113 protein-coding genes, 2 pseudogenes and 1 riboswitch (2 of these 116 cut by a window edge) are annotated in these 111,780 nt (G+C 70.0%); of the genes and pseudogenes, 49 read left to right on the plus strand and 66 right to left on the minus strand.

The features are described 5' to 3' along the window. Positions 1-568, plus strand: partial view of an acyl-CoA carboxylase subunit beta gene (locus tag ACIO52_RS19790; protein WP_218720374.1) — the final stretch only. Its footprint begins 977 nt before the window's first position; only the last 568 of its 1,545 coding nucleotides appear in the window; its start codon lies off the left edge, out of view; it ends in the stop codon at positions 566-568. 29 nt (positions 569-597) lie between these two features. Here the strand turns inward: ACIO52_RS19790 and ACIO52_RS19795 are convergent, their stop codons facing one another. Further along, entirely contained in the window at positions 598-2,226 is a 1,629-nt protein-coding gene (locus ACIO52_RS19795) for an alpha/beta hydrolase (protein WP_402645640.1), read from the minus strand. A gap of 250 nt (positions 2,227-2,476) precedes the next feature. On the opposite strand from ACIO52_RS19795, the gene ACIO52_RS19800 reads away from it, so the two are divergent. Next, positions 2,477-2,803, plus strand: a complete 327-nt coding sequence (locus ACIO52_RS19800) for a hypothetical protein (protein WP_316574880.1) — start codon at positions 2,477-2,479, stop codon at positions 2,801-2,803. A 103-nt stretch (positions 2,804-2,906) separates the two neighbouring features. Here the strand turns inward: ACIO52_RS19800 and ACIO52_RS19805 are convergent, their stop codons facing one another. After that, the gene (locus ACIO52_RS19805; protein WP_402645643.1) at positions 2,907-3,551 is read right to left on the minus strand and encodes a hypothetical protein; all 645 of its coding nucleotides are present in this window, start codon (positions 3,549-3,551) and stop codon (positions 2,907-2,909) included. Between the two features lie 144 nt (positions 3,552-3,695). Between ACIO52_RS19805 and ACIO52_RS19810 the strand changes: the two genes are divergently transcribed. From ACIO52_RS19810 to ACIO52_RS19835, 6 genes are all read left to right on the plus strand, one after another. Further along, positions 3,696-4,862 (plus strand): AI-2E family transporter, encoded by a 1,167-nt coding sequence (locus ACIO52_RS19810; RefSeq protein WP_316574882.1) that lies wholly within the window; start codon positions 3,696-3,698, stop codon positions 4,860-4,862. Between the two features lie 237 nt (positions 4,863-5,099). After that, a complete protein-coding gene (locus ACIO52_RS19815) occupies positions 5,100-5,627 on the plus strand; it encodes a ferredoxin reductase (protein ID WP_402645647.1) in 528 nt (175 codons plus the stop codon). Next, entirely contained in the window at positions 5,624-5,950 is a 327-nt protein-coding gene (locus tag ACIO52_RS19820) for a 2Fe-2S iron-sulfur cluster-binding protein (RefSeq protein WP_402645650.1), read from the plus strand. The genes ACIO52_RS19815 and ACIO52_RS19820 overlap by 4 nt, the downstream gene beginning before the upstream one ends. A gap of 128 nt (positions 5,951-6,078) precedes the next feature. Beyond that, positions 6,079-6,876 carry an SAM-dependent methyltransferase gene (locus ACIO52_RS19825; RefSeq protein ID WP_402645653.1) on the plus strand — a complete coding sequence of 266 codons (798 nt, stop codon included), beginning with the start codon at positions 6,079-6,081 and terminating at the stop codon, positions 6,874-6,876. Between the two features lie 82 nt (positions 6,877-6,958). Then, positions 6,959-7,213 carry a TetR-like C-terminal domain-containing protein gene (locus ACIO52_RS19830; protein ID WP_316574885.1) on the plus strand — a complete coding sequence of 85 codons (255 nt, stop codon included), beginning with the start codon at positions 6,959-6,961 and terminating at the stop codon, positions 7,211-7,213. A 230-nt stretch (positions 7,214-7,443) separates the two neighbouring features. Further along, positions 7,444-8,298: an acyl-CoA thioesterase domain-containing protein gene (locus ACIO52_RS19835; RefSeq protein ID WP_342800277.1), complete on the plus strand. Its 855-nt coding sequence runs from the start codon at positions 7,444-7,446 to the stop codon at positions 8,296-8,298. Between the two features lie 9 nt (positions 8,299-8,307). On the opposite strand, the gene ACIO52_RS19840 is transcribed toward ACIO52_RS19835, so the two are convergent. The 3 genes from ACIO52_RS19840 to ACIO52_RS19850 all read right to left on the minus strand — a co-directional run bounded on the left by ACIO52_RS19840 (position 8,308) and on the right by ACIO52_RS19850 (position 10,838). Beyond that, positions 8,308-9,843 carry an AMP-binding protein gene (locus tag ACIO52_RS19840; RefSeq protein WP_218720388.1) on the minus strand — a complete coding sequence of 512 codons (1,536 nt, stop codon included), beginning with the start codon at positions 9,841-9,843 and terminating at the stop codon, positions 8,308-8,310. Positions 9,844-9,909: 66 nt separating this feature from the next. Continuing rightward, positions 9,910-10,455: a nitroreductase/quinone reductase family protein gene (locus ACIO52_RS19845; RefSeq protein ID WP_402645658.1), complete on the minus strand. Its 546-nt coding sequence runs from the start codon at positions 10,453-10,455 to the stop codon at positions 9,910-9,912. Between the two features lie 47 nt (positions 10,456-10,502). Then, complete coding sequence (locus ACIO52_RS19850; protein WP_402645933.1) at positions 10,503-10,838, minus strand: helix-turn-helix domain-containing protein; 336 nt, start codon at positions 10,836-10,838, stop codon at positions 10,503-10,505. 658 nt (positions 10,839-11,496) lie between these two features. Between ACIO52_RS19850 and ACIO52_RS19855 the strand changes: the two genes are divergently transcribed. The 4 genes and pseudogenes from ACIO52_RS19855 to ACIO52_RS19870 all read left to right on the plus strand — a co-directional run bounded on the left by ACIO52_RS19855 (position 11,497) and on the right by ACIO52_RS19870 (position 15,161). After that, the gene (locus ACIO52_RS19855; RefSeq protein ID WP_316574888.1) at positions 11,497-12,483 is read left to right on the plus strand and encodes an SMP-30/gluconolactonase/LRE family protein; all 987 of its coding nucleotides are present in this window, start codon (positions 11,497-11,499) and stop codon (positions 12,481-12,483) included. A 259-nt stretch (positions 12,484-12,742) separates the two neighbouring features. Further along, positions 12,743-13,118: pseudogene (locus tag ACIO52_RS19860) on the plus strand (phosphotransferase family protein). A gap of 63 nt (positions 13,119-13,181) precedes the next feature. Further along, on the plus strand, positions 13,182-13,418 hold the full coding sequence (locus ACIO52_RS19865; RefSeq protein ID WP_402645662.1) for a hypothetical protein: 237 nt from the start codon (positions 13,182-13,184) through the stop codon (positions 13,416-13,418). 99 nt (positions 13,419-13,517) lie between these two features. Then, complete coding sequence (locus ACIO52_RS19870) at positions 13,518-15,161, plus strand: FAD-dependent monooxygenase (protein ID WP_402645665.1); 1,644 nt, start codon at positions 13,518-13,520, stop codon at positions 15,159-15,161. Between the two features lie 7 nt (positions 15,162-15,168). On the opposite strand, the gene ACIO52_RS19875 is transcribed toward ACIO52_RS19870, so the two are convergent. Next, on the minus strand, positions 15,169-15,555 hold the full coding sequence (locus ACIO52_RS19875) for a VOC family protein (RefSeq protein ID WP_218720392.1): 387 nt from the start codon (positions 15,553-15,555) through the stop codon (positions 15,169-15,171). Between the two features lie 103 nt (positions 15,556-15,658). On the opposite strand from ACIO52_RS19875, the gene ACIO52_RS19880 reads away from it, so the two are divergent. Beyond that, the gene (locus ACIO52_RS19880) at positions 15,659-16,285 is read left to right on the plus strand and encodes a TetR/AcrR family transcriptional regulator (RefSeq protein WP_316574891.1); all 627 of its coding nucleotides are present in this window, start codon (positions 15,659-15,661) and stop codon (positions 16,283-16,285) included. Between the two features lie 7 nt (positions 16,286-16,292). Here the strand turns inward: ACIO52_RS19880 and ACIO52_RS19885 are convergent, their stop codons facing one another. The 8 genes from ACIO52_RS19885 to ACIO52_RS19920 form a co-directional block, all read right to left on the minus strand. Then, complete coding sequence (locus ACIO52_RS19885; RefSeq protein ID WP_316574892.1) at positions 16,293-17,354, minus strand: lipocalin-like domain-containing protein; 1,062 nt, start codon at positions 17,352-17,354, stop codon at positions 16,293-16,295. Between the two features lie 17 nt (positions 17,355-17,371). Next, positions 17,372-18,610 (minus strand): oxygenase MpaB family protein, encoded by a 1,239-nt coding sequence (locus ACIO52_RS19890; protein ID WP_218720561.1) that lies wholly within the window; start codon positions 18,608-18,610, stop codon positions 17,372-17,374. A 164-nt stretch (positions 18,611-18,774) separates the two neighbouring features. Further along, the gene (locus ACIO52_RS19895; protein WP_402645670.1) at positions 18,775-20,577 is read right to left on the minus strand and encodes a multicopper oxidase family protein; all 1,803 of its coding nucleotides are present in this window, start codon (positions 20,575-20,577) and stop codon (positions 18,775-18,777) included. A 284-nt stretch (positions 20,578-20,861) separates the two neighbouring features. Next, positions 20,862-21,839 (minus strand): glycine betaine ABC transporter substrate-binding protein, encoded by a 978-nt coding sequence (locus ACIO52_RS19900; protein ID WP_342800281.1) that lies wholly within the window; start codon positions 21,837-21,839, stop codon positions 20,862-20,864. Continuing rightward, a complete protein-coding gene (locus ACIO52_RS19905; RefSeq protein WP_218720400.1) occupies positions 21,836-22,573 on the minus strand; it encodes an ABC transporter permease in 738 nt (245 codons plus the stop codon). Before ACIO52_RS19905 ends, ACIO52_RS19900 begins: the two co-directional genes overlap by 4 nt. Next, positions 22,570-23,850, minus strand: a complete 1,281-nt coding sequence (locus ACIO52_RS19910; protein WP_402645675.1) for an ATP-binding cassette domain-containing protein — start codon at positions 23,848-23,850, stop codon at positions 22,570-22,572. Before ACIO52_RS19910 ends, ACIO52_RS19905 begins: the two co-directional genes overlap by 4 nt. Beyond that, positions 23,847-24,491, minus strand: coding sequence for an ABC transporter permease (locus ACIO52_RS19915; RefSeq protein WP_316574896.1), 645 nt, complete (start codon positions 24,489-24,491; stop codon positions 23,847-23,849). The genes ACIO52_RS19910 and ACIO52_RS19915 overlap by 4 nt, the downstream gene beginning before the upstream one ends. Before the next feature lie 140 nt (positions 24,492-24,631). Continuing rightward, a complete protein-coding gene (locus tag ACIO52_RS19920; protein ID WP_402645680.1) occupies positions 24,632-25,567 on the minus strand; it encodes a TauD/TfdA dioxygenase family protein in 936 nt (311 codons plus the stop codon). 189 nt (positions 25,568-25,756) lie between these two features. On the opposite strand from ACIO52_RS19920, the gene ACIO52_RS19925 reads away from it, so the two are divergent. Then, the gene (locus tag ACIO52_RS19925) at positions 25,757-27,259 is read left to right on the plus strand and encodes an aldehyde dehydrogenase family protein (protein ID WP_402645683.1); all 1,503 of its coding nucleotides are present in this window, start codon (positions 25,757-25,759) and stop codon (positions 27,257-27,259) included. Between the two features lie 12 nt (positions 27,260-27,271). Here ACIO52_RS19925 and ACIO52_RS19930 read toward each other — a convergent pair whose 3' ends face one another. From ACIO52_RS19930 to ACIO52_RS19940, 3 genes are all read right to left on the minus strand, one after another. Then, positions 27,272-28,933: a bifunctional 3'-5' exonuclease/DNA polymerase gene (locus tag ACIO52_RS19930; protein ID WP_402645686.1), complete on the minus strand. Its 1,662-nt coding sequence runs from the start codon at positions 28,931-28,933 to the stop codon at positions 27,272-27,274. Between the two features lie 36 nt (positions 28,934-28,969). Further along, a complete protein-coding gene (locus ACIO52_RS19935; protein WP_402645689.1) occupies positions 28,970-30,175 on the minus strand; it encodes a glycoside hydrolase family 76 protein in 1,206 nt (401 codons plus the stop codon). A gap of 167 nt (positions 30,176-30,342) precedes the next feature. Further along, positions 30,343-32,169: an NAD(P)-binding domain-containing protein gene (locus ACIO52_RS19940; RefSeq protein WP_402645692.1), complete on the minus strand. Its 1,827-nt coding sequence runs from the start codon at positions 32,167-32,169 to the stop codon at positions 30,343-30,345. A gap of 109 nt (positions 32,170-32,278) precedes the next feature. Here ACIO52_RS19940 and ACIO52_RS19945 point away from each other — a divergent pair, with 109 nt between their 5' ends. Next, positions 32,279-33,562, plus strand: a complete 1,284-nt coding sequence (locus tag ACIO52_RS19945; RefSeq protein WP_402645695.1) for a transcriptional regulator — start codon at positions 32,279-32,281, stop codon at positions 33,560-33,562. Here ACIO52_RS19945 and ACIO52_RS19950 read toward each other — a convergent pair. The 5 genes from ACIO52_RS19950 to ACIO52_RS19970 all read right to left on the minus strand — a co-directional run bounded on the left by ACIO52_RS19950 (position 33,553) and on the right by ACIO52_RS19970 (position 37,688). Beyond that, a complete protein-coding gene (locus ACIO52_RS19950) occupies positions 33,553-34,578 on the minus strand; it encodes a crotonase/enoyl-CoA hydratase family protein (RefSeq protein WP_218720414.1) in 1,026 nt (341 codons plus the stop codon). The two genes, ACIO52_RS19945 and ACIO52_RS19950, sit on opposite strands and share 10 nt — an antisense overlap. Before the next feature lie 77 nt (positions 34,579-34,655). Continuing rightward, a complete protein-coding gene (locus ACIO52_RS19955) occupies positions 34,656-35,705 on the minus strand; it encodes an ABC transporter ATP-binding protein (RefSeq protein ID WP_402645698.1) in 1,050 nt (349 codons plus the stop codon). Continuing rightward, positions 35,702-36,511, minus strand: a complete 810-nt coding sequence (gene modB / locus ACIO52_RS19960; RefSeq protein WP_218720562.1) for a molybdate ABC transporter permease subunit — start codon at positions 36,509-36,511, stop codon at positions 35,702-35,704. The genes ACIO52_RS19955 and modB overlap by 4 nt, the downstream gene beginning before the upstream one ends. Continuing rightward, the gene (modA, locus tag ACIO52_RS19965; protein WP_342800321.1) at positions 36,511-37,278 is read right to left on the minus strand and encodes a molybdate ABC transporter substrate-binding protein; all 768 of its coding nucleotides are present in this window, start codon (positions 37,276-37,278) and stop codon (positions 36,511-36,513) included. Before modA ends, modB begins: the two co-directional genes overlap by 1 nt. A gap of 11 nt (positions 37,279-37,289) precedes the next feature. Beyond that, positions 37,290-37,688 carry a molybdopterin-binding protein gene (locus ACIO52_RS19970; RefSeq protein ID WP_218720419.1) on the minus strand — a complete coding sequence of 133 codons (399 nt, stop codon included), beginning with the start codon at positions 37,686-37,688 and terminating at the stop codon, positions 37,290-37,292. 153 nt (positions 37,689-37,841) lie between these two features. Between ACIO52_RS19970 and ACIO52_RS19975 the strand changes: the two genes are divergently transcribed. Continuing rightward, on the plus strand, positions 37,842-38,258 hold the full coding sequence (locus ACIO52_RS19975; RefSeq protein ID WP_402645702.1) for a hypothetical protein: 417 nt from the start codon (positions 37,842-37,844) through the stop codon (positions 38,256-38,258). A gap of 49 nt (positions 38,259-38,307) precedes the next feature. Here ACIO52_RS19975 and ACIO52_RS19980 read toward each other — a convergent pair whose 3' ends face one another. From ACIO52_RS19980 to ACIO52_RS19990, 3 genes are read right to left on the minus strand one after another with little or no spacing between them, the layout of a single operon-like run. Next, a complete protein-coding gene (locus ACIO52_RS19980; protein WP_402645705.1) occupies positions 38,308-39,693 on the minus strand; it encodes a styrene monooxygenase/indole monooxygenase family protein in 1,386 nt (461 codons plus the stop codon). 45 nt (positions 39,694-39,738) lie between these two features. Next, the gene (locus tag ACIO52_RS19985) at positions 39,739-41,178 is read right to left on the minus strand and encodes an LLM class flavin-dependent oxidoreductase (RefSeq protein WP_402645708.1); all 1,440 of its coding nucleotides are present in this window, start codon (positions 41,176-41,178) and stop codon (positions 39,739-39,741) included. Beyond that, a complete protein-coding gene (locus ACIO52_RS19990; RefSeq protein WP_402645711.1) occupies positions 41,175-42,398 on the minus strand; it encodes an acyl-CoA dehydrogenase family protein in 1,224 nt (407 codons plus the stop codon). Before ACIO52_RS19990 ends, ACIO52_RS19985 begins: the two co-directional genes overlap by 4 nt. A 134-nt stretch (positions 42,399-42,532) precedes the next feature. On the opposite strand from ACIO52_RS19990, the gene ACIO52_RS19995 reads away from it, so the two are divergent. From ACIO52_RS19995 to rph, 4 genes are all read left to right on the plus strand, one after another. Further along, on the plus strand, positions 42,533-43,828 hold the full coding sequence (locus ACIO52_RS19995) for an MFS transporter (RefSeq protein ID WP_402645713.1): 1,296 nt from the start codon (positions 42,533-42,535) through the stop codon (positions 43,826-43,828). Beyond that, positions 43,825-44,835 carry a glutathione S-transferase C-terminal domain-containing protein gene (locus tag ACIO52_RS20000; RefSeq protein WP_316574906.1) on the plus strand — a complete coding sequence of 337 codons (1,011 nt, stop codon included), beginning with the start codon at positions 43,825-43,827 and terminating at the stop codon, positions 44,833-44,835. Before ACIO52_RS19995 ends, ACIO52_RS20000 begins: the two co-directional genes overlap by 4 nt. 46 nt (positions 44,836-44,881) lie before the next feature. Then, complete coding sequence (locus tag ACIO52_RS20005; protein WP_218720430.1) at positions 44,882-45,469, plus strand: GNAT family N-acetyltransferase; 588 nt, start codon at positions 44,882-44,884, stop codon at positions 45,467-45,469. A gap of 157 nt (positions 45,470-45,626) precedes the next feature. Next, entirely contained in the window at positions 45,627-48,257 is a 2,631-nt protein-coding gene (gene rph / locus ACIO52_RS20010) for a rifamycin-inactivating phosphotransferase (protein ID WP_402645718.1), read from the plus strand. Between the two features lie 58 nt (positions 48,258-48,315). Here the strand turns inward: rph and ligA are convergent, their stop codons facing one another. Beyond that, the gene (gene ligA / locus ACIO52_RS20015) at positions 48,316-50,307 is read right to left on the minus strand and encodes an NAD-dependent DNA ligase LigA (RefSeq protein ID WP_402645721.1); all 1,992 of its coding nucleotides are present in this window, start codon (positions 50,305-50,307) and stop codon (positions 48,316-48,318) included. Positions 50,308-50,605: 298 nt separating this feature from the next. After that, complete coding sequence (locus tag ACIO52_RS20020) at positions 50,606-51,493, minus strand: M48 family metalloprotease (protein ID WP_402645724.1); 888 nt, start codon at positions 51,491-51,493, stop codon at positions 50,606-50,608. A 90-nt stretch (positions 51,494-51,583) separates the two neighbouring features. After that, positions 51,584-51,650: riboswitch (guanidine-III (ykkC-III) riboswitch) on the plus strand. Between the two features lie 10 nt (positions 51,651-51,660). Between ACIO52_RS20020 and ACIO52_RS20025 the strand changes: the two genes are divergently transcribed. The 4 genes from ACIO52_RS20025 to ACIO52_RS20040 all read left to right on the plus strand — a co-directional run bounded on the left by ACIO52_RS20025 (position 51,661) and on the right by ACIO52_RS20040 (position 55,142). Next, positions 51,661-51,975: a multidrug efflux SMR transporter gene (locus tag ACIO52_RS20025; RefSeq protein WP_218720436.1), complete on the plus strand. Its 315-nt coding sequence runs from the start codon at positions 51,661-51,663 to the stop codon at positions 51,973-51,975. A gap of 347 nt (positions 51,976-52,322) precedes the next feature. After that, positions 52,323-53,573, plus strand: coding sequence for a PE-PPE domain-containing protein (locus ACIO52_RS20030; RefSeq protein ID WP_402645726.1), 1,251 nt, complete (start codon positions 52,323-52,325; stop codon positions 53,571-53,573). Positions 53,574-53,709: 136 nt separating this feature from the next. Beyond that, positions 53,710-53,886: a hypothetical protein gene (locus ACIO52_RS20035; protein ID WP_402645728.1), complete on the plus strand. Its 177-nt coding sequence runs from the start codon at positions 53,710-53,712 to the stop codon at positions 53,884-53,886. A gap of 209 nt (positions 53,887-54,095) precedes the next feature. Beyond that, a complete protein-coding gene (locus tag ACIO52_RS20040) occupies positions 54,096-55,142 on the plus strand; it encodes an alpha/beta fold hydrolase (RefSeq protein ID WP_218720442.1) in 1,047 nt (348 codons plus the stop codon). A gap of 29 nt (positions 55,143-55,171) precedes the next feature. Here the strand turns inward: ACIO52_RS20040 and ACIO52_RS20045 are convergent, their stop codons facing one another. Together ACIO52_RS20045 and ACIO52_RS20050 are read right to left on the minus strand one after the other, a co-directional pair. Further along, positions 55,172-55,783, minus strand: coding sequence for a hypothetical protein (locus ACIO52_RS20045; RefSeq protein ID WP_402645732.1), 612 nt, complete (start codon positions 55,781-55,783; stop codon positions 55,172-55,174). A gap of 128 nt (positions 55,784-55,911) precedes the next feature. Beyond that, positions 55,912-56,673 carry a 3-hydroxyacyl-CoA dehydrogenase gene (locus ACIO52_RS20050; RefSeq protein ID WP_218720446.1) on the minus strand — a complete coding sequence of 254 codons (762 nt, stop codon included), beginning with the start codon at positions 56,671-56,673 and terminating at the stop codon, positions 55,912-55,914. A gap of 81 nt (positions 56,674-56,754) precedes the next feature. On the opposite strand from ACIO52_RS20050, the gene ACIO52_RS20055 reads away from it, so the two are divergent. Then, complete coding sequence (locus tag ACIO52_RS20055; protein WP_316574913.1) at positions 56,755-57,399, plus strand: TetR family transcriptional regulator; 645 nt, start codon at positions 56,755-56,757, stop codon at positions 57,397-57,399. On the opposite strand, the gene ACIO52_RS20060 is transcribed toward ACIO52_RS20055, so the two are convergent. The 6 genes from ACIO52_RS20060 to ACIO52_RS20085 all read right to left on the minus strand — a co-directional run bounded on the left by ACIO52_RS20060 (position 57,333) and on the right by ACIO52_RS20085 (position 61,585). Beyond that, positions 57,333-58,211 (minus strand): TIGR03619 family F420-dependent LLM class oxidoreductase, encoded by an 879-nt coding sequence (locus ACIO52_RS20060; RefSeq protein ID WP_218720450.1) that lies wholly within the window; start codon positions 58,209-58,211, stop codon positions 57,333-57,335. The two genes, ACIO52_RS20055 and ACIO52_RS20060, sit on opposite strands and share 67 nt — an antisense overlap. Beyond that, positions 58,208-59,017, minus strand: coding sequence for an SDR family NAD(P)-dependent oxidoreductase (locus ACIO52_RS20065; protein WP_316574915.1), 810 nt, complete (start codon positions 59,015-59,017; stop codon positions 58,208-58,210). The genes ACIO52_RS20060 and ACIO52_RS20065 overlap by 4 nt, the downstream gene beginning before the upstream one ends. Positions 59,018-59,022: 5 nt before the next feature. After that, on the minus strand, positions 59,023-59,529 hold the full coding sequence (locus ACIO52_RS20070) for a nuclear transport factor 2 family protein (RefSeq protein WP_402645737.1): 507 nt from the start codon (positions 59,527-59,529) through the stop codon (positions 59,023-59,025). Beyond that, positions 59,526-60,077 (minus strand): VOC family protein, encoded by a 552-nt coding sequence (locus ACIO52_RS20075; protein WP_218720456.1) that lies wholly within the window; start codon positions 60,075-60,077, stop codon positions 59,526-59,528. The genes ACIO52_RS20070 and ACIO52_RS20075 overlap by 4 nt, the downstream gene beginning before the upstream one ends. A gap of 188 nt (positions 60,078-60,265) precedes the next feature. After that, a complete protein-coding gene (locus ACIO52_RS20080; RefSeq protein ID WP_402645740.1) occupies positions 60,266-60,583 on the minus strand; it encodes a hypothetical protein in 318 nt (105 codons plus the stop codon). Positions 60,584-60,706: 123 nt separating this feature from the next. After that, positions 60,707-61,585: a helix-turn-helix domain-containing protein gene (locus tag ACIO52_RS20085; RefSeq protein WP_402645743.1), complete on the minus strand. Its 879-nt coding sequence runs from the start codon at positions 61,583-61,585 to the stop codon at positions 60,707-60,709. Positions 61,586-61,676: 91 nt separating this feature from the next. Between ACIO52_RS20085 and ACIO52_RS20090 the strand changes: the two genes are divergently transcribed. Both ACIO52_RS20090 and ACIO52_RS20095 read left to right on the plus strand, forming a co-directional pair. Then, positions 61,677-62,468 (plus strand): SDR family oxidoreductase, encoded by a 792-nt coding sequence (locus ACIO52_RS20090; protein WP_316574917.1) that lies wholly within the window; start codon positions 61,677-61,679, stop codon positions 62,466-62,468. A 10-nt stretch (positions 62,469-62,478) separates the two neighbouring features. Continuing rightward, complete coding sequence (locus ACIO52_RS20095) at positions 62,479-63,564, plus strand: diacylglycerol kinase (protein WP_402645746.1); 1,086 nt, start codon at positions 62,479-62,481, stop codon at positions 63,562-63,564. 36 nt (positions 63,565-63,600) lie between these two features. On the opposite strand, the gene ACIO52_RS20100 is transcribed toward ACIO52_RS20095, so the two are convergent. After that, entirely contained in the window at positions 63,601-63,747 is a 147-nt protein-coding gene (locus ACIO52_RS20100; RefSeq protein ID WP_402645749.1) for a hypothetical protein, read from the minus strand. A 129-nt stretch (positions 63,748-63,876) separates the two neighbouring features. Here ACIO52_RS20100 and ACIO52_RS20105 point away from each other — a divergent pair, with 129 nt between their 5' ends. Beyond that, positions 63,877-64,533, plus strand: a complete 657-nt coding sequence (locus ACIO52_RS20105) for a cyclase family protein (protein ID WP_402645751.1) — start codon at positions 63,877-63,879, stop codon at positions 64,531-64,533. 43 nt (positions 64,534-64,576) lie between these two features. Here the strand turns inward: ACIO52_RS20105 and ACIO52_RS20110 are convergent, their stop codons facing one another. The 4 genes from ACIO52_RS20110 to ACIO52_RS20125 all read right to left on the minus strand — a co-directional run bounded on the left by ACIO52_RS20110 (position 64,577) and on the right by ACIO52_RS20125 (position 68,011). Beyond that, positions 64,577-65,068: a DinB family protein gene (locus ACIO52_RS20110; protein ID WP_402645754.1), complete on the minus strand. Its 492-nt coding sequence runs from the start codon at positions 65,066-65,068 to the stop codon at positions 64,577-64,579. A 173-nt stretch (positions 65,069-65,241) separates the two neighbouring features. Then, a complete protein-coding gene (locus tag ACIO52_RS20115; RefSeq protein WP_218720471.1) occupies positions 65,242-65,415 on the minus strand; it encodes a CsbD family protein in 174 nt (57 codons plus the stop codon). A gap of 117 nt (positions 65,416-65,532) precedes the next feature. Then, positions 65,533-66,639: a glutamate--cysteine ligase gene (locus tag ACIO52_RS20120; RefSeq protein ID WP_218720473.1), complete on the minus strand. Its 1,107-nt coding sequence runs from the start codon at positions 66,637-66,639 to the stop codon at positions 65,533-65,535. Positions 66,640-66,835: 196 nt separating this feature from the next. Further along, positions 66,836-68,011, minus strand: coding sequence for an AI-2E family transporter (locus ACIO52_RS20125; protein WP_218720475.1), 1,176 nt, complete (start codon positions 68,009-68,011; stop codon positions 66,836-66,838). A 260-nt stretch (positions 68,012-68,271) separates the two neighbouring features. On the opposite strand from ACIO52_RS20125, the pseudogene ACIO52_RS20130 reads away from it, so the two are divergent. After that, a pseudogene (locus ACIO52_RS20130) lies at positions 68,272-68,361 on the plus strand (aldehyde dehydrogenase family protein); the annotation flags it as partial. Positions 68,362-68,449: 88 nt separating this feature from the next. Here ACIO52_RS20130 and ACIO52_RS20135 read toward each other — a convergent pair. Continuing rightward, positions 68,450-69,934, minus strand: coding sequence for a flavin-containing monooxygenase (locus ACIO52_RS20135; protein ID WP_402645758.1), 1,485 nt, complete (start codon positions 69,932-69,934; stop codon positions 68,450-68,452). A 108-nt stretch (positions 69,935-70,042) separates the two neighbouring features. Between ACIO52_RS20135 and ACIO52_RS20140 the strand changes: the two genes are divergently transcribed. Further along, positions 70,043-71,098 carry an AraC family transcriptional regulator gene (locus ACIO52_RS20140; RefSeq protein WP_342800336.1) on the plus strand — a complete coding sequence of 352 codons (1,056 nt, stop codon included), beginning with the start codon at positions 70,043-70,045 and terminating at the stop codon, positions 71,096-71,098. A gap of 60 nt (positions 71,099-71,158) precedes the next feature. On the opposite strand, the gene ACIO52_RS20145 is transcribed toward ACIO52_RS20140, so the two are convergent. Further along, complete coding sequence (locus ACIO52_RS20145) at positions 71,159-71,782, minus strand: TetR family transcriptional regulator (RefSeq protein WP_342800337.1); 624 nt, start codon at positions 71,780-71,782, stop codon at positions 71,159-71,161. Between the two features lie 75 nt (positions 71,783-71,857). Between ACIO52_RS20145 and ACIO52_RS20150 the strand changes: the two genes are divergently transcribed. Beyond that, positions 71,858-73,069, plus strand: coding sequence for an oxygenase MpaB family protein (locus ACIO52_RS20150; RefSeq protein ID WP_402645762.1), 1,212 nt, complete (start codon positions 71,858-71,860; stop codon positions 73,067-73,069). Positions 73,070-73,090: 21 nt separating this feature from the next. Here the strand turns inward: ACIO52_RS20150 and ACIO52_RS20155 are convergent, their stop codons facing one another. From ACIO52_RS20155 to ACIO52_RS20185, 7 genes are all read right to left on the minus strand, one after another. After that, the gene (locus ACIO52_RS20155) at positions 73,091-74,362 is read right to left on the minus strand and encodes a helix-turn-helix domain-containing protein (protein ID WP_316574926.1); all 1,272 of its coding nucleotides are present in this window, start codon (positions 74,360-74,362) and stop codon (positions 73,091-73,093) included. Positions 74,363-74,596: 234 nt separating this feature from the next. Continuing rightward, a complete protein-coding gene (locus ACIO52_RS20160) occupies positions 74,597-74,764 on the minus strand; it encodes a hypothetical protein (RefSeq protein ID WP_218720483.1) in 168 nt (55 codons plus the stop codon). 163 nt (positions 74,765-74,927) lie between these two features. Further along, complete coding sequence (locus tag ACIO52_RS20165) at positions 74,928-75,512, minus strand: TetR/AcrR family transcriptional regulator (RefSeq protein WP_218720484.1); 585 nt, start codon at positions 75,510-75,512, stop codon at positions 74,928-74,930. Between the two features lie 64 nt (positions 75,513-75,576). Continuing rightward, positions 75,577-75,948 (minus strand): carboxymuconolactone decarboxylase family protein, encoded by a 372-nt coding sequence (locus ACIO52_RS20170; RefSeq protein ID WP_218720485.1) that lies wholly within the window; start codon positions 75,946-75,948, stop codon positions 75,577-75,579. Next, entirely contained in the window at positions 75,945-76,832 is an 888-nt protein-coding gene (locus ACIO52_RS20175; RefSeq protein ID WP_402645767.1) for an NAD(P)-dependent oxidoreductase, read from the minus strand. The genes ACIO52_RS20170 and ACIO52_RS20175 overlap by 4 nt, the downstream gene beginning before the upstream one ends. After that, entirely contained in the window at positions 76,829-77,578 is a 750-nt protein-coding gene (locus ACIO52_RS20180; protein WP_402645770.1) for an SDR family oxidoreductase, read from the minus strand. Before ACIO52_RS20180 ends, ACIO52_RS20175 begins: the two co-directional genes overlap by 4 nt. A 33-nt stretch (positions 77,579-77,611) precedes the next feature. Continuing rightward, entirely contained in the window at positions 77,612-79,081 is a 1,470-nt protein-coding gene (locus tag ACIO52_RS20185; protein WP_402645772.1) for an aldehyde dehydrogenase, read from the minus strand. Between the two features lie 117 nt (positions 79,082-79,198). On the opposite strand from ACIO52_RS20185, the gene ACIO52_RS20190 reads away from it, so the two are divergent. From ACIO52_RS20190 to ACIO52_RS20215, 6 genes are all read left to right on the plus strand, one after another. Continuing rightward, on the plus strand, positions 79,199-79,792 hold the full coding sequence (locus ACIO52_RS20190; RefSeq protein ID WP_218720489.1) for a TetR/AcrR family transcriptional regulator: 594 nt from the start codon (positions 79,199-79,201) through the stop codon (positions 79,790-79,792). Positions 79,793-79,882: 90 nt separating this feature from the next. After that, entirely contained in the window at positions 79,883-81,235 is a 1,353-nt protein-coding gene (locus ACIO52_RS20195; RefSeq protein ID WP_316574929.1) for a cytochrome P450, read from the plus strand. Between the two features lie 41 nt (positions 81,236-81,276). Then, complete coding sequence (locus tag ACIO52_RS20200; RefSeq protein WP_402645775.1) at positions 81,277-82,533, plus strand: cytochrome P450; 1,257 nt, start codon at positions 81,277-81,279, stop codon at positions 82,531-82,533. Then, positions 82,533-83,789 carry a glycosyltransferase family 4 protein gene (locus ACIO52_RS20205; RefSeq protein WP_218720492.1) on the plus strand — a complete coding sequence of 419 codons (1,257 nt, stop codon included), beginning with the start codon at positions 82,533-82,535 and terminating at the stop codon, positions 83,787-83,789. Before ACIO52_RS20200 ends, ACIO52_RS20205 begins: the two co-directional genes overlap by 1 nt. Then, entirely contained in the window at positions 83,783-84,505 is a 723-nt protein-coding gene (locus tag ACIO52_RS20210) for a class I SAM-dependent methyltransferase (RefSeq protein ID WP_218720493.1), read from the plus strand. The genes ACIO52_RS20205 and ACIO52_RS20210 overlap by 7 nt, the downstream gene beginning before the upstream one ends. Further along, positions 84,502-85,524, plus strand: coding sequence for a prenyltransferase (locus ACIO52_RS20215; RefSeq protein ID WP_402645779.1), 1,023 nt, complete (start codon positions 84,502-84,504; stop codon positions 85,522-85,524). Before ACIO52_RS20210 ends, ACIO52_RS20215 begins: the two co-directional genes overlap by 4 nt. 7 nt (positions 85,525-85,531) lie before the next feature. Here ACIO52_RS20215 and ACIO52_RS20220 read toward each other — a convergent pair whose 3' ends face one another. Beyond that, positions 85,532-86,188: a class I SAM-dependent methyltransferase gene (locus ACIO52_RS20220; RefSeq protein WP_218720495.1), complete on the minus strand. Its 657-nt coding sequence runs from the start codon at positions 86,186-86,188 to the stop codon at positions 85,532-85,534. Between the two features lie 86 nt (positions 86,189-86,274). Between ACIO52_RS20220 and ACIO52_RS20225 the strand changes: the two genes are divergently transcribed. Further along, positions 86,275-86,421, plus strand: coding sequence for a DUF1059 domain-containing protein (locus tag ACIO52_RS20225; protein ID WP_218720563.1), 147 nt, complete (start codon positions 86,275-86,277; stop codon positions 86,419-86,421). A 5-nt stretch (positions 86,422-86,426) separates the two neighbouring features. Here the strand turns inward: ACIO52_RS20225 and ACIO52_RS20230 are convergent, their stop codons facing one another. Genes ACIO52_RS20230 through ACIO52_RS20270 form a run of 9 tightly spaced genes read right to left on the minus strand, consistent with a single transcriptional unit; the run spans position 86,427 to position 94,975 of the window. Beyond that, a complete protein-coding gene (locus ACIO52_RS20230) occupies positions 86,427-87,002 on the minus strand; it encodes a hypothetical protein (protein ID WP_402645782.1) in 576 nt (191 codons plus the stop codon). Positions 87,003-87,018: 16 nt separating this feature from the next. Then, positions 87,019-87,975 (minus strand): MlaD family protein, encoded by a 957-nt coding sequence (locus ACIO52_RS20235; protein ID WP_402645785.1) that lies wholly within the window; start codon positions 87,973-87,975, stop codon positions 87,019-87,021. Further along, positions 87,972-89,051, minus strand: coding sequence for an MlaD family protein (locus tag ACIO52_RS20240; RefSeq protein WP_402645788.1), 1,080 nt, complete (start codon positions 89,049-89,051; stop codon positions 87,972-87,974). Before ACIO52_RS20240 ends, ACIO52_RS20235 begins: the two co-directional genes overlap by 4 nt. Beyond that, entirely contained in the window at positions 89,048-90,154 is a 1,107-nt protein-coding gene (locus tag ACIO52_RS20245) for an MlaD family protein (RefSeq protein WP_402645790.1), read from the minus strand. The genes ACIO52_RS20240 and ACIO52_RS20245 overlap by 4 nt, the downstream gene beginning before the upstream one ends. Beyond that, a complete protein-coding gene (locus ACIO52_RS20250) occupies positions 90,151-91,173 on the minus strand; it encodes an MlaD family protein (RefSeq protein WP_402645793.1) in 1,023 nt (340 codons plus the stop codon). The genes ACIO52_RS20245 and ACIO52_RS20250 overlap by 4 nt, the downstream gene beginning before the upstream one ends. Continuing rightward, positions 91,161-92,159, minus strand: coding sequence for an MlaD family protein (locus ACIO52_RS20255; protein WP_402645796.1), 999 nt, complete (start codon positions 92,157-92,159; stop codon positions 91,161-91,163). Before ACIO52_RS20255 ends, ACIO52_RS20250 begins: the two co-directional genes overlap by 13 nt. Next, positions 92,159-93,205, minus strand: coding sequence for a mammalian cell entry protein (locus ACIO52_RS20260; RefSeq protein WP_342800349.1), 1,047 nt, complete (start codon positions 93,203-93,205; stop codon positions 92,159-92,161). Before ACIO52_RS20260 ends, ACIO52_RS20255 begins: the two co-directional genes overlap by 1 nt. 4 nt (positions 93,206-93,209) lie before the next feature. Next, a complete protein-coding gene (locus tag ACIO52_RS20265; RefSeq protein WP_316574938.1) occupies positions 93,210-94,076 on the minus strand; it encodes an ABC transporter permease in 867 nt (288 codons plus the stop codon). After that, complete coding sequence (locus tag ACIO52_RS20270; protein ID WP_402645800.1) at positions 94,076-94,975, minus strand: MlaE family ABC transporter permease; 900 nt, start codon at positions 94,973-94,975, stop codon at positions 94,076-94,078. Before ACIO52_RS20270 ends, ACIO52_RS20265 begins: the two co-directional genes overlap by 1 nt. Before the next feature lie 311 nt (positions 94,976-95,286). Between ACIO52_RS20270 and ACIO52_RS20275 the strand changes: the two genes are divergently transcribed. The 6 genes from ACIO52_RS20275 to ACIO52_RS20300 are packed head-to-tail and all read left to right on the plus strand — an operon-like array spanning position 95,287 to position 100,941. Next, complete coding sequence (locus tag ACIO52_RS20275) at positions 95,287-96,492, plus strand: cytochrome P450 (protein WP_218720501.1); 1,206 nt, start codon at positions 95,287-95,289, stop codon at positions 96,490-96,492. Continuing rightward, entirely contained in the window at positions 96,492-97,292 is an 801-nt protein-coding gene (locus ACIO52_RS20280; RefSeq protein ID WP_316574940.1) for an SDR family oxidoreductase, read from the plus strand. Before ACIO52_RS20275 ends, ACIO52_RS20280 begins: the two co-directional genes overlap by 1 nt. Further along, entirely contained in the window at positions 97,289-97,510 is a 222-nt protein-coding gene (locus ACIO52_RS20285; RefSeq protein WP_218720503.1) for a ferredoxin, read from the plus strand. The genes ACIO52_RS20280 and ACIO52_RS20285 overlap by 4 nt, the downstream gene beginning before the upstream one ends. Further along, entirely contained in the window at positions 97,510-98,061 is a 552-nt protein-coding gene (locus tag ACIO52_RS20290; RefSeq protein WP_402645804.1) for a nuclear transport factor 2 family protein, read from the plus strand. The genes ACIO52_RS20285 and ACIO52_RS20290 overlap by 1 nt, the downstream gene beginning before the upstream one ends. After that, positions 98,055-99,305 (plus strand): hypothetical protein, encoded by a 1,251-nt coding sequence (locus ACIO52_RS20295; protein WP_218720505.1) that lies wholly within the window; start codon positions 98,055-98,057, stop codon positions 99,303-99,305. Before ACIO52_RS20290 ends, ACIO52_RS20295 begins: the two co-directional genes overlap by 7 nt. Positions 99,306-99,330: 25 nt before the next feature. Next, complete coding sequence (locus ACIO52_RS20300) at positions 99,331-100,941, plus strand: acyl-CoA synthetase (RefSeq protein ID WP_402645807.1); 1,611 nt, start codon at positions 99,331-99,333, stop codon at positions 100,939-100,941. A gap of 3 nt (positions 100,942-100,944) precedes the next feature. On the opposite strand, the gene ACIO52_RS20305 is transcribed toward ACIO52_RS20300, so the two are convergent. After that, on the minus strand, positions 100,945-101,268 hold the full coding sequence (locus ACIO52_RS20305) for a DUF4333 domain-containing protein (RefSeq protein ID WP_342800354.1): 324 nt from the start codon (positions 101,266-101,268) through the stop codon (positions 100,945-100,947). Between the two features lie 195 nt (positions 101,269-101,463). Here ACIO52_RS20305 and ACIO52_RS20310 point away from each other — a divergent pair, with 195 nt between their 5' ends. Further along, on the plus strand, positions 101,464-102,516 hold the full coding sequence (locus ACIO52_RS20310; RefSeq protein ID WP_218720508.1) for an acyl-CoA desaturase: 1,053 nt from the start codon (positions 101,464-101,466) through the stop codon (positions 102,514-102,516). Here the strand turns inward: ACIO52_RS20310 and ACIO52_RS20315 are convergent. After that, positions 102,504-103,409, minus strand: a complete 906-nt coding sequence (locus tag ACIO52_RS20315; RefSeq protein WP_402645811.1) for a hypothetical protein — start codon at positions 103,407-103,409, stop codon at positions 102,504-102,506. The two genes, ACIO52_RS20310 and ACIO52_RS20315, sit on opposite strands and share 13 nt — an antisense overlap. Positions 103,410-103,685: 276 nt before the next feature. Further along, entirely contained in the window at positions 103,686-104,624 is a 939-nt protein-coding gene (locus ACIO52_RS20320; protein WP_402645813.1) for a hypothetical protein, read from the minus strand. A 347-nt stretch (positions 104,625-104,971) separates the two neighbouring features. Here ACIO52_RS20320 and ACIO52_RS20325 point away from each other — a divergent pair, with 347 nt between their 5' ends. Beyond that, a complete protein-coding gene (locus ACIO52_RS20325; protein WP_402645816.1) occupies positions 104,972-105,970 on the plus strand; it encodes an AraC family transcriptional regulator ligand-binding domain-containing protein in 999 nt (332 codons plus the stop codon). On the opposite strand, the gene ACIO52_RS20330 is transcribed toward ACIO52_RS20325, so the two are convergent. Continuing rightward, positions 105,960-106,145 carry a hypothetical protein gene (locus ACIO52_RS20330; protein WP_308248605.1) on the minus strand — a complete coding sequence of 62 codons (186 nt, stop codon included), beginning with the start codon at positions 106,143-106,145 and terminating at the stop codon, positions 105,960-105,962. The genes ACIO52_RS20325 and ACIO52_RS20330 overlap by 11 nt on opposite strands. 328 nt (positions 106,146-106,473) lie before the next feature. Beyond that, positions 106,474-107,601, minus strand: a complete 1,128-nt coding sequence (locus ACIO52_RS20335; RefSeq protein ID WP_218720514.1) for an NADH:flavin oxidoreductase — start codon at positions 107,599-107,601, stop codon at positions 106,474-106,476. Positions 107,602-107,715: 114 nt separating this feature from the next. On the opposite strand from ACIO52_RS20335, the gene ACIO52_RS20340 reads away from it, so the two are divergent. Together ACIO52_RS20340 and ACIO52_RS20345 are read left to right on the plus strand one after the other, a co-directional pair. Beyond that, complete coding sequence (locus ACIO52_RS20340; RefSeq protein ID WP_255588280.1) at positions 107,716-108,159, plus strand: MarR family winged helix-turn-helix transcriptional regulator; 444 nt, start codon at positions 107,716-107,718, stop codon at positions 108,157-108,159. A gap of 262 nt (positions 108,160-108,421) precedes the next feature. After that, the gene (locus ACIO52_RS20345) at positions 108,422-109,606 is read left to right on the plus strand and encodes an alanine--tRNA ligase-related protein (RefSeq protein WP_402645820.1); all 1,185 of its coding nucleotides are present in this window, start codon (positions 108,422-108,424) and stop codon (positions 109,604-109,606) included. 136 nt (positions 109,607-109,742) lie between these two features. On the opposite strand, the gene ACIO52_RS20350 is transcribed toward ACIO52_RS20345, so the two are convergent. After that, positions 109,743-110,945 carry a lipid-transfer protein gene (locus ACIO52_RS20350; RefSeq protein ID WP_402645823.1) on the minus strand — a complete coding sequence of 401 codons (1,203 nt, stop codon included), beginning with the start codon at positions 110,943-110,945 and terminating at the stop codon, positions 109,743-109,745. Beyond that, positions 110,929-111,360 carry a Zn-ribbon domain-containing OB-fold protein gene (locus tag ACIO52_RS20355; RefSeq protein WP_218720569.1) on the minus strand — a complete coding sequence of 144 codons (432 nt, stop codon included), beginning with the start codon at positions 111,358-111,360 and terminating at the stop codon, positions 110,929-110,931. The genes ACIO52_RS20350 and ACIO52_RS20355 overlap by 17 nt, the downstream gene beginning before the upstream one ends. A gap of 156 nt (positions 111,361-111,516) precedes the next feature. Between ACIO52_RS20355 and ACIO52_RS20360 the strand changes: the two genes are divergently transcribed. Continuing rightward, positions 111,517-111,780 carry the 5' end (the start) of a hypothetical protein gene (locus tag ACIO52_RS20360; RefSeq protein WP_402645825.1) on the plus strand. It continues 501 nt past the right edge of the window, so the window shows 264 of its 765 coding nt (coding positions 1-264); its start codon is at positions 111,517-111,519; the stop codon falls past the right edge of the window.

Here is a 111,780-nt window from a genome sequence, read left to right on the forward strand (position 1 = left end):
GCTGGCCGGCGCGCTCGACGCCAAGGCCAGTGACAAGGCCTCGCACTTCATCCACATCTGCAACGCCTTCGAGATCCCGCTGGTGCTCGTCGTCGACACCCCCGGCTTCCTGCCCGGCGTGGAGCAGGAGAAGGCGGGCGTGATCAAGCGCGGTGGCCGGTTCCTGTTCGCCTACGTCGAGGCCACCGTGCCCAAGGTGACCGTGGTGATCCGCAAGGCCTACGGCGGCGGCTGGGCCGTGATGGGCGCCAAGGCCCTGGGCTGTGACGCCTACCTGGCGTGGCCGACCGCGCGGATCGCGGTGATGGGCGCGGAGAGCGCTGTCGGCCTGACCCAGCGCAAGGTGCTCGAGGCGACGCCCGAGGAGCAGCGCGGCGCGATCCGTCAGCAGATGATCGACTTCTACAACGCGACGATCGCGACGCCGTGGATCGCGGCCGAGCGTGGCTACATCGACCGCGTCATCGAGCCGTCGACCACCCGCCTCGAGATCCGTCGCGCCCTGCACCTGCTGCGGGACAAGAAGGTCGTGCGCTACCCGCGCAAGCACCACCTGCTGCCGCTGTGACCCGGTGCGGGCGGCTGCCCGCCCGCACCTCACTTCCCGTCGCGCAGAACGGACCGCAGCCGCTCGGTGTCGGCCGCGGTCCAGCCGGGCGGTGCGAGGATCGCCGCCCAGGCGTTGGCGATGTCGGCCTGGAAGGTGTGCCCGTGCCCGTCGGGCACGTCGGTCGAGACCGCCATGTCGGCCGAGATCTGTAGGAATGTCACCACCGGGAGCCACCGGGTGCTGGGCAGGACATCGGGTCCGCGCGGCTCGCGCAGCCAATCCGGTTGCCGGAACAGCAGTGTCGGCGTCCACCAGGTGATCGGGTCGGAGGCGTGCTGCAGGTAGACCACCCGCGCGGACGGCCACGGCGCGTCGGGGCGGGTCAGATCGGGCGCGCTCGCGACGAAGCGCGCGGTGTGGCCGTCACGGTAGACCGGCAGCCATTCCGGCGAGCCGGGGTCACGGCGCATCGTGGCGTCACGCCAGACCGGGTTGGTGGCGGTCGGTCCGACGAACAGCACGCCGTCGGTGCGGGCGGCCATGTCCTGCACGCTGGAGAACGCCGCTTCACCGCCGAAGGATCCGAGGCTCTCGCCGAAGACCACCAGCTTCGGCCGCCGCTGCGGCGGCAGCGTGTCCCACACCGCGTGCACCGCTTCGAACAGGGCTTGTCCGGCATGGCGGGCCCGTTCCTGGTCGACGATGAACGACAGCCAGCTGGGCAGGAACGAGTACTGCATGCTGACCAGCGCGCTGTCGCCGTTGGCGAGGTACTCCAGGGCCGAGGCGGTGGATTCGTTGATCCACCCGGTGCCCGTCGTGGTCGCGACCCCGAGCACGGCCCGCTCGAAGCCGCCGGCCCGCCGCAGCTCGGCGACCGCGAGTTCGGCTTCGGCCTCGACGGTTTCAGCGGAATCGAGCCCCGTGTAGACCCGGATCGGTGGCCGCGCGGGCCGGCCGTTGAACGCGGTCAGGTCGGCCTCGGTCGGGCCGTTGGACACGAAGATCCGGCCCTGCCTGCCGAGCGAATCCCAGCTCACCAGTGAGCCGGGGCCGCCGGACCGCTCCGGCGACGCGGGCTCGGGTGTGTCCGCGGACGTCTCGTCGTTGACCGCCTCGAACGTCGCGTTCAGCATCGACATCGACGCGCTCGCCACCACACCGTTGAGCAGCGCGATCACCACCGCCACGACGACGATTCCGCCCAGCAGCGCGGCCACCCGTGCCGGCAGGACCCGGCCGAGCAGACCACCGGCCCAGCCCACCAGCGCCCGGCCCCCACGCACGACCCCCAGCAGCACCCCGAAGACGAGCACCCCGATCACCGCCATGATCGGATAGGCCGACCACGACAACCCCGCCACACCCATCAGGTCGCGCAGCTCCCGCTGCCAGTCCGCGTACCAGATCAGTGCCACCACGGTGCCCGCGAGCGCCACGATCCCCAGACCCCAGCGCAGCGGGCCCGGCATCGGTGTTGGTTCGCGTTCGAGCACCCACCACAGCAGCGCGGCGAGCGCGACGCCGAGCCCGTAACCGAGCGCGGCCGCCGCGCCGGACACGACGCCTTGGAACAGCGGCCCGCGCGGCAACAACGACGGGGTCAACGACAGCCACACCAGGATCAGCGCACCGGTCAGCCCACCGAAACCGTGTCCTCGTGGCGTGGAATTCATCTGTGTCCCCTACGGTTCGATCAGCGACCACCGGCTAGCGCAGGTGCTACACGTTCACCGGAACGCAGGACCAGCCGGTCCCCGCACGGACACCTGAAACTGTACGACCGGCGACGGCACCGCCGCCGGATCCGCTGCGACGCTGCTCCGAATCGTGATCCGGTCCCGATCCGGGTCGCCGACGGCGCGGAGAGCCGGGTGTGGCGCGTCGTAGCCGGGAGTTCGCTGTCCGGCGCGCACACTGGAGGTCATGGGATCGTTGTGGATTCTGCTCGGGTCGGGTGCGATTCGCGCCGACGAGGTGTCCGAGATCGCGGTCGTGAAGACCGGCCGCGTGGTGGGCGGCCGGGTCGGCCGGGAACAGTACGCGGTCGTCGTGCGCTCGTTCCGCGGCTCCCCGACCGCCGGGCGCGCGCTGTCGCGCACCGTCTGGAGCACCGCGCAGGAGTCCCGGGCCGACACGGTCGCCCGCGCGCTGCTCGATCAGTTGATCGCCAGGGCCGACACCGCGGGCACACTGACTGTCGACGCCGCGGGCGCGGTCGAATTCGCGGGTCCGTCCGCCGGATCATCGTGACCGCCCGCCCGACGCCGCGCCGCTCGCTTCGCGCAGCACTACCTAGCCTTGCGGCGCACTGTCCTCCGCCTCTGCCGCCGCGCCACACGGATAACCGAGGTCATCAGAAGGGATACTCCACGCACAGTTCGCCCGCGAACCTGCGCGTGGCGTGCTCGCGCATGCGCCGGCCGTAGACCGGGTCGGCGGCCAGGTCGGTGTAGGTCTCGAACGCACATCGCACCAGGCCCGCCGCCTCGGCCGCGTAGACGTCGAATCCCGGGAACATCAGACCGGCGTAGGGCATGTCGTCCACGTCGAGGGCCAGCACCGGGTGTTCGCCCACCGAATCCGGCTCACCCACCGCCAGCACGCGCCGGGAATCCGAGCCGCCGGGCAGCAGGAAACACTCCGGGAACTGCCCGGCCAGCGGCTCGTAGAGCTCTCCCCACGGTGGTCCCAGTTCGTCGTCGACCAGCTGGTCCAGACCGCGCGGGGCGAAGCCGCCGTCGGCCGCGAACCACCCGTGCCGCTCGAACAGGCCGCGGTCGAAGGCCAGCCAGGCCCGCAGGCTCGGTGACAGCGGACGTCCCGACGGGAACACCGTGGCCGCCACCGCGTCCGCCGACATCGGTCGAGGCGCACCGTCGACCCACGGCGTGTGACCGACCCACGCGACCGGCTCGAACATCGACCGGCCCGGATCCGACCGCACCACGTCGAGGACCCGTCGCGTCAGACCGACACCGTGTTCGACCTCTACTCTCATGGCGCGCAACGTAACAGGCCACCCCGACAGCCGCTAGAACGCCGATGCCGGTATCACCCCGGTGCAGTGGGCGGCCGGAGCCGGACACGAGTCGGGCCGCGTCGGTGCCGAACTGTGGGCACCCGCGGGGCGACACTGGGATCCGTGGACACCGACTCCCCGGGAACTGCCGCGCCGTCGACCGCACGGGCCAGAATGCCCGAGTGGCTACCGCGGGCGATGGTGCTGGCCTTCGTCCTGTTCGGGTTGTTCCTGCTCGCCGACTGGGCGTTTCGCCGGCTGCTCGGACTGCTGATCGTCCTGCTGGTCGCGTTCTTCGTCTCGCTGGCGATGGAACCGGCCGTCGGCGCGCTGGCCCGGCGGGGTGTGCCACGAGGCCTGGCCACCGCGCTGGTCTTCCTCGGCACCTTCGCGTGCGTGCTGGCCTTCCTCGCGGCGCTGGTGACCCTGCTCGTGGAAACCACGACCAACCTGGCCCACGAAACCCCCCGGCTGCTCGACGAGGGCATCGATCGGGTCAACCGGACCTTCGGCCAGCACTTCACGATGCACGATCTGAGCCAGCGGCTCCTGCGCGAGTCCGACCTGATCGAGGGCTACGCCCGCACCGCCGCCGACAATGTCTGGGGCGTGTCGACCACCGTGCTGGGCGGGCTCGTCCAGCTCCTCACCATCGCGCTGTTCAGCATCTACCTCACCGCGGGCGGACCGCGGGTCCGGCGGACCGTGTGCTCGCTGCTGCCACCGTCGCGCCAGCAGACCTTCCTGCACGCCTGGGATCTCGCCATCGACAAGACCGGCGGCTACCTGTATTCGCGGGTGCTGCTGGCCATCGTCTCGGCGATCGCGCACGGGGTCTTCCTGGCCGTCCTCGGTATCCCGAATCCGATCGCCCTCGGCGTGTGGTTCGGCGTGATCTCCGCGTTCATCCCGACCATCGGCACCTACATCGCCGCGATCCTCCCGGTGCTCGTCGCCCTGACGGTGGACCCGCTCGACGCGGTCTGGATCATCGTGTTCGCGGTGCTGTACCAGTGGTTCCAGGACTATCTGCTCCAGCCCCGGATCACCGCGCGCACCGTGGATGTGAACGCCGCGATCGCGCTGCTGGCGGTCCTGGCCGGTGGTGCGCTGCTCGGCGCGGTGGGGGCGCTGCTGGCGATCCCGGCCACCGCGACGGTACAGGCTTTCCTGTCCGAATACGTCAAACACTATGCGGTGACCGAGGATCCGCGCATCGAGCAGACGGCCTCGCGCCGGAAACGGGCGCCGAAGGCGCCGGCGCCGACCGCCGACGAGGACACCGAGTAGGGCCGTTCTCAGGGACATCCCGATGTACGCACTCGGAGTCCTCGCGCCGCTCGCCGACGTGGGAACCGGTGTCGCACTGGGTCGTCCCACGCCGATCGTGTCGCTGTCGGTCCTGGTGATCGCCCTGATCACCCGGAGCGTCCGCTCCCGGCGAACGGTCGGCCCGCGGCCGCGCGGCAGCACACGCGCGCCTGCACCATCGAGCGGGTCACCACACTCACGCCGGCGGTCGTCCGGGTGCGCATCGCCTGCGCGGCCGAGCCGTGGGCACCGGGCGCCCACATCGATCTGGTACTGCCCTCCGGCAAGACCCGGCAGTACTCCCTGTGCGGCGACCCCACCAACCGGACCGGGTACGAGATCGCGGTTCTGCGCGACGACGACGGACGCGGCGCCTCCCGGGAGATCCACGCGCTCGTGGCGGGCGACCCGGTGCGCGTGAGCGCCCCACGCGACAACTTCCCCCTCGTCGACGCGCCCGCGTATCTGTTCGTCGCGGGCGGCATCGGGATCACCCCGTTCCTGCCCATGATCGCCCACCTCGACGAGCTCGGCCTGCCCTGGCAGTTGATCTACCTGATCTACCGCGGCCGCTCCCGCGCCACCATGCCCTTCGCCGAGGAGTTGCTCCACCGCTACGGCGCCCGCGTGAGCGTGCTGCCCGCGGACACGACCCCGCGTCCCGACCTCGCCCGGCTCGTCGCCGATCAACCCGACGGCACCGCCGTCTACTGTTGTGGTCCGGCGAGCTTGGCCGAGGCATGACCGAACAGGCCGGACCCGCACTGCATCTCGAACGTTTCACCCCGCCCGAACGCCACGACGCACCCGCCACCGAGTTCGACCTGTACCTGACGCGCACCCGTCGCCTGGTCCACGTCCCCGCCACGACGAGCGCCCGCGACGCCCTGCGCACGGCAGTTCCCTCGGCTTCCGGATCGTGCGAGAACGGGCTGTGTGGCAGCTGTGTTCTCCGCGTCGAGGCCGGGTGCCCCGACCACCGCACCGACGTCGCGGCGAACGCCGCGGGGATCTTCCACCCCTGCGTGTCGCGCTCCCGCGACCCGCTCCTGGTGGTCGATGCCTGATCTCGGCCGTAGGAGGCCACCGACCGGAGTGAATCTTGTACTGTCACAACAGATCAGCAGCTGCCCGCTGCCAGCACCGCTCGCCCCGGGTAGCTGACGCCGTAGAACTCTGCTGAGGAGCCAGGTTCATGACCGAAACCGACACCCCGGTGATCCGGACCGATATCCCCCACTCGGCCCGGATCTGGAACTACTGGATGGGTGGCCAGGACAACTACGAAATCGACCAGATCGCCGGTGACGCCGGGCTGGCCGTCGACCCCGACATCTCCACGATGGCCGTGCAATCGCGCCAGTTCCTGATCCGCGCCGTGGGCTTCCTCGCCCGCGAACGCGGCATCCGGCAGTTCCTCGACATCGGCACCGGCCTGCCGACCATGCAGAACACCCACGAGGTCGCCCAGAGCATCACCGCCGACGCGCGCATCGTCTACGTCGACAACGACCCGCTGGTGCTCACCCACGCTCGCGCCCTGCTGCGCAGCACCACCCCGGAAGGCGTCACCACCTACATCGACGCCGACTTCCACAACCCCGAGCAGATCGTCGCCGACGCGCGCAACGTCCTCAACTTCAACGAGCCGATCGCGGTGATGTTCATGGGCGTGCTCGGCCATGCCCGTACCTACGAGGACCTGCTCCGGATCGTGCGCACCGTGGTCGGCGAGGTGCCCTCGGGCAGCTACCTGATCATGTGGGACGGCACCGACGACAGCCAGGCCTACGTCACGCTGTGCGAGAACTACACCGGTACCGGCGGCACCCCGTACATCCCGCGCCCGCAGGCGCAGATCCGCGCCGTGTTCGACGGCCTGGAACTGGTCGACCCCGGCTTCGTGTCGATCACCCAGTGGCGCACCGACACCGTCGAAGTGGGCGAGGTGCTGCCGATCTCGGCCTACGGCGCCGTAGCGCGCAAACCCTGATCACTCCCCCGCCGCACCGGCAGAGCGACACGCCGCACCAGCCACTCTGCCGGTCGGGACGGGGATAGTCTCGACCGGATGGATGCCGCACAGCCGGTCCCCCGGCGGCGGCGTCCTGCGCGCCGTGCTGAGCGAGACCCACCGCCGTCCCGCCCTCCTGGCGGCCCTGCGCGAGTCGCTCTTCGATCCCCGCGCCGCCGAACTGCGCACACTGGTGCGCGCCGCGGCCGCGGGCGAGATCCGGGCCGAGGCCGTCGCGACCCCGGCCGCCACCCTCGGCCCGGAACTGGTGATGTTCCGCTTCCTGACCGGGGCAGCCCGGTCGCCGACACCATGATCACCGAGATCGTCGACGACGTCGTCCTGCCGCTGCTCACCCGCATCCCGACCGAATAGTGTTTCGGCACAGAAACATTCATGTGACATCCGAGAGCCGCGGTAGCGAACGCCGCGTGCCGGACGCGAAGATGAGGAGACCGCCGACTCGCCCACCGGGACGGTCCGGGAGTCGAGCGCCACCGACGCCGCGCTGGAGCGAGATCGCTTATGCCGCAAGGGAGTTCGCCGGTGAGCCGAGCATTCTTTCACACGACAGTCGATCCACGAACGCAGACCGAGATCCTGCTGCCGCAGCCCGAGGCGGTCGCCGGTTGGGAGGGCGGCCAATTGCGCGGGATGGCCGTCGGCGCGGCCCTGGCCCGCGCGGTGGAACGCGAGGTCGCCGCCGCCGGCCGGACCGACCTGCGCCCGGTCCGGTGGACCCTCGACATGTTCCGCCCGGTCTTTCTGCGCCCCTGCCGGATTCGCGTCACCGTGGTGCGCGACGGGCGCAGGCTCGCGCTCTTCGACGCCGTTTTGATCCAGGACGATCGACCGGTCGCCCGCGCAGGCGCGCTGTACCTCCGTCCCGGCGCCGATCCGGCGGGCGTCTGCTGGTCGCCCGGCACCACCGCCGATCCCCCGCCGATCGACCGGCTCCCGGAACCCGGTCGCGATCGGGTGTACTTCAGTGAAGACGCGGGCTGGGGGCCGGACCCGCGCACTCACCACAATGTGGGCCGCACGGGGATCTGGCATCATCCGATCGCGGTCGTCGCCGACGAGGAACCGACGCCGTTCCAGTTCGTCGCCGGACTGGCCGACGTGACCAATGTGATCGCCCATCTCGGCAGCAACGGCCTCGAGTACATCAACGCCGACGCCACCCTCACGCTGACCCGCCTGCCGGAGGGCAACGAGGCCGGGCTGATCTGTCTGGATCGGCTGGCCGAGGACGGCATCGCGATCGGCACGGCCGCCGTCTACGACCGCAAGGGGGTGTTCGGCACCACGACGGTCAGTTCGCTGGCCAATGCGCGAGGCGCCGCCGATCTGAGTGTCATCGGCACCCTGGCGCGGGTGGGCGCCGCCCAGGCGGGCTGATCCGGTCGATCACGGCGCGGCGCGCAGTTCCCGCCTGTACAGCTTGCCGGAGTCGTCGCGCGGAAGCTCGGCCACGATGCTGATCCGCGAGGGCAGTTTGTAGGCGGCGAGTTGCTCGGCCAGCGCGGCCGCGACCTGATCGGGAGCGAGCTCGTGGCGGGGCCGGGCGACGAGATAGAGCTCGAGTGCCTCGCCGAGGTCGTCGCCGGAGGGCACGCCGATCGCGGCGGCGTCCTCCACCCCGGGCAGCGCCATCGCCGCGTTCTCGATCTCGGCCGGGTAGATGTTCACTCCGCCGCGGATCACCACCTCGCTCGATCGCCCGGTCAGGAACAGGTACCCGTCGGCATCGAGGTAGCCGGTGTCGCCGACCCACAGCAGATCGCCGCGGGTGACCGCCGAGCCCGCCCGGTGCAGGTACTCGAAGCGCGGCCAGTAGTCGGCTCCCCGGACGAACACCCGCCCGGGCTGCCCGGCGGGCAATTCCGCGCCGTCCTCGTCCAGGATCGCGACCGCGGACCCGTCGGCCGGGCGCCCGACGCTGCCGGGCCGCGCCAGCCATTCCGTGGCGCCGATCCAGGTGATGGTGCCGGTCTCGGTACTGCCGAAGTACTCGATCACCGCGTCGCCGAACCAGTCGATCGCCGCTCGTTTGATCGCGGGCGGGCACGGCGCCGCCGAATGGATCAAATGGGTCAGGCTGCCGGTGTCGTAGCGCTCGCGCACCTCGGCGGGCAGCGACAGCAGCCGCGACAGCATCGTCGGCACGATCTTGGCCTGCTGGATCCGGTGCTGATGCACCAGTCGCAGGAACCGTTCGCTGTCCCAGCGCGGCATGATGGTGATGTCGGTGCCCATCCGCAGCGCCAGCACCGCCACCGCGTTCGGCGAGGTGTGATACATCGGCCCGGCCACCAGCATCCGCCCACCGGGCGCCAACCCCATCCGCCGCGCGATGCCGCCCGCGATGGACAGCAGTTGATGTGGCGTCATCCGTTCCCGCAGTACGCCTTTGGGAGTCCCGGTGGTGCCGGAGGTGTAGATCAGTCCCATCGAATCGGCCACCGCGCCTTCGAGATAGCCGACCGGCTCGTCTTGGTCGGCGATCCATTCCTCGAGGAGCGGATGCCGCCCCGTGGGCACGGACAGGGCCTGGTCGAGCCCGGCCTCGACGAGTGTCGGCGCGGGCATGGCGATCTCGACGATCCGGGCTGAGCTGCCCGCGCGGTCGCGGGCATCCTCGACGGTGGCGACGAACTCGGTGTGCGCGAAGATCACGCGCGGCGCGCAATCGGCGAGCACATGGGCGATCTCCCCCGCGCGCCAGCGGGTGTTGATCGGTACCGGGTTCGCCCCTGCCGAGGCGATGGCCAGTGAGACCTCGAGGAATTCGATGTCGTTGCGGGCCAGGACCGCGACGCGGTCGCCGCGCCCGACGCCGGCGGCGAGCAGGGCCGAGGCGAGGCGGCCCGCGCGGTCGTGCGCATCGGTGTGGGCGCGCACCCGTTCGCCGCAGCGGATGATCGGAGTCGGGGAGTCGGCCATCGCTACCTTCGGTCGGGAGTCGGTGCCCCTCAGCGTATGCGGCACCGCGCGCCTCGGCCGAGCTGCTCAGATGTCCAAGTCGATCGCGACGGCCCGCCCCGTGCGGAACCAGTAGTCGTGCAGGGCACGGATCTTCGCGCGGGAGGGCACCCCGCGCAGGTGGATCGCGCACTCACCGAAATCGACCGGGACGACGGTGTCGCACAGCAGCGCGCGGGCGACGGCGAGTTCCGCCGGATCGGTGATCTCCCTGGCCGTCCCGTGCAACGCCCCGTCGCGCAGTTCCAGGGTGACGCGCGGATCGGCCCGGATATTGCGCAGCCACGCGTTGACCGCCTGCGGCTGGTCGAGGGTGATCTGCGGCGGCATCAACTGCACCAGATAGGCCCGGTCACCCGCCCGCATCACCCGCACGCACTTCGGGCGCGGCAGACCGGTCTTGCGCCCGGTGGTGGTGAGGATGCCGTAGCCGCGCGGAACACGCAGCCGGAACCACGGCAGCATCGCCGCGCTGAGCCACTTGCCGTCGCGCCGGCGGCGGATCAGCCGACCGTGTCTGCCGACTTCGGCCTGCGCCGCCGCGCGCCGGGCCCGCTGGTCTGCGTCGTCCATCTGTCCATGATGCGCCCGTCGGCACCGGACCGTCGCCGCTTGGCAGGTCAGCGTGACGGCGGCGAGTCGCGGTGCAGGAGCCACCACGCGACGATGAGATCGTCGGTTCGGCCGAGATCGAGGCCGGTGAGCTCGGCGAAGCGCGTGAGCCGATTGCGGACGGTATTGCGGTGCAGAACCAGCGTGGCCGCCGTGTCGTCGATGCGCTGGTCGCAATCGCGGTAGGTCGCGACGGTGCCGAGGATCTCCTCGGCGCCGCTGCGGTTGCGCAGCGGCGCCAGGTGCCTGTCGGCGAGCAGTCGCGCAATGTCCTCGGCCTCCGCGAGCAGCGGCAGCGGACCCAGCGACCCGAGATCGACCAGGCCCGATCTGCCGTGGCGAATCGCGAGATCGAACGCGCCTGCCGATACGACGCCGCGGCGTCACCGAGCAGCATCGCCGATCCCACGGCGACCACGCTGCCCGTGGGCAGCGCGTCCGGGGTGCGTGGCAGCAGGGCGACCAGATGCTGGTCAACGACCGTGTCGACGACCGGCAGCCTTGCTGTCGATCCCCGGGCGCGCAGCGCGGCGAGCAGGTCGGTCGCGGCGGCGGTGCCGTTCCACGCGGCGCAGGCGATCCGGTAGCGATGCTCGGGGTCGAGCCCGTGGTTGCGGGCCTCTGCGCGCAGGACGGCGGGCGCGACTGTGCCGTCGACGAGACTGCGCAGGAAGTCGGCGCGGTGCGCGGCCCCCGCCATCGCCCGCTCCTGCAGCACTCGGTGGACCGCGGTAGCGGACGCGGTCGCCCATTCCCAGGTGAGGTCCTGCATCTCGTCGATCTCGCCGGCGCTGACCCCGTGCGCGGCGGCGCGGCGGCGGATCAGCTCGAGCGCGGGCACCGGCCTGCTGGTGTGCATGCGCACAGTCAACTCGGTTGGCGCTCCCATTTAAACGCCGCCGACCGGGCAGCAGAATGGCATGTGCACAGGAAGCGCTGCAGTGAGCGGCGCTCGATCGCTGGGAGGTACGCATGGTCGTCGGTGGTCGGTCCGGTCCCCGGATGACGCCGGTTCGCTGGTCACCGCCGACGGCGACACCGCGCGCCGGGCAACGCCGCAGCACCCCGCCGATGCCCGCGGTACGGCGGATCGAACTGCCCGGCGTCGGTCCCGAGGACGTGGTTATCGGCGCCGACGGCCTCGTCTACACCGGGATCGCCGATGGCCGGATCCTGCGGGTCGACATCGCCACCGGGGCCGTCGAAACGGTCGCGAATACCGGCGGCCGCCCACTGGGTCTGTGCGCGGGCGCCGACGGTTCGCTGCTCGTCTGCGACGCCCATCGCGGCCTGCTGCGCTGGTCCGGAACCGACGTCGAGGTCCTGGTGGATGCCGTCGACGACGGACCCCTGAACATGGCCAGCAATGTCGTCGAGGATCCGCGCGACGGCACCGTCTACTTCACGGCCTCGTCGCGTCGCTGGCCCCTGGACCTGTGGATGGGCGATCTGCTCGAGCACTCCGGTACCGGTCGGCTGTTCCGGTACTCCCATGACGGCCGAACCGAGTCCCTGCTGGATGGCCTCCAGTACGCCAACGGTGTCGCGTTCGCGCCCGATCAGGCATCACTGATCGTCGCCGAGACGGCCGCGTACCGGCTCAACCGCTACTGGTTGCATGGCCCGAAGGCCGGCACGTGCGAGGTGCTGATCGACAATCTGCCCGGCTTCCCCGACAACCTCGCCCTCGGCTCCGACGGACTGATCTGGGTCACGCTGGCCTCGCCCCGCAATCCCCTGCTCGATCTGTTGCTCCCCACGCCGACTCTCGCGCGAAAGCTGTTGTGGCGGATACCCGATCGGCTCAAGCCACGCCCCGTCCGCACCGCCTGGGTGCTCGCCGTCGACGACCACGGGACCGTCGTCCACGATCTACAGCGCGACGGCGCGGACTACGCGATGGTCACCGGCGTCGCCGAGGCGCACGGCACCCTGGTGCTGGGCAGCCTCGACGAATCCGCGATCGCACTCACCCACCTCCCGTCCTGAACCCGGCTATCGCCTGCCGCCGTCACCCTTCCACCGAAAGCACAGCCATGGACTTCGCTCCCAGCGCCCGCGCCACCGATCTCGTCGCCCGAGTGCGCGCCTTCGTCGCCGAGGAGATCGCCCCGATCGAGGCCGACTACCACCGCAGCGTGGCCACGCTGCGCGAGACCGGCGGCGATCCGTGGGATCCCCTGCCCGTGCTCGGTGAGCTGCGTGCGAAGGCACGCGCGGCGGCTATCGGGCCGACGGCGCACACGACATGGTCCGCGAGTACCGCGTGCAATCCGCCCTCGGCCCGGTATTCGACTACGTGCCGTCGACGGTGGCGTTGTGCGAGGACGAGACGGTCCTCGGTTCGCCGTTCTATCTGATGGAACGGCTCGACGGAACAATCCCCCGCAGGGAACTTCCACCCGAATCCTGCTGGACACCACCGCGCGTGCGAGCCCATCATGTCCTGGCTGGCCGCCCACCAGCCGCCCGATCGCCCAGCGGTACTGATCCACAACGATTTCCGCTTCGACATCATCGTGCTCGACCCCACCGATCCCACCCGGCCGATCGGTTTGCTCGACTGGGAGATGGCCACCATCGGCGACCCACTCATGGATCTCGGCGCCGCCCTCGCCTACTGAGTCCAGGCCGACGACAACCTCGCCGTCAAGTTGTTCCGGCGCCAGCCGACGCACGCCCCAGGCATGCTGAGCCGCGACGACGTGGTCGAATACTATTGCCGCCATGCCGGAATCGGTCTCACCGGCCGCGAATGGGCGTTCTACGAAGTCTTCGGCCTGTTCCGTCTGGCGGTGATCTGCCAGCAGATCTACTACCGCTACTCTCACCGCCAGACCACCAACCCGGCCTTCCGCTCCTTCAGCCTGGCCGTCCGGCTCTTGGAATGGCGCTGCCGGGCTGTCATCCGCGGCATCGGGTAGGCACGCCGGGTTCCAGCCGCCGGCGATTCAGCTTTTCGACGCCCGGGCGTACGATCAGCAAACACACTGAGGCGGGGTAGTCCAACGAGGTGATGTCGCATGGTCGAGACGGATGTCCTGGTCGTGGGCGCCGGTCCGGTGGGCACGGCGGCCGCGGTCGAACTGGTCCGGCGCGGGGTCCGCTGCCGGATCGTCGATTCGCAGGCCCACCCGCCGCGCTATGCGAAAGCGGTCGGCATCCAGCCTCGCACGCTGGAGCTGTTCGAGCAGATGGGCATTCTCCGCGACGTTCTCGACGCCTCGATCCTGATGCGCGGCCAGCTCGTCTTCGTCAACGGTGTCGAGTCGGGCCGGCTCGATCTCACGCTGCCCCCCGAGGTGCCGTTCGGGTTCGTCGGGCTCCCCCAGTACGAGACCGAGCGCATCCTCTGGAACCGCCTGGCATCGCTGGGCACGCACGTCGAACGCGGGGTCACGGTGACCGGGTTCACCCAGGACGACGACGGGGTCGACGCGGTGCTCGCCGGACCGGACGGGGAAGACACCGTGCGGGCGCGATATCTCGTCGGCTGCGACGGCGCGCACAGCATCGTCCGTAAGACCCTCGGGCTGACCTTCGAAGGCGCGGCCTTCACCGACCAGTACATGCTCGGCGATGTCGAACTGGATTGGTCGCAGCCGCGCGGGTACGCCATCCGGGCGATGCACCAGACCGACGGCGTCACCGACGACACGCTGGCGTGCATCCCGCTGCCCGGCCGTCATCGGTACCGCGTCTCCATGCGGGTGCCGCCGGAGCTCGAGATAGGCACGGGCGGCGACGGCGTGGCACACGGCTTCGGCAGTGGTCCGGCCCCCGAATTGGCGCACCTCCAGGCGGTGCTGGACCGGTTGTCGCCGGAGCCGACGACGGCCTCGCACCTGCGCTGGTCCTCGGTGTTCCGGATCAGCCACCGCATCGTCGACGCCTATGGGCGCGGGCGGGTCTTCGTCGCCGGCGATGCGGCCCATATCCATCCGCCCACCGGGGCGCAAGGCATGAACACCGGCATCCAGGACGCCCACAACCTGGCCTGGAAGCTGGCCGTGGCGGTCGCCGGGCTGGCCGCCCCGCCCCTGCTGGCCAGCTACGACGCCGAGCGCCGACCCGTCGGCGAAGAGGTCGTCGGCCGCACCGTGCGCCATGCCAGAGACGGGATCGGCGCGGGTGACCCCGACCCCGACCAGGCACTGCTGCGCGAAGCCCAGTTGCTCATCGACTATCGCGACAGTCCCCTCGTGTTCGCCTCTCCCGCCGGTTCCCCCGCGCCGACCGCGGGCAGTCGTGCTCCGGACGCGACCGGCCTGACCCGCGACGCGGTAGCCTCGCCCTTCCGGCTGTTCCCGCTGCTCGCAGGACCGGACCACACGGTGCTGTGCTACGCGGACAGCACCTGCGACGCCGCGACGCTCGACGAGCTCGAGAGCCGCGTCGACTTGCTCCGGGAACTGAGCGATGACCGGCTCGACGCCTACCTCGTCGCCGCGCCCGGCGCCGCGATCGGACCGACCGTGCTGCCGGTGATCAACGACCGCGACGGCGACTTCGCCCGGCAGTACCGTCCCGGCCCCGGCGCGGTGTATGTCGTGCGGCCCGACGGCTATCTCGGGTACGCCGCGTCTCTGGCGTCGTCACACGATCTCGCCCGCTACTTCGGCGCGATCTTCGCCGCCGTGCCGGAGGGCGTGGCCGGGACCGCCTGAGCGCGCGTCAGCTCCGCGCGGCCTCGATGCGGCGGCGCAGCAGGCAGAATTCGTTCCCTTCGGGATCGGCCAGGACATGCCAGGACTCCTCGCCGGTCTGCCCGATCTCGACCGGACGCGCTCCCGCGGCGAGCAGCCTGCGCAGTTCCGCGTCCTGGTCGCGGTCGGTCGGATTGACGTCCAGGTGCAGGCGCAACTTCTCGCGTTTCGGTTCCGTGCTGCGGCTCAACAACAGGGTGGGCTGGGGTCCGCCGAATACTGTTCCGGGAGCGCCGATCTGGATATCGCCCTCGTCTCGATCGAGTTCGACGAAGCCGAGCACCTCGCACCAGAAGTCCGCCAGCAGTTGCGGATCGGCGCAGTCGAGGACGAGTTCGGTGATCCGGCAGGCCATGCCTGCGACCCTACGCGCGCGCCGCGGGCACAACCAGGGACGACGCCCGATCCGCGGTCGACGAGACGATAAGCTGACGCGTGCAGGCGACAGGAAGGCGACCATGACCCCCAGGGCCGAGGACCCGCGACCGACCGCGCCGGTGTCCAAGCGCAAAGCGGCGGCGGCCGGGCGCGCGGCACGCAGGCTCGGGGTCGAGGACTGGACGAACGCGGCGCTCGGCGTGCTCTTGCGCGACGGGGTCGCCGGCATCACGATCGCCAAGCTGTGCGAGGAACTCGGGGTCACCAAGGGCAGCTTCTACTGGCATTTCGACGGCATCGATCAGCTGCTGGAGACGACGGCGCAATTCTGGTGCGCCGATCAGAACGACGCGGCACGCGGGTTCCAGGGCCTCGAGGAATTGCCGCCCCGGGAGCGGCTGGCGCGGATGGGCGAGCTGCTCACCGCGGAGCGGGTGTGGCAGATCGAGCTCGCGGTGCGGGACTGGGCGCGCACCAACGCCAAGGTGGCCGAGGCGGTCAAGGCCCTGGATCAGCGGATCTTCCACGCGCTGTCCGACACCCTCGTCGACATGGGATTCTCCGCCGATCAGGCCGAGATGCGCGCGGGCCTGATGTGTTTCGCCGGCATCGGCTTCGTGCACGGCAACCAGAATCTCCCGGTGCCGACCGAGGATCAGCGCCGGGAGTTCTTCCGATTCGTCACCAGCAGGGAGTCCGGCGACTGAGGCCGGGTCAGGTCAGCGCGACCAGTTCGTGCAGGGTCGTCCCGCTGCGGCGCTGCGTTCCCGACGGGGTACGCACGGTCAGCGCGAAGGTAGACTCGAACCGGAAGTAGCCCGGGTGCCCGACCAGCCGGTGCACGAGCGGTTTGATCAGCCGTGAGCGCGCCACCGGCACATCATCGAGCAGGTCGTGGGCGTGGATGACGCGCACGACGTCCAGGCGCAGGTCGAGGCTGCCCGGCACGGTCAGCTCCACCCACTCGGGGTAGGTCCGGCCCGCGGTGGCGTCGAAGCGCGCAGGTCCCTCGGTGAGGACGGTTTCGCCGGTGGACAGCACGATCTGGTCGTGGTGGGCGAGCATCAGCGGGCTGATCTCGTGGCCGCCCCGGCGCTGCTGGGTCAGGACCGAGGCGAACAGCAGGGAGTAGTCCTCGACGTAGAGCCGTCCCCAGTGCCAGCGCTCGATGATCTTCTTCATGTCGCCGACGCCCCAGTTGTGGTCGTGGTAGCCACGTCCGGTGACCTCGTGACGCACGCCGTCGAGCTCGATCGCCCCGCTCACCCGTGCGCGTGGGGCGCCGACCATCCAGCCGAAGGAATCCCGGGCACCGAAGCGGGTTTCGCCCTTGCCCGGCATCCAGCTGGGCACTTCGTTGTGGAACCGCAGGTCGAAGACGATGCCGTCCTCGGCCATCCAGAGGTGATGGATCGGCAGGCCGTCGGCACCGGCTTCGGTGCGCGCGGTGTTGTGGCCGACACGCACGTCGCAGGCGTCGGCCGAGAACGACGTCGCGGAGCGCGGATAGCGCCGCGACACCTGGCGGCGGGTGCCGTCGGGGGCGTAGACCATCATCTCCACCCACGGGCGTGCGGTCGGCAGGTCCTCGGGCCTGCGTTTGGTGAGGAAGCCGATCACCACGTGCCCGGTGTCGAGGTGGGCGTCGAAGTACCAGTGTTCGAAGGCGAGCCTGCTGGACGAGGGATGTAATCCGTTGTGCCGCGGTTCGACCGGTGTCAGGACGCCGTCGCGGCGTCCCGGTCCGTTCCACACTTCGACGATATCGGTACTCATGGCTGCTCTCGGTCGGTTCATCGGCGCAGAGCGCCGCTGGCGTCGAAGGCCGCTTCCCGGCCCTGCATCTGGGCGCGATACCAGTTCTCGCGATGCCACAACATCAGCTTCTCGTGCGCCCGCGCGAACGGGGGGCAGAGGCGGCGCGCGAGTTCCATGACGGTGATCAGCGGGAACCGGACGATCGGAATGGCGATCCACGGGAACGCCGGCGGCATCGTGTAACGACGGCGGGTGCCGGGCGCCATGTACATCGCGGAGTACACGGAATTGATCCGGTAGTTGTACCTTTCGCGCAGCCGGGTCAGACCGCGATGACCATCGCGCGGGGCGAAGGCCGCCGGATAGGACTCGATCAATTCCGTTCCGTGCTGCCCCGCGTCGTAGGACCGCGAGGCGATCGTCATGGCCAGCACCCGCAGCGCGTCCCGCACGGTCTCCGGGTACCAGCGCAATCGCACGCCCAGCAGATGGCCCATGTACTTCTGGAAGTGCAGCAGCGCACGGATTTCCGACGGAGTCGTCTGGTAGCCCAGCGCCCACAGTCCCAGGCCGGGAGTCACGCTGCCGGCCAGCAGGGTCAGCAGCTGGTAGGTCTGGCTGATCGGCAGACCCCACCGCTCGGTGTCCCATTCGGGGTGCGCGGCGACCTTCGCCCGCACCGAGACGTGCATGACCCGCACCTTCAGCGCGGTCGCGCGGCCCGCCGAGCCCGGGGTCAGCAGCGCGTCGCGGGCCGAGACATCCATCCAGAAGCGGGTGGTCTCCAGGAACCGGCGCAGGGCGCTGTCGCCGGCGTAGCCGCCCGCGAGCGACAGCGGGGTCGCGACCGCCGCCTCGGTGTACATCTCGAGCGTCTCGGCGCCGGCGAAGCTGAACAGCATGGTGCCCCAGCGCCGCCAGATCGCCGCGCCCTGTTCCACCAGCTCGGGTACCACCCAGTCGGGCACCGTCTCGAACTCGGCGAACAGCGCGCGCATGGAGTCCGGGGCATCGGGCACCGCGTCGATACCCTCGGCCAGCGCCTGCTCCAGCATGCGGCGCCCGGCTTTCGCCCCGATCTCGCCGTGCATCACCTCGGCGACGAACCGTTCGGCCACCGGGTCTCCGGCGAACAGGTCCGCGCACAGCGCCGCGGCCTGTTCGTCACTGGGAAACAGCGACTGTCGGGTCACCGTGGTGAACAGACGCTCGATCCGGCGCACCGTCGCGGTGCCGCGCGCCTCCCAGTAGCGGAAGGCGGTGGGGCACCGCACCGGTGGCTGCTCGGCCGACCGGGACGTGTCGGGCCGGACCCGACTTTCGACGAATTCGGCCAATGCCGGTCTCCTGACGTGAAACTCGCTCACCGTGCGTCGTGACAGGTCGACCATACTACGAAGAACATTATTCCGTACCCGAAAGTATGGAAAGTGGGGCGTCACGGCACGATGCGGTATTTGAGCATCATGTCGTGGTCCTCGTGATCGAGCAGGTGGCAGTGCCACACGTAGCCCTGCAACTCCGCGGACGAGCGGCCCGCGTGGTCACCGGTGCGGTGCCCGCCGTGGGAATCCGCGCCGCGCAACTCGGTCGCGATCCGGCGGGGGAAGGTCGCGTCGGGATCGAAGCCGAGTTCCGCCGCGGTCGGGAATCGGACGATGATGCTGGTCACGGTGCCGCCGTCGACCCGCACGATGTCCTTCCAGCCCGCCTCCCACGGCTGGGGCGGCACCATCGGACCCGCCAGGAACCCGTCGGCCGCCGGCGCCCACCGCTGCCCGATCGGCGGCTGGGGATGCGCCAGCTGATAGTCGACCGTGCGCAGGGGTGCGCGTCCGAGAATCCGGAAGGTCACCAGGTGCAGGTGGATCGGGTGCGGGTCGGGCGTGATGTTGATGATGTTCCACTGCTCGACGGTGCCCTGCCGCGGACGCTCGATCTCCGGGCTGGCGAAGGTGAGGTTGTTGAGCGACATGATCGCGGGCGGCACCCGCAGCTCGTAGGGCTGACTCACCGTGACATCGCGGCGCACGGTCGGTGTGGCGAGCGGCGGCAGCACCGGTGGCCGAACGGGGCCGCCGCGCAACCGTTCCGGCACGCCGCCCGTGAAGCCGGGCCGATCCTGCACGCGGAACTGACAGAACACCGGCATCGCGACCTCGCCGAGGATCGCCGCCTGGAAGACCGGCGCCTCGTCGTTGCGCAGTTCGACGGTCTCCCCCGGCGCGAGCCCGGCGAAGTCGACCAGCACGTCCACCCGTTCACCGGGTGCCAGGCGCAGCTCGTGCACCGTGACCGGCGCGTCCAGCAGTCCGTGATCGTTCCCGATCACCCAGAACCGCATCCGGTTGCCGAAGAACAGATTCCACACACTGAACGACGCCGCGTTGAGCAGCCGGAAGCGGTAGAGACCGCGGGCGACCGGCAGGTGGGGCCAGATCTTGCCGTTGACCACCCCGACGTCCCCGACCGCCCCACCTTCCCAGGCCCCCTGCGGGACGACCGGCGTCGACCGGACCGACTGGCGCCCCTCGGCGGTGAACAGCTTCTCCTGCAACACCAGCGGCACCTCGAACTCCCCGGCGGGCAGGCCCAGCGGGTTCCCGGGCGCACCGGTGTCGAATTCGTCTCGGAGCAGCAGCAATCCGGCCAGTCCAGCGTAGACGTTGATACGGGTGATGCCCATCGCGTGGTCGTGATACCAGAGGTGTCCGGCGTCCTGCGCCAGCGGGAAATCGTGGTCGATGTCGCCACCGGGATGGACCAGCTGCTCCGGATGCCCGTCGCTGTCGGGTGGGGTCACCCCACCGTGTAGGTGCAGCGAGGACGGCGGCGAGGTCCGGAAGCTCTCGTCGACGCCGTGCAGGGTGGTGTCCATGTCGGCGGCCAGCGGATGGGTCGTCATCCGGTTCGCGAACCGCAGGCGCAGCGGCGTGCCCGCCCGGTGTTCGACAGTCGGCCCCAGATAGGTCATCCCGTTGTAGCCCAGCGCCGGTGACGGCGGCAGATCGCGATGGAAGCGATGGATGGTGGTCGAGGCGACGACGTCGAGCCGGTCACCACGCACCACCGGCAACCGGGGCAGCTCGTCCACGAACGGCTCGACCGCCGGGGACGCGAAGAGCAGCGGACCACGCGCCGGCGCCGGGGTCGCGGCGGCGGAGGTCTCGAACAGCGCCGCGCCGAGCAGTCCCGCCCCGGCGGCACGCAGGAACCCACGACGTTCGATCGGATATCCCATGGCCGAGCCCTTTCCGGGCTGCACCGTCGCACGCACCGCCGGGCGACCATACCATTAGGTACAGTTGTCAGTACCTCGTCGAATGTCACCCAGCGCCCACCGACCGCCGCGTCGCCGGGCAGGACACCGGGCCGATCGACCGCCCCGCGGCCTCGGGCACATCAGCGTGCCGCCGTACGGAATCGTTCTTGTCGCATCGAATGCCGGTGCGCGCACCAGGACACACGACAGGGCGTCGACCTGCCGCTCGCGCGAGAGTCCACCCGCCGGTCTCGGCGACTGCGCTACTCGATCAGGCGCTCGCTCTTCAACCAGTCGTAGGCCACATCGGCCGGGTCCTCGCCGTCGATGTCGACGCGACCGTTGAGCTCCTGCATCAGCTCGTCGGTGAGGCGCTCGGAGACGGTGCCGAGCAGGGCGCGGAGTTCGGGATGGTTCTCGATGACCACGCCCCGGACCACGGCCGTGCCGCTGTAGGGCAGGAAGAACTTCTTGTCGTCGTCGAGGACGGTCAGGTTCAGGTTCTTGACGCGGCCGTCGGTTGTGTAGACCATCCCGAAATTGCAGGGCTGACTCTTGGCGGTCGCGGTGTAGACGACGCCGGCGTCCATCCTGGTGACATTGCCCGAGGGCACGCCGTTCGGATCGTTGTAGGGGATCCCGTATTTCTGCAGCATCGGCAGGAAACCGTCGGAGCGGCTGAAGAATTCGTCGTCGACACAGAAGGTGCGCTCGGCCACGGGCAGGGCGGCGACGTCGCTCAGCGACCGCACACCCAAGCGCTGGGCGGTCGGCGCGGACGCGGCGAAGGCGTAGGTGTCGTTGAAGTTGGCCGGGGCCAGCCATTCGAGGTCGTAGTCGCGCTTCTCGATGTCGTGGACGCGCTGCCACAGCTCCTGCGGGTCGGCGATCGTCTCGGTCTGGTTGTGGTAGTTCACCCAGCCGGTGCCCGTGTACTCCCAGAGCACATCGGCGTCACCGTTGAGCTGGGCCTGACGCGACGAGGCCGACCCCGGCGCGCCGGTCAGGTCGGTGACCGAGGCGCCCGCCGCGGCCAGGTAGGTCGCGGTGATCTTGCCGAGCAGGACCCCTTCGGTGAAGCTCTTCGACGTCACCACGATGGCGGCGCCGTCGAGCGGGCGTTCGCCGCCGGGCAGACTGGCGTCGTGGAAGGTGCCCGAGGAGCTCACCAGCCCACATCCGCCGAGCAGGGCCAGCGTCGCGACGAGCGCGGACACCACCGGGACCAGCCGTCGCCTCATGAGATACCTCGCGGGGTCGCGGCCAGTTCGACGAGCCGGCCGAGCCAATCGATGATCAGCGCCAGCAGCCCGACCAGGATCGCACCGGAGATCAGCAGCTTGGGCAGGAACAGGGTGACACCGGTGGTGATCAGGGTGCCCAGGCTGGTCGCGCCGATGAACGTCGACAGCGTCGCGGTGCCGACCAGGATGACCAGCGCGGTGCGCACGCCGTTGAGGATCACCGGCACCGCGAGCGGCAGCTCGACCTGGACCAGCGTGCGCGCCGCGGACAAGCCGATGCCGCGCGCCGCTTCGATCGTGCGCTGGTCCACCTGCCGCAGACCGACGATCGTGTTCTGCAGAATCGGCAGCACCGCGTACACCACCAAACCCACGATCGCCGTGCGGAACCCGGTGCCGAGCCAGAACGTGAACAGCACGAGCAGGCCGACGGCGGGCGCGGCCTGACCGATATTGGCGATATTGACCGCGATCGGCTCGAAGCGCATCAGCGCCGGCCTGGTCAGCGCGATGCCGAGCGGTATCGCCACCACCACCACGATCACCGTGGCGACCACGGTCAGCCGGATGTGTGCACCGATGGTGCTCTGCAGATTGGACCAGCCGAGCGAGGCCTGCTCGGTGGCGGTGAAGGTCGTCGACCGGTACCAGAGCAGATAGCCGACGCCGATCACCACGATGATGATCGGTTCGAACCACACGTCGATCGGCACGCGGCGCAGCCGGCTCATGACGGTTCGGCCGTCGCGGTGTCGTCGGCGGCGGCGACGACCGGCGTCGGTGTCGGGTCGGACCCGTCGACATAGGTCTCGTAGGACGGCGCGGCCTCCGCGGCATGGTTCTCGGCCAGCTTGGTCTGGATCACGTCGGTCACCGACCCGATGCTCAGCGACCCGACGACCGCGCCACGACCGTCGGTGACGAGCGTGGCGCCCTGACTGGCGGCCAGCATCGCGTCGAGCGCGTCGTTGAGGGTGGAGGACTGCGCGACCACCGGCAGTCTGCGATCCAGATAGTCGGAGACCTCGGGCTTGCTGGCCACCTCGGTGAGCGAGGGCCACGAGCGCGGGCGGGCCGCCGCGTCGACGACCACGACCCAGGTGTGCCCGGCCGCCTTCGCCCGCTCGATCACCGTCTGCGCCGGTTCGCCGATCCGTGCCGTGGTGACCGGGTCGTAGTCGACATCACGCACCCGCGAGACCGTCAGATACGCCAGCTTCGCGCCGGATCCGACGAACTCCTCCACGAACGGCGTCGCCGGATCGGTGAGGATCTCCTCCGGGCGCGCGTACTGCTCGACGTGCCCGCCCTCGGACAGGATGAGCACCTTGTCGCCGAGTTTGGTGGCTTCCTCGAAATCGTGGGTGACGATCACGATGGTCTTGCCGAGTTCGTGCTGGATCGCGATCAGGCTGTCCTGCAAGCGAACCCGGGTGATCGGGTCGACCGCGCCGAACGGTTCGTCCATCAGCAGCACCGGCGGATCGGCGGCCAGGGCACGGGCCACACCGACACGCTGCTGCTGACCGCCGGACATGTCCTTGGGCAGCCGGTCGGCGAAGGTGGCGGGGTCGAGACCGACCAGATCCAGCAGGTACTCGGTGCGTTCGGCGATGCGCTTCTTATCCCAGCCGAGCACCCGGGGAATGGCGCCGATGTTCTTGGCCACCGACCAGTGCGGGAACAGGCCACCGGACTGGATCACGTAGCCGATCGACTGGCGCAGCTTGTCGGGGTCTTCCCTGGTGACGTCGCGGCCGCCGATGAAGATCCGGCCCTCGGTCGGCTCGATCAGCCGGTTGATCATCTTCAGCGTCGTGGTCTTGCCGCAGCCCGAGGGCCCGACGAACGCCACGATCTCGCCGGCGTCGATCTCCAGATCGAGCCGCTGCACCGCGGCCTTGTCCTGCCCCTTGTATCGCTTGACGACCCCGTCGAGCGTGATCGACGCCCCGGTCACATTGCGCTCCGGCGTCGCCGGGGCGGGCTGGCTGGTCACATCGGTCATGTCAGTCCTTTGGCGATCGTGAGCCGTCCGAGCAGGACGAGGAGCGCGTCGAACACCAACGCGATCGCGACGATGAGCAGAGTGCCGGTCAGTGCCATCTCCAGGGCATTGGCCCCGCCGAGCCGCGACAGGCCGTTGAAGATGAGCGAGCCGAGCCCCGGGCCGAGCACGTAGGCGACGATGGCCGCGACGCCGACGATCATCTGGGTCGAGACCCGGATGCCGGTGAGGATCACCGGCCAGGCGATCGGGAATTCGACGGTCAGCAGGATCCGCCAGCGCGACAACCCGATTCCGCGCGCGGATTCGATCACCGAGGGGGGTACCGACCGCAGGCCGACGATGGCGTTGCCGATCACCGGCAGCGCCGCGAAGAACGCCAGCATGATGAACGACGGCACGACCCCGAGCCCGAACGGCACCAGCAGCAGCGCCAGCAGGGCCAGCGAGGGAATCGTCAGCGCGACCCGGCTCGAGGTGAGGGTGAGCGCCGAGGCCAGCGGAAGGCGATAGACGGCCACCGCCACGAGGATGGCGACAACCGTACCGACCAGCACGGTCTGGAAGGCCAGTGAGGCGTGCTGGTAGGTGAGGAAGGTCAGCACCTCCCCCCGCCCCCGGACATAACTCCACAGGTTCACGGGAATCCCATCGTCGGGCCGGGCCGGTCAGGGCCTGTGCGCGCGTGATCACCGGACGTACGTGCCGTCGAAGGGTAATCCATGACCTGCGTTCGGCCGGGGACCCGCAGCTCTGGAGGTGTTGCGGTGGCGGCCAATTCCTAGGCCGCGCGCTTCGGCGGGGCACTCGCGTAGTCGGCGGCGTCGCCCGCGATCACCGTGCTGGTCGTGCCGTCGACACCCACCGGGACCGCGCCGGCCAGGGTGATGCGGGTGAGCCTGCGATGCTCGCTGCCGTCGTAGTCGTCGACCGCGTAGTGCTGGGTGGCGCGGTTGTCCCAGATGGCGACGTCGCCGAGCGACCAGTCCCAGCGGGTGGTGTGTTCGAGGCGGGTGACCCGATCCTGGAACAGCCGCAACAGCGCCCGCGATTCGGAGCTCGACAGCCCGGCGATCTCCTTCACGAAGCAGCCGAGCAGCAGAGCGCGTTCGCCGGTCTCGGGGTGGACCTCCACGACCGGATGTTCGGTCTCGAAGTAGGTCGACTCGAACTCGCTGCGGTAGGTGCGATCCCGGTCGTCGGGCCGGTCCTCGATGTCGGCGGCGTAGTCGTAGCGATTGGTGTGCCGCGCGCGCAGGTTCTCGGCCAGCAGCTTGAGTGGCGCGGGCAGCGCGTCGTAGGCGGCGACGGTCGAGGCCCAGGTGGTCGAGCCGCCATAGCTGGGCAGCGCGACGGCGCGCAGGATCGAGGCGCTGGGCACCCGGTCGACGAAGGTGACATCGGTGTGCCAGACGTTGGAACGGGTCTGATGTGAGTCGATGGCCAGGCTCTTCGCGCCCGCCGAGGTGACGGTGGGGTGCGGCGTGGTCGGGGTGCCGAGCAGCTGCGCGAACTCGTACTGCCCGTCTTCGGTGAGGTGGTGCTGACCGCGGAAGAAGATCACCTTGTGCTCGTGCAGCGCGGCACGCACGGTCGCGACGGTCCTGGCGTCGAGCTCGCCACCGAGCCGCACGCCCTCGATCCGTGCCCCCAGGTGCGCACCGAGCTCGACCACCCGCACCCCGGTCGCGGGGACGGCTGCGTCATCGACGGACATACGGAGGCCTTTCGCTCGAACCGGGACGTTCCGGATCACACGAAACCATCCGCGCACCGGCGCGACCAGGATTGAACTCAGCCCGAGCAGAACCCGTATCGCTCGCCCACAGCCCGTGGACGTGGCTCTTTCCGGCGTCGCGTACCTTGGTCCGCGCACCCCGGCTCGAGCGAGAGGCAAGACTCCCGAATGGTCCTCACCGACGAGCCGCTCCTGCGCTCCCCCGGCCTCTACCTGGACGGGCGCTGGGCGCGGCCGGTCCACGGCGGCACGAGGGCCGTCCACGATCCGGCCGACGGCGGCGTGCTCACCATCGTCGACGAAGCGGGCCCCGAGGACGTGGCGGCGGCGATCGCGGCGGCCCGCGCCGCCTTCGCGACCGGCGAGTGGCCCGCGACCCCGAAAGCCGAGCGCTCCGCGCTGCTGGTGCGCGTCGCCGAACTGCTCGACGCCCATCGCGACGACCTGGCCCGGATCGAGACGGCCGACACCGGCAAGACCCTGCGCGAGAGCTACCTCGACATCGACGACGTGATCGCGGTGTTCCGCTACTACGCGCACCTGGTCACCACCGACACCGACCGTCTCGTCGACACCGGGAACCCGGCGGTGATCAGCCGCGTCGTGCACGAGCCGGTCGGGGTGTGCGCGCTCATCGCGCCATGGAACTATCCGCTGCTGCAGCTGTCGTGGAAGATCGCGCCCGCGCTGGCGGCCGGCTGCACCGTGGTGGTCAAGCCCAGCGAGGTCACCCCGCTGTCGACGATCGCGCTGGTGCGCTTGCTCGACCGGGCCGGGGTACCCGCCGGCGTGGTGAATCTCGTGCTGGGCAGCGGCGATGTGGTGGGCGCCGCGCTCACCGACAGCCCGGACGTCGACCTGATCTCGTTCACCGGCGGCGCGAGCACGGGGGCGGGGATCGCGAGCCGGGCGGCCCGGCACATCACGCGCGTCGCGCTGGAGCTCGGTGGCAAGAACCCGCACCTCGTCTTCGCCGACGCCGAATTCGACAGCGCCGTCGACGCGGTACTCACCGGTGCCTTCCTGCACTCCGGTCAGGTGTGTTCGGCGGGCACGCGGCTCATCGTGCACGCGTCGATCGCCGACGAGTTCGTGGCCGAGCTCGCCCGGCGCGCGTCCGCGATCCGGGTGGGTCCCGGCAGGGATCCGTCGTCGCAGACCGGCCCGCTGGTCTCCCCCGAGCATCGTGCGAAGGTGGAAGCGTATGTCGCGCTGGGCCTCTCGGAGGGTGCGCGGCTGATCGCCGGTGGTCGGCGCCCGGACGATCCCGCGCTGGCCGCGGGCAGTTACTACCTGCCCACCATTTTCGACGACTGCGATCGGTCGATGCGCATCGTCCGCGAGGAAACCTTCGGGCCCATTCTCACCGTGGAGCGCTTCACCACCGAGGCCCAGGCCGTCGCCCTCGGCAACGACACCGCCTACGGATTGGCCGCCGGTGTCCGCACCGCCGATCCGGCCCGTGGCGAACGGGTGGTCCGTGCCCTGCGGCACGGCACGGTGTGGCTCAACGATTTCGGTGTCTACACCCCGGCCGCGGAGTGGGGCGGCTTCGGCCGCTCCGGCATCGGCCGCGAACTCGGGCCCACCGGCCTGGCCGAATACCAGGAGACCAAACACCTCTGGCACAACACCGCACCGGCGGTCGGCGGGTGGTTCTCGGCGGGGTGAGCGCGCGATGTCCTATTTGGCGTCGCCATAGCACTGCACCACCGTTGTGGTGAAGGGGAAGCGCACCGGCGTCGGGCCGAAGGCCAGTCGGCCCGCGGTGTCGGCGGCCGCGGCGATCGCGGCGACGATCGTCGCGGACTCCTCCTCCGGACAGTGCACGATCACCTCGTCGTGCTGGAAGAAGACCATCTCGGCGCGCAGCCCGGCCTGCGCGATCGTCTGGCGGATGGCGGCCAGGACCAGCAGGGCCCAGTCGGCGGCGCTGCCCTGGACCACGAAGTTGCGGGTGAACCGGCCGCGTGCTCGCGCCGCGGGCGTCCCCGCGAAGCCCGCGCCGTTCTCGGCGAAATCCGGGGCGGTGGCCTCGACCGGTGGACAGGTGCGGCCCAGCCAGGTGCGCACCAGACGACCTTCCTCCCCGGCGTGCGCCGCGTCGTCGACGTAGGCGACCGCGGCGGGATACTGCCGGCGCAGCGCCGCCATGTGTGTGAGGGCATCGCCGGAGGTCTGACCGTAGATGGCGCCCAACAGCGCGAGTTTGGCCTGGGCGCGGTCACCGCCGAAGCCGCGGGCCGCCAGATCGGCGTACAGGTCCTCGCCGCGACCGGCCACCTCCATCAGGGCCGGGTCGCGCGAGATCGCGGCCAGGATGCGCGGTTCCATCTGATCGGCGTCGGCGACGACCAGCGACCAGCCCGGGTCGGCGCGGATCGCCTGCCGGATCACCTTCGGGATCTGCAGGGCGCCACCACCATTGGTCGTCCAGCGGCCCGAGACCGTGCCGCCGGGCAGATACTCGGGCCGGAAGCGGCCACCGTGCACCCACTGCTCGAGCCAGGACCAGCCGTGCGCGGTGTGCACGCGGTACAGCGACTTGTAGGCCAGCAGCGGCGCGACGGCGGGATGGTCGATCTGCTGCAGTTCCCACTTCCGGGTGGAGGACACCAGGATGCCGGCCCGGGAAAACGCCTTGATGATGTCGTTGGGCAGATCGGGCCGCACCCGGACTCCGCCGCCGAAGGCTCGCGAGACCTCGTCGGCCAGTTCCGCCATCCGGCGGGGTTCGAGCGTGCCCGGAAACCGTTCGCCCAGCATCGTGTCCAGCAGCGCCCGATGGATGTCGGCCCGCCACGGAATCCCGGACCGGCCCATCTCCGCGGCGACGAGCATGCCCGCCGACTCGGCCGCCAGCAGCAGCCGCATCCGATCCGGGTGCTCGGTGCGCGCGGTCCGGGCGACCTGTCGCTCGTAGACCGCCACCAGCGCCGCGAACTCGTCGGTGCCGGGCGGCAGCGGCACCGGGCCCGAATCGAACAGCGACGGCTGGGTTTCGGCGGCCCGCACGGGAGCGTCCGGCGGGACGGCCAGCCCGTGCAGACGGGCCCACGCCGCCGCCAGCGACCGGGCCTGCCCGAACTGACCCTCCTCGTGCCCGATCAGCAGCGCCTCGGCGGCCTCCACGTCGTAACAGCGCTCGACCCGCACCCCGGCGGCGAGCAGGGGCCGGTAGATCTCGGCGGTCGATCGCCACACCCACCGCTCGACGTCCGGGCGCGAGCGCACGGCCTCGATCAACGAGGGTTCGTCGACGATCGGTCCCGCGGGTCTGCCGTCGGCGTCCAGCGGACACAGACGCGCGCCACCCTCACCCGTCTCCGCCACTGCCCATCGCACGTGCCGAGTCTCGCATCGGGGTCCGACACAGCGCGGTCACCGTCCGGCGGCGGTGAGCTGGTGGTCGGCCTCGAGCAGCATCCACGCGCTCAGCTGCACCGACAGATCGCGGCTCAGGTTCGCCGCCGACGCGGTCTCGGGCCCTTCGAGATGCAGCAGCGAGCTCGGATACCGCACCTCGGCGATCGGGCGGGTCCAGTCCATGCCGAACAGCGGCAGCCCGTCGACCTCGGCGCGGTGTTCCCAGGCCGCCCGCGCCGACGCGTGCACGATGGCCGCGGCGGTGGTATCGCCCAGGGCGAGCGCGGTTTCGGCGAGGTAGCGCGCGAGGACACCCATGAACAACCCGGAATCGTTCGCGGCGGCCGCGAGGATCACGCCTCCGTCCGTCAGCTCGGTGCCGGTGGCCGCGACCAGTGCCGCCGCGCGGTCCCGGTGCGCGGCGTCGCCGGTGCGCACCGCCAATTCGGTTTCCAGCCCGATCGCCACGCCCTGGCAGTAGGTGTGGACGGTCCGGTCGACCCGTCCGTCGGGCTCGTGGACGCCGTCGAGGGTCACGCCGCTGACGGGATCGCGCAGGCGGGTGTGCAGGAAGTCGGCGAGCCGGCGCGCGCGGGTGAGATCGCCCAGCCGGGCCAGCGCGATCCCGGCGGGGCCGACCGCCGGGGTGTTGTAGTAGCCGTCGCCCGCTCGCCACGGGATCGCGCCGAGCTCGGCGTTCCAGCCGTCGAGCAGGGCGGATCGCAGGTCGTCGACCGCGTGGCCGAACCGGATGTCGAGCAGCCGGTCGGCGCGCTCGAGTGCCAGCGCCAGCCACGCCATGTCGTCGTAGTACCGGTTGGTCCAGCCGGTGACATTGCGGGTGCGGATCCCGAGCGCGAGGGCCGCGACCCGGTCCTTGCGGGCCGGCGTCGGATCACGGTGGGCGGCGTCGATCGCGCAGTCGACCAGGTGCGCCTGCCACCAGTAGCACCAGCGTCCGAACGACTGTTCCACCGGCGACGCGGGCCACACCAGCGCGCCCAGGCTCCGCCGCGGCACCCCCCACAGCGAGCGCACGTGCCGCGCCGCGATCGCCCGTTCCGCCAGCTCCGCCCGCTGCCCGGCCCCGACCGCACCGACGGTCGCGGGACGCCGGATCGTGCCCGCCCGCGGCGGTTGACCCAGCACCCCGACACCGATCGCGGCGCCCGCCGCGATCAGCGCACCGCGCCGGCTGATGCCCTCGTTCCGGCGAACCATCCGCTCGGATTCTCCTTCCGCACGACGACGTCCGAGCCGGGAACCGTACCGCTGGGGCGTCGGTCCGCGGTGGCCGGAACTTGAACTGTTCCGGTGTACCGCGAGAACGTTCGGCGGAGCCGGAGGCTGCCCGGCCGGTGTCGGCCGAGCAGTCCCGGCGGGGTCGATCAGCTCAGATGGTGAACCTCCTGCTTTCCGTACACCGGTGTCGGGATCTGCTCGAAGCGGGCCTTCAACTGGAGCGCCAGATACAGCGAGTAGTGCCGGGACTGGTGCAGGTTGCCGCCGTGGAACCACAGGCCCTGCTGCTGGGTCGGCTTCCACATATTGCGCAGCTCCCCTTCCCATGGTCCGGGATCCTTGGCCGTACCGGAACCGTATCCCCAGCATTTGCCGACGGCGTCGGCGACATCCTGGCCGATCAGATCGGCGGCCCAGCCGTTCATCGAGCCGTAGCCCGTGGCGTAAACGACCAGGTCGGCGGGCAGTTCGGTGCCGTCGTCGAGGATCACCGCGTCCTCGGTGAGTTCCCTGACCTGGCCGTGGGCCAAGCCGATCTCGCCGTCGGCGACGAGTTCGGCGGCGCCGACGTCGATGTAGTAGCCGGAGCCGCGCCGCAGGTACTTCATGAACAGCCCGGAGCCGTCGTCGCCCCAGTCGAGGTCGAACCCCGCGCGTTCCAGCCGCGCGTAGAAGTCGGCGTCGCGTTCGCGGATGGCGTCGTAGACCGGGATCTGGAACTCGGGCATGATCCGGTACGGCAGCGAGGCGAAGGTGAGATCGGCCTTGTGCGTCGTCATCCCGGCCGCCAGCGCCCGCTCGGAGTACAGGTCGCCCAATCCGAGTTCCATCAGCGAATCCGACTTCACGATGTGGGTGGACGATCGTTGCACCATGGTGACCTCGGCGCCGGCCTCCCACAGCGCCGCGCAGATGTCGTGCGCCGAATTGTTGGCGCCGATCACCACCGCGCGCTTGCCCGCGTACCGGTCCGGTCCGGGATGCCCGCTCGAGTGGTGCTGGTCGCCGCGGAAGCGTTCCCTGCCGGGGAAATCCGGGATGTTCGGCTTGCCCGACATGCCCGTGGCCAGCACCAGGTGCCGCGGGCGCAGCACCACCGGTTCGCCGTCGCGCTCGACCTCGACCGTCCAGGCGCCCGAGGCGTCGTCGTAGCGCGCCGAGGTGCAGGTGGTCTTGGTCCAGTAGGGCACCTCCATCACCTTCGTGTACATCTCGAGCCAGTCGCCGACCTTGTCCTTGGGCGCGAACACCGGCCAGTTGTCGGGGAACGGCAGATACGGCAGGTGGTCGTACCAGACCGGATCGTGCAGGCACAGCGACTTGTAGCGCTTGCGCCACTGGTCACCGGGCCGGTCGTGCTTGTCGACGACGAGCGCGGGAACGCCGAGCTGGCGCATCCGCGCGCCGAGCGCGATGCCGCCCTGTCCACCGCCGACGATCAGGACATACGGCTGCCGGGTGTAGCCGAGTTCCCGCTCTTCGCGTTCGCGCTGCTCGGACCAGGTCACCCGCTCCCGGTCGGCGCCGTGGCGCACGCCCTTGGGCCTGCGGGTCCCCTTGCCCTCCTCGTGGCCCTTCAGCTCCTGCAACGCGGTCAGCATCGTCCACGCGCCCGCGTCGGTGAGTCGCAGATGACCGACGCCGCGGCCAGCGCCGGTCTCGAAACCGATCCACGCGCTGATCACCCCGTCGGCCTCGGTGGGCGGTTCGGTGGTGTGGAATCCGGACGGATCGGTATCGGCGAGCTGGGCCCGCAGCAGGTCGGCCACGCCGGCGCGGCCCTCGACGGTCTTGATGTTCCAGGTGAACGCGACCAGGTCGCGCCAGAAGCTGTCGATGGCGAACATGCTTGCCGCCGTATCGATATCGCGTGCGGCCAGCGCCGCCTCGAACGCCGTCAGCCAGGCGTCCACCCGCTGCCGCGGATCTGCCGCGTCCGATCCGCGCACCGCGGGATCGAGTGTCTGGGTCATCGAATCCTCCTCCACATTCTGTGACCTAGAGCACACGCCACCGGGGGCTGGTGGCACAATCGTTGCAGTGCGTTGCACCGCCGCTCGACCGGATGAAGGGGTGAGAATCGTGAGCGATTTCGGCGCGGTCGAACCCGGCACCGATCTGTCGGGCTACGCGCGCGATCTCATCCGGATGCACGAGGCCGTCATCGGCGGCGGCCGCTCGCCGTTGCGGCCGCGGCCACTGGTCGCGCGCTCGTGGTCGCGGGTACTGGCGGCCGGTCTCGTGCCCGATCGGCCCCGGGCCCGCACGATGCTCGGCGTGGACGACCTCGAACGGCGGCGCCGCGCATCCTCGCTCACCACGGTGATCTCGGAGCTGACGCAGACGGTGTCGTGCCTGGCCGAGGCCAGCTCGCAGCTGATGCTCGTCGTCACCGACGCCGAGGGCGTGGTGCTGTGGCGGCACGGTTCGGCGAAGGTCCGCCATCGCGCGGATTCGCTGGGGTTCCGCGAGGGCGCACGCTGGACCGAGGAGGCGGTCGGCACCAACGCGATCGGCACGGCGCTCACCGAAGCCGCTCCGGTGCAACTGTTCTCGGGCGAACACTTCGAGCAGTTCCAGCACCCCTGGTACTGCACCGCGGCACCGATCCACGACCCGCGCACCGGTGAACTCCTCGGCATCGTCGACATCAGCGGCCCCGCCCTGACCCTGCATCCGGCCGTCACCGCCCTGGTCGCCACCGGCGTGCGGCTCGCGGAGGCACAGCTGTGGCGTCATCACGAAGACCGGCTCGCCCGGCTGCGCGCCGCCGCCGCGCCCGCCCTGGTCGCCCTCACCGGGCCCGCCGTGTTGGTCGACGAGCACGGCTGGGTCGCCCAGGCGATCGGCGTCACCGCCACCCGCCGGGTCGCGGCACCGCACGCCGAGCGCGCGATCACCGTCCCTGGGCTCGGCCCGTGCGTCGCCGAACAGCTCGCCGACGGCTGGCTGATCCGGCCGGACTCCGGCTCCCGCAGCACCCGGCTCGAACTCGATCTGTCCGGGCCGCCGACGATCAACGTGCACGGCGGCGAATCCGGGTGGCGCAGTGCGCTCTCGGCCCGCCACGCCGAGATCCTGCTACTCCTGCACCTGTCCGGCCGACACGGGATGACGGTGCTCCAGCTGAGCAACGCCCTGTTCGGCGATCCGGACCACGCGGTCGCGGTCCGGGCGGAGGTCTCCCGGTTGCGGCGGGTGCTCGGCGCCGTGCTGACCAGTCGCCCCTACCGATTCACCGAATCCGTCGAGCTGACCGTCGAGCTGGGCAACGCCGAGCACCTGGCGGACTGCGACTTCGTTCGCCACACCGCGGGCCCGGCGTTGCGCGCCCTGTGTGATCCCCGGTCCGCGGCTCAGTCCTGATGCCCGGGCGTGCCTCGTTTGTGGTCGCCGAAGGGCTCGTCGCGTTCCCGCACGGCCTCTCGGAATCCGACAGTGGCCGAACGGAGTTGGAAGGCGTAGCCCTCGCGGGTGTGCCGGGAGATGCCGTCGAAGACGGTGCTGACCATGCCGGAGGTGGCGACGCCCTGGGCCAGCAGACTGGAGTTGAGGGCCAGCTTGGCCATCATCAACTGGTTGACCGGCATTCGCGCGATCCGCTCCACCAGTTCCTCGGTGCGCGCGTCGAGTTGGTCGGCGGGCCAGGACTCCACCGCCAGGCCCCATTCGGCGGCCTGCTTGCCGGTCAGGCAGTCGCCGGTGAACAGCAGGCGCTTGGCGCGCTGGTCGCCGAGGCGGTGCGCCCACATGCCCGCGGCCGGGATGCCCCAGACCCGGGTGGGCGGGTAGCCGATCTTGGTGTCGTCGGCGCAGATGATCTGGTCACTGTAGAGGGCGATATCGGTTCCGCCTGCCACGGCGAAGCCGTGCAGCTTGGCCACCGTGGGTTTGTTCGCGTGCAGCAGGCTGGCGAAGCCGCGATTGAACCGGCTCATCATGGCGTAGTCGAGCATCGGGTCCCAGGTGCCCCACGGATTGTGGTTGACCGCCTGCGCGACCGGATCGATCGCGGTGCCGGTGACCTCGTCGGAACCGCCGGCACTCGCGAAACCCTGTTCGGCGAACATATCCAGGTCGTATCCGCCGCAGAAACCCTTGCCGCGGCCGGAGACCAGGATGACGTGCACGCGGGGATCGAGATCGGCCCGCTCGACGGCGTGCGCGAGATCCACCGGCGTATCCGGGGTGATCGCGTTGCCCTTGTCGGGCCGGTCGAAGGTGATGCGCGCGATGCGGCCGTCCCGCTCGTAGGTCAGCGTGCGGTACTCCCGCTCGGCACCGGGGTCGGGCCGGTCTCGCCACGGGGAATCGGGGCCCTCGGTCCAGTTCTCGTACCATGCCGCGGGCCGCTGACCCGCGTGGGAATCGTAGTCGGGCACGGTGACCTCCTGAGGACGCGGAACGTGACGGCCAGCCCGATGCTATCGGCAGGCCGGCGCGGGCCCGGCGGGATCGGCTAGGCCGGGTAGGTGCGGATCTCGGTCGCCTTGACCGAGGCCCACAGCGTCGTCCCGCCGTGCAGGCGCAATTCGGCGACCGTCGCGGGGGTGACCTCGGCCAGCACCGGGGGCGCGCCGTCGAGCCGCACCCTGGTGAGGTGCGCGTGCTGTTCGATCCCGGTCACCGTGGTCTGCCAGGTGTTGCGCGGACTGCCGACGGGCGGCTCGGGGTACAGGCTCACCGCGTGCGGGGCGAACGCGAGATGGACTGCGCCCGAAGCGGGTTCGGCGATCGTGAGCGCACCGCCGCCGTCGAGCAGGACCGTCGTGCCGTCGGCGGTGCCGCGATAGAGGTTCAGCCCCACCAGCTGGGCGACGTAGTCGGTGCGTGGTCGCTGGGCGACCTCGCGCGGCACGCCTTCCTGCACGACGCGGCCGTTCTCGATGATGACCAGGCGGTCGGCCAGGATCATCGCGTCCAGCGGGTCGTGGGTCACCAGGACGGTGTGGCCGGTGAATTCGCCGAGATGACGGGCGAGTTCGGCGCGCACCTGGAGCCGGGTGGCGGCGTCGAGCGCGGCCAGGGGTTCGTCGAGCAGCAGCAGCGCGGGCTCGGTGGCCAGCGCGCGGGCCAGCGCGACGCGTTGGGCCTGGCCGCCCGAGAGCGAGCGGGGTTTGGCCGCCAGCTGGTCGCCCAGGCCGACGCGCTCGAGCCAGCGCGCGGCACGCTCGTTCGCGGTCCGGCGCGGCGCGCCGCGCGCCCGCAGCCCGAACGCGACATTGTCCAGCGCGCTCATGGTCGCGAACAGCAGGTAGTCCTGGAACACCACACCGACCGCGCGCTGTTCGGCGGGCACGAATCGGCTCGGCGGGATATCCCAGACGTGATCGCCCAGCCGGATGAAACCGTCGTCGAGCGGGGCCAGCCCGGCCAGCGCGCGCAGCGCCGTGGTCTTGCCCGCGCCGTTGGGTCCGAGCAGCGCCACGACCTCCCCGGCAGCGACCTCGAACGCGATGTCGAGGGTGAAGCGCGATCGGCGCACCCGCAGCGCGACATCCAGGGTCACAGTGGTCCTCGCGTCCATCGATCGCGCAGGGCGGCCAGCACGGCCACCGAGACGGCGAGCAGTACCAGGCTGAGCACGATGGCGTCCTCGGGGTCGGTTTCGAGCGCGAGGTAGACCGCCAGCGGCATCGTCGTGGTGGTGCCGGGGAAACTGCCCGCGAAGGTGATCGTGGCACCGAACTCCCCCAGTGCCCTGGCCCAGCACAGCACCGCACCGGCGATCACGCCGGGCATGACCGAAGGCAGCGTCACCCGGCGGAAGGTCAGCCACCGCGACGCGCCCAGCGTCGCGGCGGCTTCCTCGTAGCGCGGGTCGGCCGCCCGCAGCGCGCCTTCGACGGAGATCACCAGGAACGGCATGGCGACGAAGGCCTCCGCGACGATGACACCGGCGGTGGTGAACGGCAGGGAGAACCCGAACCACTCGTAGAGATAGCGCCCGAGGACCCCGCGCCGGCCGAGCACCAGCAGCAGCGCGACACCGCCGACGACCGGCGGCAGCACCAGCGGGACGGTCACCAGGGCCCGGATGATGCCCAGCCCCCGCACCTCACCCCGGGCCAGCAGCCAGGCCAGCGGAATACCGAACACCACGCACACGACGGTCGCCGAGGTGGCGCACACCAGCGACAGCCGCAACGCCTGGCCGACCTCGGCACTCGTCAGCCGCTCGGGCAGGGTGCGCCAGGGCGCGCGCAGGAGCAGCCCGATCATCGGCAGTACCAGGAAGGCCAGCGCGCACACGGCGGGCACGACCAGGATCAGCGGTCGCCGTCCCCGGACCGCCCGTCGTCGCGTCGCCCCGATCACGGCGTGTCGAACCCCGCTCCGGCGAAGACGGCCCGCGCCTGGTCGGACCCGATGAACTCGACGAACGCCGCCGCGGCTGCGGCGTTGGGCGCCTTCGCCAGCGCGGCGATCGGATAGTCGTTGATCGCCGTGGTCGACTCCGGGAAGTCCAGCCCCTGCACCTTGTCGCCGGCGGCCAGCACATCGGTGCGGTACACCAGCGCGGCGTCGACCTCGCCCAGCGTGACCTTGGTCAGCACCGCCTTGACGTCGGCTTCGCGGGTATCGGGCTGCGGGGTGATCCCGGCGGCCTCGAACACCGTCTTCGCCGCCGCACCGCAGGGCACCTGCTCGGCGCACAGGGCGATCTTCTCCTCCGGCTTCGCGAAGTCGGCCAATCCGGTGACCCGGCCCGGGTTGCCCTGCGGCACGGCGATCTCGAGGCGGTTGCGCACGAAGGTCACCGGCTTCGCGGTGACCTCGCCCGCGTCCACCACCTGCTGCATGTTCTTCGGCGCCGCCGAGGCGAACACGTCGACGGGGGCGCCCTGTTTGATCTGCTCGGCCAGCGCGGAGCTGGCGCCGAAACCGAAGACCACCTTCGTCCCGGGATGGGCCGCCTCGAACTGCTTGCCGAGCTCGGTGAACGTCCCGGTCAGCGACGCCGCGGCGAAGACGGTGACCGTGCCGCCCTGCGCCTGGTCGGCGGCGGTGTCGGTGCCGCACCCGACCGCGGTCAGGGCCACCGCGCCGACCGTCAGTGCCACGCCGATACTGCGCATCATCGTCGACCTCGTCAACTTTCCGGGATTTCTACTACGACATGGGTGGACTTCACCGAGGCGACGGTGATGCTGCCGACGTCGAGCCCGAGCTCGTCGACGGACTCCCGGCTCATCAGCGACACCAGCCGGAACGGTCCCGCCTGGATCTCGACCTGCGCCATCACGGTGTCCTTGACGATGCGGGTGACGATCCCGCGCATCCGGTTGCGGGCCGAGGTGGCGACGGTGGTGCCCGGCGGGGCCGGTTCGCTGTTCTGCTGCAGGAACTCGGCGAGCTCGCGCCCATCGATGCCCTTGCGGCCGCTGTCGAGCTGGATCGCGGTGAGCCTGCCCTGATCGATGTGCCGGCGGACGGTGTCATCACTGACACCCATCAACGCCGCTACTTCACTGATCCGCAGATTCGACACGAAGGGAGTGTATTCGACGCATCTACGGTGCGCATAGCGGAACTGTTCCGAACTTCCGGAATAATGGGAGTTTCCTCGTCGCGCTAGGGTCGAATCGCGGGGTCGCCCAGACCTCGCCCGGGTTCTCAGCCAACCGACACGAAGAGGCTTGCCATGCATCTCGGCGGTACGACCATTCGGGCCCTCATCGCGGCGGCCGTCGTCGCGGCGCCACTGTGCGCGCTCGCGCCGGTGGCCGCGGCCGATCGCGGCCTGCTCGACGACGCGATCACCCTCACCAGCGGCGGCCTGTGCGTCGGACACATCCATTTCGCGACGGTCTTCGGACCGAACACGCCCTACTTCGGCCTGGTCAGCGCCCTGCACGGGATCGGCCCATGCGCGGTGGAGGTCACCGTCGACTGGCGCAATCTCGACACCGGGGCCACCGGCACTGTACGGCAACTGGTCTCCGGGACCGGCGGTACCCAGATCTCGTTCGATCCCGGACCGGGGCGGATCACCGGCACGCTCACCACCAACGCACCGCACAAGCCGGGCACCTTCGAATTCGTGCGCACAGCGCAATAGTCCGCCGCGGCCGGCAGGATCGGCCGCGGCGGACGGGGTTGGTGACAGCTCAGGCGCGGGTGAGCGCGCCCGCGTACTCCGACCGGGCGAATCTGCCCGCCGGCTGGAACCGGGCGAGCACCTCGGTCGCGGGCACGCCGGTGATCTCCTCGATGTAGGCGCCCGCCTGTTCGGCGGTGTCGATCCCGAGGAACGGCTGCGGATGGTGCAGCAGGCCGACCAGCGCGCTCGCGAACCGCGGCTCCACCGCGGCGGCGGCGAAGAACTGCCCGCCGATGTCGGCGAACTCCGGATCGCTGAGGAACAACCGGGTCACCTTGGCGGCGGCATCGCTGCGCGCGGCGAGGAACTCCCCGTAGCGCCCGGCGATCCAGGCCTCGTCGAAGGCGCCGTCGTGGACGGCGGCCGCGGCGACCAGGCGCTGCGCCTGGATCAGCCCGCTCTGCGCGCCCTGCCCGGCGATCGGGTCGTAGGCGACGGAGGTGTCGCCCAGCGAGGCCACCGGGTGCCCGCTCGCGGTCCGGCCGACACCGGCGCGAACCACCGGTCGCACGGCGCCCTCGAGCCACGAGTGCGGATCGTCCTCGATCACCTGGGTGGCCAGGACCTCCGGCAGATCCCAGTCGATGTAGTCGCGGTAGAGCTCGGTGACGATCCGGTGCGCCGACGCGGCCGAATCGGCCGCGCCGAACCGCGCCGCCCAGTCGCTGCCCGGCCGCGCCCAGCCCAGGAACGCCCAGCTCGGACCGGCGTCCTTGTGCAGATAGGGCCCCCACCAGCCCTCGCCCTGATCGGCGAAGATGGAGAACCCGCTGTGGCCGCCGCCCGCGGGACTGCGATGGGCGAACACACCGGGGTCGTGGCCGAGACCGGTGACGGTGACCGTGAGCAGCGAGCGCTGGGGCGTGTCGTAGACGGTGCGCTCGGGGTCGACGGGGAACAGCTCCGACAGGCCACCGCGACCGGTCGCGACCAGGGTCAGGTCGTGCTGGGCGGCGATCCCGTCGAGGGATTCCGGGGTGACCTGCTCGACGACGAACCGACCACCGCGCTCGCGGAACGCGGTGAGTCGCTCGTCGGCCTTGAGCCTGGTGTCGACCGCGACGCCGACGTAGCCGTCGAACTCGCCGTCGAAGGCGATCAGCTCGTTGCGGTCGGGGTCGGCGATGCGGACGCTGAGTCCGGTGTGGCGGGGCGCCCTGGCGGTGTAGGTGTCCAGACCCAGGGCCAGCTCGGCCTGTTGGGTCACCCCGAATTCCAGGGCGGTGCCGGTGGCGGGAACGTCGTTGCGGAGGGCCTGTTGGTCTCGGTCGCTGTAGAGCGTGACCTCGAAGCCGGCGTCGAGCAGACCTAGCGCCGCGGTGACGCCGGTCTGTCCGGCGCCGACGATCGCGGCCGAACGCGTGGAACGTGAAGCGGGATTCTGCGATGTCATATCGGCCATGGTGCTGGATTCCGTTCCGCCGCAGCAGGGTTGCGATCAGCGGGAATCGATGGCCGCGACGATCGAGCCCGGCCTCGACTCCGCGTCCGGCAGGACGGTCGAATTCCGGCCGCCCACCCGGTAGCTCGCGCCGCGATGGTCGTCCGGGAGCCGGTCGCCCGCGCCGAACAGCGCGTGCCGCAGGGTGCCGGGCTCGTACTCGGCGGCATAGGCGCCGCGGGCGGTCAGCACCGGAACCACGTAACGCACGATGTCCTCGAACGAGCCGGGGGTGATCGCGTAGGCCAGGTTGAACCCGTCCAGATCGGTCTCGGCGACCCAGTCCTGGAGCTGGTCGGCGACGGTCTGTCCCGACCCGACGAACACCGGGCCCATGCCGCCGATGCCGGCCCAGCGGCCGATGTCGCGCACGGTCCATTCGCGGCCGTCGTCGTCGAACTCCTGGAACGCGGCGACCGCCGACTGGATGGCATTGCTCTGCACGTCGCCGATGGGGTCGTCGAGGTCGTAGCGCGACAGGTCGATCCCCATCCAGCCGGACATGAACACCAGCCCGCCCTCCACACTCGCGTAGGACAGGTACTCCTCGTGCTTGGCATGGGCGGCCGCGTCGGTGGCATCGGTGACGATGGTGGCCAGCGCGTAGATCCGGGCCGCGTACCGGTCACGACCCGCCGCCTCGAGCGCGTCCCTGACCCGCGACACCGTCTGGGTGAGTACGCGTTTCGACGGCGCTGCCACGAACACGGCCTCGGCGTTCTCCGCGGCGAAGCGCACGCCGCGCGGGGAGGCGCCCGCCTGGTAGATCACCGGGGTGCGCTGCGGCGAGGGCTCGGACAGATGGATGCCCGGCACGGTGAAATGCCGCCCCCGATGGCCGATGTGATGCACCTTCGCCGGGTCCACGTAGATGCCACGATCCACATCGCGCACCACCGCGTCGTCTTCCCAGGAGCCCTCCCAGAGCTTGTAGAGCACCTCGAGGTATTCATCGGCCTGGTCGTAGCGGTCGTCGTGGTCGAGCTGGTCGTCGGCACCGAGATTGCGGGCGGCCGAGGGCAGATAGCCGGTCACCACGTTCCAGCCGACCCGGCCGCCGGTGAGATGGTCCAGCGTGGACAGCCGCCGGGCGAACGGGAAGGGGTGCTCGAAGCCGGTTCCCGTGGTGATGCCGAAGCCGAGGTGCTCGGTGACGGCGGCCATCGCCGTCACCAGCAGCAGCGGATCGGCCACCGGCACCTGCGCGCCCTCCCGCAGGGCGGCGAGATCGTTGCCGCCGTAGACGTCATAGATGCCCAGGACGTCGGCGATGAAGACGCCGTCGAAGCGGCCACGTTCGAGCAGCTGGGCGAGCTCGGTCCAGTAGCTCAGTTCCTTGTAGCGGTGCGACTGGTCGTCGGGGTGGCGCCACAGGCCGGGCGACTGGTGCGCCACGCAGTTCATGTCGAAGGCGTTGAACCGGATCCGTCGGGTCATCGGGTGGACCCGACGGCCGCGACGCGTTCCCCGGCACTCCAGCCGAACGGCAGGTCGGTGCCGTTGAGCAAGTGATCGCCGACAGCTCTGGCCTTCTGGATGGCGGGGTTGTGCACCGAGATGGTGCGCGCGTTGCGCCAGTGCCGGTCCAGGCGCAGCCCTTCGGACACGATGGACGCGCCGCCCACCTCGAACAGCAGGCTGGTCGCGGGCAGCACGGTGTCGATCACCGCGAGCTGGGCCTGCGCGGCGGCGAGTTCGACAGCGGTGAGCGCCTTGTCATCGGTCGCGCCCGCGGCGAGGACCTCGTCGAGCAGGTCGGCCACGGCGAGGACGTTCGCGCGCGCGGAGAACGCGGCCGCCGACAGCTGGCCGATCACCCGCTGCACCAGCGGATCGTGGCGGGGCAGGTCGGCGGCGGAATGGGTGTATCCGCGCGTGCGCCGCGAGACCCATTCCCGCACATCGCTTTCCGCGCGCTGGGCGATGCCTGCGAGCACCGCGAGCTGGACCAGCTGCAGGTAGGAGGTCGCGTAGGTGGGGCCGGGCACGCCGTAGCCGGGGCCGAGGATCTGTTCCTCGGTGACCCGCACCGCCGTGAATTCCGTGGTGCCGCTGGCGGTGAGCCGCTGCCCGAAACCGTCCCAGTCGTCGTGCTGACGCACCCCGTCGGCGTGGGCGCCGACCAGCACACCCACCCGTTCGCCGTCCCGGTCGGCGGCGACGAGGATGTGGTCGGCGTAGAGGGAGCCGGTGCTGTAGAACTTGGTGCCGTCGAGCCGCCAGTGTTCGCCGTCGCGAGTGAGCCGGGTCCGATACCGGTCGACCGCGCCGACCCCGGGCTCGGTGATGGCGTTGCCGACCAGGGTGCCCTCGGTCACCGCGCGCAGCCACCGCTCGCGTGCAGGCCCCGCGGCCGCCAGCAACTGGTCCTCGACGAAGGAGAAGTGCACGCGCAACGCCTGCGGCAGGTTCGATTCGGCGGCGGCGAGGTCGATGAGCAGCCGGAACAGCTGGCGCACGCTCGCGCCGTAGCCGCCGAACTCCACCGGCACCCGCAGCGCGCCGAAGCGCGCCGCGCGCAGGGCGGCGATCTCGGCGTGTGCCAGTTCGCGGTCGGTTTCGCGGGCGACAGCGCCCTCGGCGATGCGATCGAAGAGGGGACGGAAGACGTCGTCCAGTTCGGAATCGGCCACGCGTTTCGTCTCTGTGGAAGTCATTCCCCCACCATGGCGCCGCAAGGCCGCATGCTCACCGGTTGCGCGCAGCGGGATCGCAAAGCCCGCGGCGGCGTGTTGCGATCAGGCCGAGCCGGGGGCCTGTGGCCCGGCGGGGTCTCTGCGACGATGTCGGCATGAGCACCGCCACCCGACCGGGTGTTGTCACGACCGGCACGCTGGTTCTGCTGTCCGCGCTGTACTTCGCGCAGGGTCTGCCGTTCGGCTTCTTCACCCAGGCGCTGCCGGTGGTGCTGCGCGAATCGGGCTATTCGCTGGTGGTGATCAGCGCCTCGGGCGTGCTGTTCCTGCCGTGGGCGCTGAAGTTCCTGTGGGCGCCCTATGTCGACCGGTACGGCACCCGGCGCACCTGGCTGCTGGTGCTGCAACTGTCCGCGGCGGCGGTCGCCATGCTGCTCGCGTGCCTGGACCTGTCGTCGTCGCTGCGGTGGCTGTTCGTCGGCATCGTGGTGGTGAATCTGTTCTCGGCGACGCAGGACGTGGCGACCGACGGGCTCGCCGTGCGTCTGCTGGGTCCGCGCCAGCGCGGGCTGGGCAACGGCATCCAGGTCGGCGCGTATCGCGTCGGCATGATCGTCGGCGGCGGCGCCCTGCTGTGGCTGTTCGCCCTGGCCGGGTGGCGGATGCTGTTCCTGGCCATGGCCGTGCTGATCGTGCTGACCACGGTGCCGGTATGGCTGCTACGCGAACCCGTCGCCGACCGCCCGCCGCCGCGGCATCCGGCGCGCCTGCTCGGTACCTGGTGGACCCGGCTGCGTCGGCCGGGCATTCTCGCCTTCATCGCGCTCATCGGCGCGTTCAAGTTCGGTGACTCGATGGCGTCCGCGCTGACCGGTCCGTTCCTGTCCGACGCGGGGCTCGATCTCGGCCAGATCGCGCTGATCAAGGGAGTGCTGTCCTCGGCGGGCGCGCTCGCCGGGGCCGGCCTCGGCGGCTGGCTCGCCTACCGCTTCGGTCGCAGGCACGCACTGCTCATCGGCGGTGTCACCCAGACCGCCGGCATCGTGCTGTATCTGCTCGCCGCGCTCGGGATCGGCGGATTCGAGCTGCTCGTCACCGCGAGCCTGGCCGAGCACGTCTTCGGTGGCGCCGCCACCGTCGCGGTGTTCGCGCTCATGATGGACGCCGCCGACACCGACCACGCGGGCAGCGACTACACGCTGCTCGCCTGCGCCGTCGTCGTCGTCCAGGGTGTGGCGGGCATGGCGGCCGGGGTGGTCGGTGATCTGGCGGGCTATTCGGCCCTGTTCGCGACGAGCCTGGTGCTGTCCGGACTCGGCTGTGCCGCCCTGATTCTCGGGTTGTCGCGCGGGATGGGTCCGGTCGGCGTGCGCCGGGCGCTCGCGGCCGCCGACGCGCCGCATCCGGTCCCGGAACCGGCGGATGCGGAGTCTGCGAGACTGGGACGGTGAGCGATGCCGATGCGGGAACCTATGTCGAACCGGGCGAATTCCGTCGCGACACCAACTACATCACGACGCGGATCACCGCCGACGGCCGCGACGGCTACCCCGTCGAGCCCGGCCGCTACCGGCTCGTCGCGGCCAGGGCCTGCCCGTGGGCCAACCGCACGCTGATCGTGCGCCGGTTGCTCGGCCTGGAACCGGTGCTCTCGCTCGGCCTGTGCGGCCCCACCCACGACAAGCTCAGCTGGACCTTCGACCTGGACCCTGGCGGGGTCGACCCCGTGCTGGGCATCCATCATCTGCGCGACGCGTACCTGGCCCGGTTCCCGGACTATCCGCGCGGCATCACCGTGCCCGCCGTGGTCGACATCCCGACCGGTCAGGTCGCCACCAACGACTACGCCCAGATCACTCTCGACTTCGCCACCGAGTGGACCGCCTATCACCGCCCCGGCGCACCGCAGCTGTATCCGGAACCGCTGCGTGAGCAGATCGACGAGATCAACCTCGACGTCTTCCGCAACGTCAACAACGGCGTCTACCGCTGCGGTTTCGCGGGCGCTCAGGACGCCTACGACGCCGCCTACGTCCGCCTCTTCGACGCCCTGGACCGGCTGACCGAGCGGCTGCGCACCCAGCGCTACCTCGTCGGCGACACCATCACCGAAGCCGACGTGCGCCTGTTCACCACCCTCGCCCGCTTCGACCCCGTCTACCACGGCCATTTCAAGTGCAACCGCAGCAAACTCACCGAGATGCCGGTGCTGTGGGCCTACGCCCGCGACCTGTTCCAGACCTCCGGTTTCGGTGACACCATCGACTTCGGCCAGATCAAGGAGCACTACTACGTCGTGCATCGCGACATCAACCCCACCGGCATCATCCCGGCCGGCCCGGACCTGTCGAACTGGCTGACACCGCACCACCGCGAGGAACTGGGCGGGCGCCCGTTCGGCGACGGCACCCCACCGCCGCCGCCCCTGCCCGCCGAGCGGGTACCGCCGATCGGGTGAGACCGACTGTCCGCCACCGGGACCGGGGCGAGCGGACAATATCGACATGCCCGAACTGCTGCCACCCGTGGTGGATGCCGACCGATTCACCGCGACACCCCAACCGACGCTTCCCGGGATCGACGGCCTGATCCTGCGCCCGTGGACCGCGGCCGACGCACCGGTCGTGTACCGGGCGTTCCAGGACCCGGCGATCAGCCGCTGGCACGTCCGCAGCGCCGAATCCGTCGGCCAGGTGCGCGAGTGGATCGAGCGCTGGCGTGGCACCTGGTCCACCGGCAACGGGCAGTGGGCCGTCACCGTGGACGGCGAGGTCGCCGGACGAATCGGCTTGCGCCGCACCGACCTCGGCGAAGGCCACACCGAACTCGCCTACTGGACGCTACCCGCCCGGCGGGGCCAGGCTGTCGCACCCCGCGCCGCCCGCGTCCTCACCCGGTGGGCGTTCCACGACATCGGCTTCGACCGCATCCAGCTCACCCACTCGGTCCACAACGCGCCGTCGTGCCGTGTCGCGGCCAAGTGCGGATTCGTTCTGGAAGGCACCCTGCGCGGCGCCGGGCGCCACCGCGACGGCTGCCACGACATGCACCTGCATGCCCGGTTACGCACCGATCGCCCGGGTGGTCGCTGAATCCTCGCCGTCGACGGGCCGTTGCCGATCGCGGCACGTTCCGACTGCTTGCCTCCCCCTTCTACTGTATACACGAATCCGGGCCCTCATGAGGCGCGGAATTGTGGTCCATAATCGCTCGCGAAATACCGAAACCACCAGGTGAGGAGTAGCGGGGATGGCCTATGTACTGGATTTCGGGGAGATCGATCGCACCCGGATCGCGATCGTCGGCGGCAAGGGCGCGAACCTCGGTGAGCTGGCGCGCATCGAGGGTGTGGACGTGCCGGACGGCTTCTGTGTGACGACCGACGCCTTCGCCCGGGCGCTGGCGGGCGCACCCGCGATCGAGGACCTGCTCGACGAACTGTCGCGCCTGGCGGCCGAGGACCGTGCGGCGATCGCCGCGGTGAGCGCCCGGGTGCGGCACGCGATCGAGGACCTGGTCGTCCCGGAGGACGTCGCGGCCGAGATCCTCGCCGCGCACGCCCGGCTCGGCGTGGACGGCGCCTACGCGGTCCGGTCCAGCGCCACCGCCGAGGACCTGCCGACCGCGTCGTTCGCGGGCCAGCAGGACACCTTCCTCAACATCGTGGGACCTTCGGCGATCCTCGAGCACGTCAGCCGGTGCTGGGCTTCGCTGTTCACCGAGCGCGCCGTCACCTACCGGCTGCGCAACGGGTTCGGCGAGAAGGTGATTCGCATGGCGGTGGTCGTGCAGCGGATGGTGTTCCCGCGTGCCTCGGGCATTCTCGTCACCGCTGATCCGGTCACCTCCGACCGGCGGATCGTCTCCATCGATGCCGGTTTCGGCCTCGGCGAGGCGCTCGTCTCCGGTCTCGTGAACGCCGACATCTACCGGGTCCGCGACGACACCGTCGTCGACCGGACGATCGCCACCAAGAAACTCGCCGTCGAGCCGGCGCCCGCGGGCGGCACACGGGTGCGCGAGATCACCGAGGAGCAGCGCAACGACCCGGTGCTCACCGATGCGGAGGTGCTGCGGCTGGCCCGGCTCGGCCGTCGGATCGAAGCGCATTTCGGCAGTCCGCAGGACATCGAGTGGTGTCTGGACGGCGCGGATCCGCGGATCGTGCAGAGCAGACCGATCACCACCCTGTTCCCGATTCCGGTGGCCGCCGACGGGCAGAACCGCGTCTACGTGTCGGTGGGCCACCAGCAGATGATGACCGATGCGATGAAGCCACTGGGAATCTCGCTGTGGCAGTTGACGAGTCGCGCGCCGATGCGAGACGCGGGCGGTCGCCTGTTCGTCGACGTCACCGAGATGCTGTCCGCGCCGGCGGTCCGCACCGGCCTGATCGACGGGCTCGGCAAGTCCGATCCGCTGATCGGGGACGCGCTACGGTCGGTGGTCGAGCGCGGCGACTTCCTCCGCCCGGCGACCGAGGACGCCGAGGTCCGCGCACCCGCCGGTGTCCCGACGCCCGGTGCGGCGCGCACGCCGATCGAGGCCGACCCCGACCTCGTCGCCGAGCTGGTCGCCGACATCGACTCCTCCATCGCGACGCTGCAGCGCGAGATCCCGAACTACACGGGCCCGGCGCTGATCGAGTTCCTCCGCGCCGATATCCAGGAATTGCAGCGGACGGTGTTCGCGCCGCGCAGCCTACAGGCGATCATGTCGGCGATGGAGGCCACCGAGTGGCTCAACGACCGGCTGTGGGAGTGGCTCGGCGAGAAGAACGCCGCCGACGTGCTCCTGCAGTCGGTTCCGGGCAATGTGACCTCGGAGATGGGTCTGGCACTGCTCGACGTCGCCGACGCGATCCGTCCGCACCCGGATGTCGTCGCCTACCTGGAGCAGGTCGAGCAGACGGGCCCGGGGCCGGACGGCTTCCTGGTCGAGCTGGCCGACCGGTCCGGGGGTCCCGAGGCCCGTGCCGCGATCGAGGGTTTTCTCGCCCGCTACGGCATGCGCTGCGTCGGCGAGATCGACATCACCCGCCCGCGCTGGAGCGAGAGTCCCACCACGCTCGTGCCCACGATCCTGGGCAATATCGAGAACTTCGGGCCCGGTGCGGGCACGCAGCGCTTCGACGAGGGCCTGCGTGCGGCCGAACAGGCCGAGCATCAGCTCCTGGACCGCGTGCGCGCCCTGCCGGACGGGGCCGCGAAGGCCGAGGAGACCGCGGCGATGATCGACCGCCTGCGCACCTACTCCGGCTATCGGGAGTATCCGAAGTACGGCATGGTGAGCCGCTATTTCGTCTACAAGCAGGCGCTGCTCGGCGAAGCCGGGCGGCTCGTCCGCGACGGCGTCCTGCGCGCGCCGGAGGACATCTTCTACCTCCGGTTCGACGAACTCGGCGAGGTGGTCCGCACCCGCCGGGTGAGTGCCGAACTCATCGACGAGCGCAAGGACGCCTTCCGCGCGTATCAGTCGCTGTCCGCACCTCGGGTGCTCACCTCCGACGGCGAGGCGCTGAGCGGGGCGTACCGGCGCGAGGATCTACCGTCCGGCGCACTGCCCGGCATGGCGGTCTCCGCGGGGATCATCGAAGGTCGCGCGCGCGTCGTGTCCGACATCGGGCAGGCCGACCTCGACCCGGGAGACATCCTGGTGACCGCCTACACCGACCCCAGCTGGACTCCGCTGTTCGTCGCGATCAGGGGCCTGGTGACCGAAGTCGGCGGCCTGATGACCCATGGCGCGGTGATCGCCCGCGAATACGGACTGCCCGCCGTCGTCGGGGTGGAGCATGCCACCTCGCTGATCCGGGACGGGCAGCGCATCCGCGTGAACGGCGCCGACGGTTACGTGGAGATCCTGACCCCGGACGAATGACGGCGACGCCGTGGCCTTCCCGACGGCCCGCTGCGGCGGGCCGCCGGGAACGGGCGGTCTAGACCACCTTGGCGCTGATCAGCATGGTCCAGATCGCGCCCTGATCGACGACCTCGACACCGAGCTTCTCCGCCTTGGCCAGCTTGCTGTCACCGACGCCGGCGCCGGTGATGAGCAGGTCGGTGTTGGCCGAGACCGAGGAGGCCGCCGTCGCGCCCGCTTGCTCGCACAGGCGCTGGAAGGTCGGTCGGGCAACCTTCTCCCCCGACCGCGGATCACTGATGGCGCCGGTGATGACGACCGTCTTGCCCGCCAGTGGCGCGCCCGCCGCGACGACCGGCGCGAGGTCCTCCTCGCGCACGTCCAGGCTGACACCGGCCGCGCGCAACCGCTCCAGCTCCGGACGTAGGCGGGTCAGGTGCGCGACCAGGGAGGCGGCGACCTTAGGGCCGATGTCCTCCACCGCGACGAGGCGTTCCTCGCCCGCGTCGGCGACCTCCTCCAGGGAGCCGAAACCCGCGCGGGCCAGTCGCGCGGCGGTGCCGTCGGAGGCCATCGGGATGGCCAGGCCGATCAGCGCGCGACGCAGGCCGACCTGGCGGCTCGCGTCGATCGACTCGATCATCCGCGCGGCCGACACCTCGCCGATGCGGTCGAATTCGAGCAGGCGCTCCTGGGTGAGGGTGTAGAAGTCCGACGGGCGTTCCAGGATGCCCGCCTCGGCGAGGCGTTCGATCCACACCTGCCCGATGGCGTCGATGTCGGCCGCCGCGCGCGAGGCCCAGTGGATCAGCCGGCGCACGGTCTGGGCCGGACAGGCCACATTGGTACAGAACAGCTCTCGGCTGTTGCCCTGCTCGGTGACCGGCTGCCCGCAGGACGGGCACGCGGTCGGCGGCACGATCTCGCGCTCCTCGCCGGTGCGCGCGGCCGCGTCGAGCACGCCCGCCACGAACGGGATCACATCGCCCGCGCGGCGCACCAGCACGGTGTCACCGATCTTGATGTCGCGGGCGCGGATCACCTCCTGGTTGGCCAGTGTCGCCTTGGTGACGGTGGTACCGCCGACGAACACCGGCTCCAGCCAGGCGACCGGCACGATCTTGCCGGTCTTGCCCACGTCCCACACGACGTCGGCCAGCAGCGTGGTCTTCTCCTCCGCGGCGAACTTGAACGCGAGCGCGCCGCGCGGCGAGTTCGAGCGGGTTCCGGCCGCCGCGTACGCATCCCGGTCGGCCAGCCGCAGCACGGCCCCATCGATGTCGTAGTCCAGGTCGTTGCGGCCCTGTTCGATTTCGGTGATCGCGGCCTGCGCCTGTGCCGCGTCGGCGCACAGCCGCATCCGCGCGCCTTCCACGCCCAGCGCGTGCAGGCCCGCGCCGAGGTCGTGCGCGGCGCTGTCATCGGAGGTGTCGAGGTCGAAGCCGAAGAACTGCAGGCGACGCTCGGCGACGGTGGCCGGGTCCTTGGCCCGCAGTGTGCCCGCCGCCGCATTGCGCGGATTGATCAGGGGTTTGTCCGGGTGCGCCGCGTTGTAGGCGGTGAAGGTCGAGCGCAGCATCACCGCCTCGCCGCGCACCTCCACCCGCCCGGGGAGCTCGATCCGGTCGGGTACACCATCGACCAGCGCGCGGACCAGCATGGTCACATCGTCACCGGTCGTGCCATCGCCCCGGGTCACGGCCCGCACCAACCGGCCGTCCTCGAAGACCAGTGCCAGCGACAAACCGTCGAGCTTCGGCATGACCACCACCGGCTGGCCGGGAAACCGCTGGAAGAACGCTTCGACCTGCTCTGGCTTGGTGGCCTTCTCGAGCGACAGCATCGGCCGCGAGTGCCGCACCGGCGCGTGCAGCACCGCGGGGGCGCCGACCTGGTCGAGCGGATTCGGCTCGGGCGTGAGCTCGGGGTGCGCCGCGATCAGCGCACGCAACTCGTCTTCGATCGTGTCGTATTCGGCATCGGCGACCAGCGGCTCGCCCTGATAGTAGGCGTCGCGCAGCGCCACGATGCGATCGGCGAGTTCTTGGATACGTTCCCCTGTTTCCACAGCACACGACGCTACCGATTCCCACCGACACCTCCGACGAGCAGGGTTGGCGGGGGTGGGCGGCTCACGAAATCCTCACGCTGCGGACGGCAGTATCGGCAGCGATCAGGTTCCGGCTGTGTCCGGTCTCGCCGACCGAGCGCACCCGACACCCGCGGCGGCTCCTCGCGCCCCGCGGAACCGCACCGCCGAGCTGCCCTCGCGGTGCGGATCGCGCCGTGGACGCGACCGCTCCTGATCCGGCGCACCCGCCGACTGTTCCTCCGGCGGGTGCGCCCCCTTCCCACGGCGCGGGCGGTCAGGCCGCGACGGCTCGCCGAATCGCCCGCAGCCGTTCGGTTGTCGGCGGATGGGTGCCGAGCCAGCGGGCACGCGCGGCGAGCAGTGGCGATGCGGGAGTCGACTCGTGCGGCAGCCACCTGCGCAGTGCGCCGTGCAGATCGCGGCCGTACCCGAAGTCGACCGCCATCCGATCGGCGGCGAACTCCCCTCGCCGCGAGCGCGCCGCCGCGCTGAGCGGTTCCAGCACGAGCAGGGTGATCAGGACCGCGACGGTCGGTGCGCCGATGCGCGGCGTCAGCACCGTCGCCGCACCCACCAGGAGCGCGGCCGAGATCGCCGACCGGATCAGCAGGCGGACGACACCGGGACCCCGCGCCGCGCGGACGGGGATCTTGCCGATCGCGCGGACCACGCGGGCCGGGAGCGAGGCCCAGTCGTCGAGCAGCCGCAGCCGCGGATCGAGCAGGAGGTGATGGCCGAGTTCATGGGCGAGCACGGCGGCCAATTGCCGTGGCCGCAGCGACCCGAGCGCCCAGCTCGTCACCGAGACCATCCGGGCGGGGGCGGCGAAGGCGTTCAAGGCGGCCGATTGCTGCACCCACAGCGAATAGGGCCAACCGTCGACGCCGGCCGCGCGGGTGACCTCGGACCAGGCTGACGCGAGCAGGTCCGGCTCCGCGCCGACCGGTGGACGAAATCCGTACGCCGCCGCCGCTTGTGCCCGATTCGGGTGGAACCACGACGCACTCGCCACACCGCAACCGATCACGAACCACAGCGCGAGCACGATCATCGCCGCCCAGTAACCCATACCGACCCCGACGACATACACCAGCACTCCATTGAGCGTCAGGCTCGGCAGCGTCAGCAGAAATCCACCGGCGAATTCGCGAATCCTCCCCACCGGTAGGAGTTTACGGATACTCACCGACAGGTCGGGCGGTGAGCCGAACCACCATCGCTTGCCGCCCGGTAACCGGCGTGCCATGGTGGAAGTGAGCCCGGACCTCGGGCTTCCGGACGAGGGGTGCCGTACCCGGAGTGCGACAAGACGGCCCGAGGAGGGCTCTCATGTCGTGGATTCTGCTGGTCGTGTCCGGATTTCTGGAGGCCGTCTGGGCAACGGCTCTGGGCAAATCGGAAGGCTTCACCCGGCTCGTACCCTCGGTGGTGTTCTTCGCCGCGCTCCTGGCGAGCATGGCGGGATTGGCCGTCGCGATGCGCGAACTTCCCGTGGGCACCGCGTACGCGGTCTGGGTCGGTATCGGCGCGGTCCTCACCGTCGCCTACGCCATGGCCACCGGCGAGGAACCCGTCACGGTGGCCGAGCTCGTCTTTCTGACCATGATCGTGACCGGCGTGGTCGGGCTCAAACTCACCCACTGACCACCACGCTCCTTCTTTTCCCTGATGACGTCTCGATCACTCCCGATCCGCGTCGTCGGTCCGCGCACGTCCACCGATCTCCGCTTCTCCGCCGACTCCTCGCAACGCTGCCGCAACGGTGGCGTTGCCTCGATCAGCGCGCGCAATGATGCAGGGGCTGCCATTCTCTCCGCGTTGCGTCCTTGTCGCACAGCACAACCGCTGGCAGAATTGCTCTGAAATTGCCGAGGTCTCGCTCTTCCCTCCCGCTGAAGGGGCAGTCCATGCCGCAGACATCGACGACGCGACGAATCGGTCGGGCGACAAAGGCGGGAGAACGGAGGCGGCGTTCGGCCGCACGCGGCAGTGTGTCCGCCGCGATTCTGACGGCACTGGGTGTGGTGTGGCTCGAGGTGCAGAGTGTCGGCGCGGTCGCTCTCGCCGCGACGACGGTGCTGGTCGTTCCCGGCACCGGCACCAGCGACCCGTCGGTGGCCCACAACTTCGAAAGCAATGCTTACCAGAACTTCGTCGCCCCCGGCGCGGATGGCTGTACGGACAACTCCTGTCCTGGTGTCGCCTTCGTTCCCGTCCCGTACGACGCGTCCCTGTGGCCGGTCATCTCGTCGAAGGGTCCCGAGGCATCCTCGGCGAAGTGGAATCCCTCGGTGGCCGACGGTGTGACGACTCTCGGCGCGCTCGCCGCCCGACAGATCGACGCTCCCGCGCACGGCGGCATCGTCGTCTTCGGCTATTCGCAGGGCGCGACGGTCGCCAGTGCGCAGAAGGCCGCCCTGGCCGGCCTGACACCCCCGGACAAGGACCGTCTGACCTTCGTCCTCATCGCGAACCCGAATCGCCCCAACGGCGGAATCATCGAGCGGCCGGTACGTTTCGGGGAGATCCCGATCGCCGACATCAGTTTCGGACCGCCCACCCCGACCGACACCGGCATCGCGACAACCGATATCGCCATGCAGTACGACGGCATTTCCGACTTCCCGGCCTATCCGCTCAATGTCGTCGCCGTCGCCAATGCCCTGTTGGGCACCCTGCTCATCCACCCCTCCTATCTGCAGCCGAAAGGCGACGGCGCGGGCAGCCACCCCAAGCCGGGCGCGGCGATCTACGGCTACCCCGATCCGGCCGACTACATCGCGCAGCAGAATTGCGACGACCATCCCGCGAACTGCCAGGTCCACGGCGACACCACCTACAAGACGATCCCCAGCCCCGAAGGCACCCTGCCCCTGCTGTATCCCCTGCGCGCGGTCGGACACCACCTGAACCGGACCGACGTCACCGAACCCGTCGCCGCCCTCCTGGAACCGGCCCTGCGCGTAGTGATCGAAACCGGATACGACCGCACCGACTACGCGGCCCCCACCCCCTTGCATGTCGATCAACCCCTCGACCCCAGCAGAACCGACACCCTCCCGGCGGACCTGTCCGTCGCGATCGACCAGGGCATCGCCGCCGCGGCCGCCGACATCGACAACCCGTCCCACACCCCGGATCGCACCCTGCCGCCCGCGGCGGCCCTGACGAATCTCGACGACCTCCTCCCGCCGAATCCGATATCACCCCTCCTCCACGATTTCCTCACCCCGGCTCCCTAGCCACAACCGCGGCGACCCCGGACCCGGCTAGGGCCGAACGGACCGGCGTACCGCGCGCCGGGAACGACCCGAGCCGAGCGAAAGCACCCGCGCCTGCTATGCGGACGACGTCGCACGGGGCCTCACCGATGCCGGTTTGCGGGTGCTGGCGCACCGTGGAATTCGCAGCGTCTGCGACCTGATCGTCGACGACGAGCGCAAGACCGACCCGCACTTCTTCGCCCGACTCGAACAACTGGAACTCGCGATGTCCTCCCGCGCGCCCTACATCTACACGGCGAGGTTCTTTCACCTGATCGCCACGCCGAATTGAGGCATTGTCCGGCGCGCCCCGAATTGCCCGATGCTCAATACGAAACTAGTAGTTTCGCATGCTGACCTGGTGGCCACACGGAGACCGGGAGGCGGGCGGCCGCGCGAGGAACCCGGCGCCCGACCGTCGGCGGCGATTTGCCTGCCGGCGATAAGTCGGACACGATGTCCAGGTAAAATGTGCGGTGGGCACGGGCGTGGAGGTATGTGATGGTCAGCTGGGACAACGCGGTGCGTAATGTGGGCGCGCTGTTCGGCCCCGGAATCGAGCCGTATGTCCCGACCCCGTCCGAGGTCGTCTACGACCAGCCGCATCGGCTGTTGCGACGCTACCGCCGCACCGGCGCGGGCACCGGCAACCCGATCCTGCTGGTGCCGCCGCTGGCGGTGACGATCTCCTGCTACGACCTGCGACCCGGCCAGAGCCTGGTCGAGTATCTCCTGGACCTGGGCCGCGACGTCTATGTCATCGACTACGGCGAGATCGGCTGGGCCGACCGGAACCTGGGATTCGAGGAATGGGTCGACGACATCGTGCCCACCGCGGTGCACCGGGTCAGCGCGGAGCACGCGCACGCCCCGGTCGACGTGATCGGCTGGTCCTTCGGTGGCACGATCAGCCTGCTCACCGCGGCCGCCGACCCCGGTCTCCCGCTCGCCTCGATCACCGCGGTCGGCACACCGTTCGACCAGCGCCGCAACGGCCCGATGGCGCTGGCGCGCTCGGTCGCCCGGCTGACCTCGGGCCGGCTGGTCACCGAACCCGTGCGACTTCTCGGCGGCATACCGAAACATGCCGTGCGCATGGGTTTCCGGGCCCAGGCGCTCGACCGCGAATTGACCAAACCGTGGTACATCGCCCGCAATGCCGGCGATGTCGAAGCGCTGGCCCGGATGCAGGCCGTCGACCGGTTCATGGACGAGATGCCGGGGTATCCCGGCCGGTTCTATCGGCAGGTCTATCGCCGGCTGATCGTGCGCAACGAGATGTGGAAGGGCACAGTGCATCTGAGCCCGGCGCACGCGATCGAGCTGGCCGCGATCACCGTCCCGGTCCTGCTGATCGGTGGCCGCCGCGACAAACTCGCCTCGGCCGCCTCCGTCGCGGCCGGGACCGAAGTGCTCGTCGGCGCGCCGGTGCGCTTCGCCGAGGTCGACGGAAGCCATCTGGGCATCATCGCCGGCCCCGGTGCCCGCGATTCCAGCTGGGCGGCGATCCGCGACTTCCTCGCCGCCGACGTCGCGCACGTCGTCTGACCGGCTGGGTCTTGCTCCGCCGAGTACACCTACGTGCAGCCGCCGAGCCACCACCAACCGCCGGACAGCTCGATTTTCGGACAGATCGGGTCGCCGAATCCGTCGTACGGTCCGGGACCGGGCGCACCGCGAAAGTGCGCGTACCCCGTTGCGCCATCGGGAATTCCGACGTAGTCGGGGACGAACCGCACCGGGTGTCCACCACTGGTGCCGATGACCGCGACTCGGCAATTCGCCGAAACGAGGCACAGGTGCCTCGGTAGCGGGCTCCCGTAATAGTCGTCGGGCCTCGCCGGCACCGACGTCGCCGCCACCGCCGCGAACGCAGGCCGCTCGAGCCAGAATCGGGTGAACACCCCGACCTCCGGCTCCGCGACGAAGAGCGCGGGCCCACCTGTGCCGATCACCGCGAAAACAGCGGTGACCACGACGGGCCACCGCCGCGGGAACCGACGGGCTCGCCTGATCGCGACCGCGAAGACGACGATCACCACGACCCAGACCAGCACCAGTACCGGTAGGGCGAGCAGCCATAGCTGCGTCACCACCCAGCCACGATGCAGGCCGACCATCACTGCCACGAACATCGTCACCGCCGCGCTGATCGGCGGCAGCGCGAACCGGCGCGTCTGCTCGAACACCCTGACAACCTATCCGGCCGAGGTGCGCGACTCGCGCGGAGAATGTGGCGGACCAGCGAGCGTACCGCCGGACCCGGTCCTCCAGCCGGACATCGTGCCCGGCCGGAAGCCCTGGAGTGTCGATCAGGTCAGCGCGGCGCCATGCGGATCGCGCCGTCGAGGCGGATGGTCTCGCCGTTGAGCATCGGGTTCTCCACGATGTGGCGGGCCAGCGCGGCGAACTCGGTGGGCTGACCCAGGCGCGAGGGGTGCGGGACCTGCGCGCCGAGCGACTGCAGCGCCTCCTCGGGCAGCGTCTCGAACAGCGGGGTGCGGAACAGGCCGGGCGCGATGGTGACGACCCGGATCTTGAAGCTCGCCAGGTCACGCGCGACCGGCAGGGTCAGGCCCACGATGCCGCCCTTGGACGCGGAGTAGGCGGCCTGGCCGATCTGGCCGTCGTAGGCGGCGACCGACGCGGTGTTGACGATGACGCCGCGCTCCTCACCGACCGGCTCGGTGGCCGCCATGCGCTCGGCGGCGAGGCGGATCACGTTGAACGTGCCGACGAGGTTGACGTTGATCACCTTGGTGAAATCGGCGAGCGGGAACGCGCCCTTCTTGCCGACCGTCTTGATCGCGTTGCCGATGCCCGCGCAGTTCACGGCGATCCGCAGCGGTGCCAGCGATTCGGCGACGTCGAGGGCCGCAGCGACCGCCGATTCGTCGGTCACGTCCGCCGCCGCGAAGGCCGCGCCCTCGCCCAGCTCCTTGGCGATGGTCGCCCCGTCGGACGACGGCAGGTCGACGATGACGACCTTCGCGCCCTGGGCGTGCAGTTCCCGCACGGTCGCCAAGCCGAGACCCGACGCACCGCCGGTGACGATCGCGGACGCATTGACGAAATCCATACCCGTAACTCCTGTTCGATGAGATGACTCGTGCTCGGCCGCAATATTGACACACTTCGCCAAAACTGGTTGGCTTTCGCCGTGACGCAGCCCGCTCCCCGCCGCCCCGGCCGCCCCTCGGTGCTGGACACCCGGGCCGTGTCCGCGGGTGCGCTGCGCCTGTGGACCGACCGCGGTTTCGCCACCACCAATTGGAACGACCTCGCCGAGGCCACGGGAATCAGCACGCGAACCCTGCTGCGGCACTTCTCTTCCCGCGCCGAGATCGCGTGGCTGGGTGTCGCGCCGGCGACCGACCGCCTGCGCGACGTGCTCACCGGCGCGGCCGAGGACGCGCCGCCCGCGCTCGTCGTCCGGACGGCGATCGTCGAATCCGTGTCGCGCGATCCGCGGATTCACGAGCTGGCACCGGCCTGGCTGCGATTGATCTCCTCGGAGCCCGAACTCGCCGCGACCGCTCCCCGGATCTACCAGCCCTGGATCGATACGCTGTCGGGCTATCTGGCCCGTCGGCTACCCGGCTCCCCCGCGGCCATCTGCCGGGCACTCGCGACCGCCTATCAGTCCGCCACGTTCGCGGCCCTGATCGAGTGGGCCGAGTCCGGCGCGGGTGCGGACTGCGCCGACTCGGTCGATCGGATGCTGCGGTGGATGGATGCTCATCTGCCGGGGACCGCGTCCGCCCCGGAGTCCTCGTCGCGGATCTCGGCCAGCGCGCCCAGCTGATCGCAGTAGTGCCCGGCCGAGGTCGCCGTCAACGCGGCGCCGATCACCGTCGCGCCCGCGCGGGCCGCGGCCGCGAGCTTCGCCCTTGTCCCCGTGGGGTTTCCGAGCGGATCCAGCGAGCCGGCCGAGAGGACGACCTCGAAGCCGGCGGGCGGCTGCCGACGGGCCAGCAGCGTGCCGATCTCGTCGAAGGTCAGCCCGAACGGGACCCAGCCGTCGGCCAGATCCACCGCGCGCCGCAGCGAGCGCGCCGTGCGACCACCGATCCACAGCGGCACGGACTCCTGAACGGCGTGCGGTTCGACCACCATGTCGGTGAACCGGTGATACGGACCTTCGTGGTGCGGGACACGCTGCGACAGCGCCGCGCGCAGGGCGATCAGCGCCGCGTCACCCCGCGCGCCGCGGTCGTCGAACGCGACGTCGAGGAGCTCGAATTCCTCCCGCAGTGAGCCGACACCCAGTCCCAGGATCAACCGTCCGCCGCTCACGACGTCGAGAGTGCCGTACCGCTTGGCGATCTCGAGTGGGTGGTGGTAGCCGAGCACCAGCACCTTCGTGGCCAGCCGGATCCGGTCGGTGCGCGCGGCCAGATACCCGAGGGTGGCCAGGGGATCCCAGTAGGTCGCCCCGCGCACCGCGGCGACCGCGGCCGGAACCGCGACGTGCTCGCTGCAGGTGAGATGGTGGAACCCGAGCCGGTCCGCGGCGACCGCGATCCGCGCGAGGTCGGCAATGCCTGCCGACTCCTCCCACGGGCTGTGCGCGCCCGGCACCCGTGTGACCACCGGGGTATCGATGCCGATCCTCATCCGGTCACCGTCCGGGCACCCGGCGGCGGCAGCAGTTTCCCGGCCCCGGCGCTCGCGGCCAGCAGCAGCTCGGCCCGATCGGTTCCGCTGTGCTTGGCCGCGATCGCCGCGAACTCCTCCACCACGACCACCGGGCCGTTCGCCAGGCTCGCCAGCCCCTGCGCGGCGACCTCGCGAGGTTCGGAGACCCGCAGGCCGGGCCGGTCCCACCGCAGTCCGGCCCTGGCCATCGCGGGCGTGCGGGTCACGCCGAGCACCAGGTGCACCACGTCGACCTCGTGGTCGCGCATTTCCAGCCACAGCCCTTCGGCGAAGGTGCGCAGGAACGCCTTGGCCGCCGCGTAGACGCTGATCTGCGCCGACCCCAGGTATCCGCTGAGCGAACCGACCAGCAGGATGCCACCGCGACGCCGCTCCCGCATGGGAGCGCCGAAGTGTTGCACCAGGGTCAGCTGAGCGGTGATGTTCAGGTCGATGACCGCCCGGAATCGGTCGAGGTCACCGGTCACGAACTCGTGGCCGTAGGTGTTGGCACCCGCGTTGTAGATCAGCAGGCCCACGGTCAGGTCGTCGGTGAGTACCGCGATGCGGTCGAGCGCGTCCGGGGCGAGCAGGTCGACCGACAGCGTGCGCACCTCGACGCCGTGGGCGCGACAGACCTCGGCGGTCGCCAGCAGCGGTTCTTCCTTGCGCGCCAGCAGCACCAGATGCACACCCGCCCGGGCGAGCTGCTCGGCGAACTCAGCGCCGACACCTTCGGACCCGCCCGCGATCACCGCCCAGGGGCCGTACTTGTCGATGTCCATGGGTCTCAGTCCCGCCCCTCGGATCCGGTGACGACGCCACCGAGCAGCTCACGCGCCTCGGGCCTGCCGTCCAGCAACCGGGCCACGCGGCGCCGTACCTGCCAGCGACCGCCGGTCTTCACCAGTTCCCAGCGGTTCGCGGTGATCCGGGCGACGTGGAACTGCGCTGTCGTCCCCGGAACCTTCAGCACCAGCTGCGAATGTCCGATGGCCACGGCGCGATCCCCGTCGACCTCGACGTGCGGCAGGCCGATCAGATGCGCCGAGCCGTTGGTGATGAAACCCTGATGCGGCCCGCTGCCGACCATCGCGCGCACCTCGGCGCGCCCGCGCAGCATTCCCGAATCCACGTCGTACTCACCGTCTTCGGACCACAGCGCGGCCGTGCCGTCGGCGGATCCACTGTCCACGGCGGGACCGTAGGCGGCGATCAGCTCCAGGATCTGCCACTTGTCCTCCATCAGCTCCACGCGCCGCAGCAGTGCCGCGAGATCTGCGGGTGCCGGGGTCATGAGTGCCTCCCCGCCGTTGCGGACAGCGCCGCCCGGCGCGCCGCGACGCGTGCCCACACTGCGGGGTCGGTCCGCGGACCGCCCGGGGTGTCGGCGCCGTACCGGCGGATCTGGGCATCGATGTCCAGGGGCGCGGTCAGCGAGGTGCCGGGAGCCAGGGCGTCTTCGACGTGCTCGTCGGGCACCAGCCAGCACACCTCGAACTCGATGCCGTCGGGGTCGCGGGCGTAGAGCGCCTTGGTCGACCCGTGATCGCTCGCCCCGGTCAGCGCGTGCGCGGCAGTCAGGCCGTCGCGCACCGCGGCCAGCTCGGACAACGTATCCACTTCCCACGCAACGTGATAGAGCCCGACCGAGCCCGGCCCCGCCGCGGCGGTCCTGGCCTGGAAGAGCCCGAGATCGTGGTCGTTGGCCGAACCGGGGTGGCGCAGGAACGCGCCGCCGGGAAATCCCTCGGCGAGCCGCTCGAATCCGAGCACATCCTCGTAGAACGCGATACTGCGCGGCAGATCCGCGACGAACAGGACGATGTGGTTGATTCCCCGCATGCCCGGCGACCTCCTGAGATCGATGGTTCTCGACCTCTCACAGTCCCACGGAATCACCCCGGGTCGATACCGGGTGACCGGCGAGTGGGACACGCGCCTGGGAGCTCCGCGCCGCCGGGCACGACCGGCAACGCCGACGCTTGGACCAGCTCACCGCGCGCGAGCCGGGTGCAGCCTGTCGGCGGACCTCACTTCGGCACCAGGATCCCGGTCAGATCCGCGTCGCGGATCGGTGTCTCCGGGTTCGCCTGCGCCTCGCACATCAGGTTGACGGCGGCGACCGCCAGGTCGACCGCGTTCTGGTCCGCGGCCGTACTCTCCCGGCCCTCTTCTTCGAGCATTTTCGTCACCGTGGTGTGCTTCTTGGCGGAATCCTGGGCGACGTACTCGCTGCACCTCGTGTCACCGCCCTTGTTGACGGCCTTCTCCACTTCGGCGCATCCCGCTGTCCCGCCCATCATGGCCAGGATCAGCGTTGTCGCCACGATCGTTGCTCGCAAATACATGATCACTCTCGTTCCTGTGGGCGTACCCGAGCCGCTAGAGCCCGACACAGGGGGCATAGCCACAATGGCGAAAGGTAATCAGCCGGTCGGGACCTGCGCCGCGGACGCGCTCCGCCGCGTTGGTCAGGCCCGCCGTCCGAGCGCGGCCGACAGCGCCGCGGCGCCGGTGCGGATCATGTCGACGTATCGCGCGCGATCGGCCTGGCCGACCGCGGAGCGCAGCAGACCGATCTGGACCTCGTAGGGCGCGCCGGCACCGCCGAGCACCGGCGCCGACAGGTAGCCCACGGGCAGCGGCTCCTCGTCCGCGAGGTCGGCTTCCCGGTAGGGACGCGCGGTCAGCCGGGCCAGCTGCCGCAGCACCCGGGCACGGAGTTCCGCCTGGACCACCTCGCCGCCGACCGCGCCGAGCAACTCCGCGAGCACCTCCACCACGCCGGCGTCGTCGGAATCGGGGCGAAAGATCGCACAGCCGTGGGTGGTGACGAACCGCAGCAGCGCCGGCGCGCTCCGCCGCGCCGGGCCGGTCGCCGTCGCCAGCCACGCCCGGCGTTCGGGCTCCCCGCGCCACGGCATCACGGCGGCGCCCGCCGGATAGGACAGCGGAATGGACTGTCCCACAGCGAGTCCGGGCACGATGCGCGCGCCCGCCGCGTATTCCTTGGCCACCACGGTGAGCCGCCCGTCGACGATCCGGCTCAGTGTCACACCGCAGTGCGCGGCCGCGGCCAGTTCCCGTAGCGCGGTACTCACCGCCACAGCCGGGATCTCGGGGTCGGCGGGCGCGAGCGCGGCGAGCGCGGGTCCGGGGCCGAACCGACGATCGCGGTCGCGGCGCACCCAGCCCGCCTCGGTCAGCTCGGTCAGCACGGCGGTGATCGTGGCACGCGCCGATGAGAGCGCCGACGCGATCTCCGAGACGGTCAGCGCGCGGTCACTGCGGGTCAGCAGTTCCATCACCTCGATGACCCGACGGGTCGGCGGCGACGCGGATTCCGGCATGACACCCTCTTGTCTGCGGGTACGGCCCGCCCTACACTGCTTCGACTATTCGCCACATATTAGTCGAATATTCGACGCACGAGAGGTGCTCATGATCCTCGACCAATTCCGTCTGAACGACCGGGTAGCCATCGTCACCGGGGCGGGGCGTGGCCTCGGCGCCGCGATCGCGACCGGTTTCGCCGAGGCCGGTGCCGACGTGGTGATCGCCGCGCGCACCGAGGCCGACCTGCGGCGGGTCGCCGACCAGGTCGAGGCGGCCGGTCGGCGCGCGCACGTCGTGGTCGCCGACCTCGCCGACCCGGACGCCGTCACCGCGCTGGCCGACGCCGCGACCGCGCAGTTCGGCCGACTGGATGTCGTCGTCAACAATGTGGGCGGGGCGCTGCCGAGACCGTTGCTCGACACCTCCCCCGGCGATCTCGCCGAGGCCTTCGCCTTCAATGTCGGGACAGCGCACGCCCTGGTGCGTGCCGCGGTGCCGAGGATGCTCGACACCGCGGGCGGTGGCTCGATCATCAACATCACCTCGACGATGGGCAGACTGCCGGGACGCGCCTTCGCCGCCTACGCCACCGCCAAGGCCGCGCTGGCCCACTACACCCGCAGCGCCGCCATGGATCTCAGCCCCCGCATCCGGGTCAACGCGATCGCGCCCGGCTCGATTCTGACCTCCGCGCTCGACATCGTCGCGGGCAACGAGCAGATGCGCACGGCGATGGAGCAGGCGACGCCCTTGCAGCGCCTCGGCGAGCCCGGCGATATCGCCGCGGCCGCGCTGTTTCTCGCCTCGCCCGCGGGCGCCTTCCTCACCGGGAAGGTGCTCGAGGTCGACGGTGGGCTCATCGCGCCGAATCTGACCATTCCCCTGCCGGATCTGTGAGGACGACACCATGGTTCATCGTGTAGTGCACTGGGGCACCGGCAATGTCGGCAGGCACGCCCTGGCGGGAGTGCTGGCCGATCCCCGGTTCGAGCTGGTCGGTGTGCACGTGTCCGGGCCCGACAAGGCCGGGCGCGACGCCGCCGAACTCGCCGGAACATCCACGCCCACCGGCGTTCTCGCCACCACCGAGCTCGCCGACGTCTTGGCGCTGCGGCCCGACTGCGTGGTCTACACCGCCATGACCGACAACCGGTTGCTGGAGGCGCTCGCGGATCTGCGCGCCCTGCTCGCCGCCGGGATCAATGTGGTGGCCAGCGCCCCCGTGTTCCTCCAGTATCCGTGGCAGGTGCTGCCGACGGACCTGCTGGCGCCGGTGGAACAGGCTGCGGCGCAAGGCGATGCGTCGCTGTTCGTCAACGGCATCGACCCCGGCTTCGCCAACGATCTGCTGCCGCTGGCCCTGCTGGGCACCTGCCGCTATGTCGAGCAGGTGCGCTGTCTCGAGATCGTCGACTACTCCACCTACGACAATCCCGCGGTCATGTTCGACATCATGGGCTTCGGCAAGCCGATGGACGAGACTCCCCTGCTGCTGCAACCGGGCGTGCTGTCGCTGGCCTGGGGCAGCGTGGTGCGCCAGCTCGCCGCGGGGCTGGCGATCGAACTCGACAGCGTCACCGAGCGTTTCGAGCGACTGCCCGCGCCGGAGACCTTCGACATCGACTCGGGCACCATCCCCGCGGGCACGGCCGCGGCCCTGCGGTTCGAGGTCCGCGGCATGGTCGGCGACCGGGTCGTCACCGTGCTCGAGCATGTCACCCGGCTGCGCGCCGACCTCGCCCCCGACTGGCCGCAGCCCGCCCGGGCCGGCGGGTCCTACCGCGTCGAGATCACCGGTGAGCCGAACTACACCTTGGATCTGGCGATGTTCAGCGACCGCGGCGACCACAATCACGCCAGTCTGGTCGGCACGGCGATGCGGGTGGTCAATGCCATTCCGGCCGTCGTCGCCGCAGCGCCGGGCATCCGCACCACGCTCGACCTTCCGCTCGTCACCGGGTCCGGTCTGGCCGATCCCGGCCGCAAGCCGTGACAGCACAGTGAAGACGGCCGGCTCGACCTCGGCCGCTCACTTGTCCGCGCTCGGTCCGGCGATGCCGGGCTCGGATCCCCACGACGGTGGGTCCACGATGGTCGGTCGAGTCTCGGCGGGCGGCCAGGTCGTCCAGGCGGCGGCCGCCGCGTGTTCGGCGACGGATTTTCCCCAGTTCCACATCGTTTCGCTCCTCCCCAGAGCTCATCCGCGGGTCTCACCAGGCTATCGGGCAATGATGTGGCGGGCTAATGAGTATTCGGCGCGCGTGCCGCACCGGCGAAGCGCCGGACCTGTTCGTAAGCTCCCGGTGTGCGCCTGATCGACCTGACCCAGCCGATCCACACGGGGATGCCCGTGTTTCCCGGCGACCCGGAAGTCCGCCTGGAACCGGCCCTTCGGGTCGCCACCGACGGGGTCAACGTGCTGCGCGTCCACCTCGGATCGCAATCCGGAACCCATGTCGACGCGCCCGCTCATCTCGACGACAGCCTGCCCACGCTCGACGAACTCCCGCTCGAACGCTTCACCGGGCCCGCGTACATCGTCGACGCCGGGTCCGTGCCCGCCCGCGGCGTGATCGGGGTCGAGCTCTTCGATATCGATCCGGTGCCGGGCGCCGTCGTCCTGATCGCCACCGGATGGTCGTCGCGCTGGGGCACCGACGCCTATCTCACCCACCCTTCTCTGGACCCCGCAGCGGCACAGATGCTGGTGGACAAGGGAATCCGCACCGTCGGCATCGACGCACCCAGCATCGATCCGTCCGAGGCCGAAGATCTCGCCCTCCCGGCGCACCGGATCCTGTGCGGCGCGCACGCGGTGATCGCCGAGAACCTCACCGGTCTCGACCGGCTGCTGGCCGCTCAGTCGGCGGGCGCCACCATCGAGGTCTCGCTGTTCCCCCTGCGTCTCAGCGCAGCGGACGGAGCCCCGATCCGGGCGGTGGCCCGCGTGGGCGGCCGGTAGCCGTTCGGCCTCGGCAAAGGCCATCCGATCTCTGCCCGAACGGTCAGCGGCCGGTGGTGCCGTCGATCAGTTCGCGAAGGGTATCGGCGTGGCCCGCGTGCCTGCCGGTCTCCTCGATCATGTGGGTCAGCGCCCAGCGGACGCTGGGAGCGGGTCGCCCGGCCCGCGGCACCGGCGCGCCGAGATCGGTACAGCCGTCGAGGATCTCGTTCGCGCGCTCGACCGCGGCGCGGTAGCGGGCGACGACGTCGTCCACCTTGTCCTCGGCAGCGACGTGGAACGTCGCGGGCCAGTCGGTCACGGTGTCGCCGAGGAACATCGCGCGTTCGACGGAGGTCAGGTGCGCCAGCAGGCCGAGCAGATTCGTGCCCGACGGCACCGCGGGCGTGCGCGCCTGCGCGTCGGGGGCGCCGTCGACTTTCGCGGCGATCGAGGTCTGTAGATAGTCGAGGAACCCGCGCAGGACCTGTTTCTCGTCGCCACCGGTTCGCGGCGGCGGGGTGTCCCTGCGGCGGGTGCGGCGCGGCGTGGGCACAAAGGTCTCCTTTCGTCGCGAGCATCGGCCCGCGCTCTCCCAGTCTCGCCACGCCCACCACGATCTGGCACGCGAAGTTGCGGTTTCGGCAAACCGGCGATCAGCGGCGCCCACCGCGCGCCGCGGGGGCACCGGCAGTCGAGCCGGTGCCCCCGCGGGAGAGAGCAGGTGCGTCAGTTCCGGAAGGCGTCCTTCACCTTCTCGCCGGCGTCCTTCAGGTTGGACTTGGCCTGTTCCCCGCGACCTTCGTTCTCCAGGTCCCGGTCGTCGGTGGCCTTGCCGGCAGCCTCCTTGGCCTTACCCGCCAATTCCTCGGCCTTGTTCTTCGCCTTGTCCGCAAAGCTCATCGCGGCATTCCTTTCAGACGTTCGCTCGGCCACACCGTGACCGTGGGCCGTCTTGGGGACCCACTTGCCGCGATACCCGGGTCTCGTCGCGACAAACACCCGTGCGCCGGGACCTCGTCAGCATCCCTCCAGCGTCGCCCGCGCCGATGCGGCGACCACATCGGCGACGTCGCGCCGAGCGCGGAACGCCTCGAGCTGGCGCCGCGCGCCGTTGCCGCGGCCGGCCAGCGCGTCGATCGCCTCGACGACGAACTCGCGGTCCCCGCTGTCGTCCAGCGCGGTGGCGATGTGGTCGACGAGCCGATGCAGCAACTCCAGATGCGGGACCACCCGGCCCTTCGCCATATCGAGCCCGTTGCCGTCCAGGCCGGAATGCGCGGCGTTCCAGTACGCCGTCCGCAGCACCTCCCCCGACACCGCGAACGCGGGTTCATGGCGCGCGATCGACCGCAGTCCCGAGCTCACGATCCCCCGGATCAACGCCGCCAGCAGCGCGGACTCCGCCGCGGTGGCCGGGACATCGCTGACCCGGACTTCCACGGTCGGGAACGACTCCGAGGGGCGGATGTCCCAGTAGACCATCTTGTTGTCCAGGATGCTGCCGCTGGCCCGCATCATCGCCACGATCGACTCGAAGTCTTCGAGCGAGGCGAAATAGGGCGGTGGGCCTGCGCTGGGCCAGCGTCGCCACAGGATGCTGCGCCAGCTCGCGTAGCCGGTCTCGGCGCCGCGATAGATCGCCGAGTTCGCGGTCGTGGCCAGCAGCACCGGCAGCCAGGGCCGCACGTAGTTACCGACGAGCACCGCGGTCTCGCGGTCGGGCACACCGACATGGACATGGCAACCACACAGCCCCTGCTCGTGGGCGATCATCCCGAACGCGTGCGCGATCCGCTGATAGCGCGGGGTGTCGGTCACCGGGAACCGGTCGGGGACGGTCGGCGGGATCGCCACCGCCAGCAGCCGCGCATCGTGCTCCGCCGCGCACTCGGCGACCCGGCGCCGGGATGTGCGCAACTCCCCCAGCAATTCCCCGATGTCGGAGTGCACCCGGCTGCTGGTTTCGACCTGGCAGCGCGTCAGCTCCAGTTGCAGGTCGATCCCGGCCCGCCGCGCGGTCTCGGCGACCTGGCTGTTCTTCGCGGCCGGGGCGCCGGTGCCGGGGTCGGTCAACAGGAATTCCTCTTCGACGCCGACCGTGAGTACGTCCGCGTGCCTGCCCACCGCCCGCCTCCTTTGCAGGGATTCGACGAGGTACTTCCCACCGCGATCGCGGCACAGTCATCCGTGACGACGTCTCCACAGGCGACACCTTCACCGTAGACCAGGTGGTCGCCGTCGTGAACCCCGGCGAGCCGGTGTCGAGTCACGAACCCGGCGATCCGGCGCAGGTCCGCGCGCTGATCGCCCAGGAATCCGCTCAGGTACCCGGTTCGGGCACGGGCGCGTCGCTGTCCGTTTCGGCGGCCGCCGCCCGCGCTGATCCGGTGGCGGCGTCGATCTGCTCGCCGATGTAGCGAATGACCACGGCGACCATCGCGACGACCGGCACCGCGAGGAACGCGCCGGTGATGCCGTAGAGCGAGCCGCCCGCGGTGACCGCCAGCAGCACGATCACCGCGTGCAGCTCCATGCTGCGGCTCTGCAGGACCGGTTGCAGCACATTGCCTTCCAGCTGCTGCACCGCGATGACGATGCCGAGCACGATCACGGCGGTGGTGAACCCGTTGCCGACCAGCGCGACCAGCACCGCGAGCGCACCGGCGACGAAGGCGCCGACCATCGGTACGAAGCCACCGATGAAGGTGATCACCGACAGCACCAGCGCCAGGGGGACGTCGAGGATGAACAGCGCCGTGCCGATGCAGAGGGCGTCGACCATGCTGACGACCGCCTGGGTCCGGATGAATCCGCCCAGCGTCGCCCACACCCGCTCGAGCACAGCCTCGACATGGCGGCCGCTGCGCTGTCCGAACACCCCGTGCATCCACGGCAGCAGCCGAGGACCGTCCTTGAGGAAGAAGAACACCAGCACCAGCACCAAGAACACGGTGATCAGGAACGATGTCGCGGTGGAGACGCCGGTGAACACGCCGTTGGCGATCTGCGAGCCACTGGACTGCAGGCGCGCCACGATCGCGTCGACCGCGGAATCGAGTTGCTCGTCGCGCAGCCGCAACGGCGGTCCCTGAATCCAGTCACGGACCTGATTGACACCGGCGGTGGACTTGTCGACGAGTTCGGGCGCCTGCTCGGCCACCGACGGCACGATCAGCGCGACGACCCCGGCCACCAACCCGAGGAATCCCAGCAGGGTCGCCGTCGCGGCCAGCGCGGGCGGCCACCGGTGCCTGGTGAGCCAGCGAGTCGGCGGCCACAGGATCGTGGCCACCACGGTCGCCAGCGCGACGGGCAGGATCACCACCCACAGGCGGGCGGCGATCGAACCCAGCACCCACGCGCCCGCCGCGATCGCCACGATGCACAGCGACCACTTCGCCAGCCACAGCAGCCCGCCCCCGATCACGTCCCCGCGATCACGCGGCGACTTTCCGCTCGGTTGCGCCACACTGGGTTCTTTCACCGGCCCGCTCACGCCGTCAGTCTGACACGCGCGCTGTCCTCAGCGCTCCCGCCCGCGCAGGAACCCGACCCGACGCCGGACGACGCCACGGTTCGCCGCCGTCCGCTCGACGGTCGGCGGCGCCGTGCCCGGGATCGCGAACCGCGGCCGCGCCATCGTCTGCGGGCGGGCGAACCGCGCAGGCCCTCTTGGCCGTGAATGCGCCCGATGCCCGATTCCCCGGCCCCGCCGAACGGCGGGTACACCGTGGCGGCCAGCCCGCATCGGGTGCCGTCGACAAGGTCGCCTTCACCGGCTCGACCGCCACCGGCAAGAAGATCATGGCCGCGGCCGCCGACTCGCGCACGCCGGTGCTGCTGGAGAAACCTTCGGTCCCACGCGCGCCTCACCGAGGCGTTCCCCGCACCTGCTCCGGGGGTGTCGATCGGGTACTCGCCGATCGGCTGTTCGTCACTGCCTGGGGCGCTCACCCGCAGTGGGGACCACCCGGTAGTCCGACAGCGCGAAGGTGCGGGTGCGGCGGCGGTAGCTGGTCACGGTGCCCGGCCAGTTGTTGGTGACGCGCCCGTCCGCGGTGCGGTACCAGCTCGAACAGCGGGTCCACGGTGTCCGTTCCAGCCGTCGCTGCACCCGGACGTCGTATTCCTCGGCCACGTCGGGCCGCACGTCGAGCACCCGCCCGGGATGGCGGGCGATCTGCTGGACGGCCTGCCGGATGTAGCGGGCCTGGGATTCGATCATGTACACGATCGACCCCACGCCGAGATTGGTGTTCGGGCCGTAGACGAGGAACATGTTCGGGAACCCGGGCACGGACATGCCCTGGTAGGCGCGCGCGCCACCGTCCCACGCGTCCTCGAGTTCGCGGCCACCCCGGCCGACGATCCGCATCGGCCACAGGAATTCGGTGCCCTTGAACCCGGTGCCGTAGATGATCACGTCCGCGCCGTGGACGACGCCGTCGGCCGTGCGGATGCCCTCGGGCACGATCTCGCTGATGGCGCTCGTCTCGACGTGCGCGTTCGGCTGGGTGAGCGCCGGAAAGTAGTTGTTGGAGAACAGCCCCCGCTTGCATCCGGCCGGATAGTCGGGCAGCAGCGCGGCCCGCAACGTCGGGTCCGGCACCTGCTTCTCCAGGTGCCGGGTGGCGATGCCGGTCACCAGCGGCCGGATCGCGGGGACATCGACGATGCCCAGCGACAGGAACTCGCACAGTGCCCAGAACGCGAATCGCTCCGCCAGCCGGACCGGGGGCACGCGCGCGAACACGGTGTGATGCCAGGGCCGGTACTCGACATCGGGCTTGGGCAGCACCCACGCGGCCGACCGCTGGAACAGCGTCAGCTGCCGCACCTTCGGCTGGATGGCGGGCACGAATTGGATGGCGCTGGCACCGGTCCCGATCACCGCGACCCGCTTGCCTGCCAGCTCGACGTCGTGATTCCACTCGGCCGAGTGGAACGACTCGCCCTGGAAGTCGTCGATCCCCGGGATCGTCGGCCAGGCCGGGCGGGACAGCTGACCCACCGCGGGAACGAGGACATCGGCGCTGATCGTCGCGCCGTCGGCGGTGCTGACCGTCCAGGTGCCCCTGACATCGTCGAACTCCGCGGCGGTGACCTCGGCGCCGAACCGGATCTTCGCCATCAGCCCCCGCTTCTCGGCCACCCCGCGCAGATACGCCTGGATGTCGGGCTGCTCGGAGAACCGCTTGGGCCAGTCGGTCCTGGGTTCGTAGGAGTAGGAGTACAGCGGCGACGGGATGTCGCACCCGGCGCCCGGGTAGGTGTTCTCCCGCCACACCCCACCGACGTCGGCCGCCCGTTCCAGCAGGGTCACGTCGTCGAACCCGGCCTTCTGCAGCTCCATGGCCATGCCGAGGCCGCCGAAGCCGGTCCCGATGATGACGATCGAGGGGGTGGTGCGCGCGCTCATGCCAGGACTCCTCTGTCGCTGATGCCACCGTCAACGCTACGACCCGCGTGAACACCGAGCACAAACAACGACGGCCAGAGAATCAACACTTTCGGCCATAATGGCCGGATGCGCACCGTCGAAGAGCCGGACATCCGGACCTGGGACTTTCCGCGCGGCATCGCCAGCATCGCGGTGATGGCCGACTTCGCCGCCGAGCACGGTGTCGACGCCGATCGTGTCCTGGCGGGCACCGGCCTCGCCCCGGCGGGCCTGACCTCTCCCGAGCTGCAGGTGCCTGCAGTGACCGAACTCGTCGTCGTGCGCAATCTCGTGCGCGAACTCGCCGACGTGCCCGCGCTGGGCGCGCAGGTCGGCCGCCGCTACCGGCTCTCCACCTTCGGCATCTTCGGCTTCGCCTGCGTCACCAGTCCGACACTGCGCGAAGCGATCTCGCTGGCCCTCCGCTACTATCAGCTGGGCTACGGATTCTGTACCCCCGTCGTCGAATCCGGCGACGACGGCGTGCTGGCCTGGATCCACCACGACCTCGTTCCCGCCGACGTGGCGCGGTTCCTCGTCGAACGCGACGTGGTCGCGATGCATCGGGTGCTGGGTGATCTGCTCGGCCACGAACTCACCGTCGCGCGGATCGAGTTCGACTTCGAGGCGGGCGACGGTGCCGACCTCCTGCACGAGATCCTGGGCGTCGCACCGGAATTCGGCCGCGCGCACACGGTCTTCACCCTCGACCCCACGGTCCTGGCCCAGGCACTCCCCCAGGCGAATGCCCAGACCTGGAGCCTGTGCGTGGCGCAGTGCGCCGAGCTCCTGCAACAACGCACCGCGCGCACCGGCATCACCGCAGAGGTGCGCGCACTGATTCTGCCCGGCGGGGATACCGCGCTCATCCCGTCCCCGCCGACCATCGAGGTCGTCGCGCGCGAGTTGGGCACGAGCCCCCGCACGCTCCGACGGCGCCTCACCGCAGCGGGCACCGGCTATCGAGCGCTGGTCGACGAGGTCCGCTGCGCGCTGGCCGAGGAGATGCTCACCGGCACCCCGCTGTCGATCGACGACATCGCCGTGCGCTTGGGCTACGCCGAGGCGACGCCGTTCATCCACGCGTTCAAGCGCTGGACCGGCACCACACCCTCGGCCTACCGGCGCCAGCGCGTCCGCTGAGCGCGAGGCTGTTCACCACGCGGCCCTGCGTGCCGCAATCCACGGACCGGCGAACGCCGGTCAGCCCGCTCGCGTCGCCACGGCGAGGGCGAGTTCGGTACAGAGCGAGGCCAATTCGGCACTCGACTGACGCGGGTCGCGCAGCCAGGCATCGATGAGCTGATTGATCCCGCCGACGACGAACAGCGCTTCCCGGCGCCGGCTCTCCGGCGTCGCGGGGGTGTCGAGGAACTCCGCGCTGTACTGCACCACGAGATCGGTGACGATGCCGACCGAGCGCGCACGCAGTTCCTCGAGGCCGGCGGTGCCGTGGGTGTCACTGGTGAGGATGCGGTGCAGGTGCGGGTCGGCGGCGATGGCGTCGAGATAGGCCGTCAACGCGCGCGCCAGCTTGCGTTTCAGGCCACCCGGCTCGGCCTGACTGGCCTCGACCAGCGTGGCGGCCAGCTCCTCGTGCACCTGCTCGGCGACGGCGAGTACCAGCGCGTCCCTGGTGGCGAACTGCTCGTAGAAGTAGCGCGGCGTCAACCCCGACGCGGCACACACGCGGCGCACGGTGACCTCGGTCAGGCCGACTTCGCCCCACACCTGCCGACCCGCGGCCAGCAGCTTGTCGCGGCGCTCGTCTCGTCGGTTCGCCGCGCTCATCCCCCGATAGGGCCGGACCACCTCCGCACGCGCCATTGACAGCACTTTAGCAGGCGACCTACTTTGGATATCAGTTGTTATCCAGTTTCCGACGCTCAACGAGGAGTGCCGATGCGTACCGTTCCCACCCGACACCCGGACCGACCCCACCGCACCCCGGCGATCGTCGGCGGTTTCGCGGCGTCACTGGGTGTCCGGAGTCCCGACGCGGACCAGTGGCGGCGCCTCGGCGAGGGACTGCTCGTCGGGGACGAACCGATGGATCGGCTGGTCGAGTGGATGGTCACCGCGGGCAGCAAGCAGTTGCGCCCGCTGTTCGACCGGGCGCTCACCCACGGCATCGCCGCGGTGCCGGATGCCCCGGAACCCTTGCGCGAGTTCTTCGCCCGGGTCGAGACGGTGCCCACGTGGGTCGATCACGACAAGCTGGTACGCGGGGCCAAGGTGCTGCTCAGCAGCGGCTCCGACGGCATGTACATCGCACGCGATGTCGCCATGCTTGGCGGCTACCAGTTCTCCGGTTTCAACAAGACCCTGCTGCGTACGGGCGCCCTGGAGAAGGGGTCCAATCAGCGCTGGGCCGAGACGATGCAGTGGGCCATGGACGTGCTGTCCGAGGACGGGTTGTCCCCGCTGGGGCTCGGCTATCGGTCCACGATCCGGGTGCGGCTCATCCACGCGTTCGTGCGTCGCCACGTCACCGCGATGCCGGACTGGCAAACCGAGGATTGGGGCCTGCCGATCAACCAGACCGACATGGCCGCCACGCTGGTCGGCGCCTTCATCGCGCCGGCGATCGGGGCGATGGGGATGGGCGTGCTGCTCACCCCGTCCGAAGCCGACGCCGTCGCACATCTCGTGCGCTACGTCGGCAGCCTGCTCGGCGTCGAGGAGCAGTGGCTGCCGCATTCGTTCCGCGACGGCGTGCGCGTGCTGGTGCACACCCTGTCGGCCTTGGCCGACCCGGACGAGTCGACCCGCCGGCTCGCGATACCGATGTCCCGAGATCCGCTGTCGTGGAACTACGACCGGCTCCCCACCGTCCGCCGACGCCTGGCCTACGCCCAGCACCTGTCGGTCACCGGCACCTTCCTCGGTCGCCACACGATGCGCGCGCTCGGTCTCCCGACAGTGATCATCCCCTGGTACCCGGCGATCCGGATCCCCCCGAACCTCGTCCGCTCGGCCACCCGCGTACTCCCCGGCGGCCTCGACCGTGCGGCCACTCGCGGCGCCCGAGAACAGGACCGATTCATGCGCACCCTGGTCGGGGACCGCCCGGCCATCGGGGCCTCCGCCAGCCGACTCACCCACGCCGCGTAGGAGCGAGCCCGCCCCGACGAATCAGCCCGCGCGGGAGCGGGTTTCGTCGTCGGGGTGGCCGTCGTCGGGCCTGTTCAGGCCGCGGTGGGCACGGATCAGCAGTGCCGCGCGCAGATAACACAGTCCCGTGACGTCGTTGAGGTCGAAGCCGGTCAGCTGGCTGATGCGCTTGAGGCGGTAGTCGACGGTATTGGTGTGGACGAACAATTCGCGCGCGGTATTCGTCCTGCGCAGATTCGACGCGATGTAGACCTCGAGCGTGCGCAGCAATTCCGGGTGCGCTTCGAGGGAATCGACGACCGAGCTCAAATAGTCGCGCGCCGCGCCTTCCCTGGTCAGCTGATATTCGAAGGCCAATTCGTGCGGGCGGTACACCTTGCTGGGCCCACCCAGTCGGTGCACTATCTCGACGAGTTCGTGCACCTGTTCGGCGGCGCGCGGGATGTCGGCCGGCGTCGCGGCTGTCGTCACCGCGCGTACGGGCACCTGGGCCGCGGCGGACAATCCGGCGACCAGGTCGTCGAGGTCCGGTTCGGAGAATTCCACGGTGGGCAGCAGGAGGGTCCCGCCGTCGACGCTGAGCAGTGACAGCACTTTGCCGACGCAGCGGTTGGCCAGCTCGGCCTGTACTCGTCGCAGCTTGCGGCGGGCGACCACATTCGCGTCCAGCGCGGGATCGAATTCCTCGGCGTGCGGCGGCAGCGCCAGGGCGATGACGTGATAGCGGTCGGCGATCTCGATGCCGCATTCCCTGGCCATCGTGGAGGTGCTCTGCCCGCCGAGCAGCGCCGAGGTCAAGGTGTGCACGGCAGTGTGGTGCTCACTGACCACGGAACGCAATTCCCGCACATAAGCCGCCGACACCGCCGAGGTGATGGTGTTCTGCACGTCGGTCAGTCGCCGGGCCACGCCGACGACCGTGGCGTGGTCGTGGTTGGTCACATTCGCGATCACCAGGTCGAACCCGAGCTTGAAACCCTCGTGTACCGCGTTGTGGATCGTGTCGATCGGAATACCCTCCCGCGCCCAGCCCGCGGCCGCGGCCTGAATCCGCTCCAGGCGTCCGGGGAGATCGCGGCCGTCGAGGACACCACCGGTCAGTTCCAGGCACACCCGCGTCACGGTGGTGACATCGCCGTCGAGGACTTCGGTGGGCAGGGTCGCGCACGGGATGACGTTCTCGATGAAATGGCCCACCATCTGGCGGGATATCGCCCGCACATCTTTCAACGGGGTCGATACCGGTCGTCCCGCGGCGGTCAAGAACGGCGTGCGGGATGCTGAGCCAGCCATAACAAATCCTTCCCACCCAGGCAACTGGGCAAGCTCCCAACTTACCGTGAAGTACAAACCACCGCTCCGGCTTCGCTTGTGATCGGCGGTAAGGGAATGCCGAAATGTTCAGGGGTTCCCCCAAAATCCGGCGAGCGCGTCCCACCGTCCGATGGTGGCGGCTCCCGACGGAACCGCGCAATCCCGTTCCTCGCGGACGGTTCCACCACCATCGGCGGCACTCCGGCTAGCGGACTACAAACAGAAGCTCACCTCGAGCGGACCGAGCGGCAGGGGCAGGCACACCTCGACCGACCCCATGACCGGGGCCGGGGCGGCCGCCGTGGCGGTTCCCGCGCCCAGGGCACAGGCGGACAGCGCCAGCACGGCGACGGCGAGCGGACGGGCAGTTCTGGAATTCATACAGTCAACCTCGATTGCGTTCTTTCGACATGCCCCCATCTCGGGGACATCTCGATCAGATCACAGTCAGATCGCGGCGACGGCACTTCATGAAGGTTCTTGACTTTCTCCGTAGAAACTCGGGGAATTGTCATGGATACCTACAAGCGGATCGGATCGGCGGCTACGGAACCCGCAGGATGCGCAGGGCGGCGCGTTCGATACGGTCGGCGATCTTCTCGTAGGACTCGTAGCCCATCCCGGCGCGGACCAGAGCGCCCGCGTAGATCAGTTCGAGCCACTCGACGACCTCCTCGTCGGCGTCGGGGCCGAGTGCGCGCGAGATCCGGCCGCGGATCTCGATGCCGATGCGGGTGCGCAGATGCTCGACATCCGGGTCGCCGCCCAGCAGCGCGCTGGTGACCGCGCCGGACAGTTCCTGCTCGTCGGCCACCAGCAGAGCGATGGTGCGCAGTTCGGCGAGCACGCGGACCGACGGGTCGGGGTCGTCGCTGGCGGGTGAGGGCGAGGCGAGCAGCCGCCGCCAGAAGATCTCGGCCACCAGGTGTTCCTTGGACGAGAAATAGGTGTACGCGGTGGCCGTGCCGACGCCCGCCTCCGCCGCGACCAGCCGGATCGTCATGCCGGAAAAGCCATCTCGGGCCAGCACCCGCAGTGCCGCCTTGGTGAGCCGGTCGACCGTGTCGGCCTGCTTGTCGGTCAACCGCCGCCGGGTCGCCTCGAGGCTGATGGAATTGCTTTCGGACATGCGTCTGGATGCTACTCCGCGGGCGCGGCCCGTCCGCCGACCACGCCCGGGTGTCGGCTCCCGGCTACGTCTTGCGACGTTCCTGCGCGACCACCTTGCCGACGGCGCCGTCGAGTTTGGTCCCGGCGGGCCAGCCCACGTAATGGCAGAGGAACAGCGCGATCTCGCGCAGCTGTTCCTCGGTCAGCTCACCGTTGCGCAGCGCCGCCCCGATCTGGATCTCGGCGATGTCGAGATGGCCCTGCGCGGTGAGCGCGCCGAGCAGCAGCAGCCGCCGTTCCCGCACGGTCAGCGCGGGGCGCGACCAGATCTCGCCGAACAGGTGATCCGCGGTGACCGCGAAGTAGTCACCGGGGCCGTCGGTGAAGTCCCAGCCGTAGACCTCGCTCATCTTGGCCAGGCCACGCTGCCTGAGGTCGTCGTCGGTGGTGCTCATGATGTCTCCTTGTCGAGAACGGCCCCGGCGACGCCGAGCCCGTCGGCCAGCCGGGCGATGGCCAGGTGCGCGAGCGGCAGATCGACGCCGAGCCGGTCGCCGAGCTCCAGGGCCAGCGCGAGATCCTTTTCACCGAGATCGCGCACATGGCCCAGGATCGGGAACCAGAAGTCGTCGGGGTCCAGCGGGGCGGTGGTGTCGCGCAGCATGATCGCGCCCGGCCCCCCGGTCACCGCGTCGGAGTGGCGCACCACCTTGCCGAGCGCGGTGAGACTGAGCCCGGCGGCGTCGGCCAGGCGCTGGGCTTCGGTCGCGGCGGTGAACGAGATGAAGTGCAACAGGTTGCGCGCCAACTTCATTCGGGTGCCCGCGCCGACGTCCCCGGCGTGCACGATCAGGTCGGCGAAACAGCCGAACGGCGCCCTGATCCGATCCACGGCGGCCGCGCTGCCGCCGATCATCACGGCCAGGCTGCCGTGGGTGGCCCCCGGCGCGCCACCGCTGACCGGCGCGTCGACGAACTCGACCCCGTGCTGCGCGCAGCGCGTGGCGAGTTCGTCCGCGGTCCGATCACCGATGGTCGAATGCACCGCGACGACGGTGCCGGGAACCGCGGTGCGCAGGATGCCCGCCGGACCGGTGAGCACCTCCGTCACCTGCGCGTCGTCGACGACGGTCACGCAGATGACCCGCGCCTGCGCCGCCAGCGCCGCCGGATCGGCGGCCGCCCGGGCCCCCGCCTCGACGAACGGCACGGTGGCCTCGGCGCGGACGTCACAGACGGTGAGCCCGCCCGGCCAGTCCAGCAGGCGCCGGGCCATCGGCGTGCCCATATTGCCCAGCCCGACGAATCCGACCGGCAGCTCATCCGATGCAGTCGTCATCGGATGATCTGCCCGCCATCGACGTTCAGGATCTGCCCGGTGACCCAGCTCGCGTCGTCGGACAGCAGATACAGGCAGGCGCCGGCCAGGTCCTGCGGTGTGCCCATCCGCCTGATCGGGATCCGGGACACCATGTCCTTCACCAGATTCCCCGGCGTCACGGTCTGCGTGGCCTCGGTGTCGATCGGGCCGGGCGCGATGGCGTTGACCCGGATCTTCGAGCCGCCGAGCTCGGTCGCCAGCTGCTGGGTGAGTCCGTTGATGCCGACCTTGGCCAGCCCGTAGAACCCGGAGTACAGCCAGGCCGCCGTGGAGGATTGATTGACGATGGAACCGCCGCCCGCCGCGACCATGGGCTGCCAGACCGCACGCGTCACATTGAGCGCGCCGTCGAAATTCACGCCCATGAACTTCTTGTAGTAGTCCCACGGGACGGTGAGCAGCAGGTCCAGCTTCATCTCGCCGTAGATCGCCGCGTTGTTCACCAGGTGATGGATGGCCCCGAACTCGGCGACGGTGAATTCCGCCAGCGCCGTGGCGGATTCGGGATCGGCCACATCGACCCGGTGGAACGCCGCGGTGCCGCCCTCGGCGACGATCTTCGCCGCGACCTCCGCGCCGCGCTCGGCGTTGAGATCGGCGACGACGACATTGGCGCCCTCGGCGGCGAGCGCGGCGGCGTAGACCGCGCCGATGCCCTGTGCCGCGCCGGTGACGATCGCGGTGCGACCGGTGAAACGTGCCATGGTTGTTCAGCTCCTGTGTAGGGGTCGGTGCGCTCAGGCGGGGGTGGCGACGAGCTTGGTCTCGAGGTATTCCTCGAAGCCCGCGACGCCCATCTCCCGGCCGATGCCGGACTGCTTGTAGCCGCCGAACGGTGCGTCGGCGTGGTACCAGAGCCCGCCGTTGACGCTCAGCGTCCCGGTCCGCACGCCCGCGACCACCCGCTCCACCCGCGCCGGGTCCGTGCCCCAGACCGAGCCCGACAGACCGTAGGGCGAGTCGTTGGCCAGTCGGATCGCGTCGTCGTCTCCGTCGTGCGGGATCACCACGAGCACCGGCCCGAAGATCTCCTCCTGCGCGACGGTCGCGGAATTGCCGAGGCCGGCGATGAGCGTCGGCTCGATGAAGAAACCGCGTTCCTGGTTGGCGGGCCTGCCACCACCCACCACGATCTGTCCGCCCTCGGCCTTCGCGAGCTCGAGATAGCGCTCCACCCGCGCCCGCTGCTGCGCGGAAATCACCGGCCCGCACACGGTCGCGGCGTTCGTCGGGTCTCCCGCCGCCAGCCCCGACAGTGTCGCGGCGGCAGCGGCCACCGCGGCGTCGTAGGCCGCGCGCGGCACCAGCAACCGGGTGGTGAGGGCACAGCCCTGGCCCGCGTGCACGGCGACGGTGAACGCGGTGTAGCTCGCGGCCGCGGCGATATCGGCGTCGTCGAGCACGACCGCCGCCGACTTGCCGCCCAACTCGAGGAAGGTGCGCTTGAGCGTCGCCGAGGCGCCCGCCATCACCGAGCGGCCGGTGCGCGTAGAGCCGGTGAAGGTGATCATGTCGACGCGCGGATCGTCGACCAGCTGCGCGCCGAGGCCGTGATCGGCGGAGGTGACGATATTGAGCACGCCGGCGGGAATGTCGGTGTGTTCGGCGACGAGCGGGCCCAGCACCGCAGCGCACCACGGTGTGTCCGGCGCGGGCTTGAGCACCACGGTATTGCCCGCGGCGAGGGCGGGGCCGATTTTCGCCAGGTTGATCTGGTGCGGGAAGTTCCACGGCGTGATGGCGCCGACGACGCCCACGGCCTCGCGGCGGATCACCCGCCGGGAGGCGACCCCCATCAGGTCCCGCGTGCCCAGATCCGTTTCCCAGGTGTAGTTCTCGGCCAGCTCGGCGGCATAGGTCAGATCGGCGATCGGGCCTTCCAGCTGCGGTCCGCTGGTGAGCATGACCGGGGTGCCGACCTCGGCGATCGTGATCTCGCGCAACTCCTCGAGGTGCTCGCCCAGCACGTCGCGCAGTTGACGCAGGCAGTGGGCGCGGAACGCGGGGTCGCGGGACCACCCGGTCTCGTCGAAAGCGGCGCGGGCCGCGCCGATCGCGGCGTCCATGTCGGCGGCCGAAGCGTCGGCGGCGTGACCGAGCACCTCCTCGGTCGCCGGATTGATCGTCGCGAAGACGCCGGAGCCACCCGGGATCAGCTTGCCGCCGATCAGCAGGGGCGTGCCGCCGGCAGGGACGAGGCCGTTCATGGCAGGTCTCCGATACTTGTCTGGACAGGTGTACGGAATATAGTTCGGATTCCGGAACGGCCGCAAGGGAATGCGCGTCATTCGTCCATACACCCAGCTGTAGTAGCATCCAGACACATGTCCGAACCCGCGCCTACCGGCATCGAAGCAACTCGACGACGCTTGACGGAGAAACAGGCCGACACCGTGGACCGCCTGACCGTGGCCGCGGTCGAGGTGCTGGCCAGGGCGGGCTACTCGGGGACCACCATCCGGCTCGTCGCCGCCGCGGCCGGCGTCGGCACCGCGACCGCGTACACCTACTTCTCCTCCAAGGAACACCTGATCTCAGAGGTGTTCTGGCGACGCCTCATCGCCCTGCCGTACCTGGACGACCAGGACGCCGACCCGACGACGCGGGTAGTCGCCGTGCTGCGCCGGGTCTCGATGCTGGTGGCCGACGAGCCCGCGCTCGCCGGCGCGGTCAGCAGCGCGCTGCTCGGTGACGATCCCGATGTGCGACACCTGCGACTACGCATCGGCAAGGAGATCCGCCACCGGCTCGCGCTGGCCCTGGGCACCAAGGACCCCGAACAACTCGCGGCGCTGGAACTCCTGTATTCCGGCGCGCTGTTACAGGGCGGCATGGGACTGCTCTCCTACGCCGAGGTCGCCGACCTGCTCGAGGTCTGCGCGCGCCGCATGCTGGCCGAACCGGCACCGGGCGACTGACAGTTCCTCCTTGTCGCGCGACGGTAACCGTAGTACTGTCCAGACACATGTCCATCTGATGTCTGGACAGTATTCCGGGAAGGATTCCCCATGACGCCGGCCATACCGCGCCGTGTGTCCGGAGGCGACGACGGCCACGGACACCTCACCGAATTCCGTACCGATCCGATCGCGCTGATGCGCCGCGTCCGCGCCGAATGCGGCGATGTCGGGACCTTCGATCTCGCGGGACGCAACGTCGTGCTGCTCTCCGGTGCCGAAGCCAACGAGTTCTTCTTCCGGGCCGCCGACGACGACCTCGATCAGGGCGCGGCCTATCCGTTCATGAAGCCGATCTTCGGGGAGGGCGTCGTCTTCGACGCGCCACCGGAGCGGCGCAAGGAGATGCTGCACAACCAGGCGCTGCGGGCCGACCACATGCGCGGTCACGCCGGCACCATCGCCCGCGAGGTCGACCGGATGATCGCGAGCTGGGACGACGAGGGCGAGATCGACCTGCTCGAATTCTTCGCCGAGCTCACCATCTACACCTCCTCGGCGTGCCTGATCGGACCGAAGTTCCGCGACCAGCTCGACGCGCGCTTCGCGCACCTCTATCACGAGCTCGAGCAGGGCACCGACGCGCTGGCCTACGTCGATCCGTACGCGCCGATCGAGAGTTTCGCCCGGCGCGACGCCGCCAGGGCCGCCCTGGTCGAGCTGGTGCAGGCGATCATGGATCAGCGCGCGGCGAATCCGCCCGCGGGCAAGGGCGACCGCGACATGCTCGACGTTCTCATGTCCGTCACCGACGAGGACGGTGCCCCGAGGTTCCCGGCGACCGAGATCACCGGCATCTTCATCTCGATGATGTTCGCCGGCCACCACACCACCTCGGGCACCGCGGCCTGGACCATCATCGAACTGCTGCGCCATCCCGAGACACTGCGCGCGGTGGTCACCGAGCTCGACGAGCTGTTCGCCGACGGCGCGGAGGTCAGTCACCATGCGCTGCGCCGGATCCCGCGGCTGGAGGCCGCGCTCAAGGAGGCCCTGCGCCTGCACCCGCCGCTGATCGTGCTCATGCGTGTGGCCCGCGGCGAGTTCGAGGTGTGCGGGCACCGGATCGCGCCGGGCGACATGGTCGCCGCCACCCCCGCGGTCTCCAACCGGATCCCGGAGGACTTCCCCGACCCGGACGCCTTCGATCCCGGCCGCTACCTCGATCCGCGCCAGGACGACATCGTCAACCGCTGGACCTGGATCCCCTTCGGCGCGGGCAGGCACCGCTGTGTCGGGGCGCCGTTCGCGCTCATGCAACTCAAGGCGATCTTCTCGATCCTGCTGCGGGACTGGGAGTTCGAACTGGCCCAGCCGTCGTCGACCTATCGCAACGACCATTCGAAGATGGTCGTTCAGCTGCAACAGCCCTGTCGCGTCCGCTACCGTCGCCGGCATCGCTGACCGCCCCGGGCCCACACCGCTGTCGGCATCCAGGAGGAACCGTGTCAGCACCGTCGCTACCCACCGGATTCGATTTCACCGATCCAGCTCTCTGGCAACACCGTAACCCCGTCGAGGAATTCGCCGAACTACGCCGGACCGCGCCCGTGTGGTGGAACGCGCAGACCGACGCGCAGTCGGGCGGGTTCCGCGACGGCGGCTACTGGGTCGTCACCAAACATGAGGACATCAAGGAGATCTCGCGCAATCCCGACCTGTTCTCGTCACAGCGCAAGGGTTCGGTCATCCGGCTGCCCGGCGAAGTGACGCCCGAGCAGATCGAGCTGACCGGCGCGCTGCTGCTGAACATGGACCCGCCCAAGCACACCAAGATCCGGCGCATCATCGCCAAGGGGTTCACCCCGCGCGCGGTCGAGGGGTTGCGCGCGGCACTGGCCGAGCGGGCGGCCGCCATCGTGCACGAGGCCGCGAAGACCGGTGGCGGTGACTTCGTCGAGCAGGTGGCGTGTGAACTACCGCTGCAGGCCATCGCGGAACTCGTCGGGGTGCCCCAGGAGGACCGCCGCAAGCTGTTCGACTGGTCGAATCAGATGCTCAACTACGACGACCCGGAATACGGTGACGCCACCACCACCGACGCCTCCTCCGCCGCCGCGACGGGCATCCTCGGCTACGCCTGGGACCTGGCCGAGCAGCGCCGGGCCGACCCGCGCGAAGACATCGTGAGCAAGCTCGTGCACGCCGACCTCGACGGTGAGGCGCTCGGCTCCGACGAGTTCGGATTCTTCGTCATCCTGCTCGCGGTGGCAGGCAACGAGACCACCCGCAACGCCATCACCCACGGTATGAAGGCCTTCGTCGACCACCCCGATCAGTGGGAGCTCTACCGGGCGCGCCGCCCGGCCACCGCGCCCGACGAGATCGTCCGGTGGGCGACACCGGTGACGGTGTTCCAGCGCACCGCCACCGCCGACACCGAGCTCGGCGGGCAGCGCATCCGGGCCGGTGACCGGGTCGGATTGTTCTACAGCTCGGCCAATTTCGACGAGGACGCCTTCGCCTCGCCGTTCACCTTCGACATCCTGCGCGACCCCAACCCGCATCTGGGCTTCGGCGGCACCGGCGCCCACTTCTGCGTCGGGGCGAATCTGGCCCGGCTCGAGATCGATCTCGTCTTCGGGGCGATCGCCGAGGTGATGCCGAAACTGACCCAGGTCGCCGAGCCGCAGCGGCTGCGGTCGGGGTGGATCAACGGCATCAAACACTGGCAGGTCGACTACGGGACCGGGGTGCGCTGATGCGGATCGCGTTGCTGTCCTACCGGAGCAAGGCCCACTGCGGCGGCCAGGGGGTCTATGTCCGATATCTCAGCCAGGGGCTCGTCGAGCTGGGGCATCAGGTCGAGGTGTTCTCCGGTCAGCCCTATCCGGAAGACCTCGACCCCCGGGTCCGGCTGACCGAGGTACCGAGCCTGGACCTCTACCGTGACGACGATCCCTTCCGCACGCCGCACCCGCGCGAGATCCGCGACCGGATCGACCTGCTCGAACTCGCCACCATGTGGACGGCCGGGTTCCCGGAACCGCGCACCTTCAGCCTGCGCGCCGCCCGGCTGCTGGCGACCCGCGCAGCGGACTTCGATGTCGTGCACGACAATCAGTGCCTCGGGTACGGACTGCTCGACATCGCCCGCCTGCGGCCGCTGGTGGCGACGATCCATCATCCGATCACCCGTGATCGCGCGGTGGATCTGGCCGCGGCGCCGTGGCGGCGGCGCCCGTTCGTCCGGCGCTGGTACGGATTCCTCGGCATGCAGCAGCGGGTGGCCCGCCGGATTCCGGACCTGATCACGGTGTCGGAATCGTCGGCCGCCGATATCGCCGCCGACTTCGGCGTCGTCCCGGCACAGCTGCGCACGGTCCCCCTCGGCGTGGACACCGCGCTGTTCCGGCCGCGCGAGACGCCCCGAGTCCGTGGCCGGATCGTGGCGGTCGCCAGCGCCGACAAGCCGCTCAAGGGCATCGCGCACCTGCTGCACGCGCTGGCGCGGCTGCGCCATCACCACGAGGTCGAGCTGCGGTTGGTCGCCAAGCTGGAGCCGAACGGGCCCACCGAGAAACTCATCGCCGAACTCGGTCTCGCCGATATCGTCACCCCGGTCAGCGGACTCAGCGACGACCGACTCGCCGCAGTGCTCGCCACGGCCGAGATCGCCTGCATTCCCTCGATGTACGAGGGGTTCTCGCTGCCTGCGGTCGAGGCCATGGCCAGCGGCACGCCCTTGGTCGCCAGCCGGGCCGGTGCGCTGCCCGAGGTGGTCGGCGACTGCGCGGAATTGATCACGCCCGGCGACATCGATGCGCTGACCCGGGTCCTGGGCGAGCTGCTCGCCGATCCGGCACGTCGGCGGCGGATGGGCGAGCGGGGTCGTCGGCGTGCCGTCGACCTGTTCAGCTGGGCCGCCGTCGCCGCGCAGACCGTCGCGGTCTACGAGCGCGCGATCGACCGCTTCCACTCCCCCGATTTCGGGCATTCGCAGGAGGATCCATGCTGACCGTCGACTTCGACCGCTTGGGCGTCGGACCCGGTTCCCGGGTGATCGATGTCGGCTGCGGAGCGGGACGGCACGCGTTCCAGGCCTACCGCCGGGGCGCCGACGTCGTGGCCTTCGACCAGAACGCGCAGGATCTGGCGCAGGTGGACGCCATGTTCGAGGCCATGGCCGCGGCGGGCGAGGCACCCGAGTACGCCAAGGCCGAGACCGTGCGTGGTGACGCGCTCGACCTGCCCTACGGCGACGGCGAATTCGACGTGGTCATCGCCTCGGAGATCCTCGAGCACGTCCCGGCCGACGATCGGGCGATCGCCGAGCTCGCCCGCATCGTCACACCCGGTGGCGCGCTTGCGGTCACGGTGCCGCGCTGGCTGCCGGAACGCCTCTGCTGGGCGCTCTCGGACGAATATCACGCCAACGAGGGCGGCCACGTGCGGATCTACCGAGCCGACGAGCTCCGCGACAAGGTCACCGCGCACGGACTGCGCTGTGTCCACCGGGAATTCGCGCACGCGCTGCATTCGCCCTACTGGTGGCTCAAATGCGCGGTGGGCGTGCGCGACGACGACAATCCGCTGGTGCGCGCGTATCACCGCCTGCTGGTGTGGGACATGATGTCGGCGCCCACGCTGACCCGCACGGCCGAACGCCTGCTGAACCCGCTCGTCGGCAAGTCCGTCGCCCTCTATTTCACGAAGCCGGCGGTGCGGCGATGACGGCGGTCCTGCCGGCCGTCGCGGGCGTCGTCTCGGCGCGCGAGCTGCGGCGCACCGCCGAGACCATCGCCGCCGCACAGGAACCCGACGGGGCGATCCCCTGGTTCACCGGCGGTCACACCGATCCGTGGGACCACGTCGAATCCGCGATGGCGCTGACCGTGGCCGGATTGTGGGACCAGGCCCGCGAGGCCTACATCTGGTCGGCCAAGACCCAGCGCACGGACGGGTCGTGGCCGATGCAGACGCGCGGTGGGGTCGTCGAGAACCACGATGCCGACGCCAACTTCTGTGCCTATCTCGCCACCGGTGTCCTGCACGCGCTGACCGTCACCGGTGACGCGGGCTTCGCCGCCGAGCTGTGGCCGACGGTCCGAGCGGGCATCGACTTCGTGCTCGGTCTGCAGCAGGGCGCCCACGGCGAGATCCATTGGTCGGCAAACGAATCGGGCACCTCCGGCGAGGCACTGCTGACCGGGTGCTCGAGCATCTATCACAGCCTGGGCTGTGCGGTGACCCTCGCCGAGCGTCTGGGTGATCCCCGCCCGGACTGGGTCCGCGCGCGCCGCAGGCTCGGCCGAGCCCTGCGCGACCATCCGGAAGTCTTCCTGGACAAGAGCCGCTACTCGATGGATTGGTACTACCCGATTCTCGCCGGCGCGCTGCGCGGTCCGGCCGCCCGGGCCCGGATCGCGCGGCACTGGGACGAATTCGTGGTCGCCGACCTCGGCATCCGCTGCGTCGCCGACGCGCCCTGGGTGACCGGTGCGGAGACCTGCGAACTGGTCCTCGCCCTCGACGCCGACGGCGACACCGCCACCGCCGCCACGCTGTTCACCGCGATGCAGCACCTGCGTGATCTCGACGGGTCCTACTGGACCGGTCTGGTGTTCACCGACGGTAAGCGCTGGCCGGAGGAACGCACCACCTGGACCGCGGCCGCCGTCGTGCTCGCCGCCGACGCCCTGAGCCGCACCACCGCCGCCAACGGCCTCTTCCGCGACGCCGTCGACTGCTGAGGCGAGCTCAGCCGCAGGCGGCGATCCGCTGGAGGACGCGCAGCGAGCCGGTCACCGAGAGCTCGCGGAACTTGCCGCTGTCGAGGGCCCGGCGGTAGATGCCGAACGGGGCCTGCCCACCGTCGGCGGGGTCGGGGAAGACGTCGTGGATCGCCAGCAGTCCACCGCCCGCGACCCAGTGCACCCAGTTGTCGTAATCGCGCTGGGCGGCTTCCTCGGTGTGGCCGCCGTCGATGAAGAGCATGCTGAGCGGGGTCCGCCAGATGCGGGCGGCCGCGGCGGAGGATCCGATGATCGCTATGACGGTGTCGGTCAGGCCGGCCCGGATCATGGTGCGCCGGAAGGCCGTCACGGTATCGAAGACGCCCGTCTCGGGGTCGACCAAACCGGTGTCGTGATACTCCCAGCCCGGCTGGTGCTCCTCCGAGCCCCGATGATGATCGACGGTGAAGACGGTCGCGCCGGTCTCGCGTGCCGCGGCGCCGAGATAGACCGCCGACTTGCCACAGTAGGTGCCGATTTCGAGAATGGTTCCCGTGCCCGCGTAGTCGCGGGCGGCGGTGTACAGCGCGCGCCCTTCGTCCGCCGGCATGAATCCGGTGGCCTGCTCGGCGAGCGCGAACAGCGCACCGGCCTCGGCGGAGAGCTCGTCTACGGGTCCCATGACTCACGCTAACACAGCGATTGGAATAGACTCCGGACTACTGTCCAGCAGATCGCCGGGCGGTGACCGGCACAGGAGAAACCGTGATGAAGACTCGCCTCAACTGCCCCTGCGGTACCCAGATCAACGCCGACAACGAGGACGACCTGGTCGCCCGGACGCAGGCGCATCTGGCCGAAAATCATCCCGACCACGACTACACGCGCGACGAGATCCTCTTCATCGCCTACTGACCGCGCTACTTCTTCGGCAAGCTGTTCTGCAACCCGCCCACTTCGGTGATCGTCCAGCCCGCGTTGCGGTCGATGGTCAGCGAGTAGGTGACGGTGGCGGCCGCGCCACCGGGATTCTGGGCGCTCGTGGAGACGACCGTGAAATAGGCGTTGACCTTATAGATCCCCCCGGACTCCGAGACGACCGTCGCCGAGAGCGGAGTCGCGGTGGAGGTCCATTGCAGCGGCAGCAGGATCTGTTCGAGCTGCGGTGCGGTGGCGTCGAACTTCGCCGTCAGCTGCGGCGCGGTGCCCGCGCGCAACCGGCCGAACCACGCCGTGAGGTCGCGGTAGTCGATCGTCGACGCGCCGACACCGTAGTCGATCGCGATGCGCTCGGCGTGCCGCTCGTCGGCCGCGCGGGCGTCGCGGTCGGCGAGCGTGGACCGGGCCGAGAAGTACAGCACGGCGAAGGTGATCGTCGCGACGGTGAGTCCGCCGATCGCGACGGCCACCAGGATGCTGGACAGCCGCAGCGATACCGTCCGCGGCGCCTGCCGACCGCTGTCGGTGGTGGTGGGTTCCGCTGTCGCTGTGCTCATGCGCTGTCCTTCGTCGCTATTTGACGGCGATGCGGAAGTGCACCGTGCCGTCGGGGCCCACACTCTGCAGGGCCTGGTCGATCAGGGTGCTGACGTCGATCGCGGGGGCGCGGTGCACGGCGTCGGTCACCACCGGGTCGAGCACCTGACCCAAGGGTTCGATGCTCGGCCCGATCTCGGTGATCAGCTCCGTGAGACGGGCCAGGAACGGGACGAGCCCGTCGCCGGTGACGTAGTCGTCCAGCGGACGGCTTTCCACGAGCGCCGAGCCCGATTCGACGATCGCGCTCAGGGTGACGCCGAACTCACCGAACTTCGGGCCCGCGGCGCCCAACGACGGTCCCAGCCAGGCCATGTCGCCGCCGAGAGCCTGGATGTCGGCGAACAGCCCCCGGATCGCGTCGGTGCGGCTGAGCAGTGTCGCGGCGAGCAGATTCGAGGATCGGTGCAGCGTCTGCCGCGCCGCGTCGGTGCCCGCGAGCGCGCGGTCGAAGGTGTCCACCAGGCGCGCGATCACTTCGGGCCGAATCTGTGCGAGCAGGTCGACCAGCTTCGCGGACAGGGCGGTGACGGTCATCGGCAGGTGGATCCGATCGGTCGGGATCACCTGTCCGTCCTCGAGATACGGCCCGGCACCGGAGTCCGGCGCGAATACCAGATAGGGCTCCCCGAGCGCCGACAACTGCTCGATCCGGACCGTGCTCGACAGCGGAATCCGCCGGCTGCTGTCGACCCGCAACGCCACCCGCACACCGCTGGCCTGCTTGCGCACCGCTTCGACCCGGCCCACTCGGACGCCCGCGAGCAGCACCGGCGCGTTCGGCACCAACCCGCCCGCGCTGTCGAGGGTCATCTCGGCGGTGAGGAAGTCCCGTCGCGGGTCGAAGCCGAGCACGCCGAACGACATGTAGGCGACGCCGAGGATCAGCACCGCCGCGATAGCCGACAGTGATACCACCGCACGCAGATTCATCGCACCGCCCCGATCATCCGCAGGGTGTCGACGATGCGGCCGGTGCGATCGCCCGAGGTGAGGCCGGGCGCCCCGGTGACGCCGACGTCGACCAGGTCCACCTTCGGGCCGCGGGTCGCGAACGGCACGAGCTCGGTATTGATCAGATCGATGAGGGTCTGCATGTTCGACGGCGACGTGGTGTCGAGGGGGCTGCTGCCGAACAGCACGGGCACCACGGCCCGGGTGGTGTCGTCGAGCGAGGACAGCAGCGGGCCGAGCCACTGCGCGCTCGGCGCGACCGGGCCGAGCGCGGTGAGCACGAAGATGACGCCGATCTGGGCGTTGACAGCGTCGGTGGTGTGGTCGACGCCGTAGGGGGTGAGCAGTTCGTCGAGCATCGGCAGGTTCTGTCGCAGGCCGTCCTCGACCGTCGCTTCCATCCCGTCGAGCAGGGCGTCGACCGAGTCGAGGTGCGCGCCCAGATCCGACAGGTCGGCGCCGAGCACCCCGGCGATCCGGGCGGTGTCGCGCGGATCCTCGGGCAGCAGCCCGTTCGCGGTGCGCAGGATGCTCTGGAAGTCGGTGACCGCGCCGCTGCCGAGGAACGTCGACAGACCGGCCAGGATGTCCTCGATCGGTGGGGCCTGAGTGGTGTCGGCCAGGGGGATGGTCGCGCCGTCGGTCAGCGTGCCCGCGGTGTCGCCGCCCGGCTCGCCCAGCGCGATATGGACGTCGCCGAGCGGTGTCTCCTGGCGCAGCACGGCGGTCGTGCCCACCGGCAGCCGGACCGACTGCCGGATCTCGACCTCGGCCACCGCGTACCCCGGCCGCGCCGCCATCTCCGGGGTGGCGGCCACCGGGTCGACCAGGGCGACCCCCGTCAGCCTGCCCACCCGCACGCCCGCCGCGATCACCTCGGCGCCCTGCGGCAGATTCAGCACATCGGCGAACTCGATCCGCAGGCGATAGGTCGGGCCGCCGACGCCGGTGCCGGGCACCGGCAGGTCGGCGGGCTGGAAGCCACATCCGCTGCCCGCCAGCGTCATTCCCGCGACCAACAGAACGCCGAGGGCCCGGCGCCGGATGCGTGTCATCGTGTACTCACCCCCGCGAGTAGGACCGGCAGTGCCGGAATCGTCACCACACCCTCGGCCGAGGTCTGACAGCCCTGCCCGGTGACGGCCTGCACCGCCGCGCAGATCCGCGCCGAGTCCGGCGGGGCCGGTGCGAGTTTCGGTGGCGCGTAGCCGATGGTCAGCTGTCCGCTCACCGGATCGACCGCACCGGCGAATCCGCCGGCCAGCACGGGAGTCCGCGCGATCACCTCGGCGAGCGAGGAGACACCCGCCGCGATCATGCGCGACAGCTCGGGGACGGAGTCCAGCGCGCGCAGCGCGGGCGAACCGAACATCATGACGACGTCGTTGAGCTGGGGCAAGAGCTCGGCCAGCGTGTCGACGATCTGGATGATCGGTGGGAACGCGATGGTGACGATGTCGTCGAAGGTTTGCGGCAGCCCCGACACCGTGGTCTCCACCTGCGCCCAGCCGTGGCGTGCCCGCTGGGCGAGCGCGCTGAGGGCGTCGAGCAGCTGTCCGAGGTGCCCGATGGCCGCGTCCGGTGCCGACAGCGCCCGGCTCAGCGCGAGGATCAGGTCGTTGAGCTGGTCGCCCGTGCCGGTGGTGGCGCGATCGAGCGCGTCGAGTCCGGCGCCGACAGCGGTGCGTTGGGCGGGATCACCCGAACCGTTGAGTTGATCGGCGAGGCCGGCCAGGGCGTCGAAGGTCTGCGAGAGGCTCTTGGGTGTCAGGGTTTTCGTGATGCACGCGCCGCCCGAGGCCAGGCCGGGTCCGGCCGGTTCGTCGCCGATGAGGGCGAGCCGCCGATCGGCGATCAGGGTGTCGCTGACCGTCACCGCCCCCACGTCGGCCGGGAGTGTGCGATCGGCGCGGACGGTGAACTCGACCCGCGCCGACACGCCGACGACGTCGATCCCGGTGACGCGACCGACGGGCACGCCAAGGACGGTCACCGCGCTGCCCTCGTAGAGCCCGATGCTGTCGGGCAGGTCGGCACAGTAGGCGCGCATCGGCGGATGCGGTGTGCTCAGCCGCAGACCGAGCGCCCCCGCCAGCACCACGACGACCACGACCGCGGTCGACATCAGCCCCCGTGACCCCAGGATCGACTTCGTCAACACGCGCCTCCTGGCAGCGGAATGCACAGCGCGGGAACCGGAAGGGTGGCCGCGGACTGGTCGATGGTGATCCCGCCGCCCGCGGGCAGCAGCGGTGCCAGCCGGTGCTGGAGCGCGCGCACGGCATCCAGCAGCGCGCCGAGCCGGGCGCCGAGCTGCTCGAGCGGGGGAATCGCGTCCGCCAGCGGTTGGGCGCGCTGCTTCAGCGAGGCGTCCCACGCCCGCCCCAGCGGAGTCACGTCGTGCAACACCACGGCGAGATCGCGCAGGGATTGCGCCACCTGCACCTTGTTGGTCTGGATGATCTGCTCGAGCGTGCCCAGGGTGATCAGCAGCCGCGCCAGCACCCCGGCATTCGTGTCGAGCGCGGACAGATACTCGTCGGCGATGGCCAGGGTGCGGGAGATGTCGGCATTCTGTTCGTCGAGGATCTCGACCACGTCGCCGGCCGCGCGCACCGCCGCGCGCACGGCCTCCGGACTCTGTTCGATCGCGGTCGACAGTGCCGCGAGATCCCGCCGGACGACGCCGCCGTCGATCCGGCGGACGGGCCGGATCGCGTCCTGGAAGGCCTGGGTCAGGTTGTAGGGCACGATGACTCGCTCCCGGGGGATGACGGCCGGCCCGAGCGGCCGGGTACCGGCGGGCAGGACGGCGACGTAATAGCCGCCGACGAAGGTCAGCATCCGGATGTCGAGGGTCGTCTGGTCGCCGAGGAAGGCGTCCGCGCGGACGGTGAACTCCATCCGGACCCGGTCGGTGAGCAGCGTCAGCGACCTGACCTTGCCGACCGGGATGCCGGCCAGGCGCACATCGTCGCCCGGCCGGACCGAACCCGCCTGGGCGAGCTCGGCCGCATAGGTCCGCTCGGGCGAGGTTCCGGTGACATACACCGCGCCGATCGCGATCAGCAGGAGCACGGCCGCGCAGAGTCCCGCGATCCCCCACCGCAGATCCGCGGCCTGCGGGTCACGAGCCCACCGCCGAACACGGTGCCCGCGCGACACTATCGATGACACAGCACGACTCCCTGTCCGGTCAGCAGTACGCGCAGCGGTTCCGGCGCCTCGGTCGCACCGTGGGTGCAGACCAGGTCGGGCCCGGTCGCCGGAACGGCCTGCGCCATGGCCTGGATCAGCCCGGGCAGGTTCTCGAACGCGGCCACCGCGTCGGCCAGGTCGGGGAAGGCGCGCTGGAGGGCGGCGTCGAGATCGCGGTCGCGTTCTCCGGTGACGCCGAGCACGGTGAGCATGCTGCGCAGCGGCTGGAGCACCACCGGGATTCCCGCGGCGAAATCGACCAGTCCGGGCAGCTTCTCGGTGATGGTGACGAAGAGGTTGGTCAGATTGGTCAGCAGCCGCATCGCGTTGCCCGACTTTCCGCCCAGGTGATCGGCGACCTGCGCGAGATTGGCGGCCAGTGTCGACAGGACGGCCTGCCGATCGGAGGCGTAGCGGCTCAGCGTGTCGATGGCGCCCAGCGCTGGGCCGATGCCCGAGCCGTCGCCCTGGATCACGGCGAGAATGCTGGTCGCGAACCGGTTCAGGTCCTCGGGCGACAGCTGCGCCAGGACGGGTTGCAAACCCTTGAACAGTCGGGTGATGTCGAAGTCGGGCACCGTCTCCGCGGTCCCGAAGACCGCGGCCGGGTCGCGCGGACGGCCGGGTGAGTCGGGCGGCCGGAGCTCCAGGTACCGGAATCCGGTGAGATTCTGGTAGCGGATCGCGATCGTGGTGCCGGTGGCCGGCGCGCGGTCCCGGACCACCGTGAAACGCACCCGCGCCAGCGCGCCGTCGAGTTCGACCTCACCCACCTTGCCGATCTGCACGCCGTGCAGGCGCACGTCGTCGCCGCGGCGCAGGCCGTTCGCATCGGTGAACAGCGCTGTGTAGGTGTAGGTTTCGCCGTCGACCGGGCGTTCGATCACCCGCAGCACAGCGACGAGCACGAGGGCCATCGCGGCCGTCGCCGAGAGCACCCGCAGGAGCAGGGACCGGGTGCTCATCAGCGACCACCCTCAGGCAGCAGGGCGGCCAGCGGCCCGGCCAGCCCCGGCACCACGTCGAGGTCGACGGCGGCGCGCAACACGGGGCCCTGCGGGGTGTCGACGAAGGCGGAGTCCAGCCGCTCGAGCAGTTCGCTCAGCTGCCGCCCGGACCGTTCCGGCGCGCTGATCGAGCCGGACAGCTGATCGAGGACGAGGCTCGTCATGGGTAGCAGGCCGCCGAAGTAGTGCCGCGAGGTACCGAGCAACGCGGTGACGGTCGGCAACAGCTGGTACTGGATATCGGAGAACATCCGGCCGAACTTCGCGAGATGTTCAGGGGTGCTCAGGTATTCGTTGGTGTAGTCGGCGTAGAGCAGGGTCAGGCTGCCGGTCAGCATCGGTGGGAGACCGGACAGCGCCGACCCGAACTGGTCGAACAGCATCGACGGTGGCAGCCGCTGGGTTTCGGCGAACGAGCGCGCGGTCGCGCCGATGGCTTCGAGGAGGGGACCGAAGGCAGCGAGGTCGCGGGAGATCGTGGCGAGCAGATCGGCGAGCCGGGGCGTCAGCACCTCGTCGGTGAGCGCGCCGGTGGAGGTCAGCAGGGCCGAGAGGGTGGCGTCGCGCACCCGGTCGGCGGCGCCGACGGTCAGGTCGACGGTCGACCCCTCGGTCAGGGCGACACCGCCGGCGCCGGAGTGGAGTTCGAGGGCGCTGATGCCGAAGAGATTGCCCGGGGCATAGTCCACACTCAGCGTGTTCGTCAGCCCGAACAGCTGAGAGCCGTTCAGCATCAGGCTGATTCGCTGTATCCCCCGGCCCGCCGAGTCGATCGTCCCGACCGACCCGACCCGCACGCCGTCGAGCCGGACCTCGGTCCCCGGACCGACACCGGCACCTACCTGCTCGACCAGCAACTCGACCCGGATCTCCCCGTCGGGCCGGTCCTCGGGCAGTACCCGCCACGCGAGCAGAGCGAGCAACGCGACGATGACGGCGACCGCACCGAGAGCGCGGGCACGGCGAGGTCCGACCTCGGTTCCCGGCAAGGCGTAGGCAGGCATGGCATCACCCGGTGAAGGTCACGGGAGACTGGAATCCCCACAGCAGGATCGTGGCGACCATGTCGAGGGCGATGATCGCCACCAGGCTGGCGCGGATCGCCCGACCGGAGCCGATGCCGACCCCCTCCGGGCCGCCGGTGGCGAAATAGCCCTGGTAGCAGTGGATCAGGACGACAGCCACCGCGAACACCATCACCTTCACGGTCGCGGCGACGACGTCCCAGCCCACCACGAATTGGTCGAAGTAGTGGTCGTAGGTCCCCGAGGGGGTGCCGTGGATCGTGGTGACGATCAGCGCGCAGGAGGCGTAGCTCAGGATCAGCGCGACCACGAACGCCGGTGCCACGGCAATGATCCCGGCGATCACCCGGGTGGTCACGACGAAGGGCACCGACCGGATACCGAGCGATTCGAGCGCGTCGATCTCCTCGGAGATGCGCATGGACCCGATCTCGGCGGTCATCCGGCACCCGGCCTGGGCCGCGAAGCCGATCCCGGCCGCGATGGGCGCGAGTTCGCGGGTCACGCCGAAGGCCGAGATCAGGCCGCTGAGCTGACCCAGCGACAGCAGATTCAGCGCGCTGAAGGCCTCGATGCCGATGGAGGCGCCCATGGCCGCACCGAGCAGCAGCATCAGCGGCACCACCCCGCCACCGATGATCACCGAGCCGCGGCCCCAGGTCATGTCGGTCACCGTCGCCACCGTCTGGCGGCGGTAACGCAGCAGGGTGTAGGGCACCGAAGACACGACCTGCCAAACGAATCCGAGGACGAACCCGAGCGAGTCGATCGGGGCGAGCGGGTGCACGCGGGCACGCCGCAGCCGCCCCACCCAGCGCAGCCCGACGGGATAGTACGGAGCCGCCGTCATCACGCCATCCTGACCGGGAAGAACAGCGTGACCACCTGGGTGATCACGGTGTTCAGGACGACGACCGCCGCGATCGACATCACCACCGCCGCATTGACCCCGTCGGCCACACCCCGCGGCCCACCGGTAGCCTCCAGCCCGCGCTGGCAGGCGATGACCACGACCAGGAATCCGAAGAGCAGCGCCTTGACCAACGAGACCCACAGGTCGATCGGCGTCGTGAAGGCGCCGAACGACGACCAGTAGCTGCCCGGTGTCACGTTCAGCGCCGACACCGCGACCACGAACCCGGACGCGACGCCGACGACGATGATCAGGATGTTGAGCAGCGGCGCCACCAGCATCATCGCCACGATCCGCGGGACGACCAGGCGTCGCACCGGGTCGACGCCCATGACCCGCAGCGCGTCGACCTCCTCGCGGATGGTCCGGGCGCCCAGGTCGGCGGCGATCGCGGCCGCCCCCGCTCCGCCCAGCAACATCGCGGTGGCCATCGGCGCGCCCTGTTTGATGACACCGAGCCCGCCCGCCGCGCCGATCATCGAATCGGCGCCGAGTTCGGACACGATATTGCCGACTTGCGCGGAAACGATGACGCCGAACGGAATGGCCATCAAAATACTCGGCACCGCGGTGACCCGGATGAGAAACCACGCCTGGGCGAGTGTTTCGTGGATCTGGAATCGCCATCGAACCGCGTCCACGATGCCGAGCGACACGGCACTCGCGCCGATGCGCAGGGCCCGGCCGAGGGTGGCCACGCTGGATAGGACGGTGACCGAGAAATTCCGGCGCAGGATCTGTGCGGCACCGGCCTGTTTCGGCTCCGGCAATTCCAGGCCACCGACCCCCACCGCACCGCCGCCGGCCGGTGCGACTTCGCCGTCTACGCGTGCCATGCGGGTGACCGTACCATATGATCTAGACCACATTCCAGACACTGTTCCAGATTCCTGACCAGCTCCCCGCCGAGCCTTCCCGGGCCCGGATCGGGCCCGACCATGCGGTCCGAAAATGTTGATTACCAGCATCTTTGAGGCGAATCTCGCCAAGCGGGCCGGGCACGTCGTCGTCGCGATCGTCCGCGAAAGCGTTGTGCCCGGTGCGCGTCGGTGATACCGTCCAGACACATGTCCAGCTACCTGTCTCCTTCGGGTCTCGACCGACCCGACGCTGTCGGAGACATCCGATCGGAACCGGGGTGTTCGCGATGACCAGCGCCGCTGTGGAGCCCGTGTATTTCGATCCGTACGACTATCGATTCCACGAGGATCCGTATCCCACGTATCACCGGCTGCGCACCGAGGCGCCGCTTTATCACAACCCGGATCTCGATTTCTGGGCGCTGTCGCGGCATTCCGATGTCCTCGCAGCATTTCGCGACAACAATCGACTCTCCAGCGCCAACGGAGTTTCGCTCGACCCGGCGGCGTGGGGACCACACGCGCATCGGGTGATGTCGTTTCTGGCGATGGACGATCCCCGGCACATGCGTATGCGCAGGCTGGTCTACAAGGGATTCACCCCGAAGCGGGTCGCCGAGATGGAAGACCGGATCCGCCAGATCACCCTCGAGCACCTCGAACCCGCCCTCGCGCGGGGACGCTTCGACTGGATCGACGACGTCGCGGGCAAGCTGCCGATGGACGTCATCTCCGAACTCATGGGGGTGCCGGAGCCGGACCGCGCCGAGATCCGGCGGCTGGCCGATCTGGTGGTGCACCGCGAGGAAGGTGTTCTCGATGTGCCCGCCGACGCGATCGACGCCTCGATCCGGCTGTTCGGGTACTACGCCGACATGGTCGCCCAGCGCCGGGCCGACCCCCGCGACGACCTCACCTCGGCATTGCTCGATGCCGAGATCGACGACGACACCCTCACCGACGACGAGATCATCGGGTTCATGTTCCTGATGGTGGTCGCCGGAAACGAGACCACCACCAAGCTTCTCGGCAACGCCCTCTACTGGGCGGGGGTCGATCCCGTGGAGTACGCCAAGGTCGCCGCCGATCCCGACCTGGTCGCGGACTGGGTCGAGGAGACGCTGCGCTACGACACCTCGAGTCAGCTCGTCGCCCGTACCGCGGCGGTCGACCTCGACTACCACGGCGGCACCATCCCGGCCGGGGCGAAGGTGCTGTTGCTGATCGGCGCGGCCAATCGGGATCCGGCGGCGTTCGACGACGGCGACACCTACCGGATCGACCGCAGCGGCGGCGGCACCCTCGCGAGTTTCGGTGCGGGCGTGCACTTCTGCCTCGGCGCGCATCTGGCCCGGCTCGAGGCGAGCGTCGTGCTCGGCGAGTTCGTGCGGCGGGTGGCGGCCTATCGGATCGACCCGCGGGGCATCGAACGCGTGCATTCGACCAATGTCCGTGGCTTCGCCAAACTTCCCATCACAGTAGAGGTCCGCTAGTGCCCCGATTCGAACCCAACCCCGAACGCAGGCCGGCCCTGGTCGCGGGCGCGTCGTCCGGCATCGGTGCCGCGACGGCCGTTGCCCTGGCCGCTCTCGGCCACCCGGTCGCCCTCGGCGCGCGCCGCGTGCAGCGGTGTGAGGACCTCGCCGCCAAGATCCGTGCCGACGGTGGCGAGGCCTTCGCCCATCACCTCGACGTCACCGATCCCGCGTCCGTGGACGCGTTCGTCACCGCCGCCGAGGACGCCCTCGGACCGACCGAAATCCTCGTCTCCGGCGCGGGCGACATCGAATTCGCGCTCGTCGGCGAGATGGACCCGGAACGGTTCCTGCGGCAGGTGCAGGTGCACCTGGTCGGCGCGCATCGCCTGATCCACCGGGTGCTCCCCGGGATGACGACCCGGCGCCGCGGCGATCTCGTGGTGATCAGCTCCGATTGCGCGGACAACCCCCGGCCACGCAGCGGCGCCTACAGCGCCGCCAAGAACGGGCTCGAGGCGATGGTCGAGCAGCTGCGCATGGAGCTGGAGGGCAGCGGGATCCGGGCGTCACTGGTACGCCCCGGCCCGACACTGACCGGCATGGGCATGGATTCGACGCCGGAGGTCGTCGGCCCGCTGCTGCAGGACTGGAAGGACTGGGGCTTCGCCCGGCATCCGTACATGCTGCGGCCCGAACATCTGGCCGACGCCGTCGCCACGGTGATCTCGGTGCCACGCGGCGCCCACATGGTGCTGGTCGAGGTGCAACCGGAAGCGCCGTTGCGGCCGCTGCCCGAGGGCGGGAGCGCGTCATGAGGATCGTGGTCGACGCGGACCTGTGCCAAGGGCACGGCGTGTGCCAGGACGAGGCGCCCACGATCTTCACCGTGCCCAAGCACGGCACGGTCCAGATCACCGATCCCACGCCCGCCCCGTCGGAACACGGTGCCGTCCAGGCCGCGATCCGCTGGTGTCCCACCCGAGCATTGTCGATCGCCGACGATGCCGACTCCCCACCGAAAGGCACGGACTGATGGCAGGTTTCGAGCGCGCCGAACTCGACGAGATGGTGCGGCGCTGGGTCGTGGAGAACCAGCGGTGCGAGGAGAAGGGCGATTGGAAGCCCCTCGCCGAGATGTACACCCTCGACGCGACCTACGGCTGGAACTACGGCCCCACACAGGAATTCATGGCGGTAGGGCGCGCGGAGATCCGCGAACTGGCTCTCGGCCAGGAGATGGCGGGGCTCGAGGGCTGGACCTATCCGTACCAGGAGTTCGTCGTCGACGATCGCAGCGGCACCGTCATCGGATTCTGGAAGCAGATCAACGAGGGCACGCGCGCCGACGGCCGCCACTACTCCCCCGAAGGAATCGGCGGCAGCTGGTTCCGCTACGGCGGCGACTTCCAGTGGTCGTGGCAGCGCGACTTCTTCGACTTCGGCAATGTCTCGGCGATGTTCCTCGACATGATCACCGATCGGGCGCTCTCACCCGGGATGCAGAAGCGGATCGAGCGCTCGGTGTCGAAGGAGCCGCTGCCGGGCTGGTACCGCATCGGCGAATCGCCCGCCTCCCTGTGGTGACGCCGGTGAGCGGATACGACGCACTGTCCAGGGACCAGCTGGCGGTGCTGGTTCCCGAACTGCTGCTGAGCGGTCATCTCATCGACCGATCCGGCATGGCGCACACGATCGCCGCCTTCGGGCGCGCCGGGATGACCGAGGTCGCGATCGAGGAGTGGCAGTTGGCCAGTCCCGTCTACACCCGGCGCATCCGGCGCGCGCTCGGCATCACCGGCGACGGCGTCGAGACGATCTTCAAGGGCCTGCAACTCGACATCGGCGCACCGCCCCAGTTCATGGACTTCCGCTTCCGGGTCGACGACCACGATCACGGGGAGTTCTGGCTCGACCACTGCGGGGCGCTGGCCGATGTCGAACCGATGGGCGAGGAATTCGTGGTCGCGATGTGCCACGACATCGAGGACCCCACCTTCGACGCGACGGCGCTGGCCACCAACCCGCACGCCCAGGTGCGGCCCGTGCACCGACCACCCCGTGTGCCCGCCGACCGCACCCCGGTGTGCGCGTGGACCGTCGTCATCGATGGGTCCCATGTTCCGCCCGCCGCCCCACGCAACGCCGCCCTCGTGGCGAACTCCGAGGCGGCGGGGCTCGTGCTGGCCCCGATCGACCCGGGCGAGGAGGGCATGGGCGACTACGCCGGACCACTGCTGAGTGATCTGCGCTTCGGCGACTTCTCCCGGTCGGCCCTGCGCCGGCTGGCCGACGAGATCAGCCTGCAGCACCATCTGCTCACGCTCGGCTTCCTGGTCGCCCTCCGGGAACGCGCCGAGCCGGCGGTCGCGGCCGACATCGCGCGCAAACAGTTCGCCGGGATCGCCGGACTCACCTCGGAGCGCCTCCGCCGCTGCCTGTCACTCGGTGACGACGCCGACGCACTCGCCCTGGTGCTCCGGATCCATCCCGCGCTGAATCCGCTGAGCTACACCGGAATCGACAGCACGGTCACGAGCTCCGGTGTGCGCGTGCGCTTTCCGGCGGTGAGCCCGGCGACCAACGACGGCGCGTGGCCCGCCCTGCTGATCCCGGCGGACTTGCGCCCGCTCGATGCCCTGGTCCGTGGCGTGAACCCCCGGTTCGCCGCGCGAGTCGGCGCGATCGACGAACACGGCTGGACCGCCGAGATCACGTTGGCCGAACAGCCGTTCCGGGAAGCCTCGGAGGTGGCCGTGACCCGTTTCAGCACCGGCGCGAGCTTCGCCTTCACCGACCGCGGGAAACCCCTGCCGCTCACCGTCGTGTGAGCGGACCGCACAGAGATGGACTGAGATGGCCAACAACTTCGCCGACCTGTTCGAGCACTCCGCCGACGCCATGCCCGATCGGGTCGCGCTGATCCAGGGCGATCGCTCGCTGACCTACCGCGAGCTCGATATCCGGGCCAACCGCTTGGCCGACCAGCTGACCAGCACGGGGGTGCGCCGCGGCACGCACGTCGGGTTCCAGATGCACAACAGCATCGAGACCATGGAGACGTTGATCGCCTGCTTCAAACTGGGCGCCGTCCCGATCAACATCAACTACCGGTACGGGCCTGCCGAGCTGGCCTACGTCTACGGCAACGCCGACCTCGACGTGCTGGTGTATCACGCGAGCTACGGCGAGGCCGTGGGCGCGGCGCTGTCTCGCACACCGTCGGTGCGGCAGTCGATCTGTGTCGACGACGACCGGGTGTCCGGCGCTGCCGGCTCCGGCGTCCTCGCGTACGAGACGCTGGTCGAGACCGGAAAACCGTTCCGTCCCAGTGTGCATCGCACCGGCGACGACCTGTTCATGATGTACACCGGCGGCACGACCGGCCTGCCCAAGGGCGTCATGTGGCGGCAGGAGGACATGTGGCGGGTGCTGGGCGGAGGCGTGGACTTCTACACCGGCGAGCCGGTGCGCGACGAGTACCAGCAGTCCGCGACCGGCGCGCAAGGGGTGCCTGCCATCTGGTTCGTCCTTCCCCCGCTGATCCACGCCGCGGCGATGATGCCGACCTTCACCGCCCTGTGGTCGGGCAACGCGGTGCTGTTCGAGCCGCGTTTCGACCCGGACGCGGTGTGGCGGGCCGTCGGCACCCACCACCCGCACGTCATGGTGATCACCGGCGACGCCATGGCACGTCCGCTCATCGACGCCTTCGACACCGCCCCGGTGGACGCGTCCTCGCTGCTGGTCATCGCCTCCGGCGCGGCGCTGCTGTCGCAGCCGGTGAAGAACGCGCTGCTGGAGAAGTTCCCCTCGACGATGGTCTCGGACTCGATCGGATCCTCCGAAACCGGTTTCGGCGGAATCGGTTTCGCACAGAAGGACGACAACCCCGCCCGCGGTCCCCGGGTCCAGACCGGTCGCGGCGCGGTGGTGGTCGACGCGGACGGGCGACCGGTCGCGCCGGGTGAGGAGGGCTGGCTGGCCAAGACCGGCGCGGTGCCGCTCGGCTACTACAAGGACCCCGAACGCACCGCGCGGCTGTTCAAGACGGTCGACGGCGCACGCGTCGTGGTCACCGACGACCGGGCCCGCGCCGAGACGGACGGCTCGATCACCCTGATCGGGCGCGGCAACATGGTGATCAACACCGGTGGCGAGAAGGTGTTCCCGGAGGAGGTCGAGGCCGTCGTGAAAGCTCACGACGCGGTCTACGACGCGGTCATCGTCGGGGTCCCGCACGAACGGTGGGGCCAGCAGGTCGCCGCCGTGATCGCCACCGGCCCCGACGCGACCGTGGATTTCGACGCACTGCGCGCCCACATCCGCACCCACCTCGCGGGATACAAGGTGCCCAAACGGATCTGGGTGGTCGACACCATCTCCCGCTCCCCCAGCGGCAAACCCGACTACCGCTGGGCCACCGAGTACGTCGCCGGGCGCGCGGCCGATCACGCGGCCGACTGAGCCCTAATTGGGTGCGTCGGCCACCTCGATGTCGAACTTCGTGTTGTCGCCCTCCACCGAGGTGACCGTGACCTTCACGTCGTAGGTGGCGCCCTGTTCGGTGAGGGTGCACGTCATCGTGGCACCCTGCTCCGCCTTCAGATCCTCAGGACAGGTGACCTCGTCCGGCGTCTCCCCCACCTGGGCCTGGAGTTGGGTGCTGATCTGCTCGGCCACTGCCTCCTTGTCGACGGTGGCGGTGCCGACCGAGACCGAACATCCGGCCGACACCGCTGCCACCGACAGCAAGGCCGCGAGGACGGCGGGAATAGTGCGGATTGTCCTCATGTCGAACCTCACTGTTGCCGAGGGAAGAAAGATTAGCTGTAAAGTTACTCCCGGATTTCCCGTCCGGGCGGAAATCCGGGGCCGCCGTTGTCGAATCGTGCGCTGCGCGGGCGTCGAAAGATCACTCCGCAGTCCTATTCGATGTCATACCGCAGGATTACGAAGGGCGAGATTTCCGCCGATAGCTTCGGAATCATGACGACGCCCTCCCTGGTCCCCGCTTCCGCTCCACCGACACCACGGCGCGGCGCCGATGGTGACTACGCCCGGCTGCTGCGCCGGATCTCCGACGCCGGGCTGATGAACCGGCGCCCGGGCTACTACGCCGTCCGGCTAGGCCTCGTCGCGACCGCGTTCGTGGCGAGCTGGGCGGCCTTCGTCCTCGTCGGTGATTCGTGGTGGACCCTGCTGGTCGCCGTCGCCCTCGCCGTGACGTTCGCGCAGGTCGCGCTCGTCATGCACGATGTCGCCCACCGGCAGGTCTTCCGGCTCAGGCAGCCGACGGAGCTGGTCGGGCGCATCGTCGGCAACGCAGGCATCGGCTTGGGCTACGGGTGGTGGCAGGACAAGCACACCCGCCATCACGCCAATCCCAACCACGAAGAACTCGATCCGGACGTCGCGCCCGACATTCTGGTCTGGTCACAACAGCAAGCGCGGTCCAGTCGCGGTCTGCCTCGCCTACTCGGCAGGGCGCAGGCATTCCTGTTCTTTCCGCTCCTGCTGCTGGAGGGGTTGAATCTTCATCTGGCCGGTGTCCGTGCGCTCGGAAATCGATCGATGAAACACCGCGGACTGGAGGGCGCGCTACTGGTGGGCCACTTCGCCGTCTACACGGCCGCGGTCTTCGCGGTGCTGCCCGCCGACAAAGCGATCGCCTTCATCGCGGTCCACCAGGGCCTTTTCGGCCTGTACATGGGCTGCATCTTCGCCCCCAACCACAAGGGCATGCCGACCCTGACCGGTGAGAACCGCCCCGACTTCCTCCGCCGCCAGGTCCTGACCTCCCGCAACGTGCGCGGTGGCGCGGTGACCGATCTCGCGCTCGGCGGGCTCAACTATCAGATCGAGCACCACTTGTTCCCCAGCATGCCGACGCCGAACTTGCGCCACGCCCAGGTGATCGTCCGCGACTACTGCGCGGAAATCGGCGTCCCGTACCACGAGACCGGGCTGATCTCCTCGTACCGCGAGGCGCTCACGCACCTGCATCGGGTCGGCGCACCCCTGCGCGGTCAGCCGAAGTAGCCCGCGTAGTCGCCGAACGGCACCTGGCCGGTGGGGCTCGCCTTGATCGCCGCGGCCACCTGCGGCGGAATCGGCGCCCAGTAGGCCGGCATCCCGGCCGCCAGGACAGGGTTCAGGACGTAGATCAGGGCGAAGTTCACGATCCACAGCGGTGGGGCCATCGACATCCCGACCTCGGCGCTGACCCCGCCCTTGGTAGTGGTCACCAACTGGGCCGCGCCCGACATCTGCTGTGCCACGAATCCATACGCGGCCTGCACCGTATAGGCCGACCGGTAGAGCGCGACCAGCGTGTGGACCGCACCGTTGTCCCGCAGCCAGTTGCCGACGAACCCGCCGGGCGCGATGAGCGTGTTCACCTGCCTGGTCGGTGCGTCGGCGTTGGCCGGGCTCTCGAGCAATCCACTGGGGTTCACATACAGCCCGTAGCTGCCCAACACCGAGGACACCGGCCGCCCGTCGATCTCGGAGTAGACGGGTCGGCCCACCGTGTTGGTGAGGATCTCGACGCAGGCGACGATCACCCCCGCCGCGTCGAGGTTCCCGCCGACGCCACCCCCGGACGTGAGATCGAGATACTGCTGTTCGGTCAGCGCGTCACCCCGCCCGAGACCGATCCGACCGGCGATCGTGTCGGCCCGCTCCTGACCGAGCGGCTGGTTGAGCTGATCCGCGCTCGTCATCTGCGGTGGTGCCACGTATTCATAGGCGGGGGCGCCGGAGTAGGGCAGCGAGAAGCCGGTGCCGTCACCGTTCGCCACCGGTTGTCCGAATACCGTCTGGGTGCCCGTCACGGCGAGCAGACAGGCACCGATCAGGGCCGCCATCAGGAGGAACGCGTGCCGGACAGTCGACCGCCCGCACCCCGGACCCACCCACACCATGGCGCGCATTTCTACCCCTCAGACAGTGTCGAACGAGGTGAAACCAGCTTCCAAGTCAGTCAAAGCCGTGGTCGCGACCGTGTCAAGCCCCGTTACCTCAGCCGACGAGGACCGCGGCGTCCGCATACTGTGAGGTCGCGGGCGATCGCGGCGAAACTCGACTCGTCGGCGCCCACCGATTCCGCCATCTCCGCCGACCGGCCGAGCACGTCGACACACTCTGCTCGGCGCGAGCATCACCAGCGCGGTATCGCTAAATCGACGAGTTCGTCGACGACCATCGCATCAGAAGCCGCCGCCGCAGGAGGAGAAGCTGTCGTGGCCGGAATGGCCACCCGCACTGGAGTGGCCGCCGAGGTAGGGGCCGGAACGGGTCGGCGGGCGAGACGGGACGCGCCGGGAATCGTTCCAGTGGCGCGGAGCCACCACGGCCCACCAGGCGGTGAAATCCACACCGCTGACGCGCTCGATCTCGGCGCGATCGGCGGCGGCCCAGTGCACGGTATAGCCGGTGAGGTGATGGGTGGGGCGCTGAAGCTCGTCGACCAATTCGCCGGTGGTCAGGGTCGAGTCCTCGGCGCGAAAGACATGGACGGTTCTGTCCGACTCGGTGACGCGGTAGCTCCATCGGGTGCGGGCGGCCAGCTCGGAGCAACGGTCGTCGCGCTCTTCCCGCGCGCGCTGCGCTTTCCAGAGTCGTGCCTGTTCCTCCTGCGCGCGTGCGTCGGCCTCGTGCACGCGGAGCTCGATCTGCTCGCGGACCCGGCGATAGCGCTCGGCGATGTCGTGCAGCCGCTGTTCGAGTCCGTCGAACGCCCGCCGTGACGCGCCCCGGCTGCGGCGGCGTGCCGCCGACCAGCCGGCTCCACGCCGCAGTCCGGGTGAGAAGCCGCCCTCGATCCGCATACCGAGATCGTGGACGAGTTGCTGTTCGGCGATCCACAGCGCCTCCAGCGCGACAGTCCGGGCCTGGGCCCACGCGGCGGAGTCGTCGGCGGTGGCCTCGACCTCGATGCTCCGCGGGTAGCCGGGAAGCGCGGGTGCCGATCTCCGTTCGATACAGGTCCACCCACGCTCGTCCCGGCCTTCGGGTGTATCGACGGCATAGGCTTCGACATATGCCCGGCTCGGGTCGAAACCCGCCAGCTGCCGGTCGTTCAAGCGATAGCGGAAATCGAACGAATAGCGGTACAGCGTCACCGACACCATCGTGTTCCTCCCCACGGATACTTCCACGGTAGCGCCGGTGCGGGCGGGACGGGTGCGGCTTCGCGACGGAGCCGCCAGCGGCCTGGCGAGCAACCGATCGGCGGAGGGACCGGAGTTGTCGCGCAAGGTCTTTCCCGTGATGGCCGGCACGCGAGTACCCGCCGCGACCACGCCACCGCTGATGGCGATGCTCGGGCGAGGAGGCGGGGAAGGTCACCGCATCGACGCCCGCCGCCGCGTCCCAGCGTATCGTCCTCCATGGAGAAATCCCGCCCAGCTCGGATTCGCCGAATCGGTCGACGACGGCGGCTGACGTAGCCGCGACCGGTCCGCGGATCGGCCTGCCGCCACGAGGAGACGTCATGGCTACCGACCAGAGCTTGCTACATCGTTTCGTCATCTCGCAGTTCGACGCGGCCGGGCTCGATCGCGCGCAGCTGATCCGCGATGCCGGGGTCCCCGACTGGTCGATGACCGGCCAAGACGTGCATCTGCCGAGCGAGGTGTTCTCCCGGCTGTGGGAGATCGGCGAACATCGTCTCGGCCCGGACGTCGCCCTGCAGGTCGCCCGCCGCTACAAACTCTCGAGCCTGGGCCTGTACGACTATCTGTTCTCCTCCGCGCCGACGCTGGGCGCCGGGCTGGCCACCTGCGGGCCGTACGTCACCGCGGTCACCACCAATCACCGCTTCGACCTGGTCGCCGAGACCGAGCACGAATCCACCCTCTACCTCGAGATGCTCCACGGCGACGGCCGGGGGCGCGACCACACCCAGCTGTGGGGACTGTCGGCCGTGCTGAGCCGGGCCCGCCGCGTCGTCGACGGTCCGCTCGACCCCGTCCGCGTCGCGCTACGCCAGGCCGCTCCCCCGCATATCGACAGCTTCCGGGACGTGTTCGGTTCCGCCACCGTCGAGTTCGACGCGCCGACCGACTCGATGACCTTCCGCTCCGCGGACCTGAATCTGCCGTTGACGACCGCGGATCCGGTCCTGGCCGGGGTCCTGCAACCACTGGCCGCCGCGCTGCCGCCGCCACCGACGCTTGCCTCGGCCTGGCCGCAACGGGTGGCCGAGGCCTTGGACCAGGCAATCGAGGCCGGGGAGGTATCCCTGCACAGCGTCGCCCGCATCCTCACGGTCAGCCCCCGGACGTTGCAGCGACGCCTGACCGAAGCCGGCACCACCTGGCGCGCGGAGCTGGACCGGGCACGCAGCGCCCGATTCGCACAGGTGACGGTCGCGGGATCGCTCAGCGGCACCAGGCAGGCCGAACTTCTCGGCTACTCCGACGCGGGCTCGTTGCGCCGGGCCGCCCGGCGCTGGTCGGGGTCCTCACCGGCGTGCAGCCTCACACCCTGAGGTAGGTCGAGGCGATCCGCCAGAAGGTCTCCCGCTCCATCAGGTGGAAGTCCCACCCGTCGGTGATGTCGCGGAACGCGGCGACGATCCCGGCGACGTCGAAATCGTCCCGGGTCGCCGTTCCCTTCGCCTCCAGCGCGGAAATCACGTAGGCGGTGGCACTCTCCCTCGTCACCGACAACGCAGGCTCCCCTCGGTAGCACACTGATCCCTATCGAACGTAAGTCTCGAATCACCTCGGGACCGCGACAAGGACAGAACGCGCCAATCCCCGGCCGAACGCGCCAACCTCGCGATCGGCCGGTCGCCGGGGAGACGACCGGCCGGGGCTCAGCCGATCTCGACGCGAGGAGGATCTCCGTCGCCGCGGCTCGGGCGTGCGCGGGTCGGCGCCGGTGCCTCCCGCAACCCGGGTCCGAGTCGGTATCGATGCGCGAATGAGGGGTTGTCACTGCATGATTCGATGAACTTTCCGCTGCGTACTGCTCCGGAGACAGATTCGGCTAGCTCAGGGTCTTCATCGCCGCCGCGTCGTAGGGCTTCAGCTCGTCGATTCGGCCCGCCAGCACCTTGGCCGCCCACTCCGGATCCTGGAGCAGGGCGCGGCCGACGGCGACCATGTCGAACTCGTCGCGCTCCATGCGATCGAGGAGGTTGTCGATCGTGCCGAGCTCGGCGCCTTCGCCCGTGAACGCGCGCAGGAAGTCGCCGTCGAGTCCGACCGATCCGACGGTGATGGTCGGCTTGCCGGTCAGCTTCTTGGTCCAGCCCGCCAGGTTCAGGTCCGAGTCGTCGAACTCCGGGAGCCAGTAGCGGCGGGTGGAGGCGTGGAAGGCATCGACACCCGCGGCGGCGAGCGGGGTCAGGATGGCCTCGAGCTCCTGCGGGGTCTCGGCCAGGCGCGCGCGGTAGTCCTGCTGCTTCCACTGCGAGAAGCGGAAGATCACCGGGAACTCGGGCGAGACGACCGCCCGGACCGCGGCCACGATCTCGGCCGCGAACCTGGTGCGCGCCACCGGGTCACCGCCGTAGCCGTCGTCGCGGCGGTTGGTCTGCGCCCACAGGAATTGGTCGAGGAGGTAGCCGTGGGCACCGTGCAGCTCGACACCGTCGAAGCCGATGCGCTCGGCGGCCGCGGCGGCCTCGGCGAAGGCGGCGATGACATCGTCCAGATCGGCCTGGGTCATCGCCTTGCCCGCGCCCTCGGTGCCATCGGCGCCGATGCCCGAGGGGCCCATGGCCGGGGCGTCGGGATAGGGCTGCTCGCCCTGGTTGCGGACCATGCCGATGTGCCACAGCTGCGGCACGATCGTGCCGCCGGCCGCGTGTACGTCCTCGGCGACCCGGGCCCACCCCGCCAGCTGCTCCGCGCCGTGGAACCGCGGTACCCGATCGCTCTGCCCGGCCGAATCGTGGCCGACGTAGGTGCCCTCGGTGACGATGAGGCCCACACCGGCGGCGGCCCGGCGCGCGTAGTACGAGCGCACGTCCGCCCCCGGCACACCGCCCGGGGAGAACATGCGCGTCATCGGCGCCATCACGATGCGGTTGGGGACGGTCAGGCCGTTCAGGGTGACGGGCCGGGCCAGGACCTCGGCCGTGCGGGCGACGTCGGACGCGGTGACGATCACGGGGTGCTCCTCAAAGTCACTTGACAATGTCGATGGTTGAGAACTTCAAGCAATATGCCACACCGTAGAGGTAGATATTTGAGATGGTCAAGTTTCTGCGGATATGGTGGTCGCATGACAGAAGCTCCCCACGTCGACTCGGCCCAGCTCATGGAGCTGCTCTCGGTGTCCCTCGGCGTCTACTACGGGGACTTCACGGCGGCGGCGGCGAGTGAGAACCTCACCGCGAGCCAGGGCAAGACGCTCACGGCGCTGCGCCGCCGACCCATCGCGATGCGGGTCCTGGCCGAGGCCTTGGCCTGCGATGCCTCCAACGTCACCGGGATCATCAACCGGCTGGAGAAACGCGGCCTGGTCCGCCGCGAGGCGAGCCCGTCCGACCGCCGCGTCACCAATCTGGTCATCACGCCCGAGGGCGAACGAGTCACCGATGCGATCCGGGCGAAGATGCAGGTCACCCGCGATGGCCTGGACAGCCTCGGCGAGCAGGACCGCGACACCCTGTACGCGCTGCTCGAACGAGTATTCCTCTCCCGCAAGAGCACTCGACCGCAGTGAACCAGCAGTGCACGTTCGCCGACCGGCACCGGCCGAAATCCGGTCGCGCCCCGCATCCCGCGGCTGCTACCGTGCCCACATGATGGTCAGTCCACGCAACGCCGCCGCGGCCGCACGAGCTCTCCGCTCGCCGGTCGCTGCCGCCTGACCTCTTCTTCCCCCGCCGGCGACCGGAAACGGTCCGCCGGTGCGCGTCGGTCTCGAATCCGGGCCTGCCATGGACGGTCGCTTCCGGTCGATTTCTCTCGATGGAGCAATCACCATGATCACCACAGACCAGACCGTCCGGACTTTCCTCGACTTCTTCCGCGACCGCGGGCACGAACTCACGCCGGGCGGATCGCTCATCCCCTCGCCCGGGGACCCGGTGCTGTTCACCACCTCCGGGATGCACCCACTGACCCCCTATCTCCTTGGCCGCCCGCATCCGCTCGGCCGACGGCTCACGAACGTGCAGCGTTGTCTGCGCACCACCGATCTCGACGAAGTCGGCGACGACACCCACCTGACGGTGTTCGAGATGCTCGGCTCCTGGTCCCTCGGCGACTACGGCGGCCCGCAGAGCCTGCGCTGGGGAATCGAACTGCTGCGCGACGGATTCGGCATCGACCCCCGCCGGATCCACGGCACGGTCTTCGGCGGTGACGACCGGGCCGAACCCGACCACGAGTCGTGGCGTACCTGGCAGGACCTGGGCCTACCGGTCGAACCGACCACCGAGGAGAACTGGTGGTCCAACGGGCCGACCGGACTCTGCGGACCCGATTCGGAGATCTTCCTCTGGACCGGCAGCGAGAATCCGCAGGGCACACCGACAACCGACGACCGGTGGGTGGAGATCTGGAACCACGTCACGATGCGCTACGTGCGGCACCCCGACGGCGGTCTCGAACCGGTCCGCCGACCCGGTATCGACACCGGGATGGGCCTGGAGAGGCTCGGGCGAATCCTGCAGAACACGCCGTCCGTCTTCGAGATCGACGTCTTCCGGCCCTGGTCGACCACGCTGCCCCGGCTCTGGGGCCCGCTGGGGGAATCGTCGCTGCGCGTGGTGTCGGACCACCTGCGATCCAGCATCGTGATCCTCGGCGACCGGGTCACCCCGTCTCCCTCGAGGCGCGGACACATCCTGCGCCGCCTGATCCGCCGCACCCTGACCACACTGTGGCGCGACGATCCGAGCCGCACTCTGTCGGACCTGCCGATCGACCTGTTCGACCACACGCTCGACCACTTCCGGCAGCATGTCGACCCACACACGGTGCGCACCCTGTTGCTCGACGAGGAGCACAAATTCGAGCTGCTCCTCCAGCGCGGACGACAGGTGCTGTCCCACCGCCGATTCGCCGGACCGCTGACCGACGACGACTACCGCTACCTGCACGACACGCACGGTTTGCCGCGCGACCTCGCGGTCTACCTGAGCACCGAATCCGGTATCGGCTGAGGCCGACTCGACAGCGAGCGCCGGGCGGGGCCGCGTCCCTGACGTGCCCCCACCCGCCGGATGCCGCCGTCGGATGCCGGAGAACGTCCACCTTCGCGGTGGCCGCTCATGTGCACCGGAGCAGCGCGAACCCCGCTCAGCGAGTGGCGATGATGGCCGAGCCGTGGCCGAACAGGCCCTGGTTCACCGCGATACCCGCGCGCGCGTCATCGACCTGGCGACCGTCGGCCTGGCCGCGCAATTGCCACGTCAGCTCGCAGATCTGGGCGATCGCCTGCGCGGGAATCGCTTCCCCGAAACAGGCCAGGCCGCCACTGGGATTCACCGGCACATGACCGCCCAGTGTCGTCGCGCCACTGCGCAACAGCTTCTCCGCGCCGCCGGTCTCGCAGAGCCCGATGTCCTCGTACCAATCCAGCTCCAGCGCGGTGGACAGGTCGTAGACCTCCGCGAAGGACAGCTCGGAGGGACCGAGCCCGGCCTCCTCGTAGGCGGCGTACGCCACCGCGGAGCGGAACTCGCGCGCCGGCGCCTCGACCGCCACCGCGGAATCCGTCGCGAAATCCGGCAGGTCGAGCACCGTTTTCGGGAACGTCGGCGTGACCGTCGACAGCGCGCGGATGCGGACCGGATCGGCGATGCCGTGACGCCGCGCGTAGTCCATCGACGTCAGCACGAGGGCGGCACCGCCGTCACTGGTCGCACAGATGTCGAGCAGGCGCAGCGGATCCGAGACGATCGCCGAGGCGGCGACCTCCTCGGCCGAGACCTCCTTGCGATAGCGGGCATACGGGTTGTTCAGGCCGTGCCGGGCGTTCTTCACCTTGACCGCAGCGAAGTCGTCGAGTGTCGCGCCGTGCAACGCCATGCGCCGACGGGCGTACAGCGCGAAATAGATGGGGTTGGTCGCGCCCAGCAGGTGGAAACGCAACCAGTCCGGATCGTCGCGACGCTCGCCGCCGACCGGCTGGAAGAACCCCTTCGGGGTGGTGTCGGCGCCGACCACCAGGGCCACCTCGCACAACCCGGCCAGGATCTGGGCGCGGGCGTTGGCGATGGCCTGAGCACCGGAGGCACAGGCGGCGTAGCTGCTCGAGATCCGCGCCCCCGTCCAGCCGAGCGCCTGGGCGAAGGTCGCGCCCGAGACGAAACCGGGGTAGCCGTTGCGGATCGTGTCCGCGCCGGCGATGTAGTCGACGTCGCGGTGGTCCACGCCGGCATCGGCCAGCGCGGCACGGGCCGCGACCAGTCCGTATTCGACGAAATTGCGGCCCCACTTGCCCCACTGGTGCATACCCGCACCGAGGACTGCGATATCGCGATTACTGGTCTCGGTCATCGACCGGCCTCCACATCCACACCGTGTGCTCCGCTTCCTCGTCCTCGTACAGCACGCCGAGGGTCAACTCCACCGGCATGCCGACCGCCAGGTCGTCCACCGTCAGGCCGCGCACCACCTGCCCGAGAATCACCATCTGCTCGACCTCGAGCTCCACGGCCGCGACGACATACGGCTCGAACGGCTCGGCGGAGACATAGGGCGGGGGTGGCTTGTAACGGGCATCCGCGTACGACCAGATCCGGCCACGGGTGGAGAACAGGTACTCGGCGAGTTCGGAGCCGTCCCGGGGACCCGCGCACTGCGGGTTCCGGCAGGCGAGCGTGTTCCGTGGGAAATACGGTGTGCCGCAGGCAGTACAGCGACTCCCCTGCAGACGCACCGTGCCGTCGTCCGCGGTGAACCAGTCGGCCACGGCAGGGCGTTGTTCTTTCTGCACGAGCCCGACGGTATAGGAACACGTTCTACTTTGGGGCCGGAATCCACTTCACCGGCACATCGGCGGAGGTACGGTGAAGCCGGATTGAGGATGCGCCGCCATTCTCGAGTCGAGCTGGAGTACCACAACGCGATGGGCACCGAAGTCATTGATCCGCAGTCGATCCGCAATGTCACGATCATCGGGGACCCCGAGGCGACGACCCGGGTCGTCCACCGGCTGACCCGCCGTCCCGCCGGGCCCCGATCCGGCACGGCGACCACGATCCGGTGGACCGATCACACGATTCGGCTCACCCAGCTGTCGAGCCAGGAGCCCCTCGCGACGCTGGAGCACTCGCTTCGGGTGGCCGACGGGGTGGTCGCGGTCATGAACGCCGCGGCACCGCGCGCCCCT

Origin of the sequence: Nocardia sp. NPDC087230 (genome assembly GCF_044744725.1) — a bacterium.
GTDB classification, from domain to species: domain Bacteria; phylum Actinomycetota; class Actinomycetes; order Mycobacteriales; family Mycobacteriaceae; genus Nocardia; species Nocardia canadensis.

Excerpts from the sequence above, each read along its gene's own strand:
- ACIO52_RS19795 (WP_402645640.1), bottom strand. The coding sequence starts at position 2,226 with ATGAATTCCACGCCACGAGGACACGGTTTCGGTGGGCTGACCGGTGCG.
- ACIO52_RS19800 (WP_316574880.1), top strand. The coding sequence starts at position 2,477 with ATGGGATCGTTGTGGATTCTGCTCGGGTCGGGTGCGATTCGCGCCGAC.
- ACIO52_RS19805 (WP_402645643.1), bottom strand. The coding sequence starts at position 3,551 with ATGAGAGTAGAGGTCGAACACGGTGTCGGTCTGACGCGACGGGTCCTC.
- ACIO52_RS19820 (WP_402645650.1), top strand. The coding sequence starts at position 5,624 with ATGACCGAACAGGCCGGACCCGCACTGCATCTCGAACGTTTCACCCCG.
- ACIO52_RS19825 (WP_402645653.1), top strand. The coding sequence starts at position 6,079 with ATGACCGAAACCGACACCCCGGTGATCCGGACCGATATCCCCCACTCG.
- ACIO52_RS19830 (WP_316574885.1), top strand. The coding sequence starts at position 6,959 with ATGCCGCACAGCCGGTCCCCCGGCGGCGGCGTCCTGCGCGCCGTGCTG.
- ACIO52_RS19840 (WP_218720388.1), bottom strand. The coding sequence starts at position 9,843 with ATGGCCGACTCCCCGACTCCGATCATCCGCTGCGGCGAACGGGTGCGC.
- ACIO52_RS19845 (WP_402645658.1), bottom strand. The coding sequence starts at position 10,455 with ATGGACGACGCAGACCAGCGGGCCCGGCGCGCGGCGGCGCAGGCCGAA.
- ACIO52_RS19855 (WP_316574888.1), top strand. The coding sequence starts at position 11,497 with ATGACGCCGGTTCGCTGGTCACCGCCGACGGCGACACCGCGCGCCGGG.
- ACIO52_RS19865 (WP_402645662.1), top strand. The coding sequence starts at position 13,182 with ATGCTGAGCCGCGACGACGTGGTCGAATACTATTGCCGCCATGCCGGA.
- ACIO52_RS19870 (WP_402645665.1), top strand. The coding sequence starts at position 13,518 with ATGGTCGAGACGGATGTCCTGGTCGTGGGCGCCGGTCCGGTGGGCACG.
- ACIO52_RS19875 (WP_218720392.1), bottom strand. The coding sequence starts at position 15,555 with ATGGCCTGCCGGATCACCGAACTCGTCCTCGACTGCGCCGATCCGCAA.
- ACIO52_RS19880 (WP_316574891.1), top strand. The coding sequence starts at position 15,659 with ATGACCCCCAGGGCCGAGGACCCGCGACCGACCGCGCCGGTGTCCAAG.
- ACIO52_RS19885 (WP_316574892.1), bottom strand. The coding sequence starts at position 17,354 with ATGAGTACCGATATCGTCGAAGTGTGGAACGGACCGGGACGCCGCGAC.
- ACIO52_RS19895 (WP_402645670.1), bottom strand. The coding sequence starts at position 20,577 with ATGGGATATCCGATCGAACGTCGTGGGTTCCTGCGTGCCGCCGGGGCG.
- ACIO52_RS19900 (WP_342800281.1), bottom strand. The coding sequence starts at position 21,839 with ATGAGGCGACGGCTGGTCCCGGTGGTGTCCGCGCTCGTCGCGACGCTG.
- ACIO52_RS19905 (WP_218720400.1), bottom strand. The coding sequence starts at position 22,573 with ATGAGCCGGCTGCGCCGCGTGCCGATCGACGTGTGGTTCGAACCGATC.
- ACIO52_RS19910 (WP_402645675.1), bottom strand. The coding sequence starts at position 23,850 with ATGACCGATGTGACCAGCCAGCCCGCCCCGGCGACGCCGGAGCGCAAT.
- ACIO52_RS19920 (WP_402645680.1), bottom strand. The coding sequence starts at position 25,567 with ATGTCCGTCGATGACGCAGCCGTCCCCGCGACCGGGGTGCGGGTGGTC.
- ACIO52_RS19925 (WP_402645683.1), top strand. The coding sequence starts at position 25,757 with ATGGTCCTCACCGACGAGCCGCTCCTGCGCTCCCCCGGCCTCTACCTG.
- ACIO52_RS19935 (WP_402645689.1), bottom strand. The coding sequence starts at position 30,175 with ATGGTTCGCCGGAACGAGGGCATCAGCCGGCGCGGTGCGCTGATCGCG.
- ACIO52_RS19940 (WP_402645692.1), bottom strand. The coding sequence starts at position 32,169 with ATGACCCAGACACTCGATCCCGCGGTGCGCGGATCGGACGCGGCAGAT.
- modA (WP_342800321.1), bottom strand. The coding sequence starts at position 37,278 with ATGATGCGCAGTATCGGCGTGGCACTGACGGTCGGCGCGGTGGCCCTG.
- ACIO52_RS19975 (WP_402645702.1), top strand. The coding sequence starts at position 37,842 with ATGCATCTCGGCGGTACGACCATTCGGGCCCTCATCGCGGCGGCCGTC.
- ACIO52_RS19980 (WP_402645705.1), bottom strand. The coding sequence starts at position 39,693 with ATGACATCGCAGAATCCCGCTTCACGTTCCACGCGTTCGGCCGCGATC.
- ACIO52_RS19985 (WP_402645708.1), bottom strand. The coding sequence starts at position 41,178 with ATGACCCGACGGATCCGGTTCAACGCCTTCGACATGAACTGCGTGGCG.
- ACIO52_RS19990 (WP_402645711.1), bottom strand. The coding sequence starts at position 42,398 with ATGACTTCCACAGAGACGAAACGCGTGGCCGATTCCGAACTGGACGAC.
- ACIO52_RS19995 (WP_402645713.1), top strand. The coding sequence starts at position 42,533 with ATGAGCACCGCCACCCGACCGGGTGTTGTCACGACCGGCACGCTGGTT.
- ACIO52_RS20005 (WP_218720430.1), top strand. The coding sequence starts at position 44,882 with ATGCCCGAACTGCTGCCACCCGTGGTGGATGCCGACCGATTCACCGCG.
- rph (WP_402645718.1), top strand. The coding sequence starts at position 45,627 with ATGGCCTATGTACTGGATTTCGGGGAGATCGATCGCACCCGGATCGCG.
- ACIO52_RS20025 (WP_218720436.1), top strand. The coding sequence starts at position 51,661 with ATGTCGTGGATTCTGCTGGTCGTGTCCGGATTTCTGGAGGCCGTCTGG.
- ACIO52_RS20040 (WP_218720442.1), top strand. The coding sequence starts at position 54,096 with ATGGTCAGCTGGGACAACGCGGTGCGTAATGTGGGCGCGCTGTTCGGC.
- ACIO52_RS20050 (WP_218720446.1), bottom strand. The coding sequence starts at position 56,673 with ATGGATTTCGTCAATGCGTCCGCGATCGTCACCGGCGGTGCGTCGGGT.
- ACIO52_RS20060 (WP_218720450.1), bottom strand. The coding sequence starts at position 58,211 with ATGAGGATCGGCATCGATACCCCGGTGGTCACACGGGTGCCGGGCGCG.
- ACIO52_RS20065 (WP_316574915.1), bottom strand. The coding sequence starts at position 59,017 with ATGGACATCGACAAGTACGGCCCCTGGGCGGTGATCGCGGGCGGGTCC.
- ACIO52_RS20070 (WP_402645737.1), bottom strand. The coding sequence starts at position 59,529 with ATGACCCCGGCACCCGCAGATCTCGCGGCACTGCTGCGGCGCGTGGAG.
- ACIO52_RS20075 (WP_218720456.1), bottom strand. The coding sequence starts at position 60,077 with ATGCGGGGAATCAACCACATCGTCCTGTTCGTCGCGGATCTGCCGCGC.
- ACIO52_RS20080 (WP_402645740.1), bottom strand. The coding sequence starts at position 60,583 with ATGTATTTGCGAGCAACGATCGTGGCGACAACGCTGATCCTGGCCATG.
- ACIO52_RS20085 (WP_402645743.1), bottom strand. The coding sequence starts at position 61,585 with ATGCCGGAATCCGCGTCGCCGCCGACCCGTCGGGTCATCGAGGTGATG.
- ACIO52_RS20090 (WP_316574917.1), top strand. The coding sequence starts at position 61,677 with ATGATCCTCGACCAATTCCGTCTGAACGACCGGGTAGCCATCGTCACC.
- ACIO52_RS20095 (WP_402645746.1), top strand. The coding sequence starts at position 62,479 with ATGGTTCATCGTGTAGTGCACTGGGGCACCGGCAATGTCGGCAGGCAC.
- ACIO52_RS20100 (WP_402645749.1), bottom strand. The coding sequence starts at position 63,747 with ATGTGGAACTGGGGAAAATCCGTCGCCGAACACGCGGCGGCCGCCGCC.
- ACIO52_RS20115 (WP_218720471.1), bottom strand. The coding sequence starts at position 65,415 with ATGAGCTTTGCGGACAAGGCGAAGAACAAGGCCGAGGAATTGGCGGGT.
- ACIO52_RS20135 (WP_402645758.1), bottom strand. The coding sequence starts at position 69,934 with ATGAGCGCGCGCACCACCCCCTCGATCGTCATCATCGGGACCGGCTTC.
- ACIO52_RS20140 (WP_342800336.1), top strand. The coding sequence starts at position 70,043 with ATGCGCACCGTCGAAGAGCCGGACATCCGGACCTGGGACTTTCCGCGC.
- ACIO52_RS20145 (WP_342800337.1), bottom strand. The coding sequence starts at position 71,782 with ATGGCGCGTGCGGAGGTGGTCCGGCCCTATCGGGGGATGAGCGCGGCG.
- ACIO52_RS20150 (WP_402645762.1), top strand. The coding sequence starts at position 71,858 with ATGCGTACCGTTCCCACCCGACACCCGGACCGACCCCACCGCACCCCG.
- ACIO52_RS20155 (WP_316574926.1), bottom strand. The coding sequence starts at position 74,362 with ATGGCTGGCTCAGCATCCCGCACGCCGTTCTTGACCGCCGCGGGACGA.
- ACIO52_RS20160 (WP_218720483.1), bottom strand. The coding sequence starts at position 74,764 with ATGAATTCCAGAACTGCCCGTCCGCTCGCCGTCGCCGTGCTGGCGCTG.
- ACIO52_RS20165 (WP_218720484.1), bottom strand. The coding sequence starts at position 75,512 with ATGTCCGAAAGCAATTCCATCAGCCTCGAGGCGACCCGGCGGCGGTTG.
- ACIO52_RS20170 (WP_218720485.1), bottom strand. The coding sequence starts at position 75,948 with ATGAGCACCACCGACGACGACCTCAGGCAGCGTGGCCTGGCCAAGATG.
- ACIO52_RS20175 (WP_402645767.1), bottom strand. The coding sequence starts at position 76,832 with ATGACGACTGCATCGGATGAGCTGCCGGTCGGATTCGTCGGGCTGGGC.
- ACIO52_RS20180 (WP_402645770.1), bottom strand. The coding sequence starts at position 77,578 with ATGGCACGTTTCACCGGTCGCACCGCGATCGTCACCGGCGCGGCACAG.
- ACIO52_RS20185 (WP_402645772.1), bottom strand. The coding sequence starts at position 79,081 with ATGAACGGCCTCGTCCCTGCCGGCGGCACGCCCCTGCTGATCGGCGGC.
- ACIO52_RS20190 (WP_218720489.1), top strand. The coding sequence starts at position 79,199 with ATGTCCGAACCCGCGCCTACCGGCATCGAAGCAACTCGACGACGCTTG.
- ACIO52_RS20195 (WP_316574929.1), top strand. The coding sequence starts at position 79,883 with ATGACGCCGGCCATACCGCGCCGTGTGTCCGGAGGCGACGACGGCCAC.
- ACIO52_RS20205 (WP_218720492.1), top strand. The coding sequence starts at position 82,533 with ATGCGGATCGCGTTGCTGTCCTACCGGAGCAAGGCCCACTGCGGCGGC.
- ACIO52_RS20210 (WP_218720493.1), top strand. The coding sequence starts at position 83,783 with ATGCTGACCGTCGACTTCGACCGCTTGGGCGTCGGACCCGGTTCCCGG.
- ACIO52_RS20215 (WP_402645779.1), top strand. The coding sequence starts at position 84,502 with ATGACGGCGGTCCTGCCGGCCGTCGCGGGCGTCGTCTCGGCGCGCGAG.
- ACIO52_RS20220 (WP_218720495.1), bottom strand. The coding sequence starts at position 86,188 with ATGGGACCCGTAGACGAGCTCTCCGCCGAGGCCGGTGCGCTGTTCGCG.
- ACIO52_RS20225 (WP_218720563.1), top strand. The coding sequence starts at position 86,275 with ATGAAGACTCGCCTCAACTGCCCCTGCGGTACCCAGATCAACGCCGAC.
- ACIO52_RS20230 (WP_402645782.1), bottom strand. The coding sequence starts at position 87,002 with ATGAGCACAGCGACAGCGGAACCCACCACCACCGACAGCGGTCGGCAG.
- ACIO52_RS20235 (WP_402645785.1), bottom strand. The coding sequence starts at position 87,975 with ATGAATCTGCGTGCGGTGGTATCACTGTCGGCTATCGCGGCGGTGCTG.
- ACIO52_RS20240 (WP_402645788.1), bottom strand. The coding sequence starts at position 89,051 with ATGACACGCATCCGGCGCCGGGCCCTCGGCGTTCTGTTGGTCGCGGGA.
- ACIO52_RS20255 (WP_402645796.1), bottom strand. The coding sequence starts at position 92,159 with ATGAGCACCCGGTCCCTGCTCCTGCGGGTGCTCTCGGCGACGGCCGCG.
- ACIO52_RS20260 (WP_342800349.1), bottom strand. The coding sequence starts at position 93,205 with ATGCCTGCCTACGCCTTGCCGGGAACCGAGGTCGGACCTCGCCGTGCC.
- ACIO52_RS20265 (WP_316574938.1), bottom strand. The coding sequence starts at position 94,076 with ATGACGGCGGCTCCGTACTATCCCGTCGGGCTGCGCTGGGTGGGGCGG.
- ACIO52_RS20270 (WP_402645800.1), bottom strand. The coding sequence starts at position 94,975 with ATGGCACGCGTAGACGGCGAAGTCGCACCGGCCGGCGGCGGTGCGGTG.
- ACIO52_RS20275 (WP_218720501.1), top strand. The coding sequence starts at position 95,287 with ATGACCAGCGCCGCTGTGGAGCCCGTGTATTTCGATCCGTACGACTAT.
- ACIO52_RS20285 (WP_218720503.1), top strand. The coding sequence starts at position 97,289 with ATGAGGATCGTGGTCGACGCGGACCTGTGCCAAGGGCACGGCGTGTGC.
- ACIO52_RS20290 (WP_402645804.1), top strand. The coding sequence starts at position 97,510 with ATGGCAGGTTTCGAGCGCGCCGAACTCGACGAGATGGTGCGGCGCTGG.
- ACIO52_RS20300 (WP_402645807.1), top strand. The coding sequence starts at position 99,331 with ATGGCCAACAACTTCGCCGACCTGTTCGAGCACTCCGCCGACGCCATG.
- ACIO52_RS20305 (WP_342800354.1), bottom strand. The coding sequence starts at position 101,268 with ATGAGGACAATCCGCACTATTCCCGCCGTCCTCGCGGCCTTGCTGTCG.
- ACIO52_RS20310 (WP_218720508.1), top strand. The coding sequence starts at position 101,464 with ATGACGACGCCCTCCCTGGTCCCCGCTTCCGCTCCACCGACACCACGG.
- ACIO52_RS20315 (WP_402645811.1), bottom strand. The coding sequence starts at position 103,409 with ATGCGCGCCATGGTGTGGGTGGGTCCGGGGTGCGGGCGGTCGACTGTC.
- ACIO52_RS20325 (WP_402645816.1), top strand. The coding sequence starts at position 104,972 with ATGGCTACCGACCAGAGCTTGCTACATCGTTTCGTCATCTCGCAGTTC.
- ACIO52_RS20340 (WP_255588280.1), top strand. The coding sequence starts at position 107,716 with ATGACAGAAGCTCCCCACGTCGACTCGGCCCAGCTCATGGAGCTGCTC.
- ACIO52_RS20345 (WP_402645820.1), top strand. The coding sequence starts at position 108,422 with ATGATCACCACAGACCAGACCGTCCGGACTTTCCTCGACTTCTTCCGC.
- ACIO52_RS20350 (WP_402645823.1), bottom strand. The coding sequence starts at position 110,945 with ATGACCGAGACCAGTAATCGCGATATCGCAGTCCTCGGTGCGGGTATG.